This window comes from Actinoplanes sp. DH11, from assembly GCF_020873875.1.
In the GTDB taxonomy this organism is placed as follows: Bacteria; Actinomycetota; Actinomycetes; order Mycobacteriales; family Micromonosporaceae; genus Actinoplanes.
Genome location: NZ_JAHWGU010000031.1, coordinates 1 through 106,199, shown reverse-complemented (window position 1 = coordinate 106,199; position 106,199 = coordinate 1). Strand labels below are relative to the sequence as shown.

At 69.3% G+C, this 106,199-nt stretch carries 98 protein-coding genes and 2 pseudogenes; 55 read left to right on the top strand and 45 right to left on the bottom strand.

All coding sequences use genetic code 11. The features are described from left to right. Both LPA41_RS33910 and LPA41_RS33905 read left to right on the top strand, forming a co-directional pair. Window positions 1–408: hypothetical protein (locus LPA41_RS33910; RefSeq protein ID WP_229075225.1), on the top strand; the 408-nt coding region annotated here is incomplete at its 5' end. Beyond that, window positions 405–1,208 (top strand): SAM-dependent methyltransferase, encoded by an 804-nt coding sequence (locus LPA41_RS33905; protein WP_229075223.1) that lies wholly within the window; start codon window positions 405–407, stop codon window positions 1,206–1,208. The genes LPA41_RS33910 and LPA41_RS33905, both read left to right, overlap by 4 nt. Window positions 1,209–1,219: 11 nt before the next feature. Here LPA41_RS33905 and LPA41_RS33900 read toward each other — a convergent pair whose 3' ends face one another. From LPA41_RS33900 to LPA41_RS43400, 4 genes and pseudogenes are all read right to left on the bottom strand, one after another. Beyond that, entirely contained in the window at window positions 1,220–1,831 is a 612-nt protein-coding gene (locus tag LPA41_RS33900; RefSeq protein ID WP_229075220.1) for a hypothetical protein, read from the bottom strand. Between the two features lie 121 nt (window positions 1,832–1,952). Further along, window positions 1,953–2,189 carry a hypothetical protein gene (locus tag LPA41_RS33895; RefSeq protein WP_229075219.1) on the bottom strand — a complete coding sequence of 79 codons (237 nt, stop codon included), beginning with the start codon at window positions 2,187–2,189 and terminating at the stop codon, window positions 1,953–1,955. Between the two features lie 98 nt (window positions 2,190–2,287). Continuing rightward, window positions 2,288–2,419 (bottom strand): hypothetical protein, encoded by a 132-nt coding sequence (locus tag LPA41_RS42250; RefSeq protein ID WP_255690952.1) that lies wholly within the window; start codon window positions 2,417–2,419, stop codon window positions 2,288–2,290. Between the two features lie 64 nt (window positions 2,420–2,483). After that, window positions 2,484–2,594: pseudogene (locus tag LPA41_RS43400) on the bottom strand (IS5/IS1182 family transposase); the annotation flags it as partial. 576 nt (window positions 2,595–3,170) lie between these two features. Here LPA41_RS43400 and LPA41_RS33890 point away from each other — a divergent pair. Both LPA41_RS33890 and LPA41_RS33885 read left to right on the top strand, forming a co-directional pair. Continuing rightward, entirely contained in the window at window positions 3,171–3,521 is a 351-nt protein-coding gene (locus tag LPA41_RS33890) for a CU044_2847 family protein (protein ID WP_229075217.1), read from the top strand. Then, window positions 3,518–4,372, top strand: a complete 855-nt coding sequence (locus tag LPA41_RS33885; RefSeq protein WP_229075215.1) for a pentapeptide repeat-containing protein — start codon at window positions 3,518–3,520, stop codon at window positions 4,370–4,372. Before LPA41_RS33890 ends, LPA41_RS33885 begins: the two co-directional genes overlap by 4 nt. 9 nt (window positions 4,373–4,381) lie before the next feature. On the opposite strand, the gene LPA41_RS33880 is transcribed toward LPA41_RS33885, so the two are convergent. Next, window positions 4,382–5,308, bottom strand: coding sequence for a nitrilase-related carbon-nitrogen hydrolase (locus LPA41_RS33880; RefSeq protein WP_229075212.1), 927 nt, complete (start codon window positions 5,306–5,308; stop codon window positions 4,382–4,384). Between the two features lie 154 nt (window positions 5,309–5,462). Here LPA41_RS33880 and LPA41_RS33875 point away from each other — a divergent pair, with 154 nt between their 5' ends. Further along, window positions 5,463–6,953 (top strand): hypothetical protein, encoded by a 1,491-nt coding sequence (locus LPA41_RS33875; protein ID WP_229075211.1) that lies wholly within the window; start codon window positions 5,463–5,465, stop codon window positions 6,951–6,953. Between the two features lie 9 nt (window positions 6,954–6,962). Here the strand turns inward: LPA41_RS33875 and LPA41_RS33870 are convergent, their stop codons facing one another. Continuing rightward, window positions 6,963–8,240, bottom strand: coding sequence for an acetyl-CoA carboxylase biotin carboxylase subunit family protein (locus LPA41_RS33870; RefSeq protein ID WP_229075210.1), 1,278 nt, complete (start codon window positions 8,238–8,240; stop codon window positions 6,963–6,965). 276 nt (window positions 8,241–8,516) lie between these two features. Here LPA41_RS33870 and LPA41_RS33865 point away from each other — a divergent pair, with 276 nt between their 5' ends. Then, entirely contained in the window at window positions 8,517–9,443 is a 927-nt protein-coding gene (locus tag LPA41_RS33865; RefSeq protein WP_306469754.1) for a trypsin-like peptidase domain-containing protein, read from the top strand. A gap of 50 nt (window positions 9,444–9,493) precedes the next feature. Beyond that, window positions 9,494–12,649: an FxSxx-COOH system tetratricopeptide repeat protein gene (fxsT, locus tag LPA41_RS33860; RefSeq protein ID WP_229075209.1), complete on the top strand. Its 3,156-nt coding sequence runs from the start codon at window positions 9,494–9,496 to the stop codon at window positions 12,647–12,649. Here fxsT and LPA41_RS33855 read toward each other — a convergent pair. The 3 genes from LPA41_RS33855 to LPA41_RS33845 form a co-directional block, all read right to left on the bottom strand. Next, window positions 12,607–13,476, bottom strand: a complete 870-nt coding sequence (locus tag LPA41_RS33855; RefSeq protein WP_229075208.1) for an HEXXH motif-containing putative peptide modification protein — start codon at window positions 13,474–13,476, stop codon at window positions 12,607–12,609. The two genes, fxsT and LPA41_RS33855, sit on opposite strands and share 43 nt — an antisense overlap. 335 nt (window positions 13,477–13,811) lie before the next feature. Next, window positions 13,812–14,027, bottom strand: coding sequence for a hypothetical protein (locus tag LPA41_RS33850; protein ID WP_229075206.1), 216 nt, complete (start codon window positions 14,025–14,027; stop codon window positions 13,812–13,814). A gap of 379 nt (window positions 14,028–14,406) precedes the next feature. Next, the gene (locus LPA41_RS33845) at window positions 14,407–16,218 is read right to left on the bottom strand and encodes a hypothetical protein (protein WP_229075200.1); all 1,812 of its coding nucleotides are present in this window, start codon (window positions 16,216–16,218) and stop codon (window positions 14,407–14,409) included. A 124-nt stretch (window positions 16,219–16,342) separates the two neighbouring features. On the opposite strand from LPA41_RS33845, the gene LPA41_RS42565 reads away from it, so the two are divergent. Next, window positions 16,343–18,973 (top strand): BTAD domain-containing putative transcriptional regulator, encoded by a 2,631-nt coding sequence (locus tag LPA41_RS42565; protein WP_304523814.1) that lies wholly within the window; start codon window positions 16,343–16,345, stop codon window positions 18,971–18,973. Window positions 18,974–19,131: 158 nt separating this feature from the next. Here the strand turns inward: LPA41_RS42565 and LPA41_RS42560 are convergent. Beyond that, window positions 19,132–20,590: pseudogene (locus tag LPA41_RS42560) on the bottom strand (NF041680 family putative transposase). 472 nt (window positions 20,591–21,062) lie between these two features. Here LPA41_RS42560 and LPA41_RS33810 point away from each other — a divergent pair. The 3 genes from LPA41_RS33810 (at window position 21,063) to LPA41_RS33800 (ending at window position 22,882) form a co-directional block, all read left to right on the top strand. Further along, window positions 21,063–21,689, top strand: a complete 627-nt coding sequence (locus tag LPA41_RS33810; RefSeq protein WP_229075194.1) for a histidine phosphatase family protein — start codon at window positions 21,063–21,065, stop codon at window positions 21,687–21,689. Window positions 21,690–21,774: 85 nt separating this feature from the next. Next, window positions 21,775–22,167: an NUDIX domain-containing protein gene (locus LPA41_RS33805; RefSeq protein ID WP_229075193.1), complete on the top strand. Its 393-nt coding sequence runs from the start codon at window positions 21,775–21,777 to the stop codon at window positions 22,165–22,167. A gap of 355 nt (window positions 22,168–22,522) precedes the next feature. After that, complete coding sequence (locus LPA41_RS33800; RefSeq protein ID WP_229075192.1) at window positions 22,523–22,882, top strand: glyoxalase; 360 nt, start codon at window positions 22,523–22,525, stop codon at window positions 22,880–22,882. Between the two features lie 418 nt (window positions 22,883–23,300). Here LPA41_RS33800 and LPA41_RS33795 read toward each other — a convergent pair whose 3' ends face one another. The 3 genes from LPA41_RS33795 to LPA41_RS33785 form a co-directional block, all read right to left on the bottom strand. Next, on the bottom strand, window positions 23,301–24,188 hold the full coding sequence (locus tag LPA41_RS33795; RefSeq protein WP_229075191.1) for a hypothetical protein: 888 nt from the start codon (window positions 24,186–24,188) through the stop codon (window positions 23,301–23,303). Next, on the bottom strand, window positions 24,181–24,930 hold the full coding sequence (locus LPA41_RS33790) for a hypothetical protein (protein ID WP_229075190.1): 750 nt from the start codon (window positions 24,928–24,930) through the stop codon (window positions 24,181–24,183). The genes LPA41_RS33795 and LPA41_RS33790 overlap by 8 nt, the downstream gene beginning before the upstream one ends. A 100-nt stretch (window positions 24,931–25,030) precedes the next feature. Further along, window positions 25,031–26,026, bottom strand: a complete 996-nt coding sequence (locus LPA41_RS33785; protein ID WP_229075189.1) for a WD40 repeat domain-containing protein — start codon at window positions 26,024–26,026, stop codon at window positions 25,031–25,033. Window positions 26,027–26,563: 537 nt separating this feature from the next. Between LPA41_RS33785 and LPA41_RS33780 the strand changes: the two genes are divergently transcribed. Both LPA41_RS33780 and LPA41_RS33775 read left to right on the top strand, forming a co-directional pair. Further along, window positions 26,564–27,709 carry a prenyltransferase/squalene oxidase repeat-containing protein gene (locus tag LPA41_RS33780; protein WP_229075188.1) on the top strand — a complete coding sequence of 382 codons (1,146 nt, stop codon included), beginning with the start codon at window positions 26,564–26,566 and terminating at the stop codon, window positions 27,707–27,709. A 21-nt stretch (window positions 27,710–27,730) separates the two neighbouring features. Beyond that, window positions 27,731–27,913, top strand: coding sequence for a hypothetical protein (locus LPA41_RS33775; RefSeq protein ID WP_229075187.1), 183 nt, complete (start codon window positions 27,731–27,733; stop codon window positions 27,911–27,913). Here the strand turns inward: LPA41_RS33775 and LPA41_RS33770 are convergent. Further along, a complete protein-coding gene (locus LPA41_RS33770; RefSeq protein ID WP_229075186.1) occupies window positions 27,903–29,165 on the bottom strand; it encodes a hypothetical protein in 1,263 nt (420 codons plus the stop codon). The two genes, LPA41_RS33775 and LPA41_RS33770, sit on opposite strands and share 11 nt — an antisense overlap. Window positions 29,166–29,173: 8 nt before the next feature. Continuing rightward, a complete protein-coding gene (locus tag LPA41_RS33765; RefSeq protein ID WP_229075185.1) occupies window positions 29,174–29,923 on the bottom strand; it encodes a hypothetical protein in 750 nt (249 codons plus the stop codon). A gap of 514 nt (window positions 29,924–30,437) precedes the next feature. On the opposite strand from LPA41_RS33765, the gene LPA41_RS33760 reads away from it, so the two are divergent. Then, the gene (locus LPA41_RS33760) at window positions 30,438–32,429 is read left to right on the top strand and encodes a M4 family metallopeptidase (RefSeq protein WP_229075184.1); all 1,992 of its coding nucleotides are present in this window, start codon (window positions 30,438–30,440) and stop codon (window positions 32,427–32,429) included. Window positions 32,430–32,481: 52 nt separating this feature from the next. Here LPA41_RS33760 and LPA41_RS33755 read toward each other — a convergent pair whose 3' ends face one another. After that, the gene (locus LPA41_RS33755) at window positions 32,482–33,966 is read right to left on the bottom strand and encodes a M1 family metallopeptidase (RefSeq protein ID WP_374238239.1); all 1,485 of its coding nucleotides are present in this window, start codon (window positions 33,964–33,966) and stop codon (window positions 32,482–32,484) included. 111 nt (window positions 33,967–34,077) lie between these two features. Here LPA41_RS33755 and LPA41_RS33750 point away from each other — a divergent pair, with 111 nt between their 5' ends. The 4 genes from LPA41_RS33750 to LPA41_RS33735 all read left to right on the top strand — a co-directional run bounded on the left by LPA41_RS33750 (window position 34,078) and on the right by LPA41_RS33735 (window position 42,918). Beyond that, entirely contained in the window at window positions 34,078–35,256 is a 1,179-nt protein-coding gene (locus LPA41_RS33750; protein WP_229075182.1) for an acetylhydrolase, read from the top strand. A 74-nt stretch (window positions 35,257–35,330) separates the two neighbouring features. Next, window positions 35,331–35,771: a hypothetical protein gene (locus tag LPA41_RS33745; protein ID WP_229075181.1), complete on the top strand. Its 441-nt coding sequence runs from the start codon at window positions 35,331–35,333 to the stop codon at window positions 35,769–35,771. A 166-nt stretch (window positions 35,772–35,937) separates the two neighbouring features. Then, entirely contained in the window at window positions 35,938–38,886 is a 2,949-nt protein-coding gene (locus LPA41_RS33740) for a DUF4132 domain-containing protein (RefSeq protein ID WP_229075180.1), read from the top strand. A gap of 405 nt (window positions 38,887–39,291) precedes the next feature. Then, window positions 39,292–42,918, top strand: a complete 3,627-nt coding sequence (locus tag LPA41_RS33735) for a DUF4132 domain-containing protein (protein WP_229075179.1) — start codon at window positions 39,292–39,294, stop codon at window positions 42,916–42,918. Between the two features lie 141 nt (window positions 42,919–43,059). Here LPA41_RS33735 and LPA41_RS33730 read toward each other — a convergent pair whose 3' ends face one another. Continuing rightward, window positions 43,060–43,281: a hypothetical protein gene (locus LPA41_RS33730; RefSeq protein ID WP_229075178.1), complete on the bottom strand. Its 222-nt coding sequence runs from the start codon at window positions 43,279–43,281 to the stop codon at window positions 43,060–43,062. A gap of 32 nt (window positions 43,282–43,313) precedes the next feature. Beyond that, window positions 43,314–44,579 (bottom strand): aminoglycoside adenylyltransferase domain-containing protein, encoded by a 1,266-nt coding sequence (locus LPA41_RS33725; protein ID WP_229075177.1) that lies wholly within the window; start codon window positions 44,577–44,579, stop codon window positions 43,314–43,316. A 219-nt stretch (window positions 44,580–44,798) separates the two neighbouring features. Here LPA41_RS33725 and LPA41_RS33720 point away from each other — a divergent pair, with 219 nt between their 5' ends. Continuing rightward, window positions 44,799–45,326: a GNAT family N-acetyltransferase gene (locus LPA41_RS33720; RefSeq protein WP_229075176.1), complete on the top strand. Its 528-nt coding sequence runs from the start codon at window positions 44,799–44,801 to the stop codon at window positions 45,324–45,326. A 271-nt stretch (window positions 45,327–45,597) separates the two neighbouring features. Then, the gene (locus LPA41_RS33715) at window positions 45,598–46,035 is read left to right on the top strand and encodes a hypothetical protein (protein ID WP_229075175.1); all 438 of its coding nucleotides are present in this window, start codon (window positions 45,598–45,600) and stop codon (window positions 46,033–46,035) included. Window positions 46,036–46,175: 140 nt separating this feature from the next. Here the strand turns inward: LPA41_RS33715 and LPA41_RS33710 are convergent, their stop codons facing one another. Both LPA41_RS33710 and LPA41_RS33705 read right to left on the bottom strand, forming a co-directional pair. After that, window positions 46,176–47,144, bottom strand: coding sequence for a CPCC family cysteine-rich protein (locus LPA41_RS33710; protein WP_229075174.1), 969 nt, complete (start codon window positions 47,142–47,144; stop codon window positions 46,176–46,178). Between the two features lie 151 nt (window positions 47,145–47,295). Further along, window positions 47,296–47,541, bottom strand: a complete 246-nt coding sequence (locus LPA41_RS33705) for a hypothetical protein (protein ID WP_229075173.1) — start codon at window positions 47,539–47,541, stop codon at window positions 47,296–47,298. 129 nt (window positions 47,542–47,670) lie between these two features. Here LPA41_RS33705 and LPA41_RS33700 point away from each other — a divergent pair, with 129 nt between their 5' ends. From LPA41_RS33700 to LPA41_RS33680, 4 genes are all read left to right on the top strand, one after another. Beyond that, window positions 47,671–48,963 carry a hypothetical protein gene (locus LPA41_RS33700; RefSeq protein ID WP_229075172.1) on the top strand — a complete coding sequence of 431 codons (1,293 nt, stop codon included), beginning with the start codon at window positions 47,671–47,673 and terminating at the stop codon, window positions 48,961–48,963. A gap of 403 nt (window positions 48,964–49,366) precedes the next feature. After that, window positions 49,367–50,065, top strand: coding sequence for a tyrosine-type recombinase/integrase (locus LPA41_RS33695; protein ID WP_229075171.1), 699 nt, complete (start codon window positions 49,367–49,369; stop codon window positions 50,063–50,065). Between the two features lie 807 nt (window positions 50,066–50,872). Then, a complete protein-coding gene (locus LPA41_RS33685) occupies window positions 50,873–51,649 on the top strand; it encodes a hypothetical protein (RefSeq protein ID WP_229075170.1) in 777 nt (258 codons plus the stop codon). Between the two features lie 370 nt (window positions 51,650–52,019). Continuing rightward, a complete protein-coding gene (locus LPA41_RS33680; RefSeq protein WP_308036656.1) occupies window positions 52,020–53,405 on the top strand; it encodes an IS1380 family transposase in 1,386 nt (461 codons plus the stop codon). Window positions 53,406–53,666: 261 nt separating this feature from the next. Here LPA41_RS33680 and LPA41_RS33675 read toward each other — a convergent pair whose 3' ends face one another. Both LPA41_RS33675 and LPA41_RS33670 read right to left on the bottom strand, forming a co-directional pair. Beyond that, complete coding sequence (locus LPA41_RS33675) at window positions 53,667–54,128, bottom strand: hypothetical protein (protein WP_229075168.1); 462 nt, start codon at window positions 54,126–54,128, stop codon at window positions 53,667–53,669. A gap of 67 nt (window positions 54,129–54,195) precedes the next feature. Next, a complete protein-coding gene (locus tag LPA41_RS33670) occupies window positions 54,196–54,714 on the bottom strand; it encodes a hypothetical protein (RefSeq protein ID WP_229075167.1) in 519 nt (172 codons plus the stop codon). Window positions 54,715–55,013: 299 nt separating this feature from the next. Here LPA41_RS33670 and LPA41_RS33665 point away from each other — a divergent pair, with 299 nt between their 5' ends. Together LPA41_RS33665 and LPA41_RS33660 are read left to right on the top strand one after the other, a co-directional pair. Continuing rightward, a complete protein-coding gene (locus tag LPA41_RS33665) occupies window positions 55,014–57,179 on the top strand; it encodes a CHAT domain-containing protein (protein ID WP_229075166.1) in 2,166 nt (721 codons plus the stop codon). Window positions 57,180–57,282: 103 nt separating this feature from the next. Then, entirely contained in the window at window positions 57,283–57,867 is a 585-nt protein-coding gene (locus tag LPA41_RS33660) for a hypothetical protein (RefSeq protein ID WP_229075165.1), read from the top strand. A gap of 131 nt (window positions 57,868–57,998) precedes the next feature. Here LPA41_RS33660 and LPA41_RS33655 read toward each other — a convergent pair whose 3' ends face one another. After that, window positions 57,999–59,003, bottom strand: coding sequence for a hypothetical protein (locus LPA41_RS33655; RefSeq protein WP_229075164.1), 1,005 nt, complete (start codon window positions 59,001–59,003; stop codon window positions 57,999–58,001). Window positions 59,004–59,064: 61 nt separating this feature from the next. On the opposite strand from LPA41_RS33655, the gene LPA41_RS33650 reads away from it, so the two are divergent. Continuing rightward, a complete protein-coding gene (locus LPA41_RS33650) occupies window positions 59,065–59,754 on the top strand; it encodes a TetR family transcriptional regulator (protein ID WP_229075163.1) in 690 nt (229 codons plus the stop codon). Here LPA41_RS33650 and LPA41_RS33645 read toward each other — a convergent pair. The 5 genes from LPA41_RS33645 to LPA41_RS33625 form a co-directional block, all read right to left on the bottom strand. Further along, window positions 59,721–60,275, bottom strand: coding sequence for a hypothetical protein (locus LPA41_RS33645; RefSeq protein ID WP_229075162.1), 555 nt, complete (start codon window positions 60,273–60,275; stop codon window positions 59,721–59,723). The genes LPA41_RS33650 and LPA41_RS33645 overlap by 34 nt on opposite strands. 36 nt (window positions 60,276–60,311) lie before the next feature. Continuing rightward, entirely contained in the window at window positions 60,312–60,893 is a 582-nt protein-coding gene (locus tag LPA41_RS33640) for a dihydrofolate reductase family protein (protein ID WP_229075161.1), read from the bottom strand. 63 nt (window positions 60,894–60,956) lie between these two features. Then, window positions 60,957–61,790, bottom strand: a complete 834-nt coding sequence (locus tag LPA41_RS33635; protein ID WP_229075160.1) for a helix-turn-helix domain-containing protein — start codon at window positions 61,788–61,790, stop codon at window positions 60,957–60,959. A gap of 96 nt (window positions 61,791–61,886) precedes the next feature. Next, window positions 61,887–63,497: a glycosyltransferase family 39 protein gene (locus LPA41_RS33630; protein ID WP_229075159.1), complete on the bottom strand. Its 1,611-nt coding sequence runs from the start codon at window positions 63,495–63,497 to the stop codon at window positions 61,887–61,889. Between the two features lie 52 nt (window positions 63,498–63,549). Next, window positions 63,550–64,101, bottom strand: coding sequence for a GNAT family N-acetyltransferase (locus tag LPA41_RS33625; protein ID WP_229075158.1), 552 nt, complete (start codon window positions 64,099–64,101; stop codon window positions 63,550–63,552). Between the two features lie 105 nt (window positions 64,102–64,206). Here LPA41_RS33625 and LPA41_RS33620 point away from each other — a divergent pair, with 105 nt between their 5' ends. Then, on the top strand, window positions 64,207–66,405 hold the full coding sequence (locus LPA41_RS33620; protein ID WP_229075157.1) for an esterase-like activity of phytase family protein: 2,199 nt from the start codon (window positions 64,207–64,209) through the stop codon (window positions 66,403–66,405). Here LPA41_RS33620 and LPA41_RS33615 read toward each other — a convergent pair. Beyond that, window positions 66,402–66,737, bottom strand: a complete 336-nt coding sequence (locus LPA41_RS33615) for a hypothetical protein (RefSeq protein ID WP_229075156.1) — start codon at window positions 66,735–66,737, stop codon at window positions 66,402–66,404. The two genes, LPA41_RS33620 and LPA41_RS33615, sit on opposite strands and share 4 nt — an antisense overlap. Before the next feature lie 172 nt (window positions 66,738–66,909). Between LPA41_RS33615 and LPA41_RS33610 the strand changes: the two genes are divergently transcribed. Continuing rightward, window positions 66,910–67,863, top strand: coding sequence for a beta-ketoacyl-ACP synthase 3 (locus tag LPA41_RS33610; RefSeq protein ID WP_229075155.1), 954 nt, complete (start codon window positions 66,910–66,912; stop codon window positions 67,861–67,863). 500 nt (window positions 67,864–68,363) lie between these two features. Here LPA41_RS33610 and LPA41_RS33605 read toward each other — a convergent pair whose 3' ends face one another. Then, entirely contained in the window at window positions 68,364–69,020 is a 657-nt protein-coding gene (locus LPA41_RS33605; protein WP_229075154.1) for a hypothetical protein, read from the bottom strand. Between the two features lie 38 nt (window positions 69,021–69,058). Here LPA41_RS33605 and LPA41_RS33600 point away from each other — a divergent pair, with 38 nt between their 5' ends. The 3 genes from LPA41_RS33600 (at window position 69,059) to LPA41_RS33590 (ending at window position 70,990) form a co-directional block, all read left to right on the top strand. Beyond that, window positions 69,059–69,454, top strand: coding sequence for a pyridoxamine 5'-phosphate oxidase family protein (locus tag LPA41_RS33600; RefSeq protein ID WP_229075153.1), 396 nt, complete (start codon window positions 69,059–69,061; stop codon window positions 69,452–69,454). A 381-nt stretch (window positions 69,455–69,835) separates the two neighbouring features. Continuing rightward, window positions 69,836–70,249, top strand: coding sequence for a hypothetical protein (locus tag LPA41_RS33595; RefSeq protein ID WP_229075152.1), 414 nt, complete (start codon window positions 69,836–69,838; stop codon window positions 70,247–70,249). Between the two features lie 39 nt (window positions 70,250–70,288). Further along, window positions 70,289–70,990 (top strand): alpha/beta hydrolase, encoded by a 702-nt coding sequence (locus tag LPA41_RS33590; RefSeq protein WP_229075151.1) that lies wholly within the window; start codon window positions 70,289–70,291, stop codon window positions 70,988–70,990. Between the two features lie 63 nt (window positions 70,991–71,053). On the opposite strand, the gene LPA41_RS33585 is transcribed toward LPA41_RS33590, so the two are convergent. Continuing rightward, window positions 71,054–71,935 (bottom strand): serine hydrolase, encoded by an 882-nt coding sequence (locus tag LPA41_RS33585; protein WP_229075150.1) that lies wholly within the window; start codon window positions 71,933–71,935, stop codon window positions 71,054–71,056. Between the two features lie 354 nt (window positions 71,936–72,289). Between LPA41_RS33585 and LPA41_RS33580 the strand changes: the two genes are divergently transcribed. The 3 genes from LPA41_RS33580 to LPA41_RS33570 all read left to right on the top strand — a co-directional run bounded on the left by LPA41_RS33580 (window position 72,290) and on the right by LPA41_RS33570 (window position 77,027). Then, window positions 72,290–75,919: an SCO7613 C-terminal domain-containing membrane protein gene (locus tag LPA41_RS33580; RefSeq protein ID WP_229075149.1), complete on the top strand. Its 3,630-nt coding sequence runs from the start codon at window positions 72,290–72,292 to the stop codon at window positions 75,917–75,919. A gap of 49 nt (window positions 75,920–75,968) precedes the next feature. Next, window positions 75,969–76,646 carry a maleylpyruvate isomerase N-terminal domain-containing protein gene (locus LPA41_RS33575; RefSeq protein ID WP_229075148.1) on the top strand — a complete coding sequence of 226 codons (678 nt, stop codon included), beginning with the start codon at window positions 75,969–75,971 and terminating at the stop codon, window positions 76,644–76,646. Between the two features lie 258 nt (window positions 76,647–76,904). After that, on the top strand, window positions 76,905–77,027 hold the full coding sequence (locus LPA41_RS33570; RefSeq protein ID WP_127549839.1) for a ribosomal protein bL36: 123 nt from the start codon (window positions 76,905–76,907) through the stop codon (window positions 77,025–77,027). Window positions 77,028–77,152: 125 nt separating this feature from the next. Here LPA41_RS33570 and LPA41_RS33565 read toward each other — a convergent pair whose 3' ends face one another. The 3 genes from LPA41_RS33565 to LPA41_RS33555 form a co-directional block, all read right to left on the bottom strand. Continuing rightward, window positions 77,153–77,653 (bottom strand): DUF6624 domain-containing protein, encoded by a 501-nt coding sequence (locus tag LPA41_RS33565; RefSeq protein ID WP_229075147.1) that lies wholly within the window; start codon window positions 77,651–77,653, stop codon window positions 77,153–77,155. Between the two features lie 138 nt (window positions 77,654–77,791). Further along, window positions 77,792–78,292 (bottom strand): hypothetical protein, encoded by a 501-nt coding sequence (locus tag LPA41_RS33560; protein WP_229075146.1) that lies wholly within the window; start codon window positions 78,290–78,292, stop codon window positions 77,792–77,794. A gap of 67 nt (window positions 78,293–78,359) precedes the next feature. Beyond that, window positions 78,360–78,665 (bottom strand): S26 family signal peptidase, encoded by a 306-nt coding sequence (locus LPA41_RS33555; RefSeq protein ID WP_229075226.1) that lies wholly within the window; start codon window positions 78,663–78,665, stop codon window positions 78,360–78,362. 512 nt (window positions 78,666–79,177) lie between these two features. Between LPA41_RS33555 and LPA41_RS33550 the strand changes: the two genes are divergently transcribed. Then, complete coding sequence (locus LPA41_RS33550; protein WP_229075145.1) at window positions 79,178–79,690, top strand: hypothetical protein; 513 nt, start codon at window positions 79,178–79,180, stop codon at window positions 79,688–79,690. Window positions 79,691–79,775: 85 nt separating this feature from the next. On the opposite strand, the gene LPA41_RS33545 is transcribed toward LPA41_RS33550, so the two are convergent. Further along, window positions 79,776–81,479: a 3-ketosteroid-delta-1-dehydrogenase gene (locus tag LPA41_RS33545; RefSeq protein WP_229075144.1), complete on the bottom strand. Its 1,704-nt coding sequence runs from the start codon at window positions 81,477–81,479 to the stop codon at window positions 79,776–79,778. A gap of 184 nt (window positions 81,480–81,663) precedes the next feature. Here LPA41_RS33545 and LPA41_RS33540 point away from each other — a divergent pair, with 184 nt between their 5' ends. Next, a complete protein-coding gene (locus LPA41_RS33540) occupies window positions 81,664–82,029 on the top strand; it encodes a hypothetical protein (RefSeq protein WP_229075143.1) in 366 nt (121 codons plus the stop codon). A gap of 131 nt (window positions 82,030–82,160) precedes the next feature. Here LPA41_RS33540 and LPA41_RS33535 read toward each other — a convergent pair whose 3' ends face one another. Both LPA41_RS33535 and LPA41_RS33530 read right to left on the bottom strand, forming a co-directional pair. Continuing rightward, window positions 82,161–82,562, bottom strand: coding sequence for a cupin domain-containing protein (locus tag LPA41_RS33535; protein WP_229075142.1), 402 nt, complete (start codon window positions 82,560–82,562; stop codon window positions 82,161–82,163). Between the two features lie 73 nt (window positions 82,563–82,635). Then, the gene (locus LPA41_RS33530; protein WP_229075141.1) at window positions 82,636–83,670 is read right to left on the bottom strand and encodes an alcohol dehydrogenase catalytic domain-containing protein; all 1,035 of its coding nucleotides are present in this window, start codon (window positions 83,668–83,670) and stop codon (window positions 82,636–82,638) included. Between the two features lie 135 nt (window positions 83,671–83,805). Between LPA41_RS33530 and LPA41_RS33525 the strand changes: the two genes are divergently transcribed. The 3 genes from LPA41_RS33525 (at window position 83,806) to LPA41_RS33515 (ending at window position 85,260) form a co-directional block, all read left to right on the top strand. Beyond that, window positions 83,806–84,111: a hypothetical protein gene (locus tag LPA41_RS33525; protein WP_229075140.1), complete on the top strand. Its 306-nt coding sequence runs from the start codon at window positions 83,806–83,808 to the stop codon at window positions 84,109–84,111. Between the two features lie 314 nt (window positions 84,112–84,425). Continuing rightward, window positions 84,426–84,644, top strand: a complete 219-nt coding sequence (locus LPA41_RS33520; RefSeq protein WP_229075139.1) for a hypothetical protein — start codon at window positions 84,426–84,428, stop codon at window positions 84,642–84,644. Between the two features lie 364 nt (window positions 84,645–85,008). Then, window positions 85,009–85,260 (top strand): hypothetical protein, encoded by a 252-nt coding sequence (locus tag LPA41_RS33515; RefSeq protein WP_229075138.1) that lies wholly within the window; start codon window positions 85,009–85,011, stop codon window positions 85,258–85,260. Between the two features lie 2 nt (window positions 85,261–85,262). On the opposite strand, the gene LPA41_RS33510 is transcribed toward LPA41_RS33515, so the two are convergent. Continuing rightward, complete coding sequence (locus LPA41_RS33510) at window positions 85,263–85,721, bottom strand: NUDIX domain-containing protein (RefSeq protein WP_229075137.1); 459 nt, start codon at window positions 85,719–85,721, stop codon at window positions 85,263–85,265. A 74-nt stretch (window positions 85,722–85,795) separates the two neighbouring features. Here LPA41_RS33510 and LPA41_RS33505 point away from each other — a divergent pair, with 74 nt between their 5' ends. The 6 genes from LPA41_RS33505 (at window position 85,796) to LPA41_RS33480 (ending at window position 90,335) form a co-directional block, all read left to right on the top strand. After that, window positions 85,796–86,176 carry an Mth938-like domain-containing protein gene (locus tag LPA41_RS33505; protein WP_229075136.1) on the top strand — a complete coding sequence of 127 codons (381 nt, stop codon included), beginning with the start codon at window positions 85,796–85,798 and terminating at the stop codon, window positions 86,174–86,176. Window positions 86,177–86,272: 96 nt separating this feature from the next. Next, window positions 86,273–86,713 (top strand): hypothetical protein, encoded by a 441-nt coding sequence (locus tag LPA41_RS33500; protein ID WP_229075135.1) that lies wholly within the window; start codon window positions 86,273–86,275, stop codon window positions 86,711–86,713. A gap of 2 nt (window positions 86,714–86,715) precedes the next feature. Next, window positions 86,716–87,615: a S41 family peptidase gene (locus LPA41_RS33495; protein ID WP_229075134.1), complete on the top strand. Its 900-nt coding sequence runs from the start codon at window positions 86,716–86,718 to the stop codon at window positions 87,613–87,615. 60 nt (window positions 87,616–87,675) lie between these two features. Then, complete coding sequence (locus tag LPA41_RS33490) at window positions 87,676–88,092, top strand: hypothetical protein (protein WP_229075133.1); 417 nt, start codon at window positions 87,676–87,678, stop codon at window positions 88,090–88,092. Then, window positions 88,073–89,485, top strand: a complete 1,413-nt coding sequence (locus LPA41_RS33485; RefSeq protein ID WP_229075132.1) for a caspase family protein — start codon at window positions 88,073–88,075, stop codon at window positions 89,483–89,485. Before LPA41_RS33490 ends, LPA41_RS33485 begins: the two co-directional genes overlap by 20 nt. Window positions 89,486–89,546: 61 nt before the next feature. Then, entirely contained in the window at window positions 89,547–90,335 is a 789-nt protein-coding gene (locus LPA41_RS33480) for a maleylpyruvate isomerase N-terminal domain-containing protein (protein WP_229075131.1), read from the top strand. A gap of 60 nt (window positions 90,336–90,395) precedes the next feature. On the opposite strand, the gene LPA41_RS33475 is transcribed toward LPA41_RS33480, so the two are convergent. The 3 genes from LPA41_RS33475 to LPA41_RS33465 form a co-directional block, all read right to left on the bottom strand. After that, on the bottom strand, window positions 90,396–91,196 hold the full coding sequence (locus LPA41_RS33475; protein WP_229075130.1) for an ATP-binding protein: 801 nt from the start codon (window positions 91,194–91,196) through the stop codon (window positions 90,396–90,398). 364 nt (window positions 91,197–91,560) lie between these two features. Then, window positions 91,561–92,544, bottom strand: coding sequence for an aldo/keto reductase (locus LPA41_RS33470; protein ID WP_229075129.1), 984 nt, complete (start codon window positions 92,542–92,544; stop codon window positions 91,561–91,563). A gap of 250 nt (window positions 92,545–92,794) precedes the next feature. After that, window positions 92,795–93,169 (bottom strand): hypothetical protein, encoded by a 375-nt coding sequence (locus LPA41_RS33465; RefSeq protein WP_229075128.1) that lies wholly within the window; start codon window positions 93,167–93,169, stop codon window positions 92,795–92,797. Window positions 93,170–93,343: 174 nt separating this feature from the next. Here LPA41_RS33465 and LPA41_RS33460 point away from each other — a divergent pair, with 174 nt between their 5' ends. The 3 genes from LPA41_RS33460 to LPA41_RS33450 are packed head-to-tail and all read left to right on the top strand — an operon-like array spanning window position 93,344 to window position 96,152. Next, complete coding sequence (locus LPA41_RS33460; protein ID WP_229075127.1) at window positions 93,344–94,012, top strand: response regulator transcription factor; 669 nt, start codon at window positions 93,344–93,346, stop codon at window positions 94,010–94,012. After that, complete coding sequence (locus tag LPA41_RS33455; protein ID WP_229075126.1) at window positions 94,009–95,760, top strand: histidine kinase; 1,752 nt, start codon at window positions 94,009–94,011, stop codon at window positions 95,758–95,760. The genes LPA41_RS33460 and LPA41_RS33455 overlap by 4 nt, the downstream gene beginning before the upstream one ends. Next, window positions 95,757–96,152 (top strand): hypothetical protein, encoded by a 396-nt coding sequence (locus LPA41_RS33450; protein ID WP_229075125.1) that lies wholly within the window; start codon window positions 95,757–95,759, stop codon window positions 96,150–96,152. Before LPA41_RS33455 ends, LPA41_RS33450 begins: the two co-directional genes overlap by 4 nt. On the opposite strand, the gene LPA41_RS33445 is transcribed toward LPA41_RS33450, so the two are convergent. Beyond that, the gene (locus LPA41_RS33445) at window positions 96,041–97,543 is read right to left on the bottom strand and encodes an MFS transporter (protein WP_229075124.1); all 1,503 of its coding nucleotides are present in this window, start codon (window positions 97,541–97,543) and stop codon (window positions 96,041–96,043) included. The two genes, LPA41_RS33450 and LPA41_RS33445, sit on opposite strands and share 112 nt — an antisense overlap. 217 nt (window positions 97,544–97,760) lie before the next feature. On the opposite strand from LPA41_RS33445, the gene nhaA reads away from it, so the two are divergent. The 6 genes from nhaA (at window position 97,761) to LPA41_RS33415 (ending at window position 104,327) form a co-directional block, all read left to right on the top strand. Continuing rightward, complete coding sequence (gene nhaA / locus LPA41_RS33440; RefSeq protein ID WP_229075123.1) at window positions 97,761–99,077, top strand: Na+/H+ antiporter NhaA; 1,317 nt, start codon at window positions 97,761–97,763, stop codon at window positions 99,075–99,077. 107 nt (window positions 99,078–99,184) lie between these two features. Beyond that, window positions 99,185–100,075 carry an ABC transporter ATP-binding protein gene (locus LPA41_RS33435; RefSeq protein WP_229075122.1) on the top strand — a complete coding sequence of 297 codons (891 nt, stop codon included), beginning with the start codon at window positions 99,185–99,187 and terminating at the stop codon, window positions 100,073–100,075. After that, window positions 100,072–101,670: an ABC transporter permease gene (locus LPA41_RS33430; RefSeq protein ID WP_229075121.1), complete on the top strand. Its 1,599-nt coding sequence runs from the start codon at window positions 100,072–100,074 to the stop codon at window positions 101,668–101,670. The genes LPA41_RS33435 and LPA41_RS33430 overlap by 4 nt, the downstream gene beginning before the upstream one ends. Window positions 101,671–101,769: 99 nt before the next feature. Continuing rightward, window positions 101,770–102,135 (top strand): DUF1330 domain-containing protein, encoded by a 366-nt coding sequence (locus LPA41_RS33425; protein WP_229075120.1) that lies wholly within the window; start codon window positions 101,770–101,772, stop codon window positions 102,133–102,135. 102 nt (window positions 102,136–102,237) lie between these two features. After that, window positions 102,238–102,627: an STAS domain-containing protein gene (locus LPA41_RS33420; RefSeq protein ID WP_229075119.1), complete on the top strand. Its 390-nt coding sequence runs from the start codon at window positions 102,238–102,240 to the stop codon at window positions 102,625–102,627. A gap of 83 nt (window positions 102,628–102,710) precedes the next feature. Next, entirely contained in the window at window positions 102,711–104,327 is a 1,617-nt protein-coding gene (locus tag LPA41_RS33415) for a BCCT family transporter (protein ID WP_229075118.1), read from the top strand. A 64-nt stretch (window positions 104,328–104,391) separates the two neighbouring features. Here LPA41_RS33415 and LPA41_RS33410 read toward each other — a convergent pair whose 3' ends face one another. The 3 genes from LPA41_RS33410 to LPA41_RS33400 all read right to left on the bottom strand — a co-directional run bounded on the left by LPA41_RS33410 (window position 104,392) and on the right by LPA41_RS33400 (window position 106,015). Continuing rightward, the gene (locus tag LPA41_RS33410) at window positions 104,392–104,739 is read right to left on the bottom strand and encodes a hypothetical protein (protein WP_229075117.1); all 348 of its coding nucleotides are present in this window, start codon (window positions 104,737–104,739) and stop codon (window positions 104,392–104,394) included. Window positions 104,740–104,889: 150 nt separating this feature from the next. Beyond that, window positions 104,890–105,642 carry a permease prefix domain 1-containing protein gene (locus tag LPA41_RS33405; RefSeq protein ID WP_255690928.1) on the bottom strand — a complete coding sequence of 251 codons (753 nt, stop codon included), beginning with the start codon at window positions 105,640–105,642 and terminating at the stop codon, window positions 104,890–104,892. Between the two features lie 40 nt (window positions 105,643–105,682). Beyond that, window positions 105,683–106,015, bottom strand: a complete 333-nt coding sequence (locus LPA41_RS33400) for a PadR family transcriptional regulator (RefSeq protein WP_255690956.1) — start codon at window positions 106,013–106,015, stop codon at window positions 105,683–105,685. Window positions 106,016–106,199: the final 184 nt, after the last annotated feature.

The following is a 106,199-nucleotide window of genomic DNA, read 5'->3' as shown; positions in this document are numbered from 1 at the left end:
CAAGCACAGCCGCAGCATCGCCTACTCTTTGCGCTGGTCGAACTGGCGACGCCGCCATCAAGCACGAGCCAGACAAGCCCACTACGCCCGCCGTCTCAACCTCGAACTCCAGCCATGATCACGAATGGCGGCTGCCGTACTAGGGCCTCGATCTACGTGCTGGCCGAGGCCATGCCCACCGCCAGCCCGTACCGCGACATGCTGAGCACCGGTTTGGACGCGATGCACCAGCGCTGCGACAGCCAGACCGGTCAGAACATCCCGGCCGCCGCGCCTCCGCCACTACCGGGCGGGATTCTGCAGCCCCGCCTCGACAAGCCCTCAGTCAACTTCCTGGCCGCCCGCGTGGACCGGCACTTCCACCGTTGTGCCACCGCCTCCGCCACCACTGCGGAGATCAACTCATGATCGGTGGCCTTCAGTGGAGGATCCCGCACTCGGCGCGGCAGATCAACTACCTGATCGGCGGCAAGGACCACTTCCAGGCCGACCGGGACTCCGTCGAACGGGCCCAGCTCCTCGTACCGCAACTGCGCACCGCCGTACGGCAGCATCGCGCCTTCGCGCATCGTGCGGTGCGGTACCTCGCCGGCGTCGGCGTCCGGCAGTTCATCGACATCGGCTGCGGGATGCCCTTCCACCCGAACACCCACGACATCGCCCAAAGCGCCGACGCCAGCGCCCGGGTGCTGTACGTCGACAACGACCCCACCGTCGGCGCGCACGCCCAGGCCCTGCTGATCGCCCGCGGCACGGTGGCGTTCGCCGCGGGCGACGTCCGACGCCCGAAGACGATCCTGAACAGCGAGGCGGTCACCACCGACCCAGCCGGCGATCCCGGTGCTCTCATCGACCTCACCAGGCCGGTCGGGGTACTGCTGCTCGGCGTGCTCGACCAATCCACCGACGATCCCATCGAACCGGCACAGCAGCTGATCAGCGCGCTGCCGTCCGGCAGCCATGTGGTGCTGTCACACGCCACCTTGGACTTCATGCCCGACCGGGAACGACACGGCGCGGCCGCCGTGATCGCCGCCGTCGACCTGTGGCATCCCCGCACGCTCGCCGAGATCTCCCCCATCATCGACGGCCTGCAGCCGATCGACCCAGAGTGGGTATCCACGGCGGCCTGGCGGCCCTCACCCGACACCCACGTCGTCCGGGACACCGAGGCGCTCTTCTACGGCGTCGTGGCTCGCGTGCCGTAGCCCTCGACGCGTCAGGGCCGGATCGATCGGCCGCCGATCCGGGACCGCCAGAACTCGGCATACTCACGCTGGACCATCACGGCCTCGACCGGCGCGACGGCGAGCAGCTTCCACACCGACGCGCCGGCGGTCGCGGTGATCCGCAGCTCCACCTCTGCGATGCTCGGCCCGTTGTCGTCCGGGCCGGTGGTCGCCTGCTCGAACGCCACCCGCCACTTGGCCCGCTCCCCCACTGTCACGGGTGCGGGCGGCCCGTCCGCTTCACGGACGTGCACAGCCTCGCGCCGGGTGGCGTCCGAGTCGTTGGAGACACCGTTCTGGCTGGGCGTGAAGCGCACACCGTCGGTGAGGATCTCCACAGCTACTGAGTCCAGGTCGACGGGCTCGACCAGTTGCAGCATCAGCCGGGAGGAACCGCCACCGTTGACGTCCTCCACCAGCGCGGTGAACACCGGCGCCTGCTGGTGGTGCACCATCTTCTCATCGGCTGCGGCCGACCGGGCGGCTGCGGCCGCCGACTTACGGGACGCCGCCACCGCTCTGCTCGAGTAGATCCATGAAATCACCGCCGCGCCGATCGCGACGCCCGCAGCGGCCCAAGCCGCCCCGTCTCCCCATTCCATCCGGTCCACCCGTTCTTGATCAATGTGTGGTGGACACGGTAGCGGGCAGCCGCTGCAACGCCCGGCACGCTGATACATCGGGCCGTGGACACGTCACCCCGTACCGGGCTCGCTGTGACCGTCAGCGGCGCGGTGGGCGCAGCCGCACGATGAGGCTCAGCATGAGCAGGGCGGCGCCGGCGAGCGCCGACCCGGACAGGATGTAGGCGGCGGCGGTGCCGAGGCCTTCGCGGATCTCGGGTTTCGCCATCACCAGGACGGCCACGGCGATGAGGACGAGCGCGCCGAAGGCCTGCTGCGCCCGGTCGGGGGGCGGCTTGCGTGGGGGCTTGTTGTAGGGGTTCGGTGCGGCTCGCATCCGTGTCTCCTGTTGGGTGAGGGCCCGGAACCGTGTGCGTGCTCCGCGGTACGGTTCCGAGCCTCTATCCGGTAGGCGTCGGTGAGCGGGTGTGCTGGTCAGCGGGCCTCGGGGTTGTTGGCGAAGAAGAGGCTCAGCGCCGTGGTGGCCACCGAGTCCACCACCATGTCCGGGGGGAACTCGAAGGTGAAGGCCGTCTCGCCGCCGGGCTTGGTGATGACGGCTTCCATGCCGCCCCAGCGGTCGCCGTAGTCGACGGGCCGGGTGAAGAGCTCAAAGCCGTTCGCCAGTGCGAGGGTGAGCTTGAGCTCGGCGACGTCTCTGACGCCAAGCGGCCAGCTTGGGCTCGATCAGCGCCCATCGAGCATCGGACAGGTCGGACGGGTATGCACGGCGGCGGGTCATAGGCTCGGGATACGCGGAGCCAACCAGGCCGTCTCGGACATCAAGTGCGGTGATACCACCACAGAGGTGAACCAGACACGATCGAAGAATCAAATCGGATTCCTGGAGGCATGCTAATCATCCCCTATCTGACCTTTCGGGCCTCCGGATAATGGCGGGTAGGGACGCCACCTCTGACCGACTCCAGCATCAAAGTCCGCAGAGCAGAACCAAACGCGCAGTTACTGGACGTCTTATTCGCCTTGCGCCCGATTGGCCCGACTCAATAAGCGAAGATCATGGATATGGGCGCCAGTTTCATTGCGCTTCCATCCTGATCGACAGCATTCGCGAACGTCCAGATCCGGCTCTTTTGCTACGTAAGCACGTCTGGCTGACGTTTGTCGTAACTCGCTAACGACCGGCCCGACTACAGGGGGCCGGCGCCCTCCTGGATCGCCCGACCCGGCCCGCTCATATGGGGCCAAGTGCTTCAAAACGGCAAATGTGAATCAGGATGAGACGTCCTCTGAGTCGTCGGCCAGCACCCCCGCCGTGCACAATGGGGAGTCCAGCCGACCAGTGTGAGGACCCTTCATGGCGACATGGGACAAGCAGGCGGTTGTCCGCACTGAGGACGGAGTCCTCTACGAGGTCGAGGTCGACGAGCCTCAGCTCGCCAGGGCCGGCGCGGGGCAGGGTGTGATGGCTTCGTTCGACCGGGGCATCGGCGAGGTGATCTCCGGGGTATCCCGTACCATCCTGGCTGAGCTGGAAAGCTCCGACGCGGTGCCGGACGGGGCAGAGATCGAGTTCGGGCTGAAGATCAATGCTAAGGCCGGGTTCATTGTCGCAGCTACGCCAGACAGCGGACAATTTCGGGTTCGGCTCACCTTCGATCGACGAAACGGCGGAAGCCTGTCGTCCGTGAAAGACAACCTCGGGTGACCGCCCAGCGGGTCGCGAAGATCTTCGGCGTCGTCGGTCTGCTGATGTTGCTCTTCTTCCTCTGGCCGGATACTTGGCCTGCCAAGGAACTCGTCAACGACCTGTATGCGAACGCCTCGACGAGCCTGCTAAGCATCTCGGTGACGGTGCTGCTGATTGATCGACTCAACGAGTCGCGCGCCGCGCAACAGGACCGCAAGCGCCTCATTCGTGAGATGGGCTCCGGTGACTCGGCGACGGCTCTCCGCGCAGCGAAGGAAATCATTGCCGGGGGGTGGTCCACTGACGGCAGCCTCCGCGGCGCGGATCTTGCCCGCGCCAACCTGGCTGGCGTGCGACTCGGCGCCGCCGACTTTACCGAGGCGAATCTGACGAACGCGGTCCTGCTGGAGGCGGAGATGCCACAGGCCCGCCTGCACCGCGCCCTCCTTAAAGGCGCACAGGCCGAGCAGTGCGTCCTGAAGGGATCGGACCTGTCCGGAGCCAACATGGCCAAGATCGGTCTGGCGGGCGCGAACTTGGAGAGCGTGACGATCGACGGCGATTGCGAGCTGTTGAGGGCCGAGTTTCAGGGGGCCAGCATGCGCAACGCCATCCTGGCCGGTGCGCAAATGGAGGAGTGCGACCTGCGGGGGTGCGACCTTACCGAGGCCGATCTGCGCACCGCGTCCTTGCGCAAAGCCACCGTCTCCGGGGCGATCTTCGACCGGGCGGTCCTTGAGCGATGCGACCTGACAGAGCTGCGGGAGTGGCGCAAGATTGCGTCCATGAAAGGGGCACAGATCGCCGGCATCCGGAATGCACCGGACGGCTTCCGGGAGCTTGCGCTGCAACTCGGTGCGGTCGAGTGACGCCGGCGCCTACCCTACGGCCGGGCGCGGCCTGTCATCGACGGTCAGGCTGAAGATGTCCGGACGGGCGTAATGACCGACCACATCTAGATCGAAACGGGCACGCGCGATGTCGTCGAGGTCGATATTCGCTACGAGAAGGCCTTCCTCGCCAGTCAGCGGCCCGGCGATGACCTCGCCCAGAGGTGAGATAATCACGCTGCCGCCGCCGATCAGCACCGTGGCGGGATGGTCGCCTTGCAACGGGTGGACGTCGGCGGGCACGTCGGCACGGGTGAGGAACTGGCAGGCGCTCAGCACAAAACAGCGCCCTTCCAGAGCAACATGCCGCATCGTGGCCAGCCAGGTGTCCCTGTCGTCCACCGTGGGCGCGCACCAGATGGTGACGCCTTTGGCGTACATCGCGGTTCGGAACAGCGGCATGTAATTCTCCCAGCAGATCGCCGCGCCGAGCGTTGCTGGTCCGGCTTCGACGACCGGCATCGTCGATCCGTCCCCGCAGCCCCAGATGAGTCGCTCGGCCGCGGTGGGCATGAGCTTGCGATGCACCGCCACGACTCCCTCTTCGGGTGCGAGAAACAGCGCGACGCAGTACAGCGTGCTCCCGTGGCGCTCGATCGCCCCGACGACCAGATGGACACCGAGCTCGGTGGCGAGCTCTGTCAAGGCCGTCGTCTCGGTCCCGGGTACATCGATCGCGCTGTCGTGGTATCGCCGAAACTCCTCACGACCCTCCGGCGACCGTGACCCGACACGGACGCCGAACGCCAAGCCCTTCGGGTACCCACCGAGCAGAGCCTCGGGCAGCACGACCAGCCGGGCACCCTGCGCCGAGGCGGCGCGGACCGTTCGGACGACCTTCTCGAGCGTCCCCGCAGTGTCAAAGAGACGGGAGCCGATCTGCGCCACCGCCACCCGCATGGTGTGGTGCGTCAAGGTGGTCTCCTCACGGCGAGAAGCCGACGTTGTACGGACAGCAGCTATTGGTACACACTCGGTGTACCTCAAAGCCGGACGGGGCGGGACCACCGGACAGGCATTCACCCGTCTGTGCCACCGACGGCCGAAGTCCCGCCAGAAGGAGATCCGCATGGGTGAGTCACTGGGCCGTCGCCGCGCCGCAACCATGGAGACGCTACGGCAGGCGCTCGGCCCGGCCAATGTCCGGGCTGCTGAGCAGGCAATGGACAGACTCGAAGCGGCGGTTGGCGCAACGCCTGACCCGGTGGCAATGCTGGCGTTCGGCGGGGGTAAAGACAGCTCGTACATGGTGGCGTTCGTCCGCTTCGTACAGTTGCTGCTCCTCGAACGACGCTGCCGGACAGTGCGTCTGCGCATCATCACCAACCGACACGCCGGGATGCCGAAGCCGGTGCTAGACAACATCGACCGCGTCTATGAAGCGCTTGCACTCTATGACGACTCGGACGTGGACCTGCTCCTCATCGACGGGACCGAAATTAGCGAGTTTCACCCGGACCGGCCCATCCCGGCCGCACTGGTGCAGCGCAACCGCCTCGACCTGCTGATGGCCGGCCACCGCTGTTACGGCGACGGCCGGCCGACGTTCTGCAACGCCTGCAACTTCAGCATGGTCTCAGCGTTCGGCATCGGCGCCGGGTACAACAAAGGCGCGCATCTGGTGGTGACCGGAGACTCCCCGCAGGAAGCCCGCATGTACCTCGCATGGGTGAACCGGCTGACCCGCAAACTGGGAATCGACCGCCCCGGCCCCCGGGACTTCGATAGCTTCGTCGAGGCGACCGGTCGGATCTCGGATCGGCACTTCGCCGACATCTACGGCGCGCCCGGATCGCCGTACCCGTGGCCGGTCCCCACCAGCGGCCAACCGTCACCGGAGCTCTTCTCGATCTACGAGGACACCAGCTACGAGTCGGGGGCGCACTGGCCGGTACTGACCGAGGTACTCGGGTTCGTTTTCGACGACCTGGTGTTCAGCTTCACCGAATCCGACTGTGCGAATCCGGCGCTGATGGCTCACCTGCGCGGGCTTCGGGCCGAAACCGTGATGGGCCTCGAGTACGAGACCGGCGTGGGCGAGTATGTCGAGTTCGCCACCGCGCTGATGCGAACCAAGGACTTCCCCGAGCACCTGGTGTCGATGGTCCGCAACCGCTATGCCACCGAGGCCGGGGTCAAAGCAATGCGGGCCAGGGTCGACGCGTACGCGCACGAAGTCTTCGGGTTGACCGAGCAGCACCTAGTCTGTCTGGTGAACTCACCGTTCACCGAACGGGGTCGGCACCTTGAGCGCTACCTACGGTCCGGTCACGCACGTCTACCGATGTCGGAGCTCGGCGCCGTCCACCGGCTACTCGACTCGCAAGACGCAGTGACCGACGGGCGGCTCCTCGCCGAGCTCGAACGAAACAGTGGTCTGGAGCTGCGATGGCTGCGGGTTCTGTACCGCTCAGATCTGGCGGCACCCGAGCCTGACATGGCCATCGCACCGGTGACAACTATCGGTCACCTGCTGGCTGGTGACCCGCATAAGAGCGTCGTTCTGGGCCGTACGCGACACGGTGAAACCCTGGTGCCCAAGGCCCTATCAGGCCGATGAAGCCGTGCCTCAGCCGGCGATCGGCTCCAAGGAGTTACGCGAGACCAGGCAGCACTGCAGGAGATTGGTGACGCGCCGTGGATCGTCTCCGGTTACCACCAAGCGACCCAGCGCGCCGGCGTGCCGGCCAACATCCGACCGCAAACTCTCCGGGACGCCGCCGGACCAGTCTGCTGGCAGCTGCGGACCGGTGAATCGCTGAACCTCGGCATTGCTCGGATTTTCGGCTCCGACCGACTCCGCCGCGACCAACTCACCCGCATGCCGCAGGGTGACGTGACCGGCGTACCTGCCGTCCCACGCCGGAGCTGCAGCCGGCGTCTCTCCGAGATGGGCGGCGATGGACTCGTCGCCCCAGTCCCGACCGGACACCCGCGTGACCAGTTCGACGACCCGCATACCGGACAGCCGGAATCCCATCTCTAGTAGGTGCAGCTGGCCGTTGCCGCGAATCATGTCGACATGGAAGGGGCCCTGACGGTAGCCGACGGCATCGATGCAATCCTGCACGAACTGCCGTGTCACGGTGTCGACAGCCGATCCGGGGAAGGCGATATGCCCGGCTTCTCGGAAGGTCGCCAGGCCACCGACGGGCTCGGTGTACGTCAGCTTCTCGCAGGTGGAAAGAATGTCGGCGGTGCCGTCGCGGGCGATCGCCTGGACCGAGACTTCCACACCGGGAACAAACTCCTCGACCATCCAGCCGGTGAAGGCGCCGCCGTCGTAGTTGGCCAGCCCACCAAGGGTCCGGCGCGCCTCGGCCAGATCGCCGACATCGCTCACCAGCACGATGCCAAGGCCGCCCCCGGCGTTGTCGGGTTTGACGACCACAGGGAATGTCATGTCGGCGGCCGCTGCTTCAAGGCCGTCCAAGCTGTCCATCGTTGCGTGCCGTGGCTGCCGCACGCGCGCCGCCGAGGTAGTCATAGCCGCTCGCTGGTCACGCTTGTACGGCGCGGCGAAAGCCGGGGACTGTCCGGCCGGCGCGCAGCCGAAGGCGGCAGCGACGCGGTAGCAGGAGTCGACGTAACGCTCGAAGCCGGCCAGAATCAGATTCGGGTGTATGCCCCGGGCCGTCAGCGCGGAGTGCAGCTGTGCCGGATCCGCCGGAGCGTCGAGCGCCACCTCGGCGTCGAAATCACGTCTGCCGAGGATGCCCCGCCACCGCAGGTAATCCGGGGTCTCGACCAAGACCGCGCGCATGTCGCGGCGCCGGGCGGCATCAAGGTAGGGGTCCATCCCGTCTCGGGTCCCGCCGACCTGGACGAAGACCTTCTCCTCCGACAACAGCCGGTCCTTTCTGGCGGTGACATGGCGGTTGACCCGCTGGGGCCGTCGCGGCCCCGGGCTTCAAACGAGGGCGACCTGGATGAGGTGACGGCCGTGGTCTGCCCGGGCGCCAAGCATGGCAGCCTCGTCCAAATCACACAATCGGACCCATCGATCAACGGGTGAGGATTTCACCCCCGCCAGGCATACTGCGGCAATGGGAACGTTGCCAGGTGTCCCTGTCATGGGTGACGCATATGAGCGGGATTCCGTGCCGCGCCGGGTGCGTGTGCAATGACCAGCATGAACCCCTCGGGTGCTCCCGGGCGAGCCCGGATACGGGTCGGAAATCCGCCAGACATCAGCGGTGCTGGCGTCCTGATCGCGCCACGAAAAATTGTCACATGCTGGCACGTCATTCACCCACCGAATGTGGGTATTTCGGATGTGACGATCGACTTCCCGGACGATGCCGGCACCTCGACATTGCCTGCGAAGGTGGTGTCTGACATGCCGATCGACGCGGCCGAAGGCGGTGACATGGCGCTGCTCGAACTGCCGCGACCGGCGCCGGTCGCGCCGGCACGACTGGCCCGTAGCCGCCGCAGTACAGACGTCCGCGTCTTCGGCTATCCCGGCTCCCTGTTCACCGGCGTCTGGGCCCGGGCCACCGTCACCGGTGTTGTCGACGAGCACACCGGCTGGCATCAGTTGGACAGGAAGGAAGGCAGCGTGCCGATCGATCGCGGGTTCAGCGGCGCCGCCGTCTTCGACGAGGTTCAGCACGTCGTCGGCATGGTCGCGGCCGTGGCGCACTGGCCCGGTCATACGGTGGCGTGGATGTCGCCGGTCGAGCGCTGGGAACGGGCACTCCCCCTCGCGACGGCGAACGGTGCCCGGCCACACCAGGAGCCCCTTGATCTGACCTTCGCACAAAAACATGCCCTGTCGATGGCCCTCGCCGACGTGCCGGTGATGGCTGATCCCACCAGTCGCCGCCAGGTCGTGTTCAACCTTGCACCCGAGGTTCGCGGTTCCGTTCCGTCGTTCAGCGCGGCCGGAGTCGATCTTTTCGGCATTGTTGATGCGGTGATCCAATTTCCGGACGGGTTCGGCGACCTCTATCGAGTTGTCGCTGCGCTCGCCGGAGTGAATTCGGCAGCTGTGGCGCGGTTGCGGGACCTGGCGATCTCGTACGGCTTGTTGGAGGACGTGCAATGAGTGCTCCGGCAATGACTCCGCCGCGGGTAAAAACGATGGTGAGCGCCCTCATGAGCATCCAGTCGCTGGGCGATCCATCGGTTCGCTCGGTTTACCGGCGCGAGATCGCCAACGTCCTCGAACGGCCACTATCGATTCCGCACGACGCCAACAACACCGAACTCGACCTGTTCAACCTTGTCCGTGGTTGTGAACAGGAGCCGCAGGGCCTGGAGGCGCTGCTGGAAGTGGTCGAGACGTTCCACCCGGGTGCGCAGCCGACAATCGTGCTGCGCAGATTGATCCACCAATGGCGGCACGAGCAGCGACTGATCACCTTGATGGAGGGTGTGCCACTCGATGAGCTGACGTCGGCGGTGCAGGCCGTCACCGGCACCGCTCCCCCGCTGCGCAGCTTGGGCGCGATGGTGCAGGCCATAGGATGGCAGCCGATGGCTGCGTCGGAACTCCCGACCATCCTTGCCGTTGTGTATAGACTCTTCGCCGGTTCACCAGGCCATGACGCCCTGCAGAGCTGGCTCGAAGAGATGTACGAACAGTTCAACCTCGGCCCTGCTCCGTTCGAACACCTACACGGAGTGATGTTCGAGGTGAGTAGCGACCCGCAGGCCTTAGCCGCCGTTGAGGGAAAAGACGGTGACCCAGGAGATCCGGAGCAGAGCGTGAAGAGGTTTGTCATCGAGGAGAGCCCGGCGACCACCTCGCCGGTGCGCGGGGGTATCCCGCCGAGGAACCTTTACTTCACAGGCCGCGACGAGACCATGCGCCAACTCGAAGCGACCCTGCAGAGCGACCAGCGGGCATCGGTGCTACCCGAGACGGCATTACAGGGCTACGGCGGTGTCGGTAAAACACAGATCGCCATCGAGTACGCCTACCGCAACGTGGACAGGTACGACCTGATCTGGTGGATGCCATCGGACGACCCGGCCGTCGTGCGGGCGCAGCTGTCCGTCCTCGCCACCCGGCTAGGCGAACCGAGCACCGGCAGCATGGACCAGACGGTACGATCCGTTCTGGAGCGGCTCGCCAGCACGAAAACCCAGCGCTGGCTGCTGGTGTATGACAATGCCAATGAACCGTCGGACCTCGACGGACTCATTCCGGGCGGCAGACTCGAACCGGATGCCGTGGGACACGTTCTGATCACCTCGAGAAACCCCGGCTGGGCAGCATCTATGCCGACGCTCCAGGTGGACGTATTCGATCGCGAAGAAAGCACCGACCTGCTGCGCAAGCATCGACCGGACATGTCCGTGGCCGACGCCGACCGGCTCGCGGAGGTGCTCGGCGACCTCCCGCTGGCGCTGGAGCAGGCGGTGACATGGCTGATCACCACACTCACGTCGGTCGACGACTACCTCGAAGAGTTTGAACGCCGCAAGCAGGCACTGCTGAGCGAGGGCAAACCCCGCAACTATCCGTACACCGTGCTGACCTTCGTGGAACTGGCCGTCAGCCGGATGCGTCAAGAAACTCCGGTCGCCGCCCAACTTCTCGCCCTGATGGCGTTCCTCGGCACCGAGCCGCTGACCACCAGCTTGTTGTGGGAAGGCCGGCAAGCCGACATCAGCGAGCCCCTCCGCAGTGCACTTCACAAACGCAACGATATTGCGCGAGCCGTGCGTGACCTCGTCCGGTTCGGGTTGGCTAAGGCTGACCACGCCTCGCGACGTATCACCATCCACCGCCTGGTTCAGGCAGTCATGCGAGAGCACCTCATGGGCAAGCAGAGGGAGGAGGCACAGCTCAATGCTCGACGGCTCCTCGCCGCAGCGAACCCGGGCTATCCGGACGATCAAACGACCTGGGCCCGGCACGCGGAGATCCGGCCGCATGTCCTACCAGCTGGCCTCATTGAAGGAACACCCGACGAACACCAGACTGTCATGGATCAGATTCGGTACGTTTTCAACACCGGTGACTTTGAAGGCTGCTCGGACCTCTGCTCCCGGGCCCTCGATCGGTGGGATAAACCTGTCGAAGACGGTGGCTCCGGACCCAACGATTCGCTCACCTTGCTGGCCTTACGCCGATATGCCGACGCGCTGCGCTCCCTCGGCGACCGTAAGGCGGAGCAAATCGGCAAGCGTGCTCTCGACGGCATGCTGAAAGTTCTGGGAGAGTCTCACGAATACACCATGGGCGCCGTCAACAGCCGTGGTGCCGACCTGCGAATCGCCGGGCGAATGCAAGAGGCGCTCGAACTGGACGACCGCAACCTCGAACGGCATCTCGAGGTACTCGGGCCCGGCGATCCCAGCACACTGCGAGCCATGAACTCGAAATCGATCAATCTCCGATGGGCCGGCGACTTCCGAGGTGCCTACGAGTTGGACGTCGAGGCCGAAAGGCAGGCACGCGGCGCTCTCGGCGAATTGGAGAGCTGGACGTTCTTCGCCATCGAAAGTCAGGCCCGCGACCTGCTACTCCTCGGCCGCTACCAAGAAGCGCTCGACCTGCAGCAAAGCATGCTGCCGAAGCAGATCGCGCTGCTCGGCGAGTCGCACCTCACCGTTCTGCGCGCGCAAATCCTTGTGGCCGCCATGCTGCGTAAAACCGGTCGCATACCGGAATCGGTCACCGCAGCCCGCGCCACCCGCCGCAGTCTCTCCCAACGGTTCGGTCAGTGGCACGGGGTCACGCTGTCGGCCACCCAAACCCTTGCCAATACGATGCGAGCCGCTGGTGACGCCGCACAGGCGCTCCACCTGATCAAGGAGGCACGCAAGGGATACCAAGGAGCGTTCGGCAAGGAACACCCGCTGAGCTTGGTGGCGGCTGTCAACGAAGCAATCATCCACCGGGCGCTAGGCAACGACCGCGACGCGATGGCCCTCGACGAATGGAACCTGCCCGTGATGGCCAGGGTCCTGGGCAACGACCACCCGTTCGCCTTGGCGCTGCGCACCAATTACGGCACGGATCTTTCCCGGGCACACAAGCTTGATGAGGCGTTGAAGACCTCCACCGACGTGTGGAAAACTTCCGCTCGACTCCGAGGCGCGCAGCACCCCTACACCCTTCATGCCGCCTCTAACACGGCACTCGACATGATCCAGGTGGGTGACCGCGACGGCGGCGAGGCACTGCATAGGGACACTTTGGGCGGGTTGGAACTCGTGTACGGCGCGCTCCACCCGGAAACAGTGGCCTCCCGCCATTACCGTCGCTTGGAGTGCGAACTGGAGCCGCCCCCTACCTGAGGGCGCGCCGTGACCGCACGGTAGCGAGTATCCGCATCGGCGATCGCCCTCAAGGCCTGCCTCTCGACATGGCCGGTAACCCGCTCGCCGTCCAGATCAGCGACGGTGCTACGAAGGGCCGTAACCAGTCGCCTGCCCGCAGCCGTCAGGTGAGGTTCGTCGTCCCCAACTTGGCACAGTGCCCGGCGCAACTGCGCCCGCAGCAGGGCAAACGGCCAGACCGCATCGCCGGCCAATGCGGGATGCGCCAATAGGTCACGCCACCACATCGCGACAGCGCTGAAGGCGAAAATCCCGTGCAGCAGTGGCACAAGTGGTCGAGGATCCGGCCTCCACGGCGCGTAGTAGACCGCGGAACTGCCCGGCCACGCCAGCGGTGTCAGTGAATTGAGCGCAGCGAGCTTACTGTGGCTGAACTCGTGGATCATGGTACCGGCCAACTCGACCCCGTTGAGCGGCATGGTCGTGGCGAACCCGCCAAAGGCGTCCTCCGACGTCGCACTTAAGCTGGGATGGCCGATACCGCCCCGCAGCAGCGTTATCGACGACAGCCCCGCAGCAATCTCGGCGGCCCGGTTTGGGGCCCAGGTGACCAGGAGGCGCCACGCCTCGCCTACATGCCGTGTCAACTCCTTGACCTGCGTCCCGCTGAGGCGTCCCGTCACTGTCAGACCGTGACAATCCCGATACGGGTCGACATCGTCGACGGACACTGTCAAGCGGCGACCGCCATGTTCCACACTGACGTACCGCACCGGATGCCAACCGATACCGCGCAGGCTACCGGCGTGCAAAACAGCGGGTCGCGACAGATACAGCAAGCCCATACCGGGAACCATCACGGACCCCTCGGCTGCCTCCAGGCGAATCTTGCGATCCAATAGCCCTGCCCGGGCTGCTGCGGCCAATGCCAGACCTTCTACCAGGTGCCGATGGACCGCTTGCTTGGGCTCGCGCACACTGGCGACAGCCCAGACTGCCGTCCATGGATTGAGCAGAAGGCGCTGGACAGCGGAAGAATCCCTCGCCTGCGCCTCAGCGATTATTGTCGCGGCCTCAGCATGCTGCCCGGTGCGCAGGATGTGACTGAGAAGCAGAATCGTCTGACTGCCCCGCGACCTCTGCAGACTGACTGTCAGCTCAGGATCCGGGCGGCTGCTGGCTAGCCGTTCGAACTCGTGTTCTTGGAGGCGGTGCACTCGGAGTCCAGAAAACTGTTCCAACCGAAGGTCACCTCCGACGGGTGATCGAGCCGAGCGATGAGATCACGGATTGCTCGTTCCATCTTCGGGTCGGGGTTCATCAGGGCGCTGAGCCCCGAGCCGGCGACATCGGGCAACTCCTCGAACTCGAGAGCAGCCTCGTCCTTCCGGTCCATGCATCGACTCCTCTTCGTCGGCCCGCGGTGCAAAGAAGCCGGGCGGTGCCGGAGGGGGCGATGACCCGGACATCGATGTCCTTAACCCCCGTGAGGGCAATTACATCAGACCGATCGATGTTTGTGCCCGTCGGCCGCCCCAGCACAGAGGGGGATGCCGAGACCTACGGATGCGTCGCAAACTCGGCAAGCCGCCGACGGCGTACGGTTCGACGGCGAACGCCGCGATCACCTCGTCCAGGTCGAATCCGAGATCGCCGTGACCGGGCTCGGCGGCGTATGCGGTAATCATGGGCCGATCGGCGCACCGGACCCCCAGATCGGCACGTTGCACCCCTTCGTTGGGGCGCGCGCCAAGAAACTGCTTGACGTCGGGTATTCACGCCGTAGGGGTGATCCATCCTCGCGGCCACCCTGCGGGGAGGGCGGTGCGTACCGTCGTTGCGGTGGTCGTGATCGCCCACCAGGCCATGACAATCAGCCAGGCGGTGGTGAGGTATTGGTCGGTGCGGACGTCGGCAACGAGGGCGTAGCCGGCCCCGAGGATGAGCGCGGTGATGATGCGCAGCAGTGGTTGGCGTGTGGCCAGCAGCGCGGTCGCGACCCCGAGCAGTGCGGCACCAACGGTTTGGGTGAAGCCGACCATGCCGATCAGGTCAACCGGAAAGCTGAGCGAGTTCGCGGCCTGCTGCAGGTAGATGCCGGCGGCGCCCAGCGCGATGGTGAGCACCGGTGGGCTGGTGCGGCGCAGCCAGTCCGGCAGGCACGCCGCCGGGATGCGCGGTGCGATCACGGCGATCACGGCCGCACTGGCACTGATGGGCGCGGCCCAGGTCAGTGCGGTGTTGAGGTAGCTGTCGTTGGTGAAACCGACACCGACGCCGGTGCCCATACCCCACAGCCCAGCCAGGACCAGGCCGAGTACGGCGGCACCCAAGTAGCCGCGTCGCAGCAGCGCCCCCGTGGTGGCGGGGTCGTCGGCGTGCGACGACAGGATCCACGTGGTCGGTACGAGCTGGGCGGCGGCCCAGGCGGTGAGCGCGGCCAGCGCGGCGGCGACACCGAGGTTTTCCACCGGCAGTGCCACGTCGGTGATGTCGATCCCGCGAGTCCACGTGTCGGCGGTGGCGATGGTCTGGAACAGCAACGCCACCGAACACGCCGCCAGGACCGCGATGCGCATCAGGTTGGCCAGGGTGAGCCGGGTCCGCGGTAGCCGTACCGTCGCCGCCGTCTGCTGCGCTGCGCCGCCAACAAGGGGTTGGGTGATGCGCAGCGCACCGCGCGGTATCGCGTGCGGGTCGCGCAGGGTGGTCGCCGCGGGTAGTCCCGCGCCGCCCAGGCCGGCCTCGAGGGCGCCCACGACGGGGTCGTCGCCGACCAACACGACCGTGCTGATGTCGCCGGCGTCGAGGTCGGCGTCGGCGAGCAACTGCTCGACATGTTCTTTGAGCCCGTCCAGGTGCGGTGCGGCGGCCGCGGTCACGTCGTCGCGGCTCAGCACGGCGGGCGGGTGCGGTTCAGGTAGCAGCAGCGACGCCCGCGGGTGGACCGCCAAGTTGGCCCGGGCCTGGTCGACTTCGCGGGCCAGGCGCCAGTCGCCGCCGGCAACTGCGGCGGGGGTGAGGGCGTCGTCGACGGCCGGGGCGTCGGGGTTGAGGACTACGGCGGCGGCGAGCTGCTGGTATCCGTTGGCCACGTCGAGGACTGCCAGGTGCGGCCGGGCGGTGCCGACCACAACGAACCGGCCGGGTCCGTCCACGCCGGCCGCTGCCGCGGCCGCGGCGGTGACCAGGTTCGGTTCGGGCAGCCCGGCCAGGGTGGCGGCCTGCTGCAGGCGCTGCCGAGCCCGGTGCCCCCAACCCTGGGCGGTGACGACGGTGAGGGCGGTTATCGCTGTCCCCGACTGCGCGGCTGCGACGACCGCGACATGACACAGCACCGCCGACACGGCCGCGACCGCGTCCTGTCCCCCACCGGCGTGCAGCGCCGCCATCGGATCCGGCAGGTAGCCGTCCGGATCCGTCATACCGGCGGCGAGTGCCGCGACGCCGACCGACGGCGGGTCCAGGCGTACCCCGCTGGGCAGCCGAGGCTGCCCGTCGAAGATCACCGGGTGCACGCCGCCGCCAGTCTCGTAGACCGCGCTCGTCCACCAGGCAGCGATGTCGACGGCCAGGTGAGCAGACATGCCGGGCAGTGTCGCAAAAGGATGATCCGCGAGGAGTCCGAATAACATTCCTCTTCATATGGCGATAGACAGACATCAACTTAATGGATCGCAAAGGCGGATCCCCGGTAAAGACAACACCCTGATGACCGACGAGCACGTGCACCGCAAAGCCGCCAGCTACGCCCGCCAGAACAGCGTCTGGACCGCCACCACCGAACCATCCCGCCCCCGACCGGGAAAAACCCGACGCGCCCTCGCACTGCTCCGCGCCATGACAGGCGTGGCCGCGCTGACCGTCGCACCCCCGACCCTGCTCACCTGGCTGTTCGGCGCACCGGCCGCACTCCTGCCGTCCTGGGACACCGTCACCGCGTTCGTCAACGCCGACGGCTACCAACCCGAACCGGCCGCCATCGTCACCGCCGTCGTCCTGCTGCTGTGGGCGCTGTGGGCTGTGCTGATGCTGCTGTTGGCCGGAAGCCTGCTGCGCATCGCCGTCGGCTGGCGCATCCCCCGCTGGCGACTCCCCACACCGCTGCACCGCCTGCTGTTCGGCCTCGCCGGCAGCGCAGCCGTCGCCCTCATCGGCACCCCGCACGGCGGCGGGCCCGCCAGCACGGCGCCAGTGGCGGCCACCGCGACCGACACCGCCACACCCGGCCAAGGGGCACTGCAGGCGGGCACCATCACCGTCCTGGTCGGCGACACCCAGCACGTGTACGAGGTCAAACGCGGCGACACCCTGTCCAAGATCTCCCGCCGATGGCTAGGAGACAGCGACCGCTGGCCGGAGATCTGCCGCCTCAACCGGCACCACCACGTCGCCACCGGCGCGAAACTCACCGACTGCGACCTCATCCAGCCCGGCTGGGAACTGCGCCTACCCGACGACGCCCAACCGCCCACGGCCACCCGACCCACACCCCCGCGGCACGAACCCGAGCCGCGGGCCACACCTACGACCCCGAGCACCTCCACCCCGCCGCCGGCACCCACGCCGGGAACATCGGCCCCGCCGGCGCCATCGGTGGGCGCACCGACCACACCGGCATCACCCCCGTCGACCGCGTCGACGGGATCGCCGAGCACGACTGTCCCGTCACCGCCCTATGCCCCACCGCCCAAAGCCTCGCCACCCAACGCCGTGCCGTCCAGCGCATCGGCGTCCTCCTCCCCCAGCGAGGCACCCACCGGGCCGCACGCCGACACCGACGGCCTGCACCTGCCCAGCGGCAGCCTCATTCCCTGGGCCCTGGCCGCCGCGCTCAGTGCCACCGCCGCCCTGCTCTGGCGGCAACACCGCCGCCGCTTCACCCCCCAACCCGGCCCGGTCCCCAGCCTGCCGGCGCCGCCGCTGCCCGAACCGCTGCCCACCATCCAACGCCACAGCGACCGCGACACACCGTCGACCGCGGCCCTGCCCACCGGCATCGTCGGCGTCGACGGACCCGACGCCCACGGCATCGCCCGCGGCCTGCTCATCACCGCCCTGACCAGCGGCAGCATCGACGACCCCCAGCAGCGGGCCGAAGTCATCATCGACCGCGCCACCCTCACCGCCCTGCTCGGCGCCGACGTCACCGGCTGGAGCCGGCTACACGTCACCGGCGACTTCGCCGAGACCCTCACCGTCGTCGACAGCCACCTGCTGCACCGCGCCCGACTGCTCGACGAACACGACGTCACTGACCTCGCCGCACTCCGTGACCAGGCACCCACCGAAGAAGCCGTACCGCCGCTGCTGGTCATCGGCAGCGCCGCCGACGCCACCGGCCGCCGCACCGACATCACCCTCGGCCTCGCCGAAGGACTCGACGTCACCACCGTGCTCCTCGGCCCCTGGCCCGGACACACCCTCACCGCCGACAGCGACCCAGCCCCGGCCGTCATCACCCGCGCCGACGCGCTCGCCCTGCTCGACACCATCCGCGAAGCCCACACCGGCACACCCACCACAACCGAACAGCCGCCCGAACCCCCGGCACCCGAGCCCTCGGTGCCCGCATCGCCATCGACCGCACCAGCCGACACTCGCGCCCACCTCCGCGTCCTCGGCACCCCCCGCGTCGACGACCTGACCAGGCCCGGCAACAACCTGCGCGCCAAAGCCGCCGAACTCGGCGTCTACCTCGCCTGCCACCCCGACGGCGCCGACACCGACGCCATCGCCGAACACCTACTCCCCGACGTCCGCCGCCGCCAAGCCGCCCAACAAGTCCACACCAACGCCTCCAACCTGCGCCACGTCCTCGGCCGCGCCGCCGGCCCCATCCAAGGCGGCTACCTGCTCAAACGAGGAGCCGGCGCCCGCTACCGCCTCGACCCCACCACCGTCGAGGTCGACATCTGGCGACTGCGCGACCTACTCAACCAAGCCCAACTCGCATCCCCGCCAGCACGCATCGAGCTGCTACGCGAAGCCTGCGAGCTCTACACCGCCCCGCTTGCCGACGGCTACGACTACGAATGGGTCGACCCGCACCGCGAACGCGTGCGCCAATGGGGTATCCAAGCCCACCTCCACCTGGCCGAAGACCTTCTGCCCACCGATCCACAAGCCGCCAGCGCACTACTCGACAAGGCAATCACCCTGGACCGCTACAACGAGCAGCTCTACCGCACCGCCATGCGCGCCCGCCACGCCACCGGCGACACCGACGGCGTCCGCACACTGCTGCGCGCCGTCACGGCCGCGTTAGCCGAACTAGACGCGCAGCCCGAGGACGAGACAATCGCACTGTCCAACGACCTCCGTACACCCCTGACGAAGTAAGACGCCGGTGATCAGGTGCCCACCCTCCAAGAATCTGAACTGCGAACCAACGGGCACCTGGGCCGGGTTGAGCGTGACCGCGACGACCACATCGCGGTCACGGCTCATTTGACTGATCCGATAGTAGGCCCGCAGACGACAGGTTCTGAGCTTGTCTTTTAACCAGCGCGGCGGGGCTTGGTGCCTTTCTTGTGATGGGCCGGTCCCTGATGTGCCTGGCCGGTGACCAGGATGAGTCCGACGTCGTGACGGGCAGCGTGCTGCCGCTTGCGGGAGCCGGGCGGGCGTCCGGGGCCAGGGTGGCTGGGTTTAGGCGCACGCCCGGGTGAGCCGCTGGTCGCTCGGAGGTTCCGAAACCCGCGCCGCACCCGGGCCGGGGTGAGCCGCTCAGGCGCCATCGGGCGTTCCCAGGGCGGCGCAGGTCTTGTGCGAGGGGCCGGGCGAGACGCAGCTGAGTATGCGCGGTCAGGATCAGCCACGTCCAGCGGTCCGCGGCTGCGGGCTCGCGCAGCTGCGGGGCGGTCCCGCCGAGGGTCTGTTTGAGCAGTCGGAAGGTGTGCTCGATGTCGAAGCGGCGCAGGAATGCCTGCCAGCACCGGTCGACGTCAGCAGCGGTGGCGTCGATCTTGGACCACCACAGCCAGAGCGGCTTCGGCTCGCCGCGGCTGGGCAGGTGCTCGACGGTAAGCCGAATGACCGTGCCCTCGATGACCGGCAGCGGCCCGTCGTGATCCACCCAGGCGGCGCGGCGGGTCAGTCGTGGGTGCAGCCGGTCCCAGGTTTGCCCCCGAACCTGGCCGTAGAGCCGGGTGTCGGTGTGCGTGACCGCGTGTCCGGTGTCCCGGGTGGCGGGGTCGCCGAACACGAACTCGCCGCCGTGCTTGGCCGGCCGCCCAGTGGCTGGTAGACGCGGGGTGGGGTCGCACAGCGCAGCACCCGGTCGGAGCGCATCCGGCCGAGGATCTCCACGGGCAGGTCCCGCAGCAGCCAGGCGATGCGCGGGGCCTCGTAGCCGGCGTCGAGCACGATGAGGATGTCGCGGTCGCCGGCCTGCCACTGCCCGGCGGCGGTGAGGCGGTCGACGAGCTGGCGGATCTGCGCGCAGGTGATCGTGGTGACGTCCGCGCCGGGCGGTAGCCGGACCGCGTCGAGCAGGGCGGCCCACGAGGTGCGTCCGGTCTCCAAGGCAGCGACGATCGAGTACGGCCAGCCCGGGATCATCCGGTGTTCGTCCTTGCCGCGCCCGTAGGTGTGGCAGAAGGAACGCTGCGGACTGCAGTCGCCGTCCGGCCGCAGCCACGGCGAGACATCCACCGCGAGGACCAGGCGGCCGTCCGCCGCCCGCGGCAACGGCAACCCGGCCAACTGTCGGCGCAGCGACGCGACGTCGATGCGCCCCGCATTCAGCGCGTCGTACATGGCGCCGTGGCCCGCCGGTGCTCCGGGGCGAGGGACAGCCCGACCAGCGTCTTGACCGGCCCTTCGGTGCACAGCAGGGCTTCGGTCAGCTCGAACAACGCGTCGGCCCGCCTGGTCATGCATCGGTAGAGCTGCTCACGGAACCGCCAACACATCGATCGCTTCCGCCCTGTCCGTCACGACCGCCACAACGATCATCGATAGGCGCGGACACGGCTCCGCGGGCGCCAGCATGCCGAAGCGTCACCTACCCGGGCGCCGGATGACGCTGGGTCACAGCCAGGCGACTCGGCGGCGGTACCCTAGGGGTGCACGGATTTGCCGAGTTGAGTGCTTCGCCGGGCGATTCCAGGGTCGCGCCTCACCATCCCACCGACCTCATTGCTGATGGGCCACCGTCGGGTCGACACGAATGCGATGGGGATAATTCTCGACTTCCGGCGGCAGTAAACCTTCGGCGGGATGCACCATTCCAGCTGGCCCACCACCGATACGGTGGATATCGATTCTCGGGGGATGCTCGAATCCCATCCCAGCAGCGCGGAGTCGACACCTCTTTGAGGCTTGATAGCGTCAGAGCGGAACACGGAGTCGCCGCCGCGGAACCGGGCGAACAGCGAGCTCAGCGGTCGGTCTGGCAACGACAGTTCACACCTCGAGGAGGCCTGGGTTGAGGAACGTCTACGTGGTCACACATCCTGAGGCGACACACCACGTCGATGGGCTGGTCGGCGGCTGGTTCGACTCCGACCTCACCGACAGTGGGCTGGCACAGGCCGCAAAGATCGCCGAAGCACTGGTTGGCCGGCTCCCGGTAGATGCCCCGGTCGAAATGTTCTCGTCGGACCTGATGCGCACACGGCGTACGGCAGACATCATTGCGAAGCGGCTTTGCATCGATGTGGTCCTCGACAATGATCTGCGCGAGAAATCCTACGGTGAGGCGGGTGGACGGCCTCAGGCGTGGCTGGACGAGCGGTTCATCCCACCGCCTGCCGGCGGTGAACGGATGCGTCATGACGAGGGCGTGTCGGGCGCCGAGACGAAGTGGCAACAGGCCGTCCGGGCCTACGCAGCCCTGGATCGTATTCTGCGATCGAGAATCGAGAATCAGATCGTGGTCACGCACGGAGGCACGGCTACGTTCCTCATCGCAGCCTGGATCGGCATGCCCGTCCACGCAGCCGGATTCGTCAGCTTCCGGGTCTCGTCCGGCAGCATCACATCGCTGCGCGAGGACGACTTCTTTCACAACCGTGAAGTCGTCCACCTCAATGACACCGCTCATCTGACCTAACACACCCGCCGCCCACCACATGTGGGCGAAGTCGCCCGTGCGGCTTAACTATGCCCACCCACAACCGAGGAGGCTGAAGCGGGCCATGATCGACAAGATCGCTTGGATCCATCTGAAGGACGGTGCGATCCTGAGCACCCGCTCCATCGGCAAAGACGTCTACTACCTGCCAGGCGGCAAACGAGAGCCAGGCGAAAGCGACCTCGACACTCTCGTGCGCGAGATTCACGAAGAACTCGATGTCACCATCGTCGCCGACAGTGTCACGCATGCCGGCACGTTCCACGCGCAGGCTCATGGGCAGACGGAGGGAACCATGGTGCGCATGACGTGCTACACAGCCGACTATCGAGGAAACCTGAGGCCGAACAGTGAGATCGAGGAGATCGGCTGGCTGGTTTACGCCGACCGCCACCGAGTGTCACCGGTCGACCAGATCATTTTCGATCAGCTGTATCAGACAGCCAAAATCCAGTGAGATGCCATTGTCGAAGCCCAGTGCTCGATGCACACTCTTGCCGCAGAGAACGCGCGCTCCGTCCGTCTCTGTCCGCGCCCAGCGCGCTGGCCGGCACTCGCTGTAGTCACCGTTGATGACGCAGCGGTCCAGTCCGCGGCGGAGTGGGGCGGAGCCGGAGGTTAAACGACAAGTTAAGTGGCTGTCTCGCAACCTGTTTCCGCAGCTAGCGCGACTCCTGGCCTGCTGCGCTTCATGGCTGCCGGTCGCATCCCCGTCACGGTGATGCTAATCCGAACGCATCGCCAGCGAACCTTCGAAACAACGTGCAAGCCGCTTCTACAAAACCGTACGTACGTCTTGCTAATATATGCGCATGATCCACCATGTACAGCTGGCCTGCCCACCCGACAGTGAGGAAGCCTCCCGCGGCTTCTACTCCGGCGTCCTCGGCCTCATCGAGAAGCCCAAACCGCCAGCCCTCGCCGTCCGGGGCGGTTGCTGGTTCACGGGAGCAGGCATTGAACTACACCTCGGTGTCGAGAAGGACTTTCGTCCTGCCCAGAAGGCACACCCCGGCCTGCTCTGGCCCGAGCTGGACGCTCTGGCTCAGCGCCTTACTAAGGCTGGCTACCAAGTGATCTGGGGCGACGACGAGATCCCGGGTATGCGCCGATTCCACACCCACGACATCCACGGCAACCGCCTTGAGTTCCTGACTCCCAAAGCTCCCTGAGTCAGGGCATCAAGAACGCGCAACTGCCGCAGACAGCGCGCTCTCGGGACTCGTCGCCGACGGCACCGGCTCATCTACAGCACTCACCGTAGTTGCCGGTGGTGACGAACTGAGCTGATCCGCAGCGGCGCCAGGCCAGCGGCGGAGGTTAAACGGCAAGCTGAGAGATGGCCGGCGCACCCAGCCGACAAGGCTCGTCGGCGGGGCCGGGCCGTGGAGTGACTGGATCTCGTTCGGTGGCCGAGCCACCAGCGGGGTTCGGCAGAGCAGCTCCACCGGCTTCATTTTCTCGATCGCTGTTAGAGGCACAACCGGCGCCTGGTGATACTGCGGGGGGATGCCGCGCAGGCGCAGCACTGGCCTTACCAGCGCAGCGACGCAGGCCGGGTACCGCTGCTGGGGGCGTCTCGCGCGCGGCTCAAGCGCCGGGGTTGTCGTTCTGGTACTGGAACTGGACGCGGACCGTGTCGTCGATCGGCACCACCAGGGTGGAGTTGCTGGCCGACCACACCTCCGGGACCAGGAACATCCGGTCCTGGCCGATCACCAGCAGCCGCAGCCGGCGGTACCGGTAGCGGAACTCCTGGTCCTCGGCCGGCGGCAGGCGGGACTCCTCGACGGTTCCGTCACGCAGGTAGAGGCGTTCCTTGGTGTCCAGGATGACCCGCGGCAGATGCTCCGGCCGGGCCGCGAAGTCGCGTGCCAGGCCCCGGCCGGACCACTGGGCGACGGTCGCGGTGGTCCACAACGTGGCGGCGATCAGCAGCAGGTACAGCAGCAAACGCGCGGAGCGGCGCAGTGTCGGGCCCGGCCCGGTGTCGTCGGTGGCCGGTTCCGCGGTCAACTCGGTGAGCCGCCACGCGTACGCGATCAGGCCGGCACCGGCGATCACCAGAAGCGGCGTGACAAGCGCGTACAGCACCCAGTCCCGGATCAGGCCGTACGCGAAAAGCAGGACCACCGCGACACCGAGCAGGGCGACGCCGGTGGCGCCGGCGGCCCGGATCGCCCGCGTCGGCCGGCGCTCGGTGGCGGTGAGCCGCCGGTGGACGGCCAGGTGGATCAGCAGGCCGCACACGCCGGCCAGGGTGATGGTGAGCAGCGGCACCAGCAGCGGTTGCGGGCTGCGCATGATGTAGTCCTGGGTGCCCAGGCCGATGACGTCGACGTCGACGCCGAAGTACTCGTACTGGGCGCGGGAGGAGACGTAGCCGAAGTAGAACAGCACCGCGCCGATCAGGGTGACGGGGCCGATCGCCTCCGCCCAGCGGGTCAGCGTGCCGCGGACCTGTTCGGTATCACTCATCCGCTGACGCGGCTGGGACGGGCTCGGTCGTCTCCTCGGCGGTCGGCGACTCCTCCGGCGACGAGGACGGCGACGCGGACGGCGACTCCTCCGGCTCGGCGTCCGGCAGGTACAGCGGAATCGTCCGGTCCTGCTGGGCGTCCGCGGCGGACCGCCATTCCGCGCACACCTGCAGGTCCCCGCCGCTGCACCAGGCGCTGCCGGCCAGTTCGAGCTGGCCCTCGGGTCCGTCGCCGGCCGGGTCGCCCGCGGCGAGCGGTGTCACCACCACGGAGCATTGCGAGTCGTCGACGGTGAACGTGTATCCGAGGCAGGCCGGCCGGTCGTCGCACCCGGACCCTTGGCTCAGGTCGAACTGCTCACCCTGCAGGTCGACGCCTGTCACTTCGACCTCCACGCCGTCGGTGACGGACGCCAGCAGACTCACCCCTACGCAGTAGGGCTCGTCCACGGGGCCGGTGGAGTTGTCGCCGCTTCCGGCGGGCAGTTGCGGCAGTTCGGCGTAGGGCCGCTTGGTCTCCGGGGCTGGCTTCTCCGGGCCCGCACCCTCCTCGGCCGGTTCCTCGCCGCCGCCCTCCTGCGCGACGTCGCCGGTCCCGGTGCCGATGCCCGTGCCGTCACCGGGGTCCGCGCCCGTGGTCACCTCATCCGCAGGCGTGGTGGAGTCGCCTCCGCCGCCGTTGCAACCGGTGAGCAGAAGCAGCAGCAGGAGAAGGCCGGCCAGCATTTTCCGGATCGGCATGACGCCCTCCGCTCGGCGGCGGCCACGGGACTTCCACCGTCGACGCTAATCACGGCCGTGCCGGGCGGGAACGGATGATCGGGCGGACCGGGCGGATAGATCAGACGGACCGGCGGCGCTGCCGGACGGCGTACGCCCCGGTCAGCAGGGCCGTCACCGCGGCGAGCCCGACGAACCAGGCGGCGCCGGTGCCCAGCCGGTCCATCGAGGTCAGCGGCCGGCGCCCGGCGCGCAGCTCGCCCGCGGCGAGCACATTGTCCGCGACGTCGATGTGTTCCGTGCCGGCCGACGCCAGTTCGGTGTGTCCGGAGCCGGGTGTCAGTTCCAGCACCCGCACGTCTTCGATATCGGCGAGGCTACCGTCGGACGCGGGTGAGGACGCGACGGCCACCGGCTTGCCGGAGGGCCACCAGCCGAGCACCCGCGCCGTATGGACCCCGTCGAGCTGATACCGCGGGCCGGCGACGGCACCGGTCGACGCCGACAGGGTGCTGACGGTCCACCGGACCGGGTGTTCGCCGCAGGTCTCGCACGCCTCGGCGGTGGCGACCAGCAGGCTCGTGCCGTCCCGGGTCCAGCTGCCCTTGCCGGCCAGCACCGCCCCGCCGGGCATCGGGATCGCGGTCACCGCACCGGAGGCCAGGGTGCGGATCCGGATCCGGCCACCTGAGGGGTACGCGATCCGCGTGCCGTCGGGCGAGAACGCCACCGTCCAGCCGTCGAGTGCCGGGCTGCTGTCGTCGAGTGCGGTGACCGCACCGGTGGCGACGTCGAGCAGGGCCAGGGACTGCGGTGCCGCGTACGGTGCGTCGTCCACGGGCCGGCTGATCACCGCCAGCCGGGTGCCGTCCGGCGACCAGGCCTGCGCGGCGATGTGCCGGTTCTCCCACACCGGCGGGTACGGCGTACGACGTCCGGTGGTGATGTCCAGGATGCCGTCGCCCGAGGCGAGTGTGCGGCCGTCGGGTGACAGCACCGACGCCAGCCCGGCCGCGCCGTCGTTGTCGACAACCCGGTAGTCGTCGGCTCCGGCGCCGACGAGGCCACCGTAGAACTGCGACCCGTCGGCGTACCAGCTGTCGCCGCTGAGGAGCACGGAGGCCGCCCTGATCGGGTGTTTCGTCCCGTCCGGGGTCCAGATCCGGGGGCGCCGACCTGGGCGGGCAGGCTCACGCCGCCCGAGGTGTCCGCCGGCGAGCCCGGCGGCAGCGGGCTCCACCCCAGCAGGCCCCCGGAAAGCATCGCCAGCGCCACGAACGCGACGACTGCCGCGAGGGCCGCGCTGAGCGCCGCTGTGGGGCCCGCCCATCGGCGCCGGTGCGGCCGGGCCGTGGGGAGATCGACGTCCACCGCCACTGTCGTGCCCTCCGGTCTGCTGATCGATAGCGCGGAAGTGTGATGGTGGCAGACCGCCGCGACCCTACCGGGGGACGCCCCGCCCCCGTATTGAACCGCCTTCATGCGACTTGAACGTATTTGTCAGTATGAGTGAAGACCCTCACTCCCATCAGGCACGACGAAGAACAACATATAGTTATGACTAGATGGCCAGCGAGTCACCGGCGGTCGCGTCAGGTCCGTGACTTCCCGGTGAGGCCATGCTCGGCAGTCGCCCCAGAGAGGGGAGTGCCACATGAACCCCGGCCAGTTGAGCAGCGGGACAGGCCAGGCCGGCGCGGAACTCGCCCTGGCCGCCGCCGCGCTTCGCGACCGCGCCGTCCGGGTGCAGAGCGCCTTCGCGGCAGTGGCCTATCCGAACTCGACCGAGAGCGGCCCGGACACCTCCCTGCTGCGGATCCTGACCGATGCGCTCTCCAGCCAGCACCCGGACGGTTCCTGGGGTTCCGACGACGCCCCACGGCAGAAGCCCTGCTTCACCGCGCAGACGATCATCATGCTGGACCGCATCGGCATCACCTACCACAAACCGGCCGACGGCCGCGTGGAGGCGCTGGGACCGGGCCACGCCGTGCAGCAGGCGGTGCGGTGGCTCGAGTCGGTGCAGCGGCCCGACGGCGGCTGGGGTGAGGACATCTGGGACGGCTGCCAGGTCCTGCTCGCGCTGCATCTGTGCGGCTATCGCGCCGGCGACCCGTGTGTCGATCGCGCCCTGCGGCTGCTGCGCTCGCACGTCGGCCAGAACTGGCCGGACCGGACGTCGTACTGGTTCGGTCCCAGCTTCCACGGCGCCGCGATGGAAGTCTTCAACCGCTACGACGACCCGGCCTTCGCCGGCCGTGCCCGCAACCAGATCTGGGAGTTCTGGGACGAGGACGCCGCCTGTTTCCGGTCACCGGACGAAAGCAACGGGCAGCACGCGCCGGCGGAATGGCAGACCGCGTGCGCCATCTCCGGTCTGCGCTCGTTCGGGACGGTCTCCCCCACCCCGGAACGGGTCGACCGCGCCTCGGCCTGGCTGGTGAAGACCCAGTCCACTGAGGGGTCCTGGGGTCCCATGCACCGCGAGATCACCGGTTACTGCTCGCTGCGGGCGATCCTGGCACTCAACCGGTCCGGATATCCGGGCAACCGCGACGCGGCGCTCAAGGGTACGCAGTGGTTCGTCGAGCAGTACTCGCACGACGGGCCGCTCACCGTGAAGCTGATGGCCGCCGCCGCGGTCGCGCACACGCGGCACGACGAACTCGTCGCCCAGCTGTCGTTCTACTGGATGGAGGAGATCGGCGACCTGCTGGACCGCTACCGTTCGCTCGCCGACGCGCTCGGCGAGCAGGTCCAACGATCGGCCGGCGAGCTGGCCGACGCCCAGCAGCACTAGGCGGCGCTGAACGCGAAATCGATGGGCCTCGGCGACGAGCTCGCCCTCATCAACGAGCGGTACGAGACCACGGCCGCCGAGGTGACCCGCCTGCGCACCGCGGAGGATCGCTACGCCGTGAAGCTGACCGCCAACCAGCTGGCCGTGCTTGGCATCATCGTCGGTCTGGTGACGTTCGTGATCGGCCTGCTCGTCACCGGCTGAGCGGCGCGACCTGCTCCATGTCCGCAGCGAGCCGCCCGGCATCCAGATCGCTCGCCCACAGCAGAGCGGCCACCATGCTCGTCCGGCCGGCGGAGACCAGATCGTGTGCCGGGTTCGGGCCCCCGCCGGCAGCCAGGTCCTCGAGGGCGGCAGCGAACTGCGGCCCCAGCAGCGGTGCGATCGGTGCGCTCGCACGCCTGGCGGACAGGTGCATCGGCAACACCGGCAGTCCCAGTTCCCGGGCCACCCGGGCCGACTGCTGATAATGCGGCAACCCGCCGCGGTAGTCGCAGCCGACCGCGTTGCCCCAGACCAGGCCGTCGAGCAGGTCGTCGGCGGTCACCCGGGGGATCAGGACGCCTTTGGCCGCGAACTCCCCCACATTCGTGTCGTCCACCGTGCCCGCGGCCTCGCAGCGCCGGCAGGCGAAGTGCAGCCGGTCGGCACGGACGTCACCCGTCAACGGCAGGCGCATCCCGCACTCGCAGTCGATCCACAACGGGCCGGCACCGGAGCCGCTCGCCTGGCGCCCGGTCGTCACCGACGCGCGCTCGATCGCGGCACGGGCCTGCCAGATCGACTCGATGGCCTCGCTGATGACGGGGAACGTCCGGGACCCCGGCAGGAACAGCGTCGGAAGCCCGAGCACGTTGTTGACCGTCGCGCTCAGCACGATCGCGTTGAAGTCCGCCAGCGAGAAGGCCCGGTCCGCCGCGGCGAGCAGGATGGCGGTGAGCGAGGACACGGCCCGGGTGAGGCGGTGCCGCAGGCCACGGCGCGCCCGGACGTCCGGCAGCAGCGCGACCTGCTGGCCCGCCCACCCGTGCAGGGCGGTGACGCACGCGGCGACGAAGTCCGGTGCCGGTGCCGGTTCCCGGAACATGGTGAGCCCGGCGACGTCGGTCGCCGGCGCGGACAGACCGTGCACACCGCTGCGCGACAGCAGGGACGGCAGCGCCGCGTGCCGGTAGCGCCGGTCGTCGTTGGTGTCGTAGTCGACCACGAAGAAGACCTCGGCGTGGCCGCCGCCGGCGCGCAGGTTCACGTCGTGGCAGACCGCGGCCTGCGCGACGACGTTCACCGAGGCCAGGAAGTTGGGCTGGTGCGCCACCCGCACGCACGGCGCCCCGGCGGCGTACCGGGCGAGGTTCCGCTCCACCGCCGGCGTCAGCGTGCCGGCGCGGTGGTGGAACGCGCGCGACTCCTGCGCGAGCGCGCCACGGTCCGCCATGCCGAGCCGGCCGATCACCATGCTCCCGGTCAGACCGTCGAACGTGCCGTCGCCCGGACCGCATCGCAGATCGCGGCGAGCTGGCCCCGCGGATCCTTGTCACCCCACACCGACTGTCCCACGCACACCCCGGCCGCCCCCGCGGCCACGGACTTCTCCGCCCAGTTGGCCGCCGCCCCGGCGCTCGGCCCCGACGGGGCACCCTGCGCCAGCAGGTCGGCGTCGCACCACGGTGCCACGTGCTCGATCACGGTGGGGTCGCCGGCCCCGTACACGTTGACCACGTCCGCGCCCATCTCGAAGGCCATCCGGGCCGCGAAGGCCTGCCGGTCGCGCAGCTCGTCGGCGGAGCCGGTGCCCGGGTCGGCCGCGATGCTCGAGACGTACAACTCGAGGCCGGTCTGCTGCGCCGCCGAGGCCGCCGACGCCAGCACCTTGAGACTGGCCAGCTCGGCGGGGAACCCGAGCAGGAGGTTGACGATCACCCCGGAGGCGCCGACGTTCGCCGCCGACTCGGCGGAGTAGAACATCTCCCACTCGTCCGAGGCGGTCCAGTCCCCCGCGAGGTACGTTCGGTTGCCGTCGACGCGCAGGATCGGCGCGACACCGGCCGCGGCGAGGCTCGCCCCGAAGCGCTTCAGCAGACCGAAGTTGAGGATCATCGCGTCCGGCTGGACCGAGACCAGCGTGCCGATCGTGTGTGACACCCGTTCCAGTCCTGGCAGGAGCCCCAGAGGGGCATGGTCGAGGGCGACGACCACACGGCCCCGCTTGCTCATGACTGCCTCGCCTTCCGCCGGCACACCGCCTCACCCGGCGAACGCCTCCGGGCGGGAAAACGCAACGCCGTCACCCGGAGTTCGACCGACCGGTGGACGCCGACGCGGCAACGAGTGCTGCGCCAGGCTAGGCCCTGCCACAGCCGGCGATCAAGGGTGCCCACGGGCCTGCGGCCGCCACGTCGGACGACTCACGATGTGAACACTGAGCGTAACCGTCTGGCGGCCGGCCCCGGCGCTGAACCGGTTGATCACCCCTTTCGGGGTCGTGTGAAGCTGGCCGCCGGCGGGCTCACGGGACTGAGCTCATCGATCACGTGCGATATGGTCCCCGGGCGATTTCGACCACGGGGAGAACGACGTGCGTTTCACTTTGCTGCGCGCCGGACGGCGACCGCTGACTGCCGGCGCGACAGCGCTCGCGCTGGCGGCGGGCCTACTGACGGCCGGGGCGCGACCGGCGACAGCCGCGCCCGCGGAACCATCACCATCCGGCGCGCGACCGGCGACAGCCGTGCCCGCGCAACCATCCGGCGCCGACCGGCCCCGGCCCACCCGGGCGCAGGCGGCCGGGGACGCCCGGGGGACGGTCGGCCGGCACGGCGCCGCCGTCCGGGCCGCCGCTGAGGAGAAGTACCAGGTCCGCAACGTGGTGATCGATCCGGACGGGTCACGGCACGTGCGGTTCGACCGGACCTATCGCGGGCTTCCGGTGCTCGGCGGCGACTACGTGGTGCACGCCAACCCGGACGGCAGCTTCCGCGACGCCTCGGTGGCCCAGCGCCAGAAGATCACCACCGGTGTCAAGCCTGCGATCACCGTCAAGCGGGCGACCGCGGCGGCCGTGAAGGAGTTCGGTGACGCGTACCAGAAGACCGACGCCCATCTGGTGATCGACGCGGCCCAGGGCACGCCGGTCCTGGCCTGGCAGGTGGTCGTCACCGCGGACGAGCCACGCGAGCTCAACGTCGTGGTGGACGCCCGCAGCGGCGCGGTGCGGCGCACCTTCGAGGGCGTCCACGGTGCGGAGACCGGCACCGGGCGCACCCTCTACAACGGCGAGGTGCCGCTGACCACGACCCGCCGCGACGACGGCGCCTACACGCTTACCGACCCGACGCGCGGCGACGCCACGGTGCTCAGCCTGCGCGGCACCGACGGCAGCGAACCGCTGATGGACGCGGACAACGTGTGGGGCGACGGCACCCGGGCCGACCCGGCGACGGTCGCGGCGGACGTGAGTTACGGCCTGGCCGAGACGTACGACTACTTCAAGGAGCAGCACGGGCGCAGCGGGGTCCGCGACGACGGCTCGGTGCCGGACGCGCAGGTCCACTACGACGACGCCAACGCCTACTACGACGACTTCTGCTACTGCATGGGCTTCGGCGACGGCGACGCCCAGTTCGGGCCGTTCGTGTCACTCGACATCGTGGGGCACGAGTACGCGCACGCCGTCACCGACGCCACCGCCGCACTGATCTACGACGGCGAGTCGGGCGGGCTCAACGAGGCGACGAGCGACATCTTCGGCACCCTCATCGAGTTCGCCGCCGACAACCCGCAGGACCGGCCCGACTACCTGGTGGGTGAGAAGACCGGGGTGACCCTGCGGTACATGGACGACCCGGCCCGCGACTTCTGGTCGGCGTCGTGCTGGAGCCCGTCGGTGGGATACCTCGACGTGCACGAGTCGTCGGGTGTCGGCAACAAGTTCTTCTACACCCTGGCGGCGGGCAGCGGGGAGTCCGCCTGGGGCAACAGCCCCACCTGCGCGGGCGCGCCACCGGTGACCGGCATCGGCAACGAGAAGGCCGGCCGGATCTGGTACCGGGCGCTCACCGTCTACATGCTGTCGAACACCAACTTCGCCGGGGCGCGCCAGGCCACGCTGAAGGCGGCGACCGACCTGTACGGGGCGGACAGCACCGAGTTCGCCGCCGTGGACGCCGCCTGGAAGGCCGTGAACGTCGACGGCTCCCTGCCCGTTCCGCAGGAACCGGCCGTGACGAGGCCCGACATTCAGTACCGCCTCGTCGGCGACGCGGTCAGCCTGCAGATCCAGGCCCGGGACCCGCAGGGCGACGAGCTCACGTTCACCGCCACCGACCTGCCCGAGGGTCTGTCCATCAGCACCGGCGGCCTGATCTCCGGCACCATCACCAAACACGGTTCGAAGCTGTCCACGGTCACCGCGACCGACCCCGCCGGGCACGCCGGCGTCACAAGCGTCTACTGGGCGATCTCCGGGCCGCCTGTCGTGCGGCCCATGGAGGACCGCACCGGTGTGGTCGGCGAAGAGGACGTCTTCTTCGTCTTCGTGACCGACGACGGCATCGACATCACCTACTCGTGGTCCGGCCTGCCGCCCGGCGTGAACGGCTACGACAGCCTCGTCTGGGGCACCCCGGAGCAGCCGGGCGTCTACCCCGTGACCCTCACCGTCACCGACGACGACCAGCGGTCCACCACCGCCACCTTCACCTGGACCGTCAACCCGGCCTGACACCGAACGGGTGGTCCGGCGTCCGGCCGGACCACCCGTCCCTGTCGCTGGATCAGTGCCGGTGCAGCAACTCGTGGGTCGCGCTGATCGTGGCCCACGACTTCGGCGCCACCGGGACGCCGCGCGCGGCGAAGGCCTGCGCCACCGCCGGCTTGGACGGCGTGAACAGCCACGCCTCGAAGAGCGCGTCCAGGTCCTGCCCCGAGATCTTCTCGGCGAGGGCGGTGAACTCCGCGGTGGTCGCGTTGCCGTACTTCTGCGAGGCCGCCCACGTCCGCAGGATCTCGAAGAAGTCGTCGTCACCGACGGCCACCCGCAGCTGGTGCAGGGTCATCGCGCCACGGTCGTAGACGGCGTCACCGAACAGCTGCGCCGTGCCCGGGTCGGCCGGCGCGGTGGTCCAGATGTCGGCGTCGTCGGGGTACGTGGCGTACAGGTAGTCGAAGATCTCCTGGGCGGTGCCCTCCTCGTTCTTCTCCGACCAGAGCCACTCGGCGTAGCTGGCGAAGCCCTCGTTGAGCCAGATGTGCTTCCACTCGTCCACCGACACCGAGTCACCGAACCACTGGTGGGCGTTCTCGTGGACCACTACCGAGGTGTTGGAGCCGCGGCGGAAGAAGGCGGACGAGTAGTTCGGCCGGGTCTGGTTCTCCAGGGCGAAACCCAGCGTGCCGGGCGGGGTGACCACGCCACCCTGAGCCTCGAACGGGTACGGCCCGAACAGCTCGCTCTTCCACTCGGTGATCTCGGCGGTCCGTTCCACGCTGGCCTGCGCGGCGTCCCGGAAGTCCGGTTCGAGCAGCTGGGAGTACGCGTTGTAGACGGTCTGGCCGTTCTCGGTGGTGTCCGTGGTGACGTCGTACTGGCCGATCACCAGCGACGTCAGGTAGGTCGCCTGCGGCTTCAGGGACCGCCAGCTCCAGCGGGTGTAGCCGAGCGTCTCACGGACCGGCGGCCGCGGCTGGAACCCGTTACTGATCGCCTCGACGCCGTCCGGGACCGCGACCGAGACGTCGAAGGTGGCCTTGTCCGACGGGTGGTCGTTGCTCGGGTACCACCACCAGGCGATCTCCGGCTCGCCGATGGCCAGGGCACCGTCCGGCGTCTTGATCCAGGCGGTGTATCCGGCGCCGACCTCGGTGGACGGCGTGCCCGCGTACTGCACCACGATCGTCATGGCGGCGCCGTGCGCGACCGGCCGGGCCGGCGTGACGACGAGTTCGTGCTCGCCCTGCCGGGTGAACGCGGCGGGACGGTTGTTGACCCGCACCGACGAGACGTCGAGCAGGAAGTCGAGGTTGAGCCGGCTCAGGTCCTGGGTGGCGGTCGCCAGGATCGTGGTGGTGCCGGTGAGCCGGTCGGTGGCCGGCGTGTAGCGCAACCGGATGTCGTAGTGGGAGACGTCGTACCCGCTGTTGCCGTAATCGGGGTAGTAGTCGTCGCCGACGCCGGGGCCACCGGGGGCGGGGGCGGCCGAGGCCGGGGTGCCGGCGAGGACCAGCGCTGTCGTGAGAGCTGCGGTGAGCAGTCTGCGCACGGTGAACTTCCTTCCCATGGGGCAAGAACAGTCACCGCCAACATATCGAAGTATGTTGATCGATCCGGTCCCGCACTGGCGCTATTAGGTTTGCCGTGCAAACCTGTTGGCATGACCACGTCATTGACGCGTCGCAATCTCTTGACCGCCGCACTCGCCACCGGGGTCGCCGTGCCGCTCGGCGCCGGCCGCGGCCAGGCCGCCCCATCCCGGCTCACCCTCCCCCGGCTCACCCTGCCCCGGCCCACCGGGCCGCACCCGATTGGCACCGTGTCACTGCACCTCGTGGACCGATCCCGACCCGATGCCGTCGCCGGCCCCGGCCACCACCGCGAACTGATGGCCGCCGTCTGGTACCCCGCCTCCGGCGCACTCCGGCGTCATCCGGTCGCGCCGTGGATGCCCGCCGCCCCGACGCAAGCACTGCTCTCCGCCAACGGGTTCGCCGCCGCGGCAGCGCCCCGCACCGCCGGCCACCAGGGCGCCCCCGCGCTCCGGTCAGCCGGCCGGCGGCCCGTGGTGGTGTTCTCGCACGGCTCCAACGGCCACCGCGCCGAGACGACAATCGTGGTCCAGGAACTCGCCAGCCACGGCTACGTCGTGGTCACCGTGGACCATCCGTACGACTCGTTCAGCGAATTCCCCGACGGTCGCACCACCGTCCCCGCCGACGACGTGCCGGTCACACCCTGGGATCACGCCCGCGACGTCCGGTTCGTTCTCGACCGCATCGAGGACCTCGCCGCCGGCCGCAACCCCGACGCCGGGTCCCGCCCACTGCCGGCCGGCCTGGGCGCCGCCGTCGACCCGCGCCGCATCGGCATGTTCGGCTGGTCGAAAGGCGCGACCGCGACGGCCCTGGTGATGAACGCCGACCGCCGGGTGCGTGCCGGGCTCAGCCTCGACGGCCAGATGCAGTCCGAACCACCCGTCGCCCGCCTCGACCGCCCGTTCATGCTGATGACCGCGACGTTCACCCCGGGTGCCGAGGAATCCAACGTCGGCGAGTTCTGGCAGCTCTTGCACGGCTGGCGGCTCCAGCTGCACACCGACGGCGCACCCCACGGCGGGTACTGCGACCAGCAGTGGCTGATCCCCCAACTCGCGAAGATCATGGGTACGGACGACGACGAACTCGCCCGCTGGATCGGCACCCTGCTCCCGGCCGAGGCGGTGCGCATCCAGCAGGCGTACCCGCTGGCCTTCTTCGACCAGCACCTGCGCCACCGGCCGCAGCGCCTGCTGGAAGGCCCCAGCCGCGCCTTCCCGAAGGTGCACTTCGTCGCGTGAGACGCCGGGTCTGTGGGGTTATGCCTGCTTCTCGGACCTGGACAGAACGATCAACATCCGGCAATGATGCCGCAATGATCGTTTCCTCCCTCCTGCGGCGCACGGCGGCGCTCGTGATCGGCGCCGGCATCGTCGCGGCACCCCTCGCGGTGGCCTCCCCCGCGTCGGCAGCCCCCAACTGCGGCCTGAAGAAGACCGCCCGGACCAGCATTCATTACCAGGTCTGCGCCCAGAAGACCGCAGACGGCAACTACAACGCCATGTACTACTTCGGCAACAACCACGGCTCCCGGATCACGATCACCACTCAATGGGGCTGGGAGACCGACGGCTCGCGGCAGTGGAGCAGCGGCACCCAGACGCTGACCCTGCGCGCCGAGCCGGGCCTCGTGCACCTCAAGACCAACAAGCTGTACTGCGGGTTCGCGGTCGAGAAGAACAAGGGCATCCTGCGGGTGAAGGAGAACGACGGCACGTGGGGCGTCGTCGCCTTCTCGAAGACCGTCGACTGCTGAGCCTGCCGATCCCGCCGGCTGCGGCAGAACGAAACTGAGGCCGGTGACAGGGCCTGCGTCCTGTCACCCGGCCCGGCGTCCAGGCCGAACGGGGTCCGTCCGGTGTGGACGGCCGGTGTCATACCGGTGTACTACCGTCCCCGCGGACTGTCGACGAGGAGGGCTCATGCGCAGGTTCGTGGTACCGGACGAGGACACCTGGCACATGCCGAAGGATTGGCCGGCCCGGATCCATCCGCGACGAGGTGGCCGATGGCGGCCGGTGATCGCCGATCCGGCAGACGCCGAGCAGCGCCTTCGGGACCGCCTCGGGACGGAGTACATCACCAATCACCGCGCGCGCGTGCTGGACCGCAACGCCGTCTTCGACACGGCACTGGTCGCCGCCGGCGAGCGGCACCTGCGGACACCTGACGACGACCCGGTCGCCGCAGCGGTGGCGGCGCTGCTCATCGTCTATCGCAACGTACCCGCCGACGCGCAGACGCTGGTGGACGCGTGGGTGGCCCGGTCCGGGCTGCTGTTCGCGGTCCGGGCCGTCATGGCGGCGAACCAGATCTGCCACACCGGCGCGCTCTGGAGCCGCGCCCCGGAAGGCAGCACCTACGAGCAGAGCTGGCGCGGCGACGACCTCGGCGCCACGTACGCGGTGGCCCGCGCGGTCCGGCGCCACCTCGCGGTCGCGCCGGACCGGGACCACGCGGAGGCGGAGGCCGTGCTGGCCGGTCACCGCACCTTTCCAACCGGCCGGATCCTGACCTCCTACCTGATGCCGACCCGGCAGGACTGGGTGGACGAGGACTGCGCGGCGGCGGCGGGCTGGCACACCGAGCCCGGCCGCGACGAGTGGATCCAGGCCGACCAGCGCGTGATGTCGGGGATCCTGTTGCTGGCCGCGAGCCGCACCGAGCACCTCGAGCACCTGCGCGGGGCGATCAGCCGGACGATGCTCGGCTACGAGGAGCCCGGCGACGCCGTCACGGTGCTGGACGGCGTGGGACCGGCCGCAGTCCCGTTCCTGGCCGACGAGTTCTATCTGAAGCTGCTCTACCTGCACGACCGGGACACCCGGAACCAGCCGGCCCGGCTCGGCACCGATGCGGCCCGGTTCGTCGCCGGCACACCGAGCGACGACGCGATGCGGATCCTGATCCGCGACCACCTGGACCACAAGCCGTGGCGGCCGGGGAACCTGCTCAAGTCGGGCGTGCTGACCCGCTACCCGCTGCGGGTCCTGCGTGTCCTCGCCGAACGCGACGACCCGGTGTCGCGTGACCTGTTCGGCGCAATGGTGCTCACCGAGCCCCGCTGGGTCCCGCACCTGGCCGAGCCGGCCCGCACCCGGGCCGAGGAGGTCCTCGCGAACGGCGGCGCCGGACTCGGCGCCGGGTGGGCGGCGATGCTGGACCAGCAGGACTACCGTCGTCCCATCGACGGCGCGGACAACGTGAAACGGGCCGTCACCGCGCTGGCCGCGACCCCCTCCGAGGAGGCGTTCGGGCTGGTGGTGGACCGGGTCGGGCGCCAGTACTTCCGGCCGGCGTTGCTGGCGGCGGCCAAACGCGATCCCGGCCTGGCGCTGCGGGCGCTGCTGGCCAGGGCCACCGAGCCCACCGTCATCGAGTTGCTGCGCGACCACGTCCTCGCGTACCCGCAGTCGCTGGCGGCCCTCGACGATGCCGGCCGGGCCCGCGTCCAGGCGATCGCCGGGCTGCCGTCCCCCGGCCCGGCGGGCGTGGTGCCGCCGGTCCTGGCCGGCGTGCTGCCGCGGGAACCGGACCTGCCCGAATGGCTGATCCCCGCCAAGCTTCCCGAGGTCACCGTCCGCGACACCGGCGAGGCACTCGCCCCGGAGGCGGTCCACCGGCTGTGTGTGCTGCTCGCCCTCTCCACGATCACCGAGCCGCGACCGGAGCTCGCCACCGTCCGGGAGATCGGCGAACCACGACAGCTGGGCGCTTTCGCCTGGGCCGTCCTCGAGCATTGCCGCGCCGCCGAGTACCCGCCGAAGAGCGGTATCGCGCTGGCGGCCATCGCCGCGCTCGGTGACGACACCACCGTCGCCGACCTGGTGGCGGTCCTGCCGCAATGGTCGTCCGCCAGCGCCCGGATCCGCGCGGCAATGGACGTGCTCGCCGCCATCGGCACCGACGTCGCGCTGACCCAGCTGCATCGGCTCAGCCGACGGGCGGCGACCACCGGCCTGCGCGAGCACGCCACCCGGCTGCTCGCCGGCACCGCCGCCACCCGCGGCCTGAGCCCCGAGCAACTCGCCGACCGGATCGTGCCGGACCTGGGTCTCGACGCCGATGGCCGGACGGTCCTGGACTACGGGCCACGCCGGTTCACCGTGGGTCTCGACGAGCAGCTGCGCCCGTGGATCACGGCCGGGGACGGCCGCCGGTTGTCCCGGCTCCCGAAGCCGGCCGCCGCCGACGATCCGGCGCTGGCGCCGGCGGCGTACGCGCGGTTCGCCGGCCTGAAGAAGGAGCTCAAGCAGGTCGGCGGCGACCGGATCCGGGCCGTCGAGGACGCCATGGTCACCGGGCGCCGGTGGAGTGCGGCCGAGTTCCGCGCCCTGTTCCTGGATCACCCGGTGATGTGGCAGCTCACCCACCGGCTGCTGTGGGAGGCGTCCGGCGAGCACGGCACGACCTGTTTCCGGGTTGCCGAGGACCGTACGTTCGCCGACCTGCACGACAAGGCCTGGCAGCTCGACGAGGCCGCCACCGTCGCCGTGCCGCACCCGTGTCGTCTCGGGGACGACCGGGCCGCCTGGGCGGAGGTGTTCGCCGACTACGCCGTCATCCAGCCGTTCCCGCAGCTGGGCCGCGAGGTGACGACACCGGGCGAGGTGGATCTGGCGACCTTCGCCGGCGCCAAGGTCGACGGGCGGAAGTTGTTCGTGCTCACGTCGAAGGGCTGGCGCTTCGGCGACGACCACACCTCGGTGCTGCGCGACTGGCCGCAGACGGTCGAGATCGCGTACACCCCCGGGTACCACTGGCAGGAACCGGACGAGCCCAAGACCCTCACCGCGGTACGCGGATGCGACGGCCTGGACCCGGTCGCGTTCTCCGAGGTGATGCGGGACCTGCACTATCTGACAAGCTGATTCGCGGCTCGGGGCGTCGCGCGGATGCCCCGACACAGCTCGTCGAAGCCCTGCGCTCCGGCACTGACCCGCAGCCGCCCGCCGCTGACCCGGGCGCCGCCCCGCTACCCGCGGACCGGCTGCGTATCCTGCTCGCAGGCGCGTCCCGCAAGCTCACCGCCGACCGCCTGATCGCCTGACGAACGACTCCGGCCGGGTCCGGCAGAGCCCATGATCGACATCCGGCAGACCGGATCAGAGCGCGGGTTTCCAGACGTGCGCGGCGTTGTAGCTGCAGGAAGCCGGGTCAGCTCGGATGCGCACTACCTGTCGCGGAGGAACCAGCGTTGGTCACCCTGTTCTTGTCGTACCTGATGGCTACCGTGTCGTCCGCCGCCATTGATCAAGGTCGAGGAGTTGTTCAGGATGCGCTGTTTCGAGCACCAGGGTGCGGGGCCGGCGAAGTTCTGGCGGGTGTCGCGGGACGGTGCCGTGGTGACCGTCCGGTTCGGACGTGTCGGCACCGCCGGTCAGATCCGGGTGAAGGAATTGGCCGACGAGGCGGCGGCGATCGCACATGTGGAGGCGTTGGTCGCCGAGAAGGTGAAGAAGGGATATGTCGAGGTGGCCGCCGGGGCGCCGGTCGCGGCTACCGGTGTGTCCGGCCCGGCGGTCTCCGGGCCGGCTGCGCCGGACGGCGGCACGGCGGCGGGACCGGTCGTGGTCCGGGACGAGGATGTGCTGGTGCTGCCGGCCGACTGGATGCGCAAGGTCCAACGGCGGCGTGGTGGTCGCGGGGGTGGTTCGTTACCGCGCCTTGCGGGTGCGGTGGCGAAGGCCGGGGCGCTCATGGAGGCCAAGAGCACGGAGCGGGCGCAGGTCCTGGCGGCACCGCGCAGTGACGGTGAACTGGTGGCCGCGGCCGAAGGGTTCCTGGACGGCAGCCGGGTGACGCCGCTCGGTGCCGCGGCGGCCGTGGTGGCGTCGACGCATGCGTGTGAGCAGCGGGAGTTCGGGCAGTTGGCGGTGCTCGCCGACGGGTGGATCGCGGCCCACGGGTTGACGTTCGCGACGCGGGCCGTCGCGGAGGCCGCCGGTCTGGACGTCAGACGGCGGGGCTACTCGTCCCCCGACCAGCAGGAGAACCTGCGCCGGGTGACGCCGGCGGACCGCGGTGGCCGGTGGAGCTTCGATCCGTGGCTGCCGCTGGCGGAGCGGGTGCGGGCCCGGCTCGCCGTCGCCGACGACGCCGAGTACGAGCAGGCTCGGCAGGCGCTTGCGGAGTACCGCCCGGCGGTGCAGCGCACGATCACCACCTATCTGATGCCGACCGTGTCGGAGTGGGTCGACGAGGACTGTGGTGCCGATCTGTATCGCATCGAGTTGGTCGGGTTCGCGGTCTCGACGCCTGAGCAGTGGGACCGGTTGGCCAGCAAGATCGATGCGACAGATCTGAGTCTGCGGGGCGGCTTGCTGGCCACCCTCCTCGACGGGGTCGGTGCGGCGGTGACGCCGCGCTTGATCGAGTTGCTGAACAAACCGAACGAGTACACCGCTGAGCGGCGGGCGGTGATCGGTGGTCTGGCGTTGGTGCCGACCGACGAGGCGTTCGGCGTGTTGGTGCAGCAGGCGGACGACAAGCTGGTAGCGGCCGGGCTCAGCGAGGCTGTGCAGCGATTCCCGGTGCGGGCGTTGCGTCTGCTGGGGACGGCGGCCGGCGACCCGGCCGGGAACCGGGGGCCGGCGGCCGAGTTGTTGCGCCGCCATGCGACGGCGAACCCGGAGGTGGCGGGTGCGGCGCTGCCGTCGTTGCCGGAGGTCGCCCGGCGGCAGGTGCAGTCGATTCTGGCGTCGTTGTCGGCGGTGCCGCAGGCGCCGGCGGGGTTGTTGCACCCGTTGTTGACGACGCCGCCGTGGACGCGGGCGCGGACGGTGGCCGAGCCGGTCGTGGTGGAAGGGCTGACGGCGCCGGACGTGCCTCGGATGCGCTGGGCGCCCGGGGAACGCGAAGCGCTGGTGCCGGACTTCGAGGAGCCCGGACCGCCCGACGCCGTCGGCCTCGCACGCTGGGAGCAGGAAGCGGCGAAGCTGCGCGAGGGCCGCATGACCCATGCCGCCGACGAGGAGAGGTTCTTCGTCAACGCGCCTCGGTCGCTGGCGCTGGAGTTACTGCCCGGGTGGCGTCCGATGGGCTTCTGGTCGCCGGGATGGACTCTGCCCCATCTGCTCTTCCGGTTCGGCGTGGACGCGGTGCCGGCCGTCGTCCAGCGCAACCGCCAGCGGGGTTCGCTGGACGTCTACGGGCCCCTGTTGCTGCCCGCGGAGGGAGCCGAGGTCGCCTCGCTGATGGCCGATTGGCTGGACAGGTTGAGGTCGGTGCGCTGGATCGCGGTGAGCTGGCTCCGGCGGCACCCGCAGGCGGCGGCGCGTGATCTCATCCCGGCGGCGCTCGGCCCGGTCGGCGCGGAGCGCCGTGCGGCGGAGCAGGCGCTGCGTGTGCTGGTGGCGGCCGGTCACGCCGACGTGGTGCGGGCTGCTGCCGCTGATCACGGTGCTGGCGCGGCGGCCGCGGTGGAGGTGTTGTTGTCGGCCGACCCGGTGGAGGCCGCGCCGGCCCGGCTACCAGATCTTCCGCAATGGGTCGAGGAGGCCGGAACGCTTGCGCCGGTGCTGTTGCGCGACCGCCGTCATGCGTTGCCGCCGGAGGCGGTGCGGAATCTGTGCACGATGCTGGCGTTGTCTCGTCTGGGTCTGCCGCACCCGGGTGTGGCCGAGATGCAGGAGACGCTGGATCCGGCGGCGTTGGCGGAGTTCGGCTGGTCCTTGTTCAAGGGCTGGGAGTCGGCGGGGTTCCCGCCGAAGCAGAGCTGGGTGCTGGAGGCGCTGGCGTTGATCGGTGACGATGAGACCGTGCGCCGGCTCAGCCCGGTCGTGCGTGCCTGGCCGGGCGCGGGCGGTCACGCGCGTGCCATGATCGGGCTCGACGCGCTCTACGCGTTCGGCTCCGAGATGGCACTCATTCATCTCCACGGCATCTCGCGGACGGTGAAGTTCGAGGCGCTCAAGGACGGCGCGGACAGCCGGGTCCGGGCAGTCGCCGCGGAGCTGGGATTGACCTCCGACCAGCTGGCCGATCGGCTCGTTCCCGACTTCGGGCTGGGCGATCAGAACACTCTCACACTCGACTATGGTCCGCGTCGTTTCCTGGTGGGTCTGGACGAGCAGCTCACGCCGTTCGTGATGGATGAGGACGGCACGAGGCGCAAGGCGCTGCCCAAACCGGGTGCCAACGACGACGAGGAGCTCGCGACGGCGGCGTACAAGCGGTTCTCCGCGTTGAAGAAGGACCTGCGTTCGGTGGCGGCGGATCAGGTCAGCCGGCTGGAGGAGGCGATGGTGGTCCGGCGGCGGTGGACCGGTGCGGAGTTCCGGCGGCTGTTGGTCGGGCATCCGTTGATGGGGCACCTGGCACGGCGTGTGGTGTGGGTGACTTACCGCGCGGACGGTGCGGTGGGCACGAGGTTCCGGGTGGCCGAGGACGGCAGCGCGGCAGACGTCGACGACAAGGTGTTCACCGTGGACGACGACGTGGCGGTCGGCGTCGCCCATCCCGTGGACCTGGAGGCCGACCTTTCCGCGTGGACGGCGCTGTTCACCGACTACGAGATCCTTCAGCCGTTCCCGCAGCTCCACCGGCCGGTGCGGCGGCTGACCGCGGAACAGGCCGCACAACGAAAGCTGCCCGAGTTCATCGACGTCAACGTCCCGGTCGACCGGTTGCTGAAACTGGAACGTCGCGGGTGGTGGGGGCGAAGCGCGCCGATGGACGCCGGGATCCAGAACACCATGGAGTGTGACCTGCCGGGTCCTGGATGGCTGGACTTCCCTCTCGACCCGGGTATCTCGATCAACGACGCCTACGACCAGCCCACACAGACCTTCCGCGACGCACGGCTTACCGGGGCGGAGAACTTCGCCGCCCTCGATCCGGTGGTCGTCTCGGAGCTGCTGTGCGACCTGCACTACCTGGTCAACGGCGGACCTCTGCGATGACCGGGCGGGTCGCCGGTCAACTCGGCCCCGGCCGGCGGCCCGTTCGCCTCCGCGTCCGGCCCCTCACGTCCCGCATACCCCACCCGCGCCGGCGCTCAGCTCACCAGGCCCAGCGGTACGCGAACAGGCCGAAACGGCATCTCATCGCTGCGATCCGTCGGCCGATCGCCTCTTCTGCGTCCAGATGACGTAGCCGGCGCAGAGGACCAGCATGACAACGGCGATGGCGGTCCACGCCCAGCGGGCGAAGGGCTCGTCGGCCACGAAAGCTCGGATGCCGGCCAGAACGGCGAGCGCCAGCGGGCCCAGGCCGAACCACTCGGAGTTCTCGGAGAGGGTCAGATCTTTCAGCGCCTGCCGCATGCGGCCATTTTAGGTAAGGACGGCCGGATGGGTCAGGTGTGGTCGAGGACGGTCCGCAGTACGTCCGCGATCCCCGCGGCCTCCATCGAGGCGCGCCGCCCCGCGTACTGCTCGCGTGCCTGCCGGACGGCGGTCAGCGACGGGTCCTGCTCGAGTGCCCACGCGGCCGCCTCCGCCTTGGAGCAGTGCACGCCCTCGGCCGCGAACCGCCAGATGCGGCACGCGGTGAGGACCATGAAAGCGCCATGCTCGGCGTCGTCGGTCAGCGACAGCCAGGTGGTGAGCCAGTGCCGGCCCCGCGCCACCACCCAGCCGCCGGGCACGGGGGCGATGACCTCTCCCGGCGAGAGGCCATGCAGCGTACGCCCGTTCGCCCGCGCCGCGGAAAGCTCGGCCGGCAGGTCGGGCTCGCCGGCGACGCGGCGCGCGACTTCCACGCGGGTCGACGTGCGGCCGCTCGACGTGCGGCCCCTCGACGTGCGGTCGTAGCGGCCGACATGCAGCTCCACCGGCGGCGCGGGGCTCGGTGCGGCGACCGCCTCGGTGGTGACGACGTGCAGGTCGACGCCGGTGGCCGTGCCGATTTCCGCGTCCCGGACCAGACCTTCCAGCGCGGCGGCCTCGGCGTCGGTGAGCGGGCGGTCGACCACGGTGAGCAGGTCGACGTCGCTGCGGCCGGAGCGGAAGTCGCCGGTGGCGAAGGAACCGTGCAGGATCAGCGAGACGGTCGCGGAGCCGATGACGCCGAGCACCGCGTCGGCGAGCCCGGCGGCCGGATGCCCACCGGAGATGATCCCGAACAGCTCCGACGGGCCGAACACCGCGGATCCCTCATGGAGCGGCACCGCGACGCCTCGCGGGTCGGGCACCCAAACCCACCAGGACGGCGCGAAACCGTCCTCGCGGCTCAAGGCCAGCGCCACACCGAGTTGGTAGTGGTGGCGCACGACGGCGACGGCCGCCTTGTCGACGTCCCCGTCGTCGAGGGAGTCCCCGCGGAGACGTTTCACCTCGAGAAAGAGCAGGTTGTTGGTGCGCCCGCCCCGCCCCCTGCGATGGATGACCAGGTCGGGGCGCATGTGCGTGCCGTACGCCGGGTTCCGCGTCTTGAGGTGTGCGGCCGTGCCCTCGCGGTCGTACTCCGCGTCGACGTCCCACGGGCCATCCACGCGGTTCGCGAGGTGGTGACCCAGCCGGAAACACAGCGCGGTCTCCCCCACGCCCAGCTCGAACAGCTGCCGGTCCTGTTCGTAGAGATCGTGCAGGGCCTGTTTGAGCCAGCCGAGCGCCGCCGTCACGCGTCAACCCTACCTTCGAGAGGAAAATCGGTTCGCGAACGGCCCAAGTGCTGTATTAGGGTGCGCCTCATGACTTTCCTATGCTGCTGCGCCGCTGCGGGACGCACCCGCCGCTCCTGAGCGGCGAGCATCCTGCACCACGTTGCTCCGCCGCTTCCTGCGTCCCAGGCCCATACGTGTCACGTATCGGCTTCGTCGTCATGGAAACGGAGCATTCGCATGCCCCAGCAGTCTCACCCCACCGAGCCATCGCACCAGATCCGGCCGCTCACGCCTGCCGACCTGGAAGCAGTCGTCGACCTGTCCCTCCTCGCGTGGGAGCCGGTCTTCGTCTCGTTCGAGAAGATCCTCGGATCCGCCATCTTCGACCTGCTGTACCGCCCCGACTGGCGGGCGGCCCAGGCCGACAGCGTCCGGAAGTACTGTTTCGCGGACGGCGCTGAACCCTTCGTCCTGACCACGGCCGACGGTGCCGCAGCCGGTTTCGTCGTCCTCCGGCAGGACCGGGAGGAGTCACTGGGCGTCATCGAGATGATCGCCGTGCACCCGGAGCATCAGCGTCGCGGTCACGGCCGAGCCCTGATGGAGTTCGCCGTTCGACGGCTGCGCGAGCAAGGGCTGAACCTCATCAACGTGACAACCGGCGGCGACCCCGGGCACGCACCCGCACGCGCGCTCTACGAAGCGGTCGGGTTCACCGGACTTCCTCTCGTCAACTACTACCTGGCAGACCGGACAGCACAGTAGGAAGCCCGGCCGGCGTTGCACGGGCAGGAGCGCTCGCGCAACGCCGGCCGGATCTCCCCCCGATCAGGCGCGCGACGTGTGAGGCGAACCAAGAGCAGGTAAGCGTCCGGAGGGCTGACACAAGCAGCAATGCCCTGCTTTACCAGCAGCCGATTGACTGGTTGCTCTGTTACGTGGTGATGCAGACGCGGCCGGGGTCCCGGAGTTTTCAGATGTCAGCGGGCATCCAGCTTCTGTGCGGGCCCGCTGAGTACTTGATCGCTGACCTCTCGTGGACAAGCGGGCCACCCAACTTGGGAAGTTTCGGGATCTGCCGGAGGACTTGGCACTGGCCGAGCATGTGATGGCGGAGGTCGCCGAAGCCATCAGTGCCGAAGCCGTTCCGTTCTTCGCCAGGTTCGGGAACCTTCCTACGTATGCGGTTGCGGCCGACGTCCATGCTTTGACGAGTAACGGGCTTAACTGCCGCTTCCATGAGCGGCGGTTCTACTCCCGTCTGCTACTGGGTGACTTCGCGGAAGCGCTTGCCGCAGCAGAGGCAGCAGAGCGCACGGCGCGGTGCGATAACAGCGGGTGGGCGCACGAGTTAGCCGATCGTGTCGCAGCGATTGCAGCCGCTGCCCAAAGTGACCAAGCCGCGGCCGTCGCACTACTGAGCGGCCAAGCTGCCTGGAGTCGCACCAAACTTCGCCGGCCGCGAAACGGGTGACCGAACGAACCGTCCAACGTACTGATCTGCCGCTGTGCGCGCTCGGGCCGGCCGCCGTCACGACCGGTGGTCGGCTATGACGGACCGGCGTCTTGTCGTGCCGATGATAGGTAGTCGCGTAGTGTGGCTGCGATACGGTGTCACCTGGGTTCGAGGGGCGGAGAATGCGGCCGCAGCGTCCGGCCGCGGCCTTTCCGGATGTACTCAACTCGCGCCTCATCGAGGCTCAAACCGCCGTTCGGTCCGCCCCTGACAGATGCACTGTCGTGATTGTCCTGGCCGTCGTCCTCCCACCCGCACTCATCGCAAATCTCGTAGCTTCCTCGCTCCGACAACGTGGTGTGGCCGCAACAGGGGCAGGTGTAGAGAACATCTCCGACTGCCGCGATCACGTTCTTCAGCGAGGTGTACTGGTGTAGCCAATCCGTCGGCTGGTGCGCTACGGCAAGACTTTCGCGGGCGTTTGAGTCCGCTTCCGAGTGGTCGTGATGAGCACCGCCGACCCTGGCGTCTTCCGTACCCAATTGGTGCTCATCCTGCGTGACGTGCCACCGCCACGGGCCCACATCACCGCGGCGTCCGGTGTGCCGGAGCAGGACGTGTGTGGAATGCTGTTGCTTTGCGGTCTCCTGCCGCTGCTGGGTGGTTGCGTCTGGCGCCAGCCGAGCCAGAACGCGTGTGCTGAACTTCGCGGGTATCCACCAGCTCACGTTCAGGCCTTGCGTGATGTCGTGGGTGTGGAGTACGACCTCAGCGACGCCGAGCGCTGTGAAACCACTGAGGTCGTACGGCCCGAAGTGCCAGGCCCGTCTGTCCGTCGCTGCGGTCCGCAGCGCCGCGACAAACAGCTCACCGCATGCGTCGACGACCGCCAAGACCTCCGACACCGAGGCGTCGTCGCGGATCACCAAATCCAGAGGCAGGTACGCATCCTGTGCCCGGCCGGCCACTTGAGCCCCGTAGGCGAGCAGCTCATGGCCGATGTGGGCAAGCGTCTCCCGGCATGTCCAGTCAAGAGTGCCGGCTGCGACCGACCAGTCGAGGTCCACCAGCGGTTCGAGGACCTCGGCCATCGTTCGGAGAGCGCGCTCCAGATCCGGGACCTCCATGCCGCGGATTATGACAGCCCAGACCCGGCGCCCAAACAGCCGAGGAAAGCATGACCTCCGTACGGCAGGACCGTTTCCTACCGAGCGAACAGCGCACTCACATGCCGCCGTTCGCGCGGTCACTCCGCGGAACTGCGACGTTGGAATTACTTCAGCCATGTGCGCAGCTGGGCGTCGTATGCAGGAAGCGTCCATCGGGGCCCGCCAGCAGGTCGATGCCGTGGAGAAGGTCGAGCGCCCACTCAACAACGCCGTCTTCGACGGGAGCTGCATGCGGATCGATGAACCATCGGGCAGCCCATCGATCAGCCTGGTCGCGAGTACGGGTGCCATCAATCAGCCCGGTGAACCATGCTTCGACCTCTTCGCGGGTCGGAGTCCGTCGCGTAGAACTCATACATTGAGAATGCCGAGCCCACCGTCCTCAACTGCCGAGATCCGGGCAGACAGCCGTGCGCTCTTGTGCCGCTGCTACCGCATAGCTGGCGGGTCGCTCCCGCTGTGACGGAGGCGGCATACTTCGTGCGTGCGTGCGCCGCTGGACACTTTCGCTGGGCTGCTCGACCGATCCGTTCAGGAGATCGCCGCTGCGGTCGCTGAACCTCGCAACTTCGATGCCGTCCGCGTCGGCGCTCTCGCTGACATCTGGGACAACAATACGTTTCCGCTGGTAAGCGTTGCATGTGAACCGTGGTTGTTGCGGGGGCGGCGGGCACGTACCGGGCTGCGGTGGATGGCCGACCTCGGAGCTGCCCGCCGGGCGCTGATGGTCGACCTGGATCCGGCTCTTGACCGTCGACTGCCGCCGGCCGCAGCAGTGCGCTCGGTGTACCGCGACTATCAGGCACGTGTCCGCCCGGGTTCCTTTTCGGTGACGACGGAGATCATCGCTGGTCTCGCCACCGACTACGATCTGGCGGACGCCAGCGTTCGCCAGATCACGGTTCGGCCTGGTGAAGCGGGTCTACGAGTCGAGGTGACCGTTGCCGCTCCACGGCGGTTCGTGCCCAGCGCCGGACGTGTGGCACGAGACGGGTCCCGGCAGCCCTGGCCTGCTGCACCGCTGCGTTTCACCTTCATCGGCGTCACCGATCTACGGTTCGACGCCTGCGACGGGCACGGCGTCAGCCTCACGGCCGGGGACGCCGGAGTCGCCATCACAATCGGACAGCAGGGAACGGTGCGCGCCACGGAGGCGTCGGTGTGGCCCGACGACCCGGTGTGGCACGAATCGTCGGCAGGCCGCGCCGCTGACGCGGTGGCACCACAGGGACGCTCGAACCGGCGCCCGGCGGGGCCGACCTGGTCGTTGACCGCGCAGCAGCGGGCCGCTGCCCGGGCGATGACGGAACTGATGCAGCGGATCCGGATGGTCGGCTACCACCCTGCTTTGGCCGCCACCATTCCGGTGCAACAGATGTGCCGCGTCGCGGCAGACGCCGGCAGCGCCATCCTCGCAGCGAGCGCGAAGCGAAGGCCTGCTCGCGAACAAGCGTTCGCGGATCTCGCCCAGCAGTGGCGCAACACCTCGCCCGCGTTCCCGCCGGCGCCGGTCCCGTCGGGGCCTGCCAACCTTCGCTATCTGCGCTATGCCGCGCAGCACGAGGATTGCGATGTCCAACGCGACGGCGTTGCTGTCCTGGTCGCAGCCGTGCCCGACACCGACCCCGCAGCACCGTGGCGACTTGCCAGCGAGGAACTGCCTCAACCGGCGAGCTTCCACATCACCATGGCAGCGTTCGGCGGAACTCGCGAAATATCCCGCGACTCGGGCGCCGTCACCATGAATGGCATGCTCATCGGCCGCGAGGCTCCGTAACCACTCCCCACGAACCCTCGGCGCCAATCAGGTCAAGCCAGTGCTCCGGGTTGGCTGCCGCATCCTGAATCGCCGTGCGCGTGAGTGTTCATCATCGGCTATGGATTTGGTCGCATGAACGTACTGGTCTGCCGCCGCGAGTGCGATGGCCGTAGGAGACGGCGAGGTGCCGGGCAGCGGTCATCGCTCCGGGAGAACCTCACGAAGGTGCACCGCTGCCCGGCATCTGAACAGGGTAGGCGTCTCGCATCACGCCCCGGACTATCAGAGCCAGCGCCAGCCGGTCGAAGCGAGCGGTATGACTACCTCGACAGCACTCCGGCCCAGCCGGACCACTTCCGACCCATGGCTCCTGGCGGCCGCGGCCGCCGCGTACCTCGGCCGGTACCGCGGTCAGTCGCGGATGCACACCGACTCCGACCTTAAGGTCTTCCTGCGCTGGTCGGCTGACCAGCGATTGGACCCGCTGCAAGCAGCACGGGTGGACATCGAGCGCTACGTGCGCTGGCTACAAGATGTCCGCTGCTACCAGCCCTCGACGGTGTCCCGGCGGCTGTCAGTGGTGATCGGCTTCTACCGGGTGTGCGTCATCGACCAGATCCTCCCGCATTCACCAGCCGACTACGTCCGCCGGCCGCTGGTACCGCCTGAGTCGCCTACGCTGGGCCTCAGCCATCTCCAGTTCGAGGCGATGATCACCGCTGCCCGACTGTCGGCCAACATCAACGACTTCGCGCTGGTCGCGATGCTGGGCCTACTCGGCCTGCGGATCTTCGAAGCGTGCGGTGCCAACATCGCTGACCTCGGCCAGGAACACGGCCACCGCGTGCTCAAGGTCCGCGGCAAAGGCGGCAAGGTCGTACTCGTCCCTCTGCCTCCGGCGGTGGCTCGGGCCATCGACCGCGCCGTCGAGGGCCGGGACGACGGTCCTATCCTGCGCAACGCTCGTAGAGGGCGCATGGACCGGCACGCAGCGACCCGTCGGCTCAAGCACTTGGCCGAGACCGCCGAGTTGCGGATCCCGAAGATGCACCCGCACATGCTGCGGCACACCTTCGTCACCACCATGCTCGACGCCGGCGTCAGCCTCCGCGACGTCTAGATCGCCGCCCGCCACGCCGACCCACGCACCACCATCCGCTACGACCGCGCCCGCAAGAACCTCGACCGCCACCCCAACTACATCCTCGCCGCCTTCATGGCCTCAGGGACGTAACCCGCCGACATCCGACCTTGCCGAGTTGAGTGCGTTCGATCATGCCGATCACCGAGTGCACGGTCCGGCAAATCCTGCCTGTGCTCGACCAACGGGCAGCGGCAATGGAGCCGCGGCCCAAGCGGATACCGGCCAGCACCGACTTCGGCAGTTGCTTCGACCGCCCACTCGACACGTGACACGAGCCCGGCACTTGGGCCAGGCGGTCCGTCAGGCCGGCTGCGGCTCCCGCGTCTCGGGCCTTGCGCCAGTCGAGGAGGTGTGACCCGTAGAGCCGTTCCCGGCGCAGGATCGCCCCGCGAGCCGCCGCATCCGGCGCCGACTCGTACTCGTCCAGGATCCGCGCCTTGAACTCTGCGGTGAATGTCCGCCGCTGGGGCCGGCGTCCGGATCCAGACTCTCATGGGGCTTCGACGACATGCTGATGTGCTCTCCTCAAGACCGTCCAGAAAGAGTATCCCCTGGTAGACGGGCTGTCTCGCATCAGCGTGACAGGGAGGGTCTAGTACGTATCCGGCACACGAGGTCCTATCGGTCGCCACTCGGCGCACGCGGCGAAGGCTTATACAGGTGTGTTTGGCGTACGCGCGACCCGATCGGGCGATGACGACGACTGCGCCCAAGCCATAACACTTAGGCGCCAACAGCACCCGCAGCTTGAGGTCGCCCGAAGCGGCCGGGGAGGTGTTCTGAGTGGACGATTGCAGCAGTCGGGTCGACTGGAACCCTGTCGAGGTCGGCCAATCGCATTCCCAGCTGGCTGCGGTAATCGCCGGCTTTTTGTTCACGGGCGTTGTCTTTCTTCTGGGACGGCCTCGTCCCAATACGAACGATTCGTACCCCTACGTCCTCATGATTCCTTCCTTCTTCATACTGCTGCTCGACAGCTTCCTCTTTTCGGTCATCTCCGGAGAGCAGGTCTGCAACCGCGCCTGGACGGAAACCATGATCGCGGCCGGGCTGCTGGGCGCGGGGAGTCTTGGAATCTTCGGGGGGTTGGCATGGGTCGTCTACAACGTCCGCCCTGGACAGCGGGAGCCTCTTTCTATCGTGCTTGCGACTTCCCACCTGATTGCAATAGTAATCTTGCTGCACCTACAGACGACCACCGTCTATTACTTACGGGATCTCTATCCAGACGACGGCATGCCGGATTGGCTGACGATGACCACCTGGCTTATCACAGGCTGCGTGCTTGGCCTGCTGATAGCCGCATCGGTGCTGCGGTGGCTAAGGCCGCACAAAAGGATGCAGGTGCACGCCGCCGCCTATTGCGCATTGCTCTACGGGATTTCCTGCTCGGTCGCCTTCTCCGTGCTCGGAGGGAGGCCCCGGGCCGAGTGGGAACCCACTCCCAACTGGATAGCCGTAACATCGGTCTTGCTAGCCCTCACCACAAGCGGGGTAGCGGTTGCCACTCAGATCGCAGCGTTGCCGACAACAAAGTCGTCATCTGCAACGCGACGTTAAACCCCCCGGCATTCCTATGTTCCACTAATCATTTCCGCACGTATCGCGGTCGATAGCGGCAACCGGAGATTCCGGCCAGCAGTCCATGAGGTTTAGACCACCGAACGCATGGCTATACATGATGGGCAAATCGTGATCCGAGGAGACCCAGTATGCGCCGTTCGTCCAGGGTAAACTCACCTATTTTCGACCTGCTCGCCACATCAGCGCGCTCCAATTCTCATCGATTTCCATAACTTCGACGCGCTAGCCTCGGCCCTTCGTTACGGGTTGTCCAAGGAGTGGACCGGAAACGCAGAAGTGCCTTCTGATCAGGGAAAATAGGACTTGCTGAGGGTCCAGATTTCCTGTCACGGAAGGCACTTGCTGGGTGAAGCCTACCGCAACACGTCCGAAGATCATGGTGACCGGAGACGGGCGGGGCGTGGTCGGTCACGCCGGTGCCCGACTGCTCGCCGATCTCGCTGACACGACTGGTTTGACCAGCGCGTTCAGTCAGGCATTGGCGGGGTTGCGGCGGCGGCAGCGCGGGCACGACCCGGGCCGGATCGCGGTCGATCTCGCCGTGATGCTCGCCGATGGCGGCGAGACCATCGCCGATCTGGCGGTGCTGCGTGACCAGGCGGCCTTGTTCGGGCCCGTCGCGTCGGACCCGACCGCGTGGCGGCTGTTGTCGCAGCTCGACGCCACGATGCTGGCCGAACTGCGCACGGCCAGGGAGATCGCCTGGGCCCAGCACGCCGACACCCGCGGCGACCTGCCACAGCCGATCGTCGCCGGCCAGGCGGTCGACGGCCTGGTCTTGGACATCGACGCGACCATCGTGATCTGCCACTCCGACAAGGAATCGGCCACCCGCACCTGGAAGAAGACGTTCGGTTTCCATCCGCTGCTGTGCTTCCTGGACAACACCGGTGAAGCCCTCGCCGGCCTGCTACGCGAAGGCCGGGCCGGGTCGAACACCACCGCCGATCACATCACCGTCCTCGACCAGGCCCTCGCCCAGATCCCCGACGCGGTCCGGCACGGCACCCCGATCCTGCTCCGCGCCGATTCGGCCGGCTCCAGCCACGGGTTTCTCGCCCGCATCCGGTCCCTGCGCGAGCAGCACCTGGACATCCGATTCAGTGTCGGCACCGCGATCACCGAACCGGTCCGGGCGGCGATCCGGGCTGTGACCGGCTGGATTCCCGCCGTCGACACCGGCGGTGACCTGCGCGAACATGCCGAAGTCTGCGAGATCACGGGTCTGTTCGATGCGGCCGGCTGGCCAGAAGGAACCCGGTTCCTGGTCCGCCGGGAACGCCCACACCCCGGCGCCCAACTGAGCTTGTTCGACACCATCGAAGGCTGGCGGCACCAGGTCGTGGCCACCGACACCCCGCCCGGCAACGGCAGCATCCAGTTCCTGGAGGCCCGGCACCGGGCCCACGCCCGCGTCGAGGACCGCATCCGGACCGGCAAGAACACCGGCTTCGGCCGGTTCCCGTCCCGCGTGTTCGCGATCAACCAGGCCTGGCTCCAACTCGCGCTGACCGGCATCGACCTACTCGCCTGGACCCGGAACCTGCTTCTGGACGGCGACATGGCCACCGCGGAACCGAAGAAACTGCGGTACCGGCTGCTGCACGTCGCGGCCCGGATCACCCGCACCGCCCGCCGGACCCGTCTCGCGATCGCCGCGAACTGGCCTTGGACCGATGCTCTGACCAGCGCATTCACCAAACTCGCCGCGTTACCCCGGCCCACCGGCTGACCGGCGAAACTCACGCCCCGACCAGCAGCACGGAGGAACCCGGCCCGCGCCGGGCATTCAGCATGCCCATGAAACAGCCGATACGACGCGAATCCTTCTTCATCGATAATCGGCTATTGACTAACGCCCAAGTGAAAGACCGAGGCTAGGGATTCGCTTCGGGATGACGCACTGATCTGCCGCCGACCGTGCACGGCGGAGTCCTTTCGGATGCCACGCGAGGGGAACCCAAGCGGCGGTTGTGACGAGAAGGTGGCTGGCTCAGATCTGATCCAGTGTGACGGAGACCTCGCGCGGCGCCTGCGGAGCTCGTATTGCCCAGGCCCAGCCTGGGAGTTCGAGAGCTTCGTCGAAGAACTCGCTGACCGTCTTCCCGAAAGACCACAGGCTCCCCGACGCAATGGCGTCGGTGGCCTCGCTGTGAGGCCAGTACAACGTACAGCTCAACTGCCACAATGACTGCTCCTCGCAGCCGGCCGCGATGAACTGCCGCGTGAGATCGGCTAAGAACTCAGGTCTATCACGAAAATCATGAGTACCAAACTGGGCCAGAATGCCGTCGCCATCCTCCTCGACAGGCGCGGCATCCTCGACTGGAAGCGCGGCGAACTCTCGGAAGACCTCGACCGTGGTCCTTACGTCGGCTTCGGCGGGAGCAGTGATGTTGACACTCGCCTCGGCAAGCATGGACTCCAAGACCACCTTGGTTGCGCGGATCAGCACCGCCTGATCGTCTCACCCAGTCGCCCTCATTTGCCGCCGATCGTGCGCGTCGGCTGAAACCTCGCAATCACTTGCCGTGTTCTCGGCTCGGTCGTCTCGATCCGCCGTAAAGGTGGACGCGGTGGTCGACATGATGGTCGGGCTTGCGTGAGACGAACCCGTCGGTCTTCATCTCGCCGTTCGCGATGAGTATCAGCCAGTCCTCGTAGTACCAGCTGGGATTGCAGGCGCAGGTGGTGACGGTGAACCGGAAGTTCGCCTGATACCGGCCGATCTCCCCGGGCTTGAGCGTGAAGAGGCGGGACGGGCCACTCTGCCGCGGATAGGCGGCGCAACCCGGTAACCGGTCCACGATCAGCGTCCCCTTCTCCACGGACAACCAGAGGTCGAGGTCTCGGGCTTGATCCAGGCCACCAGTGACTACGCCGTCATGAAACACGTACCGGGCTGCCTCATCTGCAAGCACGTCGTGAATGACCACATCACCGGCTGGCATCGACGGCGGAAGCACCGCTGGGCTGCACAGACCCCGCCGGGCGTTCGCCGCCGGCGCCCCACGTGCTGCCGCACTCCAGCGCACACGCACTCGTTGAATAGTGATCACGGTTCACCCTGACGCGCCAAGCCACCGGACCGCCAGCCGTTATCGGAGCCAGCGAAGCTGCCCCGAGCGCCGGGAGCCGGTGGCAGCTATTCGCCACCTCCGAAAATGGCCCTCCGCCACTCAACCAACAACAATTGACCCGCACTGATGTAGCCGATGAGAGTTCCTTGCCCAACGGCTAATCATAAGATCTTCGCTTTTCCGTCAGCGTAGTCTAGTTGATCACCAAGCTCTTGCCGGGACACTCTTCCTTGAGCCGAAGAGTCGGCGATAATACGGGGATGACCAGCGCACCGCTCCTCCGGCCACCTGCATACGTCGTACCTTTCGCCACGGCCAAACCGGATGCACCATACTTCCCGCTGGTGGCGGGTACTCAGAATGAGGCATCGGGGATCACAGTGCCGCATGGCCTCGATCGCGATGTTGCTGCAGCACTACCAGGACTTTGGTATGCCCTGCATCTGCCAAATAGTTTCAGTGCGCTGACTGCAGTCCCTGCGAGAGTCCTGCGGGCATCTCGGCAGTTAGACCTTGGTCACGAGATCATCCTTGTACCACTATATGCTTTCGACGAGGCGACGCTCGGCAATCTAATGCGGCACCTCACTCCCGTCCTAGCGATCTGCCCCGACGAGATCACCGAAGAGGCTGCCGAGCGAGCCCGAACGCTAGGTTTTGCACTTCCGAGCGTTGCATTCTCGCAGCTATCAAATGAGTTGCTCAGGGAGCACTGGGACTCGATTCGCCAAAAATTCTCACCGGAGGAGATCAGTCGTGCCGACGACCACGCTGCTTCACCTAGCTTGACCACAAGAATTGACCTAGCGCCAACCTCATTGCCATATCAACATCTGGTAGGCAGGCTAGGCGAGTCCTCCTACCTTGAACCGGATGAGACCTCAGTGTTGCCTGACCTAGTCAGCCAGGCGATAAAGGGGCAAATCTTGATTGCGGCGCTAGCTCGCCTTGAGGCCGAAGGGCACGACGCCCAGATGGCTGTCAACCTCCTTCCTCAAGTGGCGGAAGCCGAGAGTTCAACTCTAAAGGTTCCCCTTGCAGTCGCTTTGCCGGGAGTGTCCTCGGCATATGTTCGCCAAGCATACGAGCCCTCGCTGCGAAAGAATGTGGCTACCATCGCAGCATGTGATCCGGATGATGTCTGGCCGCGAGCGATTCTCGACCGCCCTGACGTTATGATTGAAAGGGCGGCAATAGAATTTGTCGCCACACACCGCGCCATAGCTCGAGCCGGTAACGGTTTGCTGATGCCTTCGGTTCCGCAGCGAGCATTCACCCTGCTCAGGGAGCTGGAGAAGCACTTCGCGGCTCGAACGCCCAACGGAGCAATAGTTGGGAAATTCCTTCGGCAGATTACTGAAACCCTGAAACCGCTGTGGACTGATGAAATGATAGAGATGCTGCGACGTGCATCGTCTATCACCGCTTTTTCTAATTTTCCACTAGGTCTTGCTTGCTTGCCAGGCGACACGGCTCCGTTGCTCACTACAACTCCAATCACTTATCGCCCATTGCTTCCGCTTACGCGCGCACTGCAAGATGAGTTGGAGCACGTAGACATCATTGACCTGTCTGGGAAAATTCGAATCCTGGTAGTTGAGTGCATCTCAACAAGCGATCCAGTCGGGGCGATTTCACGGAATGCGTGGCGATCAGTGGAACAAAAAGTTCTCGGCGCCGACTCGGGGATCAAATTTGAGCGAAGAGACGTTGGTTCGGCCAGCGAGTTTCGAGATGCCCTAACTGCAGTCGCTCCCGATATTCTGATAATAAGCGCGCACGGAGGCGTTGATCCGACTGGGCAAATTGCAGGCCTGCACGTAGGTCGGGATTTCGTCGCAGGGCCAGGTCTGGGCCCCTTACCGCCAGTCGTGCTTCTCAGCGCTTGCTCGACAGCACCGCGCGGTGCCAGCGCCATTAGCATTACCGATTTGTTGTTCCGGGAGGGCGCAGTGGCGATCCTCGGCACTCAAGTTCCTGTTGATGTACGACACAACGCCATTCTAATGACGCGCTTTTTCGTCTACCTAGCTGAGGTTAGGTCGGGAAGGAGAGACTTTCCAACACTCCTGGAAGTTTGGCACCACGTACAGAGCTCGAATGCGGTAAATGACATTATGGGCGGAAGCTCGTCTCTCCGAAGCTGGCTGTTGGGCGCTGGGCCATCCGGTAAACCCGTGCTTCAAGAGTTCATGGACACAAGATCACGCGGGCGGCTACGCAGCACCCACATTTACGAAGACACGGAAAAGGTTCTTGGAGATATCGCCGAGGATCAAGGAAGGCGTTCCCAGGTGGAGAATTGGTTTCGTCGCCCCGGGTACGTTCCAGAATCGCTTTTCTACGTCCTCGCCGGCCGTCCTGAGCGCATATATTTCCGGGATCCGATGAGCATAGTAGCGGGCGCCAAGTTGCCTCCTACATAACCTTCGCCTCGAACGTAAATTATCCTGTGCTGTGGAACTCTCATGCCGTCGTGGTCGTGCGCTGGCCGTCATCTTCCGTATGAGGGGCTGATGGCGCACTCAGATGGGCGACCGGCTCGGCGAGCCCTCACGTTTAGCGGCCGAGACGGGCGATCGTGGCGGGGTGCTTCCAGAACCGATGCCCACCCGGATGCCGATGGACACGCATAGCTTCGTGGGCAGGCACCTCATGCGCCGCACGTACACCAGGTGCTTTGCGGTTCTCTCGCACATCGCGTGGCTTGACTACGACCAAGATGGACGGGTGCCGCTCAAGGATGTCGATCTAGCCCGCGTCCCTACGCATGTGTCGCTGACTACGCTGCGGCGTCAGCTTCGCGACCTGATTGCTGATGGCTTCGTCAAGCCGTTCGTCGAAGGAGCTATGACCCGGCTCGGCGAGCGCACCGCCGATGCTGGCTGGGAGAAGCTCGCCGATATCGCTAGGCGGATGCGTGCCGCCCGGACCGGCGCGAACGGGCGATTCGAGATCGAGGATGCCCCGTCAAAGGCCCAGTTCCACATTACCGGTGACCTGCCAGACGAGGCGTTCCAGGCCCTCACCGAGATTAACCTCAGCATCCCCGAATACGCAGGCAACGTGTTCGTCTGGGACCACGAGGCTGGCCGTTGGCGGCCGGTCTTGTAATCACACCGGAACAACGCGAAGCCGCTATACATACCGCGCGAACAGCGCACTCTTCTGCCGCAGAGAACGCGCGCTCCGTCTCGTCTCTATCCGCGCCCAGCGCGCTGGCCGGCACTCGCTGTAGTCACCCTTTATGACGCAGCGGTGGAGTCCGCGGCGACGTTGGGCGGATCCGGGAGGTTAAACGACAAGCTGAGTTCATTGATGAGATCTCGATAGGTGGTGGCCGCCGGTTTCGGCCGGTAATCGGAGTCGAGGATGCCGAGCTGAAAGAGGGGATGGTCGTGGCGGGTGTTCGCGTCGCGTAGCGCGAAGTGCTCGTAGGTGGTGATGTTGAGTTCTTCGCTGTGGCCGTCGATGGTACGCACGACGGTTTCGAGCACTTCGGCCTGACGGGAGTACGGCCGATCGACGCCAGTCCCCCAGCCGTGCTCGGTGATATGGATCGGCACTGATTCTTCGATGCCTGCCGCAGCGAGGCTCTGGTGGCGGAAGAGTTTGATGGCCCCTTCGACGATCCCGGGAAGGCGTTCCGCCGGAATCGGCTGGAAAACATCGGGAAAGAAGTCGAGGCCTGCGTAATCGAGGGCGGACCGGAATTCGTCACCGCCGCGACGGCCGAGGTCGGTCCAGAATTCTTGGGCCGGGTCGAAGGCGAGGGTGGAGTTGCAGCCCACCCGAGCAGCGAGTCCGAGCCGGTTTGCTTCGCGCTTCGCAGCGATGACACCTTCGACGAGCGCTTGCCGCGCGGCCGGGAAGCCGCCGTCCCCGCCGGGGCCGGCGTGGTTGGCCTCCTCGGTGATCTGCAGTGTGGCGAGGCATGCGGCGTGCTGGCGCACCTGTGCGCGGACGAAGTCGAGCCAGCCGCTGAGATCGAGGCCGGGTTCACGAAAGCACAGCACCAGGTCGAGACGCCGGCTGCCGGTGGCGTACTGGGCGGGGTTCGGCGGGGCCTGCACGGCGCCCGGAGCCGCATCGCTGTAGTGCAGGTAGCCGCGGACGAGGAACGGGTGCTCACCGTGCAGGGCGTCGAGTGCGGCGTTGATGCGTGCGGGCTGTTCGGCAGGGCCGTCGGTGACTGATCCGTCCGCCGCGCCGCTGAGGCCGCCGGGGTAGATGCCGAAGAGGAGTGCCATGGCGACACCGTACGCGAAACTTGGTGTGACACCAAGTTTGGGGTGACGCTATGATCTGCTGGTGGGGCTACGAGACGAGAAGAAGCAGGCGACACGGACAGCGATCGCGGACACCGCCTTGTCGCTCTTTCTCAGCAACGGCTTCGACCAGGTCACGGTGGCGGACATCGCGAAAGCGGCACAGGTCTCGGTCAACACTGTCTTCAACTACTTCCCCACCAAGGAAGACCTCTTCTTCGACCGCCAAGCCGACGTAGTCCAACGGCTTGCACGGGCAATCGCCGACTGTGCTCCCGGCGAATCAGTGGTCGATGCGGTGCATCGATCCTTCCTTGCGGCGGTGAGCCGGAACGATCCCACCTTGGGGATCAGCAGCGACATGGTCGCTTTCTGGCGCGTTGTCGACAAAAGCCCGGCACTTCAGGCAAGGGCGCGCCTGCTCGCCGAACTGACCGAGGCCGCGCTGGCCGAGAAGCTCGCTGAGATGAGTGCGACGCCCACGGATCCATTGGTTCCGCACGCCACTGCCGCAGTGATTGCCGGCGTGGACCGGGCGTTGCACGCGGAGATTCGGCGCCGCATATCACTCGGTGAAGAAAGCGACACCGTACGCGCCGCGATCGTAGACGCCGCCGCACGGGCTTACGCGGCGGTTCGCGCCGGAATGGACGCTTACCTCGAGACCGCCTGCCGTCCGACGCGGTCGGTCGGTCAGCGTCACGTGGCCGGCAGGCCGGTGATCTCTTCATAGATGGCGTCGTAGCCCGCATCGTCGACGAGGTCGAGCAGACCGCTCTCGTCGAGGGCATAGACGGACCGCGCGAAGCAGGTGTTGGTCACGGCGACCAGCTCGGCGATCGAACCGTACTCGACGACCGGGTCTCCCGGATCCAGCAGAGACACGACAACCGGTTCCGCACCGGCCGCGGACCACGCGGCCACGTGAAGATCGGTGGCGCCGTCGCGCAGCAGCGGCACCCAGTGGGGGTACGGCAGTTCGACGTACCAGTCGTCGCGGGTCTCGGCGAGGGCGACCGGCCGGTAGCCCGGGATCACCCAGCAGTCGCCGATCGACTGGCCAGGCGCATCCTCGACGCCGTCGCACCATGAGAACCAGGTGTGGACGGCTGCGGGCAGCTCCGGTCCGAGCACGGCGATGATCTCCGACGTCGGCCGTCCAGGCCGTAGCCACGGGGCGACCGGAGCGCCGAGCCTGCTCAGCCATCCGCTCCACTCCTGGAGAGCGTCCGCAAGGCCGTAACCCCTGTCCACGGGAAGGAAGCTAACAGCAGGCGAGGTGGACCCGGCTCAGCGGCGCACCCGGTAGCGCAGGTGCAGCACCCGGTTGCCCTGGATCACCACGTCCGGGTCGACCAGCAGGTGCTGCGCGTCGACCGACCCGAAGAACCGTTTGCCGGACCCGAACACGACGGGTACGACGTCCATGCGCACCTCGTCGACCAGGCCCGCGGCGAGCGCCTGACCACCGACGTCACCGGCGGCGACCTCGACCGTGCGGTCACCGGCCAGTTCCTGCGCCGTGGCCAGGGCCGCCTCGACGCCGTCGGCGAAGTGGAACGGCGCCCCGGGGTCCCAGCCCTCGGGCGGCGGCCGATGCGTCACGACGACCACGTGGTCGATCCCGCTCGGGGGTTTGCCGTCCCAGCCGTCCGTCAGGTCGAAGACGTGGCGACCGGCGACTGTCACCCCGATCTGGTCCCAGTACGGCCGGACGTGGTCGTAGGAGGTCTGCGACACCGTCAGCACGCCGCTGTCGTCCAACGCGACGTCACCGCTTGTCAACCAGTCGAACAGCGGTCCCGGCTGGTCGTTCTCGTCCGCGATGAAGCCGTCCACCGACACCGAGCTGTACATGACCACTGTGCCCACGGACTCTCCTCTGCTGGGGTGGCCCCAACCTAGCGGTTCGCGGGCTGTCGTTCTTGTAAGAAATCAATCGGCCGGCAGCGACCAGCCGTCCAGCGCGCTGCCGGGATGCTCGCGCAGGAACCGGCGCCGGACCTCGGCGTACCGGGTCGGTGTGAGCCCGGTGAAGTCCCGGAACTCGTGGCCGAAGTGGGCCTGGTCGAAGTAGCCGGCGCCAGCGGCGACGTCACCCCAGTCGACCGGTGCGGCGAAGTCGATCGCGAGCACGGTGGTCGCGAAGCGGTGGGTGCGGGCCAGCCGCTTCGGCGTGACGCCGATCAGCGCCTTGAACCGCTGCGCCAGATGGGTGCTGCTGACCCCGGCCGCCTCGCTCAGCCCGCCGATCGCCACCGCGCCGCCGGTCGCCGCGATCACCCTGCTCGCACGGCGGACCAGGCCCAGCCCGGTGGTCTCGCCCAGCCGTCGCCTCAGCTCCTGCTCGAGCACCGTCAGCATCGCGTGCGGCCGGTCCGCCGTGGCCAGCCGGTCCCGCAGCTCGGCGACGGCGGGCCGGCCCCACACCTGCTCCAGCGTCACCGGCCGGTCGGACAGCTCGGCCGCGGGCATCGGCAGGAACGGCGCCAGCCCCCACGGCTTGACGTGCACGCCCACGGACCGGGTCCAGGGTGGGTAGCCGAACTCGAACGCGCGGGTGGGTGTGGTAACCACGCAGCCGTCGGCGTACTCGGCGGTGCCGGCGCCGGCGCGGATGCGGAACGGCGCCCCGAGGTTGACGATGAGCAGCGCCCCCGGCATCGGCGGCAGCATCAGCCGGGCGTACGGCGGCGCACCCGCCAGGTAGTAGAGGTCGTCGATCAGCCCGTCCAGCGGCGGTCGCGGCACTCGGGACACGTACTGCACGCCCTCAGCATCGCCGACGCCCCGCCGGCATCGCACGCCGAGGGGCGGGACCGCTGCGGGCCTGTGCCGCTGACCGCGGGGCCTGCCAGGCGTCCGTCAGGGCCGGCGGTAGATGGTGATCGAGTGGCCGACCGCGTCGACCGGGGTGCCGCTGTCACCGAGCAGCACCGCGAGCCGTCCGGTCGCCTTGGCGATCGAGCTGTTCGACACCACCAGCAGACCCCTGACATCGGTAGCCGGCACCGTGAGCGGGTCCTTCGCCCTGATCCCGTACGCCGAGGGCACGCCGGCACCCTTGTACACCAGCCAGACGGGCTCTCCGGGATACCGCTGGCGGAGCCGGTCGGCGAGCCGGCCGAGGTCCTGGCCCCAGTCGACGTTCGAGTCGTGCAGGTGCCGGTGGGTGGCGGCCGGCCCACCGAAGGCCTCGTTCGAGTAAGGCAGGTAGTAGGGGAAGGTCCGCAGTGAGCTCACGATGACGAACAGCGTCAGCGCCGCGACGCCGATCTGTGCCAAGCGTCGGCGCACGACCACGGCCGTGCCCGCCGCCACGGCCAGGAAGACGGGCAGGACGATCACGTAGCGGGTACCGAAGTCGCGGGCTCCTGTCATCGCTACGGCAAACAGCACGGTCGGTGTCAGGAGCAGGTAGAGCGCTGCGATCCGCTGCTTCGGCACCGCGAGCAGGGTCACCGTGCCGGCCAGCCAGAGCGCGAGCAGGCCGAGCGGTGTCTTCACCAGCAGCGCTGCCGGCAGGTAGTACCAGAGCGAGCCCTGATAGCGCCGGCCGAACAGGAAGCCGCGGTGTGTGGCGTTCTCGAACCCCAACTGGATCCGCATGCCGTCGCGGTAGGCGTCCGGCAATGGCAGCCAGTCGACGAGGACGCCCTTCAGCCCGGGTACCGCCGGTATGCCGGTCGGCTGCACCCACCGCAGCGCCGGGTCGACGGCCAGGTAAGCCAGCCACACGACGGCGGCCGCGATGACGCCCACCCCGGCCGGCGCCAGTGCGCGTAGCCGCCGCGGTGCCAGCAATGACAGGCCCAGCAGCAACGGTACTGCCGGCAGCACACTCATCCGGGTGGCCAGTGCCGCGCCGAGCGCGATCCCGGCCAGCGGCAGACAGGGCAGTGGATGCTGCCTCGCCCGCCACAGCAGCCAGGTCGCGGTGAGCAAGAAGCCGATCGCGGGCAGGTCGAGGGTGGCGAGCGAGCCGTGCGCGATCACGTCCGGTGAGAACGCGTACAGCGCGAGCGCCAGCACACCGGCTACGGGCCCGGCGAGATCCCGCGCGAAGGCGAACACCACCAGCCCGAACAGCAACGTGAGCACAATAATCGGAAGCCGAGCCAGGAACATCATCTGGTACGGGTCGTTGCCGGCCTCGTAGAGCACGTGCCGGCCGAGTTGAGTCTGGTCACCGTGAAACGCCGGATCGAGCTGGGGCTGCGCGAACGTCAAGCCGACCGCCATGATCAGTTTCCCGAGCGGCGGATGTTCGGGGTTGTAGCTCAGGCCGTGCTGATGCAGGTAGGTGACGGCGGTGCCGACGTAGACCGGCTCGTCGATGGTCGGCGTCTGCTGCACCGAGGTGACCACCATGACCGCCGCCATCTGTCCCAGCAACACCAGGACGACCGACGGCAACAGCCAGCGGCGGCCACGCCACGCGCCCGGCGAGGCCATGGTCCACGCCTTGACGTCCACAACCACTACGATGTGTCATGAACCCGCGCCGTGCACCTGGTCGGGACAGGTATCAGCCCACCGGTGACGAAACGGCGCCGGCGGCCGTCAACTCGTACTCCACCTCGCCCTGCTCCGCGCCCGGCAGCGGGTCCTCCCACACCGGGTGGAAGGTGCGCACGTAGCGCATCCTGAGCGACCGCATCACCGCCTGCGACCCCTCGTTCACCGCCATCGTCTGCGCGAACACCCGCCGCAGCCCGACCGTGGCGAACCCGTGCCGCAGCAGCTCCCGGGACGCCTCCGAGGCGAACCCGCGCCGCCACTGCCGGCGCGGGACCCGGTAGCCGAGTTCGGCCTCGCCGGGCCGGTCGCCGGGTGGCAGCATCATCAGGGCGGCGAAGTCGTCGCCGTGGAAGGCCATCCAGTAGCCGAGCCCGTCCACCTGCCGGCCCAGTGCCATCCGTTCGGCGTGCGAGGCCGTCACCTCGTCGCGGGTGCGGGCACGCCCGTAAAGGTGACGCAGCACCTCCGCGTCCGCGTCCAGCTCCACCTCCAGCTCGAGGTGCTCGTCGGCGAGCGGGACCAGCAGCAGGCGCTCGGTGCGCAGAACCGGTTGCGGCATCCGGCAATCGTGGCATGACGACGGTCCGCCGTTCACCCGGGTTTGGTGCTGCGGCAACGCACACCCGGCACGGTCGTCAACGACTGTCATCGTGCTGGAGGCGAAGTGAGAAACAAGTCCACAACGGCCGGAGCGGCGCTCGCCGTGCTGGCCACCCTGGTCGCGGCGGCGCCCGCGTCGGCGACCCCCGGCAGGCCGGGCGCCGGCGCGGCCTGCTCCCCCGACGCGTCGCTGCTCGGCTTCTCCGACGCGCTGGACAAGACCACTTTCGCGGGTACCCCGGTCGCCGGGCTGTCCGCGCTGGCCCGCACCGGCCGCGACACCGGGCTCGCCCTGGTGGACAACATCGGCACCACCCCGGCCCGGGTCTACCGCGTCGGCCTGGGCGCCACGCCCAAGGTCACCGGGATGGTGCGCCTCGGTGCTTACACCGGCGCCGACTTCGACGGTGAGGGCCTGGTCGCCGAGCGCGGCGGCCGCACCGTTCTGGTGAGTTCGGAGCGGGAGCCGTCGATCCGCCGGTTCCGCCTCACCGACGGCCGGGAGACCGCATCGCTGCCGGTCCCGGCGCGTTTCCAGGTCACCCCGGCCGGTGAGGCCGCGGTCAACCAGACCTTCGAGGCGCTCACCGCCACCCCCGACGGGCGCCGGCTCTTCGCCGGCATGGAGGGGCCGCTCAGCGCGGACGGGCGCGACGCCGAGGGGCGCGGGCTGCAGCGCATCATCGGGTACGCGGGACGCGCGGGCGGTTCCTACACCCCGGCGACGCAGTACGCGTACCGTACGGATCCGAACCTGGGCCTGGTCGAGTTGATCGCGCTCGGCGGCGACCAGCTCCTGTCGGTGGAACGCGGCTTCACCGCGGGCGTGGGCAACACGGTCCGCGTCTTCCGGGTGTCGGCGACCGGCGCCCCCGACGTCACCGGTGCCGCGTCGCTGTCCACGCTCACCGACCCGCGCGCCTGGCTGGGCAAGGCGCTGCTGGTCGACCTGGCCGACTGCCCGCCGTCGGGCGCGACCGCGAAGCAGCCGCAACCGAACCCGCTGCTCGACAACATCGAGGGCGCCGCGCTCGGTGAGGCTCTGCCCGGCGGCCGCCGTCTGCTGCACCTGATCTCCGACGACAACGGCAGCGCCACCCAGATCACCCGGGTCTACCGCCTCGCCGTGAATCTGCGCGCCGAGGCGAAACTGGACGGGCGGGCGCTGATCCCGGCGACCGCGTACCAGAAGGGTCCGATCTCCGGCACCCAGCTCGACCCGGCGCCGGTCTTCGGCATCACGCCGCCGTTCCCGGGCCAGCCGATCCCCGGTTTCTCCGCCGTCATCCAGGGCTCGGCGAAGGGCCGCCTGCTGGCGATGCCGGACAACGGCTTCGGGGCGAAGAACAACTCCGCGGACTTCCTGCTGCGTGCCTACGACATCACCCCCGATTACCGTACGGGCAACGTCCGCATCCACGGCCACCTGAGCTTCCGTGACCCGGACCGTAAGGTGCCGTTCCCGATCGTCAACGGCGACACCCGGGAGCGGCTGCTGACCGGTGCCGACTTCGACGTCGAGTCCCTGGCCCGGGACGCGCGCGGCAACCTGTGGATCGGCGAGGAGTTCGGGCCGTACCTGGTCAAGACCGACCGCACCGGCAAGGTCCTGCAGGCGCCGATCCCGCTGCCCGACGGCGGCAAGTCCCCGCAGTCACCGGACCTGGCCCCCGGCGAGGCCCCGACCGTGCCCGGCAGCCGCGGCTTCGAGGCGATGGCGGTCAGCACCGACGGCACAACCCTCTACCCGATCCTGGAGGGCGCGCGCACCGACGACGCCGACCAGCGCCGGCGCATCGTCTACGAGTTCTCGGTGACCGCGAACCGGTACACCGGGCGCACCTGGACGTTCCGGGTCGACGACCCGTCGCTGGTGGTCGGTGACGCCGCCGTGCTCGACGGCCGCAAGCTGCTGCTGATCGAGCGGGACAACGCGATGGGCGTACAGTCGCGGGTGAAACGCCTGGTCGTCACGGACCTGGACCGCGCGTCCGCCGGCGGGGTCCTGCCCCGCCGCACCGCCGTCGACCTGATGCGCATCGCCGACCCGAAGGGTGTGTCCACCCCGGCGCGCCCCGGCGAGTACGGTGTCGGCCCGCTCTTCTCGTTCCCGCTGCAGTCGGTGGAGTCGGTGCTGCCGCTCGGCGGCGACCGCGTCCTGGTCGCCAACGACAACAACTTCCCCGGCAACGACGGCCGCATCCCGGGCCGCGCCGACGACACCGAACTGATCACCATCACGGTGCCCGGCCTGCGCCGCTAGGCCAGGGTTTTCGTCAGGAATCGGCAGGGGTCCACCACCACGTGGCGGACCCCTGCCTCGTCGATCCACGGGAATTGGTCGTCGTAGCGGCAGCCGGTCTCCCGGTACCCGAGCCGCAGGTAGAGCCGCGCCGCGGCGGGTTCGCGCGGCCCCTCCCGGAGCACCTCCCCCGACCCCACCGGGATCCCACCCGACCAGGCGATCAGGAACGTGCTGCTCCCGGCCTGCTGCCGCCGGAACCGGCTCTCGTGATAGCGGTTCGCGCCGGTCGGCGCATGGACTTCGAGCAGGTCGAGGTCGGCCTCCTCGCACTCGCGGACGTCCACCTCCACGTGCGCTCACCCCCTCGGCTGCCCGGTCCCGGACGCGGCCCTTTTCGCCGCTCCGATTATCTGCCTTCCGCGCAGGGTCATTCCGTCGGTGAGCCGGAACTCGACGCTTGGTTACCGGTGAGGAATAAAGCAATCGAGGTGCACCCAGCCGGGCATGCTTAGATCCCCGTTCATGGCCAACTCTTCGCCGCAGCGCACCGGGCACCCCGGGTCCCGGATCCTGAGCGTCGCCTCCTACCGCCCCCGGACCGAGGTGGGCAACGAGACAGTCGCCGCCTTGATCGACTCGAGCGACGAGTGGATCCGCCGGCGCTGCGGCATCGAGTCACGTCGGCACGCCGCACCCGACGAGGACCTGGTCACCATGGCTACGGCGGCCGCTTCCAAAGCCCTTGCCGGCGCCGGCATCGATCCGCGCGACGTCTCCGCCGTCCTGGTGGCGACGATGTCCCACCGCGGTCGCGCGACAACCGTAGCTCCCCTGGTGGCCGACGCTCTGGGCGCCACCGGGGCTGCCGCGATGGATCTAGGGGCGGCGTGCGCCGGCTTCCCGTACGCGCTGGCAACGGCCGACGCGCTCGTGCGCAGTGGCGCGGCGGAGTACGTGGTCCTGGTCGGCGCCGAGCGCATGACCGACGTCATCGACGACCGCGACCGCGGGACGGCGTTCCTCTTCGGCGACGGCGCGGGCGCGGTGGTCGTCGGTCCGTCGCAGACGAGCGAGATCAGCCCGGTGGTGTGGGGCGCCGACGGCTCCCGCAGCGAGGTGCTGCGGTACGACGAGGAAGGCATCCTGCGGATGGCAGGCCCGGAGGTCTTCCGCTGGGCGACCTCCATCATTCCCGACCTTGCCGGGCGCGCGCTGGACGCGGCCGGCATTTCCGCCTCCGACCTGGCGGCCTTCATTCCTCACCAGGCCAATCTGCGCATCACCTCGGTCGCGGCCAAGGCCCTGGGGCTCGGCCCGCACGTCCGGGTGGCCACCGACATCATCACCAACGGCAACACCGGCGCGGCCTCCATCCCCCAGGCGATGGCAGCCATGCCCGACACGACGGGTCCCGCGCTGCTCGTGGGCTTCGGCGCCGGCCTCTCGTACGCGGCGCAGGTCGTCACCTTGCCCTGACCTCGGGATGTCAGGCCCTCAAAGCGGGTCCGCTCAGTGTGGGGACTACGGCTGGGCCAATCGTCCTGGCCCAACCGGACGAGGCTTGAACCCTTGTCGACCCCGGGGGTGTCCCTATGGTCTTGTCAAGCAGGCGGTGCGAGCTCTTCTGTCGGTTTGCGCTGCTAGAGGTCGCGGAACATGGCGCACCGGAGGTCGCTGCGGCGGCGGGCGAGGTGGAGGGGGCGGCGTGGTGTTGCTTGCCCTCGGCTCGGATGCGGTCCCTGGACAGGGGCTGCGGTCGGCTGCGGTGGGTCCGCGCGGCGGTGTTGATCTGCTAGCGGTGCGAAATCGCGGTTTGACCCCTTGATCACAGCGATTTCGTAGCGCTAGCAGATCAACATCTCGCCAGGGGCGGCGCGCCCGGCGCCACTGGGGCCGGAACCGAGGGTGCGGACGTTCGGCGGGCCGCGCGGCAATCGGCCGACGCGCTCGCGCATGATTCTCGAAGAGCCGTCCGGTCATGCATGCTCGATTCCGAGTTCCCGGATCAGGATCGACAGGGCCGTCGGATCGGCGAAGATGTACCCGGACTGGTCGTCGGTGTCGTGAATCTCGACGAAGACCCGCGGGTCCGTGTCGTCGCGCGGCGCCAGCCGGTCGGCGATCTCGAAGACCATCAGCGTGTCGATGTACCGGTCGGACTGGTGCTCCAGGTGCCAGACGAGTTCGTCGCCGTTGACCAGCATTCGGATGCGCTCGCCGTCGGCTCCGTCGAGGAGTTCCACGTCGGTGATGGTCACCGTGTCTCCGCTGCTGGCAGCGAACCGGTCGAACAGGTCTCGGTAGCCCTCCAGGAGCCCGTCGACTTTCGGGTGGACCCGAACGCCGGCGCCCCATTCCTCCATCATATCGATGAGCGCACCGGCGATGTCCTCGCCGTAGTAGGACAACGGCTGATCGCGCAGGTCGTCCTCGTCCGGCCCAAGTACTACGGCGATGCCGAGTTCCAACGCCCGGTCCGCCACCTGTCCCACTGTCGTCAGCACCGCCATGCCACCCTCCGATGCCCGCCGTGTTCCGGACGATGGTAGCGGGCGGCCGCGGCCAAGGTCGGCGTGCTCATCCAGGCCAGATGAGAGCCACACCGGGGTGCCCTCGGGCCGGTGGATCACCACCAGTCGCCGCTCAGGACGTCGGTGAGAGGATGCATGCCATGTCCAGCCAACTTGATCGAAGTGTTCTCGAACGACTGGACCGGGAACCGCTTGCGTGGTTGTGCACGCTGAGACGGGACGGAAGCCCGCACCAGACCCCGGTGTGGTTCGTGTTCCACGATGCGACCTTGTGGATCTGCAGCGCGGAGAAGAACCGGAAAGTACGCAACGTACTTGTTGACCCGCGGGTGTCCGTAGCGCTGGAAGGCGGAAGCGCGCCCGTTGTGGCGGAGGGCCGGGTAACGCTTCGCCCGTGTGACTTCTCGCCGGATGTCATCGCACGATTCCGGACCAAGTACGACTGGGACATCACTCTTCCGAACGAACACGAGGGTCCGCGGGTGCTGCTGGAGATTCCCGTCAAGCGCTGGCTGCTCGCCGGCGTCGCACAGTAACGTTCGGCGGGGGTTGGATCCGGTCGTCACCAGGGCTTGGTGGTCACACCGTCCAGCTCGCGGATCGCGATGCGGTTCTCGGTGGCCAGGATCGTCAGCATCTGCCCGGCCTCGTCGAGGGTGGCGTGAGCTGTTGATCTGCCAGCGCTACGAAATCGCTGTGATCAAGGGGTCAGAACCGCGATTTCGCATCGCTGGCAGATCAACACCGCCGCGCGGACCCGACACAGCCGACCGCAGCCCCGGCGGCCGTGCGCGTCGCTCCTTGGGGTGATCTTCGCGGAAAGAGCCACTCCTGATCAACAGCGCCGTTGATCCAGGCATGCGAAGGAGAATGGTCTGCCCGCACACGCCCTTGCCGGCACCGGCCCGGGCCGCCGCGTGAGGCGGCTGCTCGTTCTGGCGCTGGTGGTGCTGCTGCTGGTGGGTGGCTGCGCGCCCGAGGGCCGCGACCGGCTGGACGCGCTCGGTGAGTTGCTGCGGGCCGGCAGCAGCGCGTCGTCGGCGTCGGTCAGCGAACCGCGGTTCGACGGTGCGGCGGCGCTGCTCGTGGAGGCGCGGCAGCTGGGGACGCTGGACGAGGTGCTGGGTGCGGTCGGTGCGCGGCTGCGCGACGCCGGGTACGCGCTGCGTTGTCCCGGCGGTGACGACACGGAGGTTCCGGCGGGGCAGGCGGGGACGATCGAGCCGCGTGGCAGGTGTGCCATCGACGGCCACGGGGTGACCGGAACGGTGTGGCTGGGGACCACGGTGGACGGTGACGTGCAGGTCTCGGTGATGGCCGGCGCCGGGTGACGACCGATCGTGATGACCCGATGACGATAGGGTGCGGGCATGGAATTCATGAAGCCGATGGTCTTGCCCGTCCAGATCCGTGCCGCCGAACGCCACGGCACCGTCGACCTCTACATTCCATCCGACGAACGCCGCCCGGCGATCATCTTCGTGCACGGCGGCCCGTTGCCGCCCGGCATGGACCCGCTGCCGCGCGAGTGGCCGCTGTTCCAGGCGTACGCGTCACTGGCCGCCGACCGCGGTGTCGTCGGCGCGGTCGTGGAGCACCGGTTGCAGGGCCCGGACTCGTACCCCGCCGCCGCCGACGACGTCGCGGGCGCCGTGAAACTGCTGCGCGATGACCCCCGGGTGGACGGCGAACGCGTCGTGATCTGGTATTTCTCGGGTGCCGGCCGGCTCGCCGCGGACCTGCTGCGCGACCCGCCGGAGTGGCTGCGCGCGGTCGCCATGACGTACCCGATGCTCACGCCGTTCCCGGACTGGCCCGACGAGCCGCGTTTCCGCCCGGCCGAGGCGGTGGCGTCGGCGGGTTCGCTGCCGATCATCCTGACCCGCGTCGGCCAGGAGAACCCGGCGATCGCCGAGGGCGTGGCGGTGTTCGTGGCCGCCGCCGAGAAGGCGAACCTGCAGGTCATCGACGTCCCCGACGGCGGGCACGGCTTCGACAACCAGAACGACTCCGACGAGTCCCGGGCCGCGATCGTCAAGGCCTTCGACCTGGTGCTGTCCGCCCTGTCGTAACGACCGCCGCCGGCGTGGGAGCCTGGCCGATCCGCACCCGGGCCTCCCACGCAGCGCGCCGGCTCAGAGCAACGGCAGCAGGTGCTCGCGGATCAGCCCGAGCGCCGGCTGCCAGTCCGCCGGCAGCGCGTCCGTCGGCGGCGGGCCGACGTCGAACCGCGGGTCGCCGGTGGTCACGACCACCGCGCCCGGCAGCACCACCACGTGCTGACCGGCCCAGCCACCCGCCAGCACCAGGCCGTCGTCGCCGACCCAGACGCCGAACCCGTACGGCAGGGACTCCGGTGGTCCGCCCGCCGAGTGCGCCCGGAACATCTCGGCCGCGAACCCCGGGTCCAGCAGCGGGCGCCCGCCGGCGCGCCACAGCTCCCCGAGCCGGCCCAGCGATTCCGCCGAGAGCCGCAGGTGCGCGAACCCCCACGTCACACCGTCCGGGTCGGCCGGCCACACGGCGTCGGTGATGCCCAGCGGCCGGAACAGCTCGGTCTCGGCGACCTCGGCCACCGGCCGGCCCAGCACGTCCTGCAGGGCCGCGGAGAGCAGGTGGAACGCGCCGTTGTCGTACCCGAAGGCGCCGGGCTCCCGCACCGGCGCGGCGGCGATCCGCGCGACCTGCCCACCCGGCAGCGCCGTGACGGTGTCGATGTCCCACGGCCCGTCCGTCGCGGCGCCACGCGTCATGGTGAACAGCTGCCGCCACGTGGCTCCGTGCGGCAGCCGCTGATCGAGATCGGGCAGCAGGCCCTGGCGCGCGGCGATCCCGGCGACCGAGGCGACGACCGTCTTGGTCACCGAGAAGACGTCGGCGACCACCGGGCCGCGGTAGTGCTCGTCGAACACGACCGACCCGCCGACGAGGACCCGCAGGTGACTGGTGTGCGCGTAGCGCGGGTCGCGGCGCACGATGCCCCCGATCGTGCGGCACGCCGCGACCAGGTCAGTCACTCACCCACCCGGCGAAGCCGAACGCGAAACCGGTCAGCAGCCAGCCGCCCGTGCGCTTGCGGGAGAACTGCAGGCCACTCGGGATCGTCACTGCCGCATCGTATCCGTGCCGGCCGATCTCAGGGGAACAGTGTCAGGCCGGGATCACCCACCATCGCAGCGGCGCGATCGGCGGTGAGCACGCCTCGGTGGGGCGCGGCGCGGGATGCGACTGCTGCGGTCCCGGTTCCGGGGTGGCCTTGAGATCCCGGATCGGGCAGGCCGAGCCCGGGGACGCCGCCGGCCAGGCGCAATCGGACCGTCCGGCGGCGCCCGGCCTGCGGAAATATTGCAGGTGTAGGGGACACTGTGGCCGTGACCAGCGCTCCATCGACGTATCCCTGTCCCCACTGCGGGGCGGTCGCCTCGGCGCAGACCGGCTGCCCGGGGTGCGGGCGCGGCCCGGACCGGGACGCGATCGAGGTGATGCGCCTCGATGCCGAACTGGCCGAGCTGAACCGGCAGCTGGACGCGGCGCGCGCCACGGTCACGACCATCCACCGGCGCATCGGCGAGATGGCGCTGCAGCGTAACGCGGTCGCGTTGCGGGTGACGAGCGCGCGGCAACCGACGGCGCCGACCACCCGGCCGGCACCGTCACCGGCGCCTGCACCGTCACCTGCCCCGGCGACGCGCGCGGCACCCGCGCCGGCGGTCGCGGTCACGACCGAGCCGAAACTCTCCACGCTCACCGTCCAGAATGTCTTGTTCATCCTCGGTGGCCTGCTGCTCGTCGTCGCGGCCGCCGTCTTCACCGCCGTGGCCTGGGCGCAGGTCGGCGTCACCGGCCGGGCCGCCATCCTCGCCGGCGCCACCGCCGCGATCCTGGCGGTGCCACCGTTCGCAGCGCGGCGCGGCCTGCACGGTGCCGCCGAGACCCTGGCCGCGGTCGGGTTGCTGATGATCCTGCTGGACGGGTACGCCGCCTGGGCGGTCGACCTCGCCGGCGTACAGGCTCTCGACCCGCAGGTGTACGCGGCAGCCGTCTGCGCCGCCACCACGGTGATCGCGTACGGCTACGGGCGGGCGGCGCGGCTCACCGGCCCGCGGATCGCCGCGCTGGCCGTCGCGCAACCGGTGCTTCCCCTGCTCGCCGTGGCCGCCGGCGCCGACGCCACGGGCTGGTCGGTCACCCTGACCGGGGTCGCCGCGATCAACCTGGCGGTGCTGTGGCGGCGCCGGTTCCGGTTCGCCGGGACGGCCGTGGTCGCGTACCTCTGCGGTGTCGCCGCCATCGCCGGTGCCGCCCTGACGGCGCTGCTCGATCTCGCCGCCGCCGCGACACCGGCGCAGGCCGTGATCTCCGGCGGTGCGCTGACGCTGGCTGCCGCGCTGGTCACCGGTGGTGCGGCGCTGTCCGGCAACCGGACGGCACAGGCGATAAGCGCCTGCCTGCTCACCCTCGCCGCCGCGGGCGCGGCAGGCCGATGGTCCATCCTCTTGAGCGAGGGTACGGCTGTCGCGCGCCTGGCCCTCGTCGGATGGACGACGGCCGCGCTCGTGGTACTCGCCCAGCCCCGCCTGCCCGGCCGCGTCCGGCGCGGCCCCTGGATCGCCGCGCTGATCGTGGCGGCGGTCCCGGCGTTCGGCGCGGCAGCCGCCACGATCACTGCCGCCCTCGCCGGCATCGGGGCGGCCCAGCCCCTGCTGACGGCACCCCTGGACGGCACCGTCACCGGGCCGGGCTTCGACCTGATGGTGGCCACGGTCGCGGTCGTCTGCGCGTACGCCCTCCTGCTCCCCCGCCCGGTCCGCACCGACCTGGCCCTGACCGCCGTGGCCGCGCTCGCCGTGCAGGCGCCCGCCGCGTTCGCGCTCCCCTGGTGGACCACCCCGATCCTCGCCCTGGCCGTCGCCGCCGGCGCCGCCGCGACCGCCGCCCGCACCGCTCACCCGCCGGCGTTCCGGATCACCGTGACCGCGACGATGTCCGCGTTCGCCCTGCTCACCGCCCTGGGCGACCCGGCAGTGGCCGCCGCCGCGTTCGCCGCGCTCACCGCCCTCGGGTTGACCATCGCCTACCTGGTCCGGTCCGGCCCGCGCCGCACCGACCTGGGCGCGGCAGCCGCCGCCGCGGGCCTGCTCGCCCTGCCACCGGCCGTCCTGTTCGCCATGGAAGCCGCCGGCTCTCCGCAGGCCTGGCAGATCCGCGCCCTGCCCGCCGTGGCCGTGCTCCTGGCCGTGGCCGCCGCGCGCACCCCGTGGTACCGCCCGCAAGCCCTCGCCGTCTCCCTGCTGGTCACCGCCCTGTTCCCGGTCGCCGCCACCTACGGCTCCGACCCGGTGTCCCTCTACGCAGCCACCGCCCTGCTCCTGATCGCCGCCGTCCTACCCACCGCCGCACCCGGCCCGGCCGTCGCATCCCCCGAAGCCGCCACCGCGACCGCCGGCTCGCCGCCGGTTGCCGCCCTCAACCCCACCCCGCCCCCGGACGCCGCTTCCAGCCCGACCTCACCGCCTGGCACCGCTCCCAGCCCGACCGCGCCGCCGGGCGCCACTCACAGCCCGACCTCACCACCTGACGCCACTCCCAGCCCGACCGCGCCGCCGGCCGTCGCTCCCGGCCGCACCACCGCAACCGCCTCCGGCGCCCGCGTCGCAGCCGCCCTCGCGGCGGTCATCCCCGTCCTCGCCCTGCTCAACGCCACCGGCCCCGACCTGGCCGTAGCCCTGACCGAGCCCTACGGCGCGCTGATCGACTTCTGGACCGGCGACGTCCCCACAGCACCGGCCGCCAGATGGTCAAGCATCGCCGCGCTGCTGCTCACCGCCGTCGCCGCCGCCCTGACCGCCGTCCGATCCGGATCAGCGCATCCCCGTCGCGCCGCGCTCTGGGCCGCCGCACCCCTGATCGCCGTCGTCATCCCGCTGACCGTCGCGGCCCTGCACGCGCCCTGGCCCGCCGTACCCCTGGCCGCCCTGATCACGGGCCTGACCGGCATCGTCGCCCTGACCCTGGCACCCGCGCCCGGCTCATGGGCCGCCCTGCTCGCCGTAGTCCTGACCGGCCTGGCCGCCGCGGGCACGGCGGGCACCACCCCGGTCCGCGGCGCCATGCTGACCGCGTTCGCCCTGATCACCGTGGCATCCGCGGTCATCGGCGTGTCCGGACGTGACCAGGGCGCCCGGATCGTCGGCTGGCTCACCGGGTCGCTCTCGGTGGTCGTCGTCGCGTACACCTCAGCCGTCCTGGCCGGGCTCGAAGCCGGCGGCCCCGCCCTGACCGTGCTCGCCGCCGCCGCGGTGCTTGCCGCAGTGGAGTTCGTGCTGGCCAAGCACCGCCCCGACGAGGCCCCCGCCGTCGCCGCCGTGGCACACGCGTCCGCGCTGATCGCCCTGCTGCTCGCCGCCACATCCGAGCTGGACGCCCTGATCGCCACCCTCTGGTCGGTGGTCCTCGCGGTCCGCGCCCTGCGCCCCGCCGAACGTCCCGTTGTCCGATTCCGATACGCGGTAGCGGCCGCCTGCACAGTCCTGCTCGGCTGGTGGCTGTTCCTCGAGGCCCGCGACGTCGACGTGGCCGAGGTCTACACCGTCCCGGCCGCCGCCCTGGCCGTCAGCCTGGGCCTGCTGTCCCGCCGGAGCCGCCCCGAGCTGCCGTCCTGGACCGCCTACGGCCCCGCCCTGGCCGCCGGCTTCCTGCCCACCCTCGCCATGATCAACGCATCGGACGGCCCGGAGTACGCCCGCCGCCTCCTGCTCGGCGTCGCCGCCCTGATCGTGCTGGTCCTCGGCGCGCGGGCCCGCCTGCAAGCCCCGGTCGTCACCGGCGGCGTGATGCTGGCCCTGGTCGCCCTGCGCGAACTCATCCAGTTCTGGGACCTGGTCCCCCGCTGGTTGCCGCTGGCCGTCGGCGGCCTGCTGCTGGTCGGCATCGCCACCACCATGGAACAGCGCCGCCGAGACCTGACCCGGCTACGCAACGCCGTCGGCCGCATGACGTGACCACGGTCGCCCCCACTCCCGCTCCCGCCAGGAAGAAAACCGATTCCGCATGACCGACCACTCCCTGACCGCACTGCGCGCCGAAGCCACCGCCCTGATCACCGCACTCGGCGCCCTCACCCCGGATGCCTGGGAACGGCCGACCCGCTGCGAGCCCTGGCTGGTCCGCGACGTCGTGGGGCACATCATCACCGTGCTGTCCCGGGTCCCCGACATGGTCGCCGCACCCGCACCCGAGCACGCCGACACCAGCGCCACCGACTACTACCGCCCCGACCACCGGTTCAGCGACACCGCCAACACCGCCCGGATCGCTGCAGCCCAGGACCGGGCGGCCGCGCCCGACGTCACCACGCCGACCGGCGACCTGTCGGCAACCGTGACCGCCGTCGTCGCGGCCTGCCGCGACGAACCCGCCGGCCGGGTCGTGCGCACCCGGCACGGCGACGCCATGCTGCTGACCGACTTCCTCACCACCCGCGTGGCCGAACTGGCGATCCACGGCCTCGACGTCGCCGACGCCCTGCGGGAAACGCCCTGTCTGACCGCTCCGGCGGCGCGGCACCTGCAGCACCTGCTCTTCGGCCCGGACTGGCGGACTGCTGCCGGCACGCTCGGCTGGGACCCGGTGACCCTGCTGCGCAAGACGACCGGCCGCGCCCCGGTCACCGCGACCGAGGCGGCGACCTTGACCGGCGTGGGCCTGCGCCGGCTGACCCTCGGCTGAGCCCACCCCGGCCGCGATTCACCCCGCGCCGGCCGGTCGCCACGACGACTCCAGCTGCCGCTGACAGCCGCCACCACGTACGACTGCCACCACGTACGACTGCTACCACGTACGCCTGCCGCCGCGTACGCCTGCCGCCGCCGCGTACGCCTGCCGCCAAAGCAAGGGGGAAGTCGCCGGAAATAGCGGCAGGGGCGGCGGTGTTCAGCTCATTGCGCGCGGCGGAAGCCAGCGCCGGCGCGGGAAGAGGTAGGCGTCATGAAGGTTCGCAACTCGCTGCGCTCCCTGAAGAGCAAGCCGGGCAGCGTCGTCACCCGGCGTCGCGGGCGGCAGATCGTCGTCAACAAGAAGAATCCGCGGTGGAACGGCCGCCAAGGCTGATCACCCCGTGCATCGCGAGAAGGCCGGAGCCCCGTCACCACGAGGCTCCGGCCTTCCTTGTGCGGCCACCAGGTCGTTGATCGGGCCGGCAGCGAACCCGGTGATCGACAGCGAACGCCGGCCGGTCAAGCCGGCGCGTGTTTGGCGACATGGACGGCGAACGGGTCCAAGCCGACCTCCGCCCGCCGCTGATCCATCCGCTCAGGGTCTTCGCACGGCCACGGGACGGGGGCGCCGTTGACGATGCCGGCGATCTGCGTGCCGTAGATCTGCGGACGACCCTCGTTGATCAGGAGGCGGTCGTGCAGCATGGCCAGCTGGGTGGTGTCGCCCTTACCCGCGCGCACCGCCTCGGTCATCAAGGTCAGCGCTCGCCGTTGCAGGTGCAGGTGGCGGTCGGCGTGCTGGGCTACCAGCCACGCCCTGCGGGCCGCCTCGTGAACAACGAGTTCTGCGGTGGGCCACCCGTGCTCATCGATGATCTCGATCAGACGATCGCCGTTGCGGACGGTGACCCTGCGATGTGCCAGCTGGGCGTTGACGTCGTCGCTGAGCGCGCCCGGCTGCAGCTTCCGATCCTCATCGGTCATGTCCATCAGTTCTCGCGCGAGTGCGTCGTCGACCATGCCCGGCACGCTAGACGAGCCGCGATTTCCGCCTCCTCACCCCGAGCAACATATCGACGCTAGTCAATTGGTGATACTTGTAGAGGCGAACAATGCACGCCATGAGCCGGCGGGCGACAAGGCAGTTCACCATCCCCGTCACGCCTGCTCGTCGTCGTCCGGCCAGGACGGCTCGTCCGAAACCTTCCACAGCTGCAACCGGTACGCGTCGAAGCGGCCAGGGAAGGGCCCGGCGTCCTGCGGCGCGAACCCGCCGGAGACGCCGCGGTTGTACGCCACGATCCGGGCGCCGTACGTGCCGGCGCCGGTCGGCAGCTCCACTCCGACGTGAACGGCCGACTCCAGGGCCTGGACCGAGCTGAACCGGCCGCCGGGCAGGGCCAGCTCGGCCACCGCGACCTCGTCCGGCACCCCCTCGGGCGTATCCGGTGAATCGTCCCGGACCTCGACCACGACGGACGCCGTGCCGGTGCCGGCCGCTCGGGCGACAACGGCGTTGGGGCCCCACGCGAAAAGCCCGTGCCCGAAAGCCCGCCGGGCCGCCTCGAAGTTCGAGGCCTCGTCGCATGTGGGATCGAAGATCGTGAAGAGCCCGTACTGCGGGTTCACGGTGAACGAATACTCGAACACAACCGGCATACCGCCGAAGGTAAAGCAGTTCGTGGACCGGGGAACGCCCGACCGGCGGGCGTCGTCACCTGCCGTGTCAGCGGGGGGCCGGGACGTCGGCGAACGCGGCCGGCGCCGGCAGGGTCCGGGCCCTGGTCGGCGGGCAGAAGGCGGCGAAGGCTCGCTCCACCAGCCGACCCTCGGGGACGGTCCCGTTGACCGTGATCCGCTGATCCTGGTCACAGCAGACGACGTGGTCGCCGGCCACGCCGATGATCCGCTTGATGTAGTTCTGGCCGGGGACAGCCGACCACTCCCGAGGTGGCTCGAAGACCGCGACGTCGCCGCGACCGGGCGATCCGAACCGGTAGGCGGTCTTGTTGACGAGGACCTTGTGGGCCAGGGAACCCCTCTGCGCTCGCGCGATGGGACAGGTGGCGGTGGCTTGCCAAGACTGAGCACGGTGGGGGCATCGCGACGCCGAGGCCTACGGACGCCGAGACCTAGCGACGTCCTCACCAGCCTGGGTCCGGCTTCACGGCCGGAATGGGTCCGTACGACCGTCGGTGAATGGTTTTTCCCCGGATCATGGTGGCTCGACTCGTGGCATCCGGACTGCTGAGCCGGGTGCGGCCGATCATGCCGATGGCCTTCGCGGCCGGTTGACTCCGGTGGCGCAAGATCCATCTCTTGATGCGGACGTGTGCATTCTGCATTCAGCATGCTTTTGCATTACGCATGCAAGCAATCACGGCAGATACGAACGAGCGGATCTCAGAGGCGACCTCTTGATGGATAAGGCTCCATTCGCTGGCGGACCCTGAGAGAATCTGAGAGGAAATTGAGCCGGAACGCGGGGATGCCCTCCAATGTTCCCGGCCGGCCAGTTCGTACACTCTCTGAAGGGAATTTTTCATGAACCGCCGCTGGTCTCGCCTTTTGGTTCTCGGTGCTTGCGCTTCGTTCGCCGGCCCGCTACTCATCGCGCCGGCCCAGGCCGCACCGGTCGCAACGTCAGCCGTCACCATTCAGAACGTTCCCGTCACGCCGCGTCAACCAGCTGACCAGGCACAAGGCAGCGCCTATGAAGGCACCCTCGGCCGGGTCTACCATCATGACGAGTACAAATGGTGCGGGATGACCTGCGGCTGGAAACTGCACCGTTATTACACCTACGTGAAACTGACATTGCCGGACAGTGCAGACATCGAGCAGATGATCTGGGACCAGGTGTACAAATACATGCGCTGTGTTGTCCAGAGGGCCGGGGTTGCCATTGTCATAACGTCGATCTCCACCGGCGGCGTGTCTCTCCCGATTATTCTCGCGGCCTTCGAGGAAGCGGGCAGTTATTGCGGCGACGCGGCACTGGACGATATCTGGGACGTTGCGGCGAATGCGATCCTGACCACCTACGTCGACAGATGACGAGCCGTAACGCGGCGTACGGATCCTGCGGTCGCTGCGGTCCCGGTGTTCCGGGCCGGTCGGGACAGTCCCGGTTGAGGCGGGGTCACGCCGCCGGGGCCAGCTTCCCGGCGGCGTGCCGGGCGGCGATGTAGCCGAAGACGAGGCCCTGCCCGATGGTGGCGCCGGCGCCGGGGTAGGACGCGCCGTAGGCGTTGGCGGCGGTGTTGCCGATCGCGTACAGGCCGTCGATCGCCGTGCCGTCGGCCCGGAGCGCGCGGCCGTACTCGTCGGCCCGGACACCGCCGCAGGTGCCCAGATCACTCAGGACGACCTGCACGGCGTAGAGCCGGCCCCGCAACGGCCGCAGGTTCGGGTTCGGCGTCATGGTGGGGTCGCCGTAGTAGCGGTCGTAGGCGCTGGCGCCCCGCCCGAAGTCCTCGTCGTGGCCGGTGGCGGCCAGATCGTTGAACCGGTGCAGGCTTTCCGTGACAGCACTCTCGGGCAGGCCCGCCGCCCGGGCGAGGCGTCGCGGATCGGCGGCCTGGTGCGCGATGCCCGCGGCGTACCAGGAGCGGGGCAGCGGCATGCGGGGGAAGACGGTGCCAGCCAGCACGTAGCTGTCCCGGTAGCGCTTGTCGAAGACCAGCCACATCGAACCGACCGGGTCGCCGGCCTTCTCGCGGGCCAGGACCCGCTGGCCGAAGGTCATGTAGTCGGTGGATTCGTTGAGGAACCGGCGGCCGTGCCGGTCGAGCATGAGGGAACCGGGCAGGGACCGTTCGGCGAGCAGCACCTGCGGGGCGCCGCCGGCGAGGGGTGCGACCGCCGGGAACCACCAGGCCTGGTCCATCAGGGCGGTGCCGGCGCCGGCCCGCTGGGCGATGCGGATGGCGTCGCCGGTGTTGCCGTCGGCGCCGAGGCTCCAGCGTTCCCGCAGGGCCGGGGACTGGTGACGGTGCCGGGCCTCGATGTCGTGGTCGAAGCCGCCGGCGGCGAGGACGACCCCGCGGCGCGCGGTGACGGTCACGGTGCGGCCGTGCTGTTCGACGACGGCGCCGGTGACCTTGCCGTCCTCGGTCACCAGGTCGACGAGCGCCGTCTCGGTCCAGACCGGGATGCGGGCGCGCAGCACACCGGCGTACAGGCCGGCGGCCAGTGCTTGACCTCCGGCGACGTACCGTCGGCCGAGCGCGAGGCCACCGATGCCCTGGGCCATCCGGCGGGCGATCTTCGGCAGGGCTGTGCCGGGTACGCGCGCCATCAGGTTCATCCACCGGTAGTCGGCGCCGGTGACCGGCATCGGCACGGGCGCCGACAGCATGGCGGGCCGCAGCCGGGCGCGTTCGGCACCGAGCAGCGACAGGTCGAAGGGACGGCATTCGCAGCTGCGCCCGGCAGCGCTGCCGCCGGGCCGTTCGGGGTGGTAGTCGGCGTAGTCGCGGGCCCAGGTGAAGCGCATCGGGGTGGTGCGGCGCAGCAACTCGACGGCCGCCGGGCCGTGTGCCAGGGCGTTGCGCCACCGCTCGGCCGGTGCGGTCTCGCCGACCACCGAGTCCAGGTAGGTTGCGGCCCGGTCGATGCTGTCGACGGCGCCCGCGGCGAGCAGTTCCGGGTTGGCCGGGATCCAGAACGCGCCGCCGGACCGGGCGGTCGATCCACCGACGTAGGCGGTCTTCTCGACGATCAGGGCGTCGAGACCCTGCTCGTGGGCGGCCAGGGCGGCGGCCATGCCGGTTCCGGAACCGATGATCAGCAGGTCGACGGTGGTGTTCGCGGCCGGTGTCACGGGCAGGGTGGGCGGAGCCATGCGATTCACCTCGGCGGATGCGGGAACGCGGCCGGCCGGCCGGCGAGATCACGCTAGCGCGTGCCAGGCGCTCGGGCAGCCCTGCGACCTCGCGGCGACGGCCGGCTTCGGGCTCAACAGCACCCCCGGAACGGGGGATCATAGCGACGGTTACGCTAGGTCATCAGCAAACCGAGGAATGTGGTTGCAGATGGTCAATGCACAGGAGTTCGCCCGGCGGCTCAGCACACTCGGAGCCAAGGAGTTCACCCTCGACGACGTAATCGATCTGGCGACCGACGCCGATATCCGCATCAGCCCCGACCTGGAGATCGGCGAGCCCGTGGCGCAGCGCCTGCTGGACCGCCTCTCCCCGGCAGTGCCGATCACCGGGGCGCAGATCGTGGCGTCGCAGTGGCCTCCGCCGGTGTCGGACCGCCCGGCGGCGCCGCCGGCGGTGTTCTCCAGCCCCGGCCCCGTGAACGCCCCGGCCGAGCAGCGGGGCCGCAGCCGCGGTTCGGGGCAGTCCCGTCCCGGGCGGCGACCCGACTCCCGGCGAAGCGGCCGGTGAACCGGGCGGTCGCTCCGGGTGGGACGGCGGCAGCACCCACCGCGGCCACGCTGCCGAGCCGGTCCCTTCCCGCACGGAAGGCCTGAACGGCAGGGGTACGGGCGCGGCCCCGCCCGTACGCCAGGCGTGTCTCAGGCGGTGGGGTACTCGTCGATGACGTGCTCGGCCCATTCGGTTTCCGGGCCCTGCTGGCCGTCGGCGAGGCTTTCCCACATCGCCAGGTGGGTCATGAAGTTGTTCGGGGCGGCGCCGTGCCAGTGCCATTCGCCCGGCGGGGTGTAGACGGTGTCGCCGGGACGAATCTCGACGATCTCGCCGCCGCGGGACTGCACGAGGCCGATGCCTTCGGTGACGTGCAGGGTCTGGCCGTTGGCGTGCCGGTGCCAGGCGGTGTGCGCGCCGGGCGAGAAGCGCACGACGTTGACGCGGAGCTGCGAGGGCGGCTCCCCGGCGGCGATGACGTCGAACCAGACGTCGCCGGTGAACATCTGCGCCGGGCCCTTGGTGCTCGGCTGCTTCTTCTGAACGTGCACGGGTGTCTCCTGGAGTGTCCTTGTCGTGCGGGTGATGCGCTGCACCCGTAAGTCCGCGAGGTGCTGTGACAGGTCAGAACCGGATCAGGACCTTGAGGGCCTCGCGGTCGTCCATCGCCTGGTAGCCGGCCGGCGCTTCCTCGATGCCGATGGTCTGGTCGAAGACCTTGCCGGGCTCGACCTCGCCGTCGAGCACGTCCGGCATCAGTTCCTCGATGTAGTGGCGTACCGGGGCCGGTCCGCCGGTCAGGGTGAGGTTGCGGCCGAACAGGTTCCAGCCGATGTCACCGTCGGTGTACTGCGGCACACCGACCCGGCTGATCACGCCGCCGACGCGGGCCACACCCAGGGCCTGCTCGTACGCGGGCATGTGCCCGACGCATTCCAGGACGGTGTGGGTGCCGTCGCCGCCGGTCAGCTCGCGGACCTTCGCGATGCCCTCCTGGCCGCGCTCGGCGACGACGTCGGTGGCGCCGAATTCGACGCCCAGGTCGGTGCGGACCTTGTGCCGGCCCATCAGGATGATCCGTTCGGCGCCCAGGCGCTTGGCCGACAGCACCGCGAGCAGGCCGACCGCGCCGTCACCGATCACGGTGACCGTGGTCCGCGCGTTGACGCCGGCGCGCACGGCGGCGTGGTGACCGGTGGCGAACACGTCCGACAGGGTCAGCAGCGACGGCAGCAGCGCCGAATCGGCCGCGACCGGAATCTTGACGAGGGTGCCGTCGGCCTGCGGAACGCGTACCGCCTCCGCCTGCCCGCCGCCGATCCCGCCGCCCGCCCAGAAACCGCCGTGCCGGCACGAGGTCTGGAAGCCTTCGCGACAGAAGTCGCAGGTGTTGTCCTGCCACGCGAAGGGCGCCACCACCAGGTCACCCGGCTTGACCGTACGCACGTCCTGGCCGGCCTCCTCGACCACGCCGAGGAACTCGTGGCCCATCGGCGTGCCGTTCTCGTCCGCCGGCATCGAGTGGTACGGGTGCAGGTCACTGCCGCAGATGCACGCCTGCACGACGCGCACCACCGCGTCGGTGCGCTCCTGCAGCTTCGGATCGGGCACGTCGATCACGCGCACGTCGCCGGCACCGTACATGTAAGTCGCACGCATCAGAGAGGATCCTTTTCCTGGAGAACTGAAGCCGATATCCAGCTAAACAGGCAGATCAGCCGCGTGGGAGTCTCTGCCGAACCAGGTACCGCCAGTACCTCCCAGCCCGGCCGCGCCGGACGTAGCGTCGAAGGCATGGACCTCGTTCGCGCCACTCTTCGAGAACACGACCGGCACTCCGAACCTGGCCCGGTTCGGTCTTCCTCAGCCCGGTCTCGTAAGAGCCTCTACCGCGACTGGGAGCAGCTGGCCGAGGACGTCGTCGCGCTGCTGCGGGGCGACGCCGGCCGCGACCCGTATAACAGCGATCTTTCCGCCCTGATCGGGGAGCTCACCACCCGCAGCGACCATTTCCGCACATGGTGGGCGGCGCACAACGTGCGCCCGCACCGCACTGGCGTCAAGAACCTGCACCATCTGGTGGTCGGCGACCCCACCTGACGACGAGATCGGCACCGTCGCCGCGTTCCTGATGGGCCGCGACGGCTCCTTCATCACCGGCTCCGACCTGCTCATCGACGGCGGCGTCATCGCCTCCATCGCCGCCAGCCGCTTCCAGGTGCAGGTGGGCTGACCGCTCCCGGCCCTGCGCCTTACCGTTCCCTGCCCCGCCCGGCGACGTTGGTGTCCGTGCAGAACGCCGACGCCGCCGAGGGCGACGTTGGTGTCGGTGCAGGACGCCGACGCCGCCGAGGGCGACCCGACAACGAGAAGGAGCCAGCGATGCGCAAGAACCACAACAAGGTGACCCGCCGGTGAGCCGTTGGAGAACCGCGACCGGCCTGGCCGCGTTTGTGATCACTGCCGCGGCCGCCGCCACCGCCGTCGCCGGTGTCCCGGTGCCGCCGGGCGACGCCGCCGGGACCGCCGGGCTGGGCGAGGTCGTCATCGTGATCGGCGGCGACACACCCGCGACCGGATACGGGCTGACGGCCTGGGACTGCCCGGAACTCGCCGGCGGCTACCACTCCTGAGCCCCGTCACACAAGCGGACGGCGCCTTCCAGTTTCTCGTAGGGTGATGGGCATGAGCTCGTCACCGGCCCCGCGCCCCTCCAGCGGTGCCGGGCTCCGGCAGCGGAGGGGGCGGCGTGGTGTTGCTTGCCCTCGGCGCGGTTGCGGTCCCTGGGCAGAGGGCTGCGGTCGGCTGCGGCGGGTCCGCGTGGCGTTTGTTGATCTGCTAGCGGTGCGAAATCGCGGTTTTGACCCCATGATCACAGCGATTTCGTAGCGCTAGCAGATCAACATCTCGACAGGGCGGCACGTCCGGCGCCACTGGGGCCGGAACCGGGGGAACGGGCAGCAGCGCAGCGGGGCCAGGATCTTCCAGGTCTTGAGGGTGGCGTCGCTCGCTCACCGCGTGCGCGGATCTTCGCGTGAGTCTGTTGACCTCTTCTCCCGGCATGGCGGCTTCGGCCGGAGGCGACGCCGCCTGAACGGCGCGCACGCTGCCTCGGGCACCCTGATAGCCCGAGGCAAGAGTCTGACAGCGTCCTCGACAATCAAGATCTGCGACTTCGCCGACAGTAATGTGATCGAGATTCCGGAGCCGCTGTTCGACGCCTTCCCGGACGGCCGCCACTGGTACTGAGTTCAGTGAGCCCTTTCATCCTGCGTGGCGGTTGGCTTCGACGTGGTGCGAACGATGCCATCTGCTCCACTCCAGAGAGCGTCCCGCATCGCCGTAGCCACGGGTTCGTGGGCAAGCGGAGGCAAGTCCTCCGGCCGGAACCAGCGGATCTCGTCATGTTCATCGGGAGCGGCGTTTGTCGGTGTTCCCTCCCACTCGTCGACGATCCAGGCGCTGAGGCGCACGGATTCCCTTTCCTGACCGATCTTCAATCGGCACAGGCGGATCGCCGAGCCTGTTGCTACTCGCACGCCCAGTTCCTCATGCATCTCTCTGGCGAGCGCAGCCAGTTCTGTCTCGCCTGCCTCGATGTGCCCGCCGGGCAGATCCCACACGTCCGGGTAGACACGACGAGCCGGGCTTCGGTGGACGAGCAGCACTCGGCCGTCGCGAACCAACGCCGCGGTGACGATCTCAGGCATGGGCGGGATTGTGGCATGGCCAACCGGCCGACAATGTCTGCGAGAAGCACTGTCGTTCCGGAGATGAGGAAGCCGTGCCCACCGAAGCATCCCGTTCGCCGCTCATTCTGTCGATTTCCTGGGGTCGCATGGAGATCGAGGGCCTTGCCGCAGGCAAAGACTTCACACTCCACCCCGGCGGTGGCCGCCCATGGGACTGGTCCGAAACAGGGACCCAGCACAGTCCCGGCATCCAGCCCGGCGACGTCGAGGAGATCCTGGCCCACGGCGCCACGACCGTCGTGCTCTCCCGTGGCATGCAGCGGCAACTTCAGGTCGACCCACGCACGCACGATCTGCTGAACGAGCGTGGAATCACCGTCCACGAAGCCGAAACCACCGAGGCAGTGAAGATCTACAACGACCTCGCCGCCAATGGTGTCGCCGTCGCGGGCCTGTTCCACTCGACCTGCTGATCGCAAGCAAACCCCCGCCGGCCCACGGCAGCCGGCAGAGGTGAGCGCAGGGGCCACCCTGATCCGTCAGGATCACCGTGCCGGAACAATGCCTTTGTGGATGTCGCTGAACTGCTCGCCCGGGCCGTCGAACAGGTGCCGGCCACTGCCGTCGGCGAGGCGGGCGTGACCGCCACTGACGTGCGCGAATATCTGGAGATCAACGAATTGGAGGTCGCCCTCCAGTTCCTTGCCGACCTGTACGACGGATGGCGCCCGACAACTCAGTGGTGGGACTTGCTCATCGCGGCCGCCGACCTCATGTGGCTCGCCGATATCGCCACCTGGTGCCGGTGGGGGCGTTGGGAGAGCATGCACGGGATCGTCCGTGCCGAGGTGCGGCTGATTCCGCCGTCCGAGGGCGGCCGGACGACCGCCATCCCCGGTCAGGGCGTTCTGCGCCCGCTCTGGGACATCGGCCGGCGCACCGCGGCGGGGGCTCTGCCGAGGGCAGAGCCGCAAACGGTGACGACGGCCCGGTCGCCCCCTACCGTTTGATCATGGCGATCGACAAGCACGCCGGTGTCACCGCGTTCACCCATCACCTGACCGGCTGGCTGCGCCGGCTCATGCCGCCCGGCCCGCGTCTCGACCGGCTCACCGCCGATCTGGAGGCCAGCTTCGCCGACCGGCCGGAACCGCTCACCGCGGCCCGTTGCCGTGCCGTCGAGGCCCGCGCGCAACGGCACACCCGCCACCTCGAACTGCATTTCGACGCCGGCGCGACGGCAGAGCCGGACACCCGGTCGCACGGCTGGCCCGCGGTCGATCCGGAGCAGGTGCGGGCCAGGGCGGCCGGGGTCCGCGAGGTGCGACGCCTGCCGGACGGCACCTTCGCGCTGACCCTGGACACCCTCGATCCGGTCCAGTACGCCGGTCCGTACCTGCAGGCCGCCTTCGCCCTGGCCCGCGGTGCCGGCCGGCTGGTGGTGGACCTTCGCGGCAACGGGGGTGGCGACCCGGGAACCCTGGCGCTGGTCGCCGAGCATCTGCTGGGGGACGACGCGCAGGCACTGTCCGAGGTGATCTACCGGGATCGGCGCCGCCAGTGGTGGACCCGGGCACGCCCGGCCGGCTCGGCGCTGACCCAGGACCTGGTCGTACTGGTCAGCTCGCACACCTACTCCTCGGCGGAAGCCCTGGCCTATCACCTGCAGGCACGCGGCCGGGCCGTAATCGTCGGCGAGACCACCCGGGGCGCCGCCGACCATGTCACCCCGGTACGGCTGACCGGCCAGGTCGTCGGACTACTACCGGAGGCCACCGTGATCGACGCCGTCACCGGCACGAACTGGGAGGGCTCCGGCGTGCGCCCCGACGTCGCGTGCGCGGCGGAGAAGGCCTGGGATGTGGCGCTCGCCCTGCCGGTACGTGATCGGACGCCCGCGACGGGCCGTTGAGCTGGCGTCTGATCGCATCAACGTCCGGATCACTCGGACGGTGGTTGCAGGGTGGCTGGTGTGTTGCGAGAATTCGGCAGTCGTCAGGATTGCGAGGCGCAGGTGGCTGACCGACCAGATCTTGTCGTGCAAGTCCGCTCAGAAGAGGGTGACAACCAACGTGACCTGCTGTTACTGACCGGGCAGTTGCGCGCCGCACTGCTCGATCTCGACCTGGACGATGTCGAGTCTCGCACCGGTGGCGAGGGACCCGCGGGCAGTAAGGGTGCCGGCCTTGTCGAATCGCTGGTTGTCAAGCTCGGCGTGGTCGCCGTGACGGCCGCGCTCGGCAAGATCCGGGATTGGGCCGGCCGCAGCGGCCGCAGCGTCAAGATCAGCATCGATGGCGACAGCATTGAGCTGACCGGGGTCACCACCGCTCAGCAACAGCAGCTGCTCGACATCTGGCTCGCCCGGCATGCTCCGGCCGGCTCCTGACCTACCTGCGGGACCGCGGTACGCCCTTGTCCTGGCCACCACCACCTACGCGGACCCCGACCTGAGGCCGTTACGCGCGCCCGCTCAGGATTGCGCCGACATGACCGCGATCCTGGGCGACCCGAGGATCGGCGGGTTCGAAGTCACCACTGTGCTGGACAAGCCGCACTACGAGATCATGCAGTCACTCGGCGAATTCCTGGCTGAGCGCAAACCCCGGGACACGATCCTGTTCTACCTGTCCGGTCATGGCGTACTCAGCAAGCGGGGCGACCTGTTCTTCGCAGCCCGGGACACCAACCTCAGTCGCCTCAGCTACACCGCCGTCGACGCGGCGTGGCTGCGGGACCGCCTCGACGAATGCGATGCCGCGCGACAAATCCTGATCTTGGACTGCTGCCATGGCGGATCATTCCCGGGTGCCAAGGCCGGCACCGACCTGGAGTTGGAACGCCGACTTGTGGGTGGAGGTCGCGGCCGTGACCTGCTGGCATCCTCCCGGGCCAGTGAGCTTTCCTATGAGCATGTGCATGCGGACAAGCTGAACCTTGTCCGATCGGTCTTTACCGCAGCCCTGGTCAGCGGCATCCGCAACGGTGCGGCCGACGCGGACAACGACGGCCTTATCACCGTCGAGGACGCATTCAACCACGCTGAGGAAATGCTGAGGGCAGCCGGCGCCGTACAAAACCCGCAGTACTCCCGGAACCGAACGGAGGGAAAGCTCTATCTCGCACTCAACCCGCACGGCATTCGTGTCACGCCGGCGCGCTTCTCGGAAGATCTTCGGTCCGCACTGGGTAGCGGCTATCGCGAGCTCCGGCTCGGCGGCGTACGGGTTCTCGGTGGCCTGCTCACCTCGAAGAACTCCGACGAGGCCCTGATCGCCCGTGTCCAACTCCAAGAGGTGGTCAGCATGGACCAGGACTGGGAGGTGGCCGGCACCGCCCGCTCTTTTCTCGACACCTCGGAGCCCGCAGATTCGACCACCGCGTACCCGAACGCCGAGCCTGTCCAGGCCGGTGCGATTCACGGCGTTGGCATCACCGTGATCGTCACCGACTTGGCCCGCTCGATCTCGTTCTACCGGGACAGGCTGGGCTTCTACGAGGTGGACGTCGGCGCGAACAGCAGCGTGCTGGTCTCCGGCGACACCCGTCTGATCCTGCGGGTGACCCCCAGCCCTTCCGCCGAGACCGAGCGCCTGATCTATCTCAATCTGGAGGTGGGCGACATCGAGACGGCCTACCTCGAGCTGGTGTCGAAGGGCGTTCGATTCGTGCACGGCCCCCGGCCGGTGAACCGTGGGGAACGCCTCGAACTTTGGTCCGCCACCTTTCTCGATCCTGACGACCACCACATCGCCATCTCCCAATGGCGAGCCCTCCGCTGACGCAGGTCCCAGCCGCTGGATGCCCGCTGCGGGTCTCGTCGATTTGAGTAGGCTCGTCGGCATGACCACCCTTGCCGGCCGCACGATCGCGGCCCTGCGCAGCGAGCACGACACCCTCGCCAGCCTGGTCCCCGCCCTCTCCCCCGAGCAGCTCACCGGCCCGTCCGGCGCCAGCGAATGGACCGTCGCCGACGTCCTGTCCCACCTGGGCAGCGGCGCGGAGATCACGCTCGCCGGGCTCCGGGCGGGACTGGGTGAGGCACAAGCGCCCGGCCCGGACTTCAACCAGGGCGTCTGGGATCGGTGGAACGCGCTGAGCCCGCCGAACCAGGCCGCCGGCTCGGTGGAGTCGGACACCGCGCTCGTCACGGCCCTCGAAGCGGTGCCGGAGCAGCGCCACGACGACCTTGCGTTGCCCGTCGGGTTCCTGCCGGAGCCGCTGTCGCTGGCGTCGTTCGCCGCCATGCGGCTGAGCGAGGTGGCGCCGCACGTCTGGGACGTCCGCGTCGGCGTCGACCCGGCAGCCGTACTCACCGAACCGTCCGTCTCCCTGCTGGCCGAGCACCTCAGCGGCGGGCTCGGCTTCCTGCTCGGTTTCGTCGGCAAGCCCGCCGCGGCACGCGAGCACGCCGTGATCGAGATCAGCAAGACGCCGTACCGGATCGTGCTGGATGACAAGGTCCGGCTCACCACTGACGACCTGCCGGCGACCGCGTCCTTCGGCGGACCGCTGGAGTCGGCGATCCGGTTGCTCTACGGCCGGCTCACCCCGCGGCACACCCCGGCCGGGGTGGAGGTCACCGGCAACATCACGCTCGACGAGCTGCGCGCCGTCTTCCCCGGCTTCTGAGATCAGCGCTTCCCCGGCTTCTGCGGTCGGCGCCGGGCGAGGGGACCGCGAGAAGCGCCGTCACCGCAGCCGCCGGCCGGAACGGACGGTGGCCCAGACGATTTTGCCGCCGGTGACGGCGCGGGCGCCCCAGGCGCGCGCGGCCTGATGGACGATGCGCAGGCCCAGGCCGCGGTCGTCGAGCACGCTTCCCGTGTGGGGTGCCAGCTCGCGCAGGTACGGCATGCGCGGATCGTCGTCGCGAACCGCCAGGTAGAGGCCGGTGCCGCGCCGCGCCACCATGACGGTGATGTCGGCACCGGCGTTCTCGATGGCATTGGTGACCAACTCGGACAACACCGCGCGGGCCGACATCAGCAGCGGGCTCAGACGCCACGCCGAACAGGCCTGCCCGACCAGGTCCCGGGCGACGCTCGCGGAGGTCAGCACCGGGGGCAGCGTCACCGTCAACTGGTCGGTCAGCGGCTTGTTCGAGGCCAGCGCCGCCCGGGCCTCGGGCATGCCGGCGAACAGCGGCAGGTACTGCGTGGCGCCGACCTTGTGCAGCCGCTCGGCCAGGACCGAGGTCGGCGGAACGCACAACGCCAGTCGCACCGGCGGCTGCGGCATGCCGGCGGCCCGGTGCGCGGCGAGCCACATCGGCACGCTGGCGCCGTCGGCATCGCGCATGTCCCACACGTCGATCACCATGGTGGCCGGCTGCTCCGCCAGACATTTGTAGACGCCGGTCCGGATGTCGGCGGCCAGCGAGCGCGTCCACAGGCCACGCACCGTCAGTTCCATCGAGTCGCTGGCGATGTCGCTGGTCGCCGTCACTGAAGCCCGGGCGGAGCCGTCGTTGAACAGGTACGGGGATTCCATGCTGAGGACCGCCTTCCGGACCCGACCACTCGCGGTCGAGCCGTGACAGGAGCATGCCCTCGTACCTTACGGCACGTCAGCGAACTTTGATGGAAGCTCGTCGATGGCAACCGGGCCATCGGCGAACGCCCCTCCTTGCGGCATGTGACTACGCTTCCGGCGACTGGCTACTCCGCCGGCGACCAGGGAGTCGACATGATCGACACCGAGACTGCCACGAGAAGCGCACACCGCCCTCTTCGAGCCGTCCGCCAGACACAGCGACACCACCAGCTCCTGACGGGTGCGTGGGTGGTGGATCGGCAGGTGACGGATCTCCGGCGTACCGGGCCGATCCACTCGAAGCGGACCGGCCCGGGACGGCTCAGCGCTCGATCATCCGCATCTGGGCGTCGGTGTGGTGGCCGCCCTCGGCGGGCGGCAGGGCGGTCAGGGCCACGACCTGCTCGGGCGTCAGCCGTACGGCGTCGGCGGCGACGTTCTCCGCCACCCGGCTGACCCGCTTGGTGCCGGGGATCGGCACGATGTCGTCGCCCTGCGCCAGCAACCAGGCCAGCGCCACCTGAGCCGCCGTGACGCCGGCCTTCTCGGCGATCTGCTGCACCTGGTCGGCGATGCGCAGGTTGCGCCGGAAATTGTCGCCGGTGAAGCGCGGGTGGCCCTTGCGGAAGTCGCTGTCGTCGAGATTTTCCACGTCGGCGGGGGTGCGCAGGGCGCCGGTGAGGAAGCCCCGGCCCAGCGGCGAGTAGGCGACCAGGCCGATGCCGAGCTCCCGCAGCACCGGGAGGATCTCCTCCTGGTCGCGGGTCCACAGCGAGTACTCCGACTGCAGCGCGGTCACCGGATGCACGGCGTGGGCGCGGCGGACCGTGTCGATCCAGGCCTCGGACAGCCCGACATACCGGATCTTGCCCTCGGTCACCAGTTCCGCGAGGACGCCCATGGTCTCCTCGATCGGGGTGTCCGGGTCGACGCGGTGCTGGTAGTACAGGTCGATGCGGTCGGTGCCGAGCCGCTTCAGGGAACCGTCGACCGCCGTACGAATGCTGTCCGGGCTGCTGTCGGGTTTGCCCGCGCCCCGCCCGGTGTGCGAGATCAGGCCGAACTTGGTGGCGAGAACCACCTGGTCACGGCGGCCCTTAAGCGCCGCGCCGACCAGTTCCTCGTTGATGTACGGGCCGTAGACCTCGGCGGTGTCGATCAGGGTGACGCCGAGGTCGATCGCCCGGTGGATGGTGCGGATCGATTCGGCGTCGTCGCTGCCGGCGCCGCTGTAGCCGTGCGACATGCCCATCGCACCCAGGCCGATGCGGGACACTTCGAGTTCGCCGAGCTTGGTGGTACGCATCGCATTCCTCCGCGTCGTTGCTGCCCGTCAGGGACGACCCCGCTTCCAGGCGGGAAGCGGGGCACGATGATTCAGGCTCCCGGACCGAGGTACCCGCGTTCCTGCTCGGCTACCGGATTGCGGGCCAGTGCTGCGGTCTTCAGGCCGGGGTGAAGGCCCGCGCTGGGAGGGCCGCCAGGTTGCGTCGGCTCGTGCCGGCACCACCGGCCCCGGCACGCACGCCGTCACCGCCCGTCCGGGCACGGGTGGATCAATCGCTGATCAGAACCGGTCGGCGGGACGGGGCCAACATCATCGCCACCGACGCGATGGTGAGGGCCACGGCGACGGCGACGACCATCTGCAGGGCCGCGGGCACGTCGACGAAGAACGCCGGCAGGGCGGTGATCACCGAGATGATGCGGGCGCCGGCGGCGATGCGGACGGCACCGCGCCGGCCGGTACGCCAGGCGACCACCACCGCGGCGACGGTGATCAGGCCCAGCAGGCAGTCGATCAGCAGGATGGCGAACGGCGGGCCGTCCTGGGAGTTCTCCGGCACCAGGGTGAACGGCCCGGTCACGTCGATGAGGCCGAGCAGAAGAGCGATGACCAGTCCGGCCTTGTTGAGCTTGGTGAGCTGCATCGTGATCCTCCCGGATCGCCGCGGGCGCCGCTTGCCCGGCGCCGTTACCCCCGAGCCTGCTGGCCGCGAGCCGCACCCGGATCGGTCGGCCTGCCCGCGCCGGCGGGAAGTTTCCCGGTCCCACCCGGGAACGTATTCCTGGTCTGCCGGCCCGGCCAGCCCCATCATGGACGGATGACGCCGCCCGATCGGCCGATCACGGTCGTCCTCGTCGACGACCACCCGGTGGTGCGCGGTGGCCTGCGAGCGCTCATCGAGTCGTTCGGCGGGTTCACCGTGGTCGGTGAGGCGGCCGACGGTGAGCAGGCGGTCCGCGAGGTGCAGCTGAGCCGGCCGGACGTGGTCGTGATGGACGTGATGATGCCGCACGTGGACGGTGTGGAGGCGACCCGCCGCATCGTCCGGGCCTGCCCCGCCACCGCCGTTCTGGTGCTGTCCATGGCCGAGGAGGACGACGTCGTGTTCGGGGCGATGCAGGCCGGCGCCCGTGGCTACCTGCTCAAAGGCGCCGCGCAGGAGGAGATCGAGCGGGCACTGCGCGCCGTGGTCGCCGGGGAGGCGATCTTCGGGCCGGGCATCGCGAGCCGGGTGCTGGGCGTGTTCGGGCGCGACCCCGCGGAGCGTGCCGATCCGTTCCCCGGCCTGACCGCGCGCGAACGTGACGTGCTCGAACTCGTGGCGCAGGGCCGGCGCAACGCCGTCATCGCGGACGCACTGGGCATGGCACCCAAGACGGTCGCCAACCACCTGTCGTCGATCTTCGGCAAGCTTCAGGTCACCGACCGGTCGGCGGCGATCGTGCGCGCCCGCGACGGTGGCCTGGGGCGGGGACGCCCTGGATGAGTGCCTGGCTGGCTTTCGGTGCGGCCGCCCTCATCCTGGCCACTGCGGCGTCGGCGCTGCTGGTGAGGCACCGCGGCCCCGTACACCTGCTGGTTCTGCTCCTTGCCGCCGCTGCCTGCGCCATCGTCGCGGTGACGCTGCGTCTCACCCTGGGTCCGGGCGCCCTTCCGGAACGGCTGTGGCTGCTGAGTGTGCTCGTGCTGCTGCCCACGGCGCTGGTGCTCTACCCCGACGACCGCCCGCCCGCCGGGCTCGGCTGGGCGGCACCGGCGGTCGTGGCCGCCGCCGGTGGGGTGGCCGTGCTGGACGCGGGCCGCTGGACCGCCGGGGACCTCAGTGTGTTCGTGGCCTACCTGCTCGTGCTGGCGGTGCAGTGGTGGCGCTACGAGCACAGTGACGCGGCCGTCCGCCGGGCGCTGCAGTGGCTGTCCCTCGGTGCGGTGCCCGGCCCGGTGCTGGCCGTCCTCGCGAGTTTCGCCCTGCCGCAGCAACCCGCGGCCGTCCTGCACCTGGCCGCCTGGGCCGTGCTGGTGGCCTGCCTCTACCTCGGCCTGAGCGCTCCCGCGGTCCGCGACGTGCGGGCGATGGCGCTGTCGATCGCCGTGCACGCGATCACCACGCTGCTCGTGGTGAGCGTCTTCGCCGGAATCGTCGCGGCCGTCGAAGTGATCGCCGGCGGACCTGTCGACTTCTCCCCCGGCGCGCTCGGCCTGGTCGCCGCCGCCTGCGCGATCGGCTACGCCCCGTTCGCCAGGCTGTTCCGCCAGGTCCTCGAACTGCTGCTGTTCGGCGCCCGCAGCGACCCCATTCGGGCCGCCTCCCAGGTGGGCGAACGCCTCGGCGAAGACCCGGTGCCGGCACTGCGGGCGCTGCGCGAGGCGCTGGTGCTGCCGTACGCGGCCCTGCTCGACGACGCCGGCCACCCGATCGCGGTCAGCGGCCGGCCCGGCGAGTCGGTGGTCCGCCGGGCGCTCACCCCCGGGCACCTGGAGATCGGTCTGCGCCCCGGCCAGCTCACCCTGCTGCGCGGCGACGACCAGGTGATCGCGGTGCTGGCCCCGGCCCTCGCCCAGCTCATGCAGGCCCGCGAACTGCGCGCCGCCCTGCAGACCTCGCGCGCCGCCGTCGTCGCCGCCGTCGAGGAGGAACGCCGCCGGCTGCGCCGCGACCTGCACGACGGCCTGGGCCCCCGGCTGACGGGTCTCGCCTACGCCTCGGACGCGGCCCGCAACATCCTGCACCGCGACCCGGAACGGGCCGCGGAACTGCTGGCAGGCGTACGCGCGGAGGCCGGCGAAGCCATCGTCGAGGTGCGCCGGCTGGTGGAAGGCCTGCGCCCGCCCAGCCTCGACCAGGTGGGCCTGGAACAGACCATCCGCCAGCACGCCCGCCACGTGCTCGGTGCCGACGGCCGCCCGATGACCGTGGACGTGCACGTCACCGGCCCCCTGCCCGGCCTGGGCGCCGCCGTCGAGGTCACCGCCTACCGCATCGTGGTGGAGGCGCTGACCAACGCCGCCCGGCACTCCGCCGGCCGCCACGCCGACGTGGTCCTGCGCCTGGACGGCGCGGCGGCGCTGACGATCGAGGTGCGCGACGACGGTGAGACCGGAAAGGCCTGGATCCCGGGGTACGGGCTGACCTCGATGCGGGAACGCGCGGAAATGCTCGGCGGCACCCTGACCGCGGACGCCGGCCTGGTCCTCGCCCGTCTGCCCCTGTCCCCGACTGGAGAGCTACGGACGTGAACGCATTCACCGGTATCGGCGCGGTGTCCGCTCTGCACCTCGAGATGCTCGCCCCGCTGCTCGCCGATCCGCGGTACGTGCCGGACTTCCTGACACCACCGCCGGACGGGACGGGCACCAGGTTCGCCGACGAGCTGGCCCGGGTCCGCGGCACCCCGGAAGCAGACGTACGCGCGCACCTGGACCTGCTCGGTGCAGGCACACCGCTGCCGGCGGCCTTGCTGCGCCTGTACGAGGACCCGGAGCGCCACCTGGGCCGGCTGGCCGTCGGGAGAGGCATTCACCCGGCGTGGTTGCCGGCCTCGGCGGACGAGCGTTGCCGGTGGCGGGTGTTGACGCCGACGGCGGTGATCGCGGCCGCGACCACCAGCAGTGCGGCGGCGGCGAGGTAGGCGGTGGTGTAGCCGTGGCTCAGTGCCTGCTGCGCGCGGGCTACGAGGTCGTCGTCGCCGCCGGCCCGGGCGGTGTGCAGCGCTGTGGCGGCGCCGGGGAGCTGGGTGGCGGCAGCCGTGGCGGAGACGGTGGTCAGGACGGCCAGGCCGATGGCGGCCCCGATCTGCTGGGCGGTGTTCATCAGCGCGGAGGCCACGCCGGTCTCGCGCGGGTCGACGTCGTGCACGACGGTGAGGGTCATCGGCACGAACGCCAAGCCCAGGCCCGCGGACGTGAGGAACAGCGGCACAAGGAGATCGGTCCAGTAGCCGGCGTCGACCGGCAGGGCGGACAGCCAGAACATGCCGGCGGCGGCGAGAAGCAGTCCGGGAACGGCGATCGCCCGAGGTGGCAGCTTCTCGGCGAGCTTGGACGCCACGCCGGAGGCCAGGATGATGCCGAGGCCGAACGGCAGCGCGGCGACGCCCGCCCGCAACGGGCCGAGTTGCAGGACCTGCTGCATGAACAGGGTGGCGAGGTAGAAGGTCCCCATCAGGCCGCCGCCGATGAACAGCACGGTGAGGTACGCGCTGGAGCGGTTGCGGTCGGCCAGCAGCCGCAGCGGGAGCAGCGGATCACGGCTGCGCGCCTGCCGGACCACGAACAGGACCAGGGTGGCGACGGCCGCACCGAAGGCGGTCAGCGTGATCGAGTCGGTCCAGCCGTGCTCGCCCGCGCGGGTGAAACCGTAGGCCAGCGCGGTGAACCCGGCGGTACCGGTGACCGCGCCCAGGGTGTCGAGGCGGCCGGTGTGCCGCTCACCCGCCACCAGGATCCGGGTGCCGGCGAGGACGGCGAGTCCGATCGGAATGTTGATCAGCAGGACCCACCGCCAGCTCAGTGCACCGGTCAGCAGTCCGCCGAGCAGGACACCACCGGTGATACCGAGCGCGGACATGGCGCCGTACACGGCCATCGCCCTGTTGCGGGCCCGGCCCGCCGGGAAGGTGGTGGCGATCAGCGCGAGCGCGTTCGGGGCGACGAGCGCCGCGCCGAGGCCCTGGACGCCGCGGGCGGCGATCAGCAGCTCACTGCTGGGCGCGAGCCCACCGGCCAGCGACGCGGCGGTGAAGACGACCAGGCCGAGGCGCAGCACCCGGATCCGGCCGTAGAGGTCGCCCACCCGTCCGCCGAACAACAGCAGGCCGCCGAACGCGAGCACGTAGGCGTTGATCACCCATGGCAGTGCCGACTCCGACATGTCGAACTGCGCCTGGATGCTCGGCAGAGCCACGTTCGCGACGGTGTCGTCCAGGACCATCATCAGCTGCGCTGTCGCGATCACGAGCAGAGCCAGGCCGAGGCGGCCGTCAGCTCGCGGTGGAGCGGTCATCGGTGCGGTGCGGGACATGGCTGATTCCTCAATCGTCGACGGCTCGGCTCATATACCCCCCAGGGGTATCTGGGAAACAGGCTACCTGACGTGGTTATTTCCCTGACGTGATTTCGCACCCGCCGGCTTCGGGCCGATCGGAAAGCGCACCGGCATGCTGAGATAGGGTGGATCCCGGTGCGCCGGGAAGTCTGGTCGGCAAGTGGCTGACCCGACCCCGAAAGCGAGCACCCTCGTGAGCGACACCTCCCGCACGTCCCTGTTCCGGCGCGGCTCGTGGCCCGAAGCCCGCCGCATCGGCGAGATCCTGCGGCAGGAGACGATCGGCGGGGCACTGCTGCTGGCCGCCGCGGTGGTGGCGCTGATCTGGGCGAACTCGCCGTGGGCGCCGGCCTACGAGGCGTTGCGGGAGTTCAAGATAGGCCCGGCGGCCTGGCATCTCGACCTGAGCCTGGCGACGTGGGCTGCGGACGGTCTGCTGGCCATCTTCTTCTTCGTCGCCGGCCTGGAACTCAAGCGCGAATTCGTCGCCGGGGACCTGCGTGACCCGCGGCGGGCCGCGGTGCCGGTCGCCGCCGCCGTGGGCGGCGTGATCGTCCCGGCGCTGATCTATGCGGCGTTCACCTGGAACGCCGGTGAGGGCGCGCTGCGCGGCTGGGCGATCCCGACCGCGACCGACATCGCGTTCGCGCTGGCAGTGCTGGCGGTCGTGGGGCGGCATCTGCCGGCCGGGTTGCGGACGTTCCTGCTCACCCTCGCCGTCGTCGACGACCTGCTCGCCATTGCCATCATCGCGGTGTTCTACACCGCTCAGCTGTCGGTGCTGCCGTTGCTGGCCATGCTGCTGCCGCTGGCCGCTTTCGGCATGCTCGTGCAGCGGCGGGTCCGCTCGTGGTGGCTGCTGCTGCCGCTGGCCGCCGCGACGTGGGTACTGATGCACGAGTCGGGGGTGCACGCCACCGTCGCCGGGGTGCTGCTGGCGTTCACCGTGCCGGTGGTGCGCAGCGACGCCGCGGGCGGCCCGGACGCGGGCCCGGGTCTGGCGGAGCACTTCGAGCACCGGTTCCGGCCGCTGTCGTCCGGGTTCGCCGTGCCGGTGTTCGCGCTGCTGTCCGCCGGGGTGACCATCGGCGGGCTCAGCGGGCTCGGCGCGTCGCTCACCGACTCGGTCGCTCTCGGCATCATGGCCGGCCTGGTGATCGGCAAGACCATCGGTATCACCGCGGCGACGTGGCTGGTGGCCCGGTTCACCCGCGCCAACCTCGACGAGGGACTGAGCTGGGCCGACGTGATCGGCCTGGCCATGCTCGGCGGGCTCGGGTTCACCGTCTCCCTGCTCATCGGCGAGCTGGCGTTCGGCACCGGCACCCCCCGCGAGGACCACGTCAAGGTCGCCGTCCTGGCCGGGTCGCTGGCCGCCGCGCTGCTGGCCGCCGTCGTGCTGCGGGCCCGCAACCGGGTGTACCGGCGCCTCCATGCCGCCGAGAACGTCGACGCCGACCGCGACGGCATCCCCGACGTGTACGAGGCCGAGGACACGCGGGAACACTGAGCGTGGACAGCTTCCGCGCGGGGCCGCGCGGGAGTACGGTCAGGGCAGGTGCGCCGGGAAGTCTGGTCGGCAGGTCATGTCGTGCTGTCGACCTCGCGGAGGCTCCGATGGGCATCACCGCCCTGCGCACCGAAAACCTGTCCAAGCGGTACGGGCGGCTGCTCGCCGTCGACGACCTCACTCTCGACGTCGCCGCCGGCGAGGTGTTCGGTTTCCTCGGCCCCAACGGCGCCGGGAAATCAACCACGATCCGTATGCTGCTGGGCCTGGCCCGACCCACCACCGGCCAGGCCTGGATCTTCGACACCGACGCCGCCGACGTGGCCGTCGCGCACCGCCGGTTGGCCCACGTGCCGGCGGACGTGGCGCTGTGGCCGCGGATGACCGGCGCCGAGATCCTCGATCTGCTCGGGCGTGTCGGTCCCGGCGTCGACGCCGCCTACCGCGACGAGCTCGTCGAACGGTTCGCTCTCGACGTCAGCAAGCCGGCCGGCACCTACTCCACCGGTAACCGGCAGAAGATCGCCCTGGTCGCGGCATTTTCCACCCGGGCGCCGCTGCTGGTCCTCGACGAGCCGACCAGCGGCCTCGACCCGCTGATGGAACGGGAGTTCCGGCACGCCGTCGGTGCCGCCCGCGACAACGGGCAGACGGTGTTCCTCAGCTCCCACCAGCTCGCCGAGGTCGAGGCCGTGTGCGACCGGGTCGCCATTCTCCGCGCCGGGAAGCTGGTCGAGGTGGCCTCCGTCGCGGCCCTGCGCCGGCTGCACCGCACCGAGGTCTCGGCCACGTTCACCGGCACACCACCGGACCTCGGCGGTGTGCCCGGCATCGACGACCTGCACCGGGACGGCCCGGTGGGCGTGCGGTTCACCCTCGACGGCTCCCCCGCGGCGGCGCTGCACGCTCTCGCCGATGCCGAGGTGGCGACGATCGCCGTCCGCGAGCCCAGCCTGGAAGAGATCTTCCTCGCCTACTACGGCCAGGACGCCCGATGAGCACCGCCACCCTGCCGTCGCGGCCGCCCGGCCCGGCCCTGGCCGCCCTCGCCCTCCGCCAGATCCGCCGCGGCGCGGTGAGCGTCACCGCCGGCTGTGCCGGCATGTCCGCGCTCGTCGTGACCATGTACCACGACCAGGCGCTGGACCCGGCCGCTCTCGAGGCGCTGGCGCGCAACCCGGCGATCCGTACCCTGTTCGGTGAGCCCGTCGCGCTCGACGACCCGGGCGGGTTCACCGTGTGGCGCACCGGCGCCATCCTCGCTGTCCTCCTCGCCGTGTGGTCGAGTCTGGCCGCCACCAGAATCCTCCGCGGCGAGGAGGACGCCGGACGCTGGCACCTGCTGCTGTCCGGTCGCACCACCCTGACCGGCGCCGTCCGCGCCCACCTCGGTGTTCTCGCCGCGGTACCGCTCGCCGCCGGCGCCGCCGTCGCGGCCGCCATGATCGCCGCCGGCGCGAGCGCCGGCGGGTCGCTGCTGCACGGTGCCGGCCTGGCAGCCGCCGGGTTCTTCTTCGTCGCCGTCGGCGGACTCACCGCGCAACTGTTCCCCAGCCGGTCCGCCGCCAACGGCGCCGCGGCCGCCGTCATGGTCCTCGGCCTGCTCACCCGGATGGTCGGCGACGGCCTCACCGAACTGGCCTGGCTGCGGTGGCTGTCGCCGTTCGGACTGGTCGCGCTCACCCGCCCGTTCGGCGCCGACCGTTGGCTGCCGCTCGGAGTGCTCGCGGTCGCCGCGCTGCTGCTGCTGGCCCTCACCGCCTGGCTCGCCGCCCGCCGCGACGTCGGCGGCGCGATCATCGCGACCGCCGGTGGCCGACCGGCCCGCACCACGCTGCTCGGCTCGGTCACCGCGTTCGCGGTGCGGCGCACCCTGCGGCCCCTGGCCGGATGGGTGGCGGGTGTCGCGGCGTACTACCTGCTCATCGGCCTGGTCACCCGCTCGATGACGGATTTCCTCACGGCCAACCCGCAGTTCACCGAGATGGCCGCGCAGGCCGGTTTCACACTCGGCACCGTCGAGGGCTACGCCGCGACGCTGTTCGCGCTGCTCGCCATCCCGGCCGGGGTCTTCGTTGCCGCACGGCTGGCCGCCCTTGCCGCGGACGAGACCGCCCACCGGCTCGCCCTGCTGCTCGCCGCACCCGTGACCCGGACCCGGCTGCTGGCCGCCGAGGCGGCCACCGCGACCGGCGCCGCCCTGGTCCTGATCACCGTGGCCGGCGTCGCCCTCTGGGCGGGTTCGGCCGTCGCCGGGGCGGGCCTCACCCTCGGCGACGCCCTCGCCGGCGCCCTCAACGTCGTGCCGATCGTGCTGCTCTGCCTGGGCGCCGCTGTCCTGGCACTGGGCTGGATGCCCCGCATCGTCGCCGGGGTCGGCGCTCTCCCGGCGGCGGGCGGATTCCTGTGGCAGGTGGTCGCCGACAGCATCGACGCCCCCGCCTGGATCGGCGTGCTCTCCCCGTTCGCGCACCTGGCCGCGGTGCCGGCCAGCAGCCCCGGCTGGCGTGCGGCGATCGTCATGACCGGCGTCGCAGCGGCCGCCGCACTCGTCGGCGCCGTCGGATACCGGCGTCGCGACCTCCGCACCTGACGCGGAGGACAACGGCATCCGGTGTACGGGGCTGTTGCGCGCGACAGGCAACGCTGTGATCGTGGTCAATCAGTGACGCGCCAGAGAGGGAGAGTCGAGATGGCGATCGATCCCAGCGGTGAGGACCTGCGGAACTTCGTGCGGGACGACCCGGGCGGGCCGGTGGTGATGCTGAACCTGCTCAGATTCGCCCCGGACGGCCGCGAGTCGTACGACCGGTATGCGCGCGAGGTCGGCACCGTCTTCCTGCCGCGCTACGGGGGCGAGGTGCTCTACGCCGGCGACGGCGACACCGCGCTCGTCGCCGAGGACGGCCAGCAGTGGGACGCGGTGCTGCTGGTGCGGTACCCGAGCCGGGACGCGTTCAGCCGGATGGTCGCCGATCCCGAGTATCAGCAGTTCACCGAGCTTCGTACCGCCGCCTTGCGGGAAGCGGTGCTGCAGCCGACCCGGCCGTGGCGCTGACGGACCACGACGGCCGCTGTTCGCGCGGCGACCCGGGCATCTGGTCGGAGGTACCGTAAGGCCTGCTGTCACACGGTGACCGAGACGTGAGGAGCATGGCAGATGGCGGCTGCTGCGGCCGGGGACGGACGCCGGCGGACGGCGGACGGCGAGCACGTGTCGATGAGACTGGAGCCGTCCGCGGCGGTGGTGCACGTGCCCGGTGACATCGACCTCGACACGGCTGTGGAGTTGTGGGCCGTCCTGGAGACAGCCGCATCGGCTCGTCCGACCGTCGTCGTCGATCTCAGCGACGTGGGCGTGGTGGACTCCACCGGTGTCGGCGCACTGGTGCGGGGCCGCAACGCGACCCGACGGCGATCCGGTCAGCTCGTGCTCGCCGGGCCCTCACCTTTCCTGCTGAAGATCCTCGAAACGATGGGCCTGACACCGGAGTTCCCGGCGTTCCGCACAGTGGACGAGGCCGTCGCCGCCCCGCGAGGCAACACCTAGCCGGACGGCGCAAAGGCGGACGAAACTGTCCGATATCGTACGGATGCTGCAAGACTCAGCAAATGGTGAGCTCGGAACGAGGCATGACGGATCTCCGTGCCGATCGCACCGTCGTGGCCGTCGGCACCTGCGGCGTGCTGGCCATCGTGCTCTGGGCGGTGCTGGCGCCCGATGCGGTGGCACGGGCCGGCGATGCCGGGCTGCGCTGGACCATCGGGACGTTCGGCTGGTTCTTCGTGCTGGCCGCCGACGCGTTCCTGGTGCTCGCCGTGGTGATCGCGGCCGGGCGGTTCGGGCGGATCCGGCTCGGCGCCGACGACGACGAGCCGGAATTCACCACGCTCGCCTGGATCGCGATGATGTTCAGCGCCGGCATGGGTATCGGCCTGGTCTTCTACGCGGTCGCCGAGCCGATCCAGCACTACGCGTCACCGCCGCCGGCGTCCGGGGCCCTCGCCGGCACGGGACAGGCCGGGTCGGTGGCGATGCAGTACACGCTGTTCCACTGGACGTTGCACCCGTGGGCAATCTACGCGGTGGCCGGGTTGGCGCTGGCCTACTCGACGTTCCGCAAAGGGCGGGGCAACCGGCTCTCCGCCGCGTTCCGCCCGCTGCTGGGGCGTCGCGCCGACGGTGCGGCGGGAAAGGCGATCGACCTGCTCGCGATCTTCGCGACGGTGTTCGGGTCGGCGACGAGTCTCGGGCTGGGCGCGCTGCAGGTTTCGGCCGGCCTCGGCATCGTGGCCGGGGTGCCGGACACCCGTACCGTTGAATTGATCATCATCGCGGCACTTACCGCCGCGTTCGTGGTGTCGGCGTTCTCCGGCCTGGACCGGGGTGTGAAATGGCTGTCGACCATCAACATCTGCATGGCGATGCTGCTGATGGCTTTCGTGTTCGTGGTCGGGCCGACCGTCTACACGCTGGAGGTCCTGCCCGCCGCCGTCGGCGACTACCTGAACAGTCTGCTCGTCATGTCGACGCGCACCGGAGCGTTCTCGGACCCGGACTGGATGGGTGCCTGGACACTGTTCTACTGGGCGTGGTGGATCTCGTGGGCGCCGTTCGTCGGCACGTTCATCGCCCGGATCTCGCGCGGCCGGACCGTGCGGCAGTTCGTCGTCGGCGTGCTGCTGGTGCCCAGTGGCGCCAGCGCCGTCTGGTTCTCCGTCATGGGCGGCAGTGCGCTGCGCACCCAGGCCACCGGAACCACCGACCTGATCGCCGACGTACGCCAAGGCGCCGAACACGCCCTGTTCGGGTTGCTCGACGCCATGCCGCTGGCCGCGGTCACCACGACACTGGCCATGGTGCTGGTCGGGCTGTACTTCATCACCAGCGCCGACTCGGCGTCGCTGGTGCTGGCGTCGCTCTCCTCCGGCGGGGCGCTGCGCCCGCACCGGCTGCTGGTCGTCATGTGGGGCGTGCTGATGGGTGCCGTGGCGGGCGCGTTGCTGCTGGCCGGGGGCCTGCAGGCGCTGCAGCAGGCGACAATCGTGGTGGCGTTGCCGTTCGTCATCGTGATGCTGATCCTGGCCGCGTCACTCGTCCGCGAAATGGCCGCCGACCCGGCCGCCGGCGCCCGACCCCGGCGAGCCCGGCCACAGGGCCTCGGCGACGCGGTGCGCACCGTCTACCCCGAGCCGAAGGGCACGGACGGCCCGGCCCACCGAAGTTCCGCCCGATCCGCCGGAAGCTGATCCGCTCGCGGCCTGTTCATGAGGAAGTCTCGCGGCCTGCTCATGAGGAAGTACAGAATGCGTTTCACGATCGGCGGAAGGTGACCGAACCGGCCGCGAAGGTGAGCACGCCGGTGATGGCGCGAACCTCGAACCAGCCTCTCCCGTGCTCCCTGCCCTCGAACTCCACGCCGTAGAAGGTCTCCACCAGATCAGGCTCCCACGCCTGAACGAGTGGACCGTTCGCGTCGTCCTCATCCTGGCGGAAACTCAGCTCCGTCACGGCACCGAAGGTGAGCCTCGCAGGCTGTCCCTCGGCATCCCGGAAGCGAAGAATCAGCTCCACCGAGGGAAGGCAGGCGACCTCGATGGCCGTCAGGGTGGCCTCACCGTGGAGATCGACCACCTGTCCGTCCACCTCCATCTCGATCACCTCGATGCCTTCCGGCCAAGGTGCGAGGCCTCGAAAATCGACCACGCCGACTCTCCCTTTCGTCCCCGTCGTCGTCGCAGTCTGCCCCAGACCCGCAACCTCAAGTGAATATGAGCGGGTTCCAAGTCGTCCGGGGTCGGGTGCGGTGGTCTAACGATGACGGCGGACGTCGGCGGATTCACGAACACAGCGGATCACCGCGGCGCTGATCCCGGCGGCGAGAAGTCCAGCCATGAGGTAGCTCAGGGTCCACTCCTGGGCCTGCCAATGGAGTCCGGTGATGCCGTGAGCCATCAGCACCGGCGCGGCGAGACCGAACGCAACCGCGAGGCCGAGCCCGCGGATGCCCGGCGCCGGCGCCCATGCCGTCGTTCCCAGCACGGTGGTGCGCCGCAGGAGGAGCCACGCCGCCAGAAGGAGCACACCCGCCACTGCCACAAAGGGGTAGGCGTCTCGGTCTCCCCCTCCGATGACAATGTCGAGATTTCCACGATATTGAGTGAAGCAGTCGACCGAACGAGTCGACGGCACCCATGGGCGCCCGCACATGCCGGGCTGTGTTCCGAATCGGTCGGTAGCTGTCAGCAGCTTGGTCCATGGCCACCCGAGCAGCCAGGCCAATACACCATGACCGCCCCACCAGATCATGACGACCGCGGCGGCGAACCACGTTCCGGTAAGCAGGCGACGCAGTACGCCGGCCACATCCCGGGTAGCAGCCGGCACGTCTCGCACGACGGCGGTCACCGCGCCGAACCGGTCGACAGCCTCACGTTCGGCGACGTCGGTGTCGAGGCCACGGGCGCGCCCGTCGTCCACGGCAGCGAGCAGGTGGCTTTCCGCCTCGGCCAGCATCCGGCGTCCCAGCCGGCCCGGTGCCGGCGAGCCGATCGAACATCTCATTCGAGATACTGCTCCACCGGCCCGTCACCGGTCGGGGCCGTCATGCCGGGGCCTGCGCTGCGACCGGCCCGATCACGGCCTGCACGCTGTTGACGAAACTGCGCCACTCACTCTGCTTGGCCGCCCGGGCGGCCCGGCCGTCGGGGGTCAACTCGTAGACCCGCCTGCGTCGAGGCGCGACCTGCTCCCATCGGCTGACCACCAGGCCGGCCCGCTCCAACCGGTGCAGTGCTGGATAGACCGTGCCCTCCGGCACATCGAAGGCGCCGGTCGAGCGCTCCCGCAGGGCGGCGATCACGGCGTAGCCATGTGCACCTTCCGCATCCGCCAAGACGGCCAACAGCAGTAGATCAAGATGACCCCGGACATCCATACCTAGAGGATCTAGTACGGCAGCCGCCGTTCGTGAGGTGACCTCGGATCCCGCAGAAACGAGGACGGCCACCGCATGATCGTCTGTGCGTTGTGGACACAACATCAGACCTTGCGGTGGCCGAGAGCCACAGCGTAGAGCCTGCCCAGTGGCGACGAACCATCGACCTGGTGGTCGAGTCGTT

Bases quoted from the DNA above. Each gene is read 5' to 3' on its own strand.
- LPA41_RS33905 (WP_229075223.1), top strand. From the start codon at position 405: ATGATCGGTGGCCTTCAGTGGAGGATCCCGCACTCGGCGCGGCAGATC.
- LPA41_RS33900 (WP_229075220.1), bottom strand. From the start codon at position 1,831: ATGGAATGGGGAGACGGGGCGGCTTGGGCCGCTGCGGGCGTCGCGATC.
- LPA41_RS33895 (WP_229075219.1), bottom strand. From the start codon at position 2,189: ATGCGAGCCGCACCGAACCCCTACAACAAGCCCCCACGCAAGCCGCCC.
- LPA41_RS42250 (WP_255690952.1), bottom strand. From the start codon at position 2,419: ATGGAAGCCGTCATCACCAAGCCCGGCGGCGAGACGGCCTTCACCTTC.
- LPA41_RS33890 (WP_229075217.1), top strand. From the start codon at position 3,171: ATGGCGACATGGGACAAGCAGGCGGTTGTCCGCACTGAGGACGGAGTC.
- LPA41_RS33875 (WP_229075211.1), top strand. From the start codon at position 5,463: ATGGGTGAGTCACTGGGCCGTCGCCGCGCCGCAACCATGGAGACGCTA.
- LPA41_RS33865 (WP_306469754.1), top strand. From the start codon at position 8,517: ATGACCAGCATGAACCCCTCGGGTGCTCCCGGGCGAGCCCGGATACGG.
- fxsT (WP_229075209.1), top strand. From the start codon at position 9,494: ATGAGCATCCAGTCGCTGGGCGATCCATCGGTTCGCTCGGTTTACCGG.
- LPA41_RS33855 (WP_229075208.1), bottom strand. From the start codon at position 13,476: ATGGGCTTGCTGTATCTGTCGCGACCCGCTGTTTTGCACGCCGGTAGC.
- LPA41_RS33850 (WP_229075206.1), bottom strand. From the start codon at position 14,027: ATGGACCGGAAGGACGAGGCTGCTCTCGAGTTCGAGGAGTTGCCCGAT.
- LPA41_RS33845 (WP_229075200.1), bottom strand. From the start codon at position 16,218: ATGTCTGCTCACCTGGCCGTCGACATCGCTGCCTGGTGGACGAGCGCG.
- LPA41_RS42565 (WP_304523814.1), top strand. From the start codon at position 16,343: ATGACCGACGAGCACGTGCACCGCAAAGCCGCCAGCTACGCCCGCCAG.
- LPA41_RS33805 (WP_229075193.1), top strand. From the start codon at position 21,775: ATGATCGACAAGATCGCTTGGATCCATCTGAAGGACGGTGCGATCCTG.
- LPA41_RS33800 (WP_229075192.1), top strand. From the start codon at position 22,523: ATGATCCACCATGTACAGCTGGCCTGCCCACCCGACAGTGAGGAAGCC.
- LPA41_RS33795 (WP_229075191.1), bottom strand. From the start codon at position 24,188: ATGAGTGATACCGAACAGGTCCGCGGCACGCTGACCCGCTGGGCGGAG.
- LPA41_RS33790 (WP_229075190.1), bottom strand. From the start codon at position 24,930: ATGCCGATCCGGAAAATGCTGGCCGGCCTTCTCCTGCTGCTGCTTCTG.
- LPA41_RS33780 (WP_229075188.1), top strand. From the start codon at position 26,564: ATGAACCCCGGCCAGTTGAGCAGCGGGACAGGCCAGGCCGGCGCGGAA.
- LPA41_RS33775 (WP_229075187.1), top strand. From the start codon at position 27,731: ATGGGCCTCGGCGACGAGCTCGCCCTCATCAACGAGCGGTACGAGACC.
- LPA41_RS33770 (WP_229075186.1), bottom strand. From the start codon at position 29,165: ATGGTGATCGGCCGGCTCGGCATGGCGGACCGTGGCGCGCTCGCGCAG.
- LPA41_RS33765 (WP_229075185.1), bottom strand. From the start codon at position 29,923: ATGAGCAAGCGGGGCCGTGTGGTCGTCGCCCTCGACCATGCCCCTCTG.
- LPA41_RS33750 (WP_229075182.1), top strand. From the start codon at position 34,078: ATGACCACGTCATTGACGCGTCGCAATCTCTTGACCGCCGCACTCGCC.
- LPA41_RS33745 (WP_229075181.1), top strand. From the start codon at position 35,331: ATGATCGTTTCCTCCCTCCTGCGGCGCACGGCGGCGCTCGTGATCGGC.
- LPA41_RS33740 (WP_229075180.1), top strand. From the start codon at position 35,938: ATGCGCAGGTTCGTGGTACCGGACGAGGACACCTGGCACATGCCGAAG.
- LPA41_RS33735 (WP_229075179.1), top strand. From the start codon at position 39,292: ATGCGCTGTTTCGAGCACCAGGGTGCGGGGCCGGCGAAGTTCTGGCGG.
- LPA41_RS33730 (WP_229075178.1), bottom strand. From the start codon at position 43,281: ATGCGGCAGGCGCTGAAAGATCTGACCCTCTCCGAGAACTCCGAGTGG.
- LPA41_RS33720 (WP_229075176.1), top strand. From the start codon at position 44,799: ATGCCCCAGCAGTCTCACCCCACCGAGCCATCGCACCAGATCCGGCCG.
- LPA41_RS33710 (WP_229075174.1), bottom strand. From the start codon at position 47,144: ATGGAGGTCCCGGATCTGGAGCGCGCTCTCCGAACGATGGCCGAGGTC.
- LPA41_RS33705 (WP_229075173.1), bottom strand. From the start codon at position 47,541: ATGAGTTCTACGCGACGGACTCCGACCCGCGAAGAGGTCGAAGCATGG.
- LPA41_RS33695 (WP_229075171.1), top strand. From the start codon at position 49,367: ATGCACACCGACTCCGACCTTAAGGTCTTCCTGCGCTGGTCGGCTGAC.
- LPA41_RS33665 (WP_229075166.1), top strand. From the start codon at position 55,014: ATGACCAGCGCACCGCTCCTCCGGCCACCTGCATACGTCGTACCTTTC.
- LPA41_RS33660 (WP_229075165.1), top strand. From the start codon at position 57,283: ATGGGCGACCGGCTCGGCGAGCCCTCACGTTTAGCGGCCGAGACGGGC.
- LPA41_RS33655 (WP_229075164.1), bottom strand. From the start codon at position 59,003: ATGGCACTCCTCTTCGGCATCTACCCCGGCGGCCTCAGCGGCGCGGCG.
- LPA41_RS33625 (WP_229075158.1), bottom strand. From the start codon at position 64,101: ATGCCGCAACCGGTTCTGCGCACCGAGCGCCTGCTGCTGGTCCCGCTC.
- LPA41_RS33610 (WP_229075155.1), top strand. From the start codon at position 66,910: ATGGCCAACTCTTCGCCGCAGCGCACCGGGCACCCCGGGTCCCGGATC.
- LPA41_RS33600 (WP_229075153.1), top strand. From the start codon at position 69,059: ATGTCCAGCCAACTTGATCGAAGTGTTCTCGAACGACTGGACCGGGAA.
- LPA41_RS33590 (WP_229075151.1), top strand. From the start codon at position 70,289: ATGGAATTCATGAAGCCGATGGTCTTGCCCGTCCAGATCCGTGCCGCC.
- LPA41_RS33575 (WP_229075148.1), top strand. From the start codon at position 75,969: ATGACCGACCACTCCCTGACCGCACTGCGCGCCGAAGCCACCGCCCTG.
- LPA41_RS33570 (WP_127549839.1), top strand. From the start codon at position 76,905: ATGAAGGTTCGCAACTCGCTGCGCTCCCTGAAGAGCAAGCCGGGCAGC.
- LPA41_RS33565 (WP_229075147.1), bottom strand. From the start codon at position 77,653: ATGGTCGACGACGCACTCGCGCGAGAACTGATGGACATGACCGATGAG.
- LPA41_RS33560 (WP_229075146.1), bottom strand. From the start codon at position 78,292: ATGCCGGTTGTGTTCGAGTATTCGTTCACCGTGAACCCGCAGTACGGG.
- LPA41_RS33550 (WP_229075145.1), top strand. From the start codon at position 79,178: ATGAACCGCCGCTGGTCTCGCCTTTTGGTTCTCGGTGCTTGCGCTTCG.
- LPA41_RS33545 (WP_229075144.1), bottom strand. From the start codon at position 81,479: ATGGCTCCGCCCACCCTGCCCGTGACACCGGCCGCGAACACCACCGTC.
- LPA41_RS33530 (WP_229075141.1), bottom strand. From the start codon at position 83,670: ATGCGTGCGACTTACATGTACGGTGCCGGCGACGTGCGCGTGATCGAC.
- LPA41_RS33525 (WP_229075140.1), top strand. From the start codon at position 83,806: ATGGACCTCGTTCGCGCCACTCTTCGAGAACACGACCGGCACTCCGAA.
- LPA41_RS33510 (WP_229075137.1), bottom strand. From the start codon at position 85,721: ATGCCTGAGATCGTCACCGCGGCGTTGGTTCGCGACGGCCGAGTGCTG.
- LPA41_RS33495 (WP_229075134.1), top strand. From the start codon at position 86,716: ATGGCGATCGACAAGCACGCCGGTGTCACCGCGTTCACCCATCACCTG.
- LPA41_RS33485 (WP_229075132.1), top strand. From the start codon at position 88,073: ATGCTCCGGCCGGCTCCTGACCTACCTGCGGGACCGCGGTACGCCCTT.
- LPA41_RS33480 (WP_229075131.1), top strand. From the start codon at position 89,547: ATGACCACCCTTGCCGGCCGCACGATCGCGGCCCTGCGCAGCGAGCAC.
- LPA41_RS33475 (WP_229075130.1), bottom strand. From the start codon at position 91,196: ATGGAATCCCCGTACCTGTTCAACGACGGCTCCGCCCGGGCTTCAGTG.
- LPA41_RS33470 (WP_229075129.1), bottom strand. From the start codon at position 92,544: ATGCGTACCACCAAGCTCGGCGAACTCGAAGTGTCCCGCATCGGCCTG.
- LPA41_RS33465 (WP_229075128.1), bottom strand. From the start codon at position 93,169: ATGCAGCTCACCAAGCTCAACAAGGCCGGACTGGTCATCGCTCTTCTG.
- LPA41_RS33460 (WP_229075127.1), top strand. From the start codon at position 93,344: ATGACGCCGCCCGATCGGCCGATCACGGTCGTCCTCGTCGACGACCAC.
- LPA41_RS33455 (WP_229075126.1), top strand. From the start codon at position 94,009: ATGAGTGCCTGGCTGGCTTTCGGTGCGGCCGCCCTCATCCTGGCCACT.
- LPA41_RS33445 (WP_229075124.1), bottom strand. From the start codon at position 97,543: ATGTCCCGCACCGCACCGATGACCGCTCCACCGCGAGCTGACGGCCGC.
- LPA41_RS33435 (WP_229075122.1), top strand. From the start codon at position 99,185: ATGGGCATCACCGCCCTGCGCACCGAAAACCTGTCCAAGCGGTACGGG.
- LPA41_RS33430 (WP_229075121.1), top strand. From the start codon at position 100,072: ATGAGCACCGCCACCCTGCCGTCGCGGCCGCCCGGCCCGGCCCTGGCC.
- LPA41_RS33425 (WP_229075120.1), top strand. From the start codon at position 101,770: ATGGCGATCGATCCCAGCGGTGAGGACCTGCGGAACTTCGTGCGGGAC.
- LPA41_RS33420 (WP_229075119.1), top strand. From the start codon at position 102,238: ATGGCGGCTGCTGCGGCCGGGGACGGACGCCGGCGGACGGCGGACGGC.
- LPA41_RS33415 (WP_229075118.1), top strand. From the start codon at position 102,711: ATGACGGATCTCCGTGCCGATCGCACCGTCGTGGCCGTCGGCACCTGC.
- LPA41_RS33405 (WP_255690928.1), bottom strand. From the start codon at position 105,642: ATGAGATGTTCGATCGGCTCGCCGGCACCGGGCCGGCTGGGACGCCGG.
- LPA41_RS33400 (WP_255690956.1), bottom strand. From the start codon at position 106,015: ATGGATGTCCGGGGTCATCTTGATCTACTGCTGTTGGCCGTCTTGGCG.